At 61.9% G+C, this 115,343-nt stretch carries 92 protein-coding genes and 2 riboswitches (2 of these 94 only partly in view); of the genes, 62 read left to right on the top strand and 30 right to left on the bottom strand.

The features are described from left to right. Both BBF93_RS12525 and BBF93_RS12520 read right to left on the bottom strand, forming a co-directional pair. Positions 1-2,151, bottom strand: the 5' portion of a protein-coding gene (locus BBF93_RS12525; RefSeq protein ID WP_114106137.1) for a TonB-dependent receptor. 186 nt of this gene lie to the left of the window's left edge; only the first 2,151 of its 2,337 coding nucleotides appear in the window; its start codon is at positions 2,149-2,151; its stop codon lies beyond the left edge, outside the window. A gap of 104 nt (positions 2,152-2,255) precedes the next feature. Beyond that, the gene (locus BBF93_RS12520; RefSeq protein ID WP_162786551.1) at positions 2,256-2,969 is read right to left on the bottom strand and encodes a TetR/AcrR family transcriptional regulator; all 714 of its coding nucleotides are present in this window, start codon (positions 2,967-2,969) and stop codon (positions 2,256-2,258) included. Between the two features lie 129 nt (positions 2,970-3,098). On the opposite strand from BBF93_RS12520, the gene BBF93_RS12515 reads away from it, so the two are divergent. Both BBF93_RS12515 and BBF93_RS12510 read left to right on the top strand, forming a co-directional pair. After that, complete coding sequence (locus tag BBF93_RS12515) at positions 3,099-5,567, top strand: glycoside hydrolase family 3 C-terminal domain-containing protein (protein ID WP_162786550.1); 2,469 nt, start codon at positions 3,099-3,101, stop codon at positions 5,565-5,567. Further along, positions 5,564-6,946: an MFS transporter gene (locus BBF93_RS12510; RefSeq protein WP_114106135.1), complete on the top strand. Its 1,383-nt coding sequence runs from the start codon at positions 5,564-5,566 to the stop codon at positions 6,944-6,946. Before BBF93_RS12515 ends, BBF93_RS12510 begins: the two co-directional genes overlap by 4 nt. Positions 6,947-7,053: 107 nt before the next feature. Here the strand turns inward: BBF93_RS12510 and BBF93_RS12505 are convergent, their stop codons facing one another. The 3 genes from BBF93_RS12505 to BBF93_RS12495 form a co-directional block, all read right to left on the bottom strand. Then, a complete protein-coding gene (locus tag BBF93_RS12505) occupies positions 7,054-8,529 on the bottom strand; it encodes an amidohydrolase family protein (protein ID WP_114106134.1) in 1,476 nt (491 codons plus the stop codon). An 82-nt stretch (positions 8,530-8,611) separates the two neighbouring features. Beyond that, positions 8,612-10,156, bottom strand: coding sequence for an amidohydrolase family protein (locus BBF93_RS12500; RefSeq protein ID WP_233349118.1), 1,545 nt, complete (start codon positions 10,154-10,156; stop codon positions 8,612-8,614). A 65-nt stretch (positions 10,157-10,221) separates the two neighbouring features. Next, positions 10,222-13,599: a TonB-dependent receptor domain-containing protein gene (locus tag BBF93_RS12495; RefSeq protein WP_114106133.1), complete on the bottom strand. Its 3,378-nt coding sequence runs from the start codon at positions 13,597-13,599 to the stop codon at positions 10,222-10,224. 349 nt (positions 13,600-13,948) lie between these two features. On the opposite strand from BBF93_RS12495, the gene BBF93_RS12490 reads away from it, so the two are divergent. The 4 genes from BBF93_RS12490 to BBF93_RS12475 all read left to right on the top strand — a co-directional run bounded on the left by BBF93_RS12490 (position 13,949) and on the right by BBF93_RS12475 (position 18,840). After that, a complete protein-coding gene (locus tag BBF93_RS12490; protein WP_084324222.1) occupies positions 13,949-14,560 on the top strand; it encodes an RNA polymerase sigma factor in 612 nt (203 codons plus the stop codon). Continuing rightward, positions 14,526-15,512, top strand: a complete 987-nt coding sequence (locus tag BBF93_RS12485; RefSeq protein WP_114106132.1) for a FecR domain-containing protein — start codon at positions 14,526-14,528, stop codon at positions 15,510-15,512. Before BBF93_RS12490 ends, BBF93_RS12485 begins: the two co-directional genes overlap by 35 nt. A gap of 246 nt (positions 15,513-15,758) precedes the next feature. Then, positions 15,759-17,414 carry an acetolactate synthase large subunit gene (locus BBF93_RS12480; protein ID WP_114106131.1) on the top strand — a complete coding sequence of 552 codons (1,656 nt, stop codon included), beginning with the start codon at positions 15,759-15,761 and terminating at the stop codon, positions 17,412-17,414. 43 nt (positions 17,415-17,457) lie between these two features. After that, complete coding sequence (locus tag BBF93_RS12475) at positions 17,458-18,840, top strand: aldehyde dehydrogenase family protein (RefSeq protein ID WP_114106130.1); 1,383 nt, start codon at positions 17,458-17,460, stop codon at positions 18,838-18,840. Between the two features lie 97 nt (positions 18,841-18,937). Here BBF93_RS12475 and BBF93_RS12470 read toward each other — a convergent pair whose 3' ends face one another. Next, positions 18,938-19,987, bottom strand: coding sequence for an AI-2E family transporter (locus BBF93_RS12470; RefSeq protein WP_035596530.1), 1,050 nt, complete (start codon positions 19,985-19,987; stop codon positions 18,938-18,940). A 313-nt stretch (positions 19,988-20,300) separates the two neighbouring features. Here BBF93_RS12470 and BBF93_RS12465 point away from each other — a divergent pair, with 313 nt between their 5' ends. From BBF93_RS12465 to BBF93_RS12450, 4 genes are read left to right on the top strand one after another with little or no spacing between them, the layout of a single operon-like run. Further along, on the top strand, positions 20,301-22,445 hold the full coding sequence (locus BBF93_RS12465) for a TonB-dependent siderophore receptor (protein WP_114106129.1): 2,145 nt from the start codon (positions 20,301-20,303) through the stop codon (positions 22,443-22,445). Between the two features lie 10 nt (positions 22,446-22,455). After that, positions 22,456-23,175, top strand: a complete 720-nt coding sequence (locus BBF93_RS12460; RefSeq protein WP_114106128.1) for an ABC transporter ATP-binding protein — start codon at positions 22,456-22,458, stop codon at positions 23,173-23,175. Further along, the gene (locus tag BBF93_RS12455; protein WP_114106127.1) at positions 23,172-24,608 is read left to right on the top strand and encodes a DUF3526 domain-containing protein; all 1,437 of its coding nucleotides are present in this window, start codon (positions 23,172-23,174) and stop codon (positions 24,606-24,608) included. Before BBF93_RS12460 ends, BBF93_RS12455 begins: the two co-directional genes overlap by 4 nt. Beyond that, positions 24,605-25,891, top strand: a complete 1,287-nt coding sequence (locus tag BBF93_RS12450) for a DUF3526 domain-containing protein (RefSeq protein ID WP_233349117.1) — start codon at positions 24,605-24,607, stop codon at positions 25,889-25,891. Before BBF93_RS12455 ends, BBF93_RS12450 begins: the two co-directional genes overlap by 4 nt. Before the next feature lie 150 nt (positions 25,892-26,041). On the opposite strand, the gene BBF93_RS12445 is transcribed toward BBF93_RS12450, so the two are convergent. The 6 genes from BBF93_RS12445 to BBF93_RS12420 form a co-directional block, all read right to left on the bottom strand. Next, a complete protein-coding gene (locus BBF93_RS12445) occupies positions 26,042-26,371 on the bottom strand; it encodes a hypothetical protein (protein ID WP_114106126.1) in 330 nt (109 codons plus the stop codon). 104 nt (positions 26,372-26,475) lie between these two features. After that, positions 26,476-27,687 carry an acetate/propionate family kinase gene (locus BBF93_RS12440; protein WP_114106125.1) on the bottom strand — a complete coding sequence of 404 codons (1,212 nt, stop codon included), beginning with the start codon at positions 27,685-27,687 and terminating at the stop codon, positions 26,476-26,478. Continuing rightward, entirely contained in the window at positions 27,684-28,631 is a 948-nt protein-coding gene (locus BBF93_RS12435; RefSeq protein WP_114106124.1) for a bifunctional enoyl-CoA hydratase/phosphate acetyltransferase, read from the bottom strand. Before BBF93_RS12435 ends, BBF93_RS12440 begins: the two co-directional genes overlap by 4 nt. Positions 28,632-28,852: 221 nt before the next feature. Then, positions 28,853-29,356: a tellurite resistance TerB family protein gene (locus tag BBF93_RS12430; protein ID WP_114106123.1), complete on the bottom strand. Its 504-nt coding sequence runs from the start codon at positions 29,354-29,356 to the stop codon at positions 28,853-28,855. Between the two features lie 30 nt (positions 29,357-29,386). Beyond that, on the bottom strand, positions 29,387-29,953 hold the full coding sequence (locus tag BBF93_RS12425) for a hypothetical protein (protein WP_114106122.1): 567 nt from the start codon (positions 29,951-29,953) through the stop codon (positions 29,387-29,389). A gap of 77 nt (positions 29,954-30,030) precedes the next feature. Further along, the gene (locus BBF93_RS12420) at positions 30,031-31,803 is read right to left on the bottom strand and encodes a hypothetical protein (protein ID WP_162786549.1); all 1,773 of its coding nucleotides are present in this window, start codon (positions 31,801-31,803) and stop codon (positions 30,031-30,033) included. Positions 31,804-32,433: 630 nt separating this feature from the next. Between BBF93_RS12420 and BBF93_RS12415 the strand changes: the two genes are divergently transcribed. The 7 genes from BBF93_RS12415 to BBF93_RS12380 all read left to right on the top strand — a co-directional run bounded on the left by BBF93_RS12415 (position 32,434) and on the right by BBF93_RS12380 (position 41,872). Next, positions 32,434-35,163 (top strand): cation-transporting P-type ATPase, encoded by a 2,730-nt coding sequence (locus BBF93_RS12415; RefSeq protein WP_114106120.1) that lies wholly within the window; start codon positions 32,434-32,436, stop codon positions 35,161-35,163. 136 nt (positions 35,164-35,299) lie between these two features. Next, positions 35,300-36,037, top strand: a complete 738-nt coding sequence (locus tag BBF93_RS12410) for an ABC transporter ATP-binding protein (RefSeq protein WP_114106119.1) — start codon at positions 35,300-35,302, stop codon at positions 36,035-36,037. Then, positions 36,034-38,424, top strand: coding sequence for an ABC transporter permease (locus BBF93_RS12405; RefSeq protein ID WP_114106118.1), 2,391 nt, complete (start codon positions 36,034-36,036; stop codon positions 38,422-38,424). The genes BBF93_RS12410 and BBF93_RS12405 overlap by 4 nt, the downstream gene beginning before the upstream one ends. Before the next feature lie 11 nt (positions 38,425-38,435). Then, entirely contained in the window at positions 38,436-39,662 is a 1,227-nt protein-coding gene (locus BBF93_RS12400) for an efflux RND transporter periplasmic adaptor subunit (protein WP_162786548.1), read from the top strand. Between the two features lie 585 nt (positions 39,663-40,247). Further along, entirely contained in the window at positions 40,248-40,919 is a 672-nt protein-coding gene (gene gntA, locus BBF93_RS12390) for a guanitoxin biosynthesis heme-dependent pre-guanitoxin N-hydroxylase GntA (RefSeq protein WP_114106115.1), read from the top strand. Between the two features lie 3 nt (positions 40,920-40,922). After that, positions 40,923-41,576 (top strand): DUF1989 domain-containing protein, encoded by a 654-nt coding sequence (locus BBF93_RS12385; protein WP_114106114.1) that lies wholly within the window; start codon positions 40,923-40,925, stop codon positions 41,574-41,576. Between the two features lie 26 nt (positions 41,577-41,602). Then, positions 41,603-41,872, top strand: coding sequence for a hypothetical protein (locus BBF93_RS12380; RefSeq protein WP_114106113.1), 270 nt, complete (start codon positions 41,603-41,605; stop codon positions 41,870-41,872). Positions 41,873-41,906: 34 nt separating this feature from the next. Here BBF93_RS12380 and BBF93_RS12375 read toward each other — a convergent pair whose 3' ends face one another. Beyond that, entirely contained in the window at positions 41,907-44,414 is a 2,508-nt protein-coding gene (locus BBF93_RS12375) for a pyrroloquinoline quinone-dependent dehydrogenase (RefSeq protein ID WP_114106112.1), read from the bottom strand. 13 nt (positions 44,415-44,427) lie between these two features. Between BBF93_RS12375 and BBF93_RS19825 the strand changes: the two genes are divergently transcribed. The 4 genes from BBF93_RS19825 (at position 44,428) to BBF93_RS12360 (ending at position 48,129) form a co-directional block, all read left to right on the top strand. After that, positions 44,428-45,381, top strand: a complete 954-nt coding sequence (locus tag BBF93_RS19825) for a DinB family protein (RefSeq protein ID WP_233349116.1) — start codon at positions 44,428-44,430, stop codon at positions 45,379-45,381. Between the two features lie 30 nt (positions 45,382-45,411). After that, a complete protein-coding gene (locus BBF93_RS19820; protein ID WP_233349115.1) occupies positions 45,412-46,005 on the top strand; it encodes an SUMF1/EgtB/PvdO family nonheme iron enzyme in 594 nt (197 codons plus the stop codon). Further along, positions 45,998-46,996 (top strand): L-histidine N(alpha)-methyltransferase, encoded by a 999-nt coding sequence (egtD, locus tag BBF93_RS12365; protein WP_114106111.1) that lies wholly within the window; start codon positions 45,998-46,000, stop codon positions 46,994-46,996. The genes BBF93_RS19820 and egtD overlap by 8 nt, the downstream gene beginning before the upstream one ends. 131 nt (positions 46,997-47,127) lie before the next feature. Then, on the top strand, positions 47,128-48,129 hold the full coding sequence (locus BBF93_RS12360; RefSeq protein ID WP_114106110.1) for a histone deacetylase family protein: 1,002 nt from the start codon (positions 47,128-47,130) through the stop codon (positions 48,127-48,129). Between the two features lie 72 nt (positions 48,130-48,201). On the opposite strand, the gene BBF93_RS12355 is transcribed toward BBF93_RS12360, so the two are convergent. Continuing rightward, positions 48,202-50,403: a TonB-dependent receptor gene (locus BBF93_RS12355; protein WP_162786547.1), complete on the bottom strand. Its 2,202-nt coding sequence runs from the start codon at positions 50,401-50,403 to the stop codon at positions 48,202-48,204. A gap of 783 nt (positions 50,404-51,186) precedes the next feature. Between BBF93_RS12355 and BBF93_RS12350 the strand changes: the two genes are divergently transcribed. The 5 genes from BBF93_RS12350 (at position 51,187) to BBF93_RS12330 (ending at position 59,616) form a co-directional block, all read left to right on the top strand. Continuing rightward, a complete protein-coding gene (locus BBF93_RS12350) occupies positions 51,187-51,762 on the top strand; it encodes an RNA polymerase sigma factor (RefSeq protein ID WP_162174023.1) in 576 nt (191 codons plus the stop codon). 37 nt (positions 51,763-51,799) lie between these two features. Next, on the top strand, positions 51,800-52,819 hold the full coding sequence (locus tag BBF93_RS12345; RefSeq protein ID WP_114106108.1) for a FecR domain-containing protein: 1,020 nt from the start codon (positions 51,800-51,802) through the stop codon (positions 52,817-52,819). A gap of 185 nt (positions 52,820-53,004) precedes the next feature. Continuing rightward, positions 53,005-55,827 carry a TonB-dependent receptor gene (locus BBF93_RS12340; RefSeq protein ID WP_162786546.1) on the top strand — a complete coding sequence of 941 codons (2,823 nt, stop codon included), beginning with the start codon at positions 53,005-53,007 and terminating at the stop codon, positions 55,825-55,827. A gap of 78 nt (positions 55,828-55,905) precedes the next feature. Next, positions 55,906-58,050 carry an acylase gene (locus tag BBF93_RS12335; RefSeq protein ID WP_114106106.1) on the top strand — a complete coding sequence of 715 codons (2,145 nt, stop codon included), beginning with the start codon at positions 55,906-55,908 and terminating at the stop codon, positions 58,048-58,050. 21 nt (positions 58,051-58,071) lie between these two features. Next, positions 58,072-59,616, top strand: a complete 1,545-nt coding sequence (locus tag BBF93_RS12330; RefSeq protein ID WP_114106105.1) for a CRTAC1 family protein — start codon at positions 58,072-58,074, stop codon at positions 59,614-59,616. 110 nt (positions 59,617-59,726) lie between these two features. On the opposite strand, the gene BBF93_RS12325 is transcribed toward BBF93_RS12330, so the two are convergent. Further along, positions 59,727-60,266, bottom strand: a complete 540-nt coding sequence (locus tag BBF93_RS12325; RefSeq protein ID WP_114106104.1) for a hypothetical protein — start codon at positions 60,264-60,266, stop codon at positions 59,727-59,729. A 184-nt stretch (positions 60,267-60,450) separates the two neighbouring features. Between BBF93_RS12325 and BBF93_RS12320 the strand changes: the two genes are divergently transcribed. Further along, a complete protein-coding gene (locus tag BBF93_RS12320) occupies positions 60,451-62,844 on the top strand; it encodes a serine/threonine-protein kinase (protein ID WP_114106103.1) in 2,394 nt (797 codons plus the stop codon). Here BBF93_RS12320 and BBF93_RS12315 read toward each other — a convergent pair. Further along, entirely contained in the window at positions 62,804-63,625 is an 822-nt protein-coding gene (locus BBF93_RS12315) for a sigma-70 family RNA polymerase sigma factor (protein WP_233349114.1), read from the bottom strand. The two genes, BBF93_RS12320 and BBF93_RS12315, sit on opposite strands and share 41 nt — an antisense overlap. Here BBF93_RS12315 and BBF93_RS12310 point away from each other — a divergent pair. From BBF93_RS12310 to cobO, 7 genes are all read left to right on the top strand, one after another. Beyond that, the gene (locus BBF93_RS12310) at positions 63,615-65,783 is read left to right on the top strand and encodes a YadA-like family protein (RefSeq protein ID WP_162786545.1); all 2,169 of its coding nucleotides are present in this window, start codon (positions 63,615-63,617) and stop codon (positions 65,781-65,783) included. The genes BBF93_RS12315 and BBF93_RS12310 overlap by 11 nt on opposite strands. Continuing rightward, the gene (locus BBF93_RS12305) at positions 65,783-66,481 is read left to right on the top strand and encodes a hypothetical protein (RefSeq protein ID WP_114106100.1); all 699 of its coding nucleotides are present in this window, start codon (positions 65,783-65,785) and stop codon (positions 66,479-66,481) included. Before BBF93_RS12310 ends, BBF93_RS12305 begins: the two co-directional genes overlap by 1 nt. Beyond that, positions 66,478-68,223, top strand: a complete 1,746-nt coding sequence (locus BBF93_RS12300) for a VWA domain-containing protein (protein WP_114106099.1) — start codon at positions 66,478-66,480, stop codon at positions 68,221-68,223. Before BBF93_RS12305 ends, BBF93_RS12300 begins: the two co-directional genes overlap by 4 nt. Positions 68,224-68,227: 4 nt before the next feature. Continuing rightward, positions 68,228-68,929: a hypothetical protein gene (locus tag BBF93_RS12295; protein ID WP_114106098.1), complete on the top strand. Its 702-nt coding sequence runs from the start codon at positions 68,228-68,230 to the stop codon at positions 68,927-68,929. 52 nt (positions 68,930-68,981) lie between these two features. Further along, positions 68,982-69,195: riboswitch (cobalamin riboswitch) on the top strand. 287 nt (positions 69,196-69,482) lie between these two features. Continuing rightward, entirely contained in the window at positions 69,483-70,535 is a 1,053-nt protein-coding gene (gene cobW / locus BBF93_RS12290) for a cobalamin biosynthesis protein CobW (RefSeq protein ID WP_114106097.1), read from the top strand. A 4-nt stretch (positions 70,536-70,539) separates the two neighbouring features. Further along, the gene (gene cobN / locus BBF93_RS12285; protein WP_114106096.1) at positions 70,540-74,307 is read left to right on the top strand and encodes a cobaltochelatase subunit CobN; all 3,768 of its coding nucleotides are present in this window, start codon (positions 70,540-70,542) and stop codon (positions 74,305-74,307) included. Beyond that, positions 74,288-74,893: a cob(I)yrinic acid a,c-diamide adenosyltransferase gene (gene cobO / locus BBF93_RS12280; protein WP_114106095.1), complete on the top strand. Its 606-nt coding sequence runs from the start codon at positions 74,288-74,290 to the stop codon at positions 74,891-74,893. The genes cobN and cobO overlap by 20 nt, the downstream gene beginning before the upstream one ends. Here cobO and BBF93_RS12275 read toward each other — a convergent pair. Further along, positions 74,890-75,732 carry an ABC transporter substrate-binding protein gene (locus BBF93_RS12275; RefSeq protein ID WP_162786544.1) on the bottom strand — a complete coding sequence of 281 codons (843 nt, stop codon included), beginning with the start codon at positions 75,730-75,732 and terminating at the stop codon, positions 74,890-74,892. The genes cobO and BBF93_RS12275 overlap by 4 nt on opposite strands. A 163-nt stretch (positions 75,733-75,895) precedes the next feature. On the opposite strand from BBF93_RS12275, the gene BBF93_RS12270 reads away from it, so the two are divergent. The 12 genes from BBF93_RS12270 to cobD all read left to right on the top strand — a co-directional run bounded on the left by BBF93_RS12270 (position 75,896) and on the right by cobD (position 87,230). Then, a complete protein-coding gene (locus tag BBF93_RS12270; RefSeq protein WP_233349113.1) occupies positions 75,896-76,924 on the top strand; it encodes an iron ABC transporter permease in 1,029 nt (342 codons plus the stop codon). Positions 76,925-76,948: 24 nt separating this feature from the next. Then, a riboswitch (cobalamin riboswitch) is annotated at positions 76,949-77,162 on the top strand. A 173-nt stretch (positions 77,163-77,335) separates the two neighbouring features. Then, positions 77,336-79,252: a TonB-dependent siderophore receptor gene (locus BBF93_RS12265; protein ID WP_162786543.1), complete on the top strand. Its 1,917-nt coding sequence runs from the start codon at positions 77,336-77,338 to the stop codon at positions 79,250-79,252. 43 nt (positions 79,253-79,295) lie between these two features. Continuing rightward, complete coding sequence (locus BBF93_RS12260; RefSeq protein ID WP_114106091.1) at positions 79,296-79,886, top strand: hypothetical protein; 591 nt, start codon at positions 79,296-79,298, stop codon at positions 79,884-79,886. Continuing rightward, complete coding sequence (locus BBF93_RS12255; RefSeq protein ID WP_162786542.1) at positions 79,879-80,742, top strand: ABC transporter substrate-binding protein; 864 nt, start codon at positions 79,879-79,881, stop codon at positions 80,740-80,742. The genes BBF93_RS12260 and BBF93_RS12255 overlap by 8 nt, the downstream gene beginning before the upstream one ends. After that, positions 80,735-81,781 carry an iron ABC transporter permease gene (locus tag BBF93_RS12250; RefSeq protein WP_114106089.1) on the top strand — a complete coding sequence of 349 codons (1,047 nt, stop codon included), beginning with the start codon at positions 80,735-80,737 and terminating at the stop codon, positions 81,779-81,781. The genes BBF93_RS12255 and BBF93_RS12250 overlap by 8 nt, the downstream gene beginning before the upstream one ends. Then, positions 81,778-82,587, top strand: a complete 810-nt coding sequence (locus BBF93_RS12245) for an ABC transporter ATP-binding protein (protein WP_035596431.1) — start codon at positions 81,778-81,780, stop codon at positions 82,585-82,587. Before BBF93_RS12250 ends, BBF93_RS12245 begins: the two co-directional genes overlap by 4 nt. Beyond that, positions 82,581-82,979 carry a DUF1636 domain-containing protein gene (locus tag BBF93_RS12240; protein ID WP_035596429.1) on the top strand — a complete coding sequence of 133 codons (399 nt, stop codon included), beginning with the start codon at positions 82,581-82,583 and terminating at the stop codon, positions 82,977-82,979. The genes BBF93_RS12245 and BBF93_RS12240 overlap by 7 nt, the downstream gene beginning before the upstream one ends. 4 nt (positions 82,980-82,983) lie before the next feature. Beyond that, positions 82,984-83,988 (top strand): nicotinate-nucleotide--dimethylbenzimidazole phosphoribosyltransferase, encoded by a 1,005-nt coding sequence (gene cobT / locus BBF93_RS12235; RefSeq protein ID WP_114106088.1) that lies wholly within the window; start codon positions 82,984-82,986, stop codon positions 83,986-83,988. Then, positions 83,985-84,761 (top strand): adenosylcobinamide-GDP ribazoletransferase, encoded by a 777-nt coding sequence (gene cobS, locus BBF93_RS12230; protein WP_114106087.1) that lies wholly within the window; start codon positions 83,985-83,987, stop codon positions 84,759-84,761. The genes cobT and cobS overlap by 4 nt, the downstream gene beginning before the upstream one ends. Next, positions 84,752-85,288 (top strand): alpha-ribazole phosphatase family protein, encoded by a 537-nt coding sequence (gene cobC / locus BBF93_RS12225; protein WP_114106086.1) that lies wholly within the window; start codon positions 84,752-84,754, stop codon positions 85,286-85,288. The genes cobS and cobC overlap by 10 nt, the downstream gene beginning before the upstream one ends. Beyond that, a complete protein-coding gene (cbiB, locus tag BBF93_RS12220) occupies positions 85,285-86,232 on the top strand; it encodes an adenosylcobinamide-phosphate synthase CbiB (RefSeq protein ID WP_114106085.1) in 948 nt (315 codons plus the stop codon). Before cobC ends, cbiB begins: the two co-directional genes overlap by 4 nt. Then, positions 86,229-87,230 (top strand): threonine-phosphate decarboxylase CobD, encoded by a 1,002-nt coding sequence (cobD, locus tag BBF93_RS12215; protein ID WP_114106084.1) that lies wholly within the window; start codon positions 86,229-86,231, stop codon positions 87,228-87,230. Before cbiB ends, cobD begins: the two co-directional genes overlap by 4 nt. Here the strand turns inward: cobD and cobU are convergent. Both cobU and BBF93_RS12205 read right to left on the bottom strand, forming a co-directional pair. Then, the gene (gene cobU / locus BBF93_RS12210; protein ID WP_114107077.1) at positions 87,220-87,729 is read right to left on the bottom strand and encodes a bifunctional adenosylcobinamide kinase/adenosylcobinamide-phosphate guanylyltransferase; all 510 of its coding nucleotides are present in this window, start codon (positions 87,727-87,729) and stop codon (positions 87,220-87,222) included. The genes cobD and cobU overlap by 11 nt on opposite strands. A gap of 102 nt (positions 87,730-87,831) precedes the next feature. After that, on the bottom strand, positions 87,832-88,917 hold the full coding sequence (locus tag BBF93_RS12205; protein ID WP_051612404.1) for a glutathione S-transferase N-terminal domain-containing protein: 1,086 nt from the start codon (positions 88,915-88,917) through the stop codon (positions 87,832-87,834). A gap of 92 nt (positions 88,918-89,009) precedes the next feature. Between BBF93_RS12205 and BBF93_RS12200 the strand changes: the two genes are divergently transcribed. The 5 genes from BBF93_RS12200 (at position 89,010) to BBF93_RS12180 (ending at position 94,871) form a co-directional block, all read left to right on the top strand. Then, entirely contained in the window at positions 89,010-90,044 is a 1,035-nt protein-coding gene (locus BBF93_RS12200) for a GAF domain-containing protein (protein ID WP_233349112.1), read from the top strand. A 187-nt stretch (positions 90,045-90,231) separates the two neighbouring features. After that, entirely contained in the window at positions 90,232-91,755 is a 1,524-nt protein-coding gene (adh, locus tag BBF93_RS12195; RefSeq protein WP_035596423.1) for an aldehyde dehydrogenase, read from the top strand. Between the two features lie 92 nt (positions 91,756-91,847). Next, positions 91,848-92,879, top strand: coding sequence for an alcohol dehydrogenase AdhP (adhP, locus tag BBF93_RS12190; protein WP_114106083.1), 1,032 nt, complete (start codon positions 91,848-91,850; stop codon positions 92,877-92,879). Between the two features lie 39 nt (positions 92,880-92,918). Next, positions 92,919-93,284, top strand: coding sequence for a DUF779 domain-containing protein (locus tag BBF93_RS12185; RefSeq protein WP_114106082.1), 366 nt, complete (start codon positions 92,919-92,921; stop codon positions 93,282-93,284). Between the two features lie 108 nt (positions 93,285-93,392). Further along, a complete protein-coding gene (locus BBF93_RS12180; RefSeq protein ID WP_114106081.1) occupies positions 93,393-94,871 on the top strand; it encodes a cobyric acid synthase in 1,479 nt (492 codons plus the stop codon). Here the strand turns inward: BBF93_RS12180 and BBF93_RS12175 are convergent. After that, entirely contained in the window at positions 94,868-95,806 is a 939-nt protein-coding gene (locus tag BBF93_RS12175; protein ID WP_114106080.1) for a sterol desaturase family protein, read from the bottom strand. The genes BBF93_RS12180 and BBF93_RS12175 overlap by 4 nt on opposite strands. 12 nt (positions 95,807-95,818) lie before the next feature. Then, positions 95,819-97,123 carry an amidohydrolase family protein gene (locus BBF93_RS12170; protein ID WP_114106079.1) on the bottom strand — a complete coding sequence of 435 codons (1,305 nt, stop codon included), beginning with the start codon at positions 97,121-97,123 and terminating at the stop codon, positions 95,819-95,821. Positions 97,124-97,271: 148 nt separating this feature from the next. On the opposite strand from BBF93_RS12170, the gene BBF93_RS12165 reads away from it, so the two are divergent. Continuing rightward, the gene (locus tag BBF93_RS12165) at positions 97,272-98,180 is read left to right on the top strand and encodes a crotonase/enoyl-CoA hydratase family protein (RefSeq protein ID WP_035596410.1); all 909 of its coding nucleotides are present in this window, start codon (positions 97,272-97,274) and stop codon (positions 98,178-98,180) included. 27 nt (positions 98,181-98,207) lie between these two features. After that, positions 98,208-98,693 carry a CinA family protein gene (locus BBF93_RS12160; RefSeq protein WP_035596408.1) on the top strand — a complete coding sequence of 162 codons (486 nt, stop codon included), beginning with the start codon at positions 98,208-98,210 and terminating at the stop codon, positions 98,691-98,693. 305 nt (positions 98,694-98,998) lie between these two features. Here BBF93_RS12160 and BBF93_RS12155 read toward each other — a convergent pair whose 3' ends face one another. The 5 genes from BBF93_RS12155 to rpsF form a co-directional block, all read right to left on the bottom strand. Beyond that, positions 98,999-99,697 carry a hypothetical protein gene (locus BBF93_RS12155; RefSeq protein ID WP_114106078.1) on the bottom strand — a complete coding sequence of 233 codons (699 nt, stop codon included), beginning with the start codon at positions 99,695-99,697 and terminating at the stop codon, positions 98,999-99,001. A gap of 213 nt (positions 99,698-99,910) precedes the next feature. Beyond that, positions 99,911-101,401 (bottom strand): replicative DNA helicase, encoded by a 1,491-nt coding sequence (locus BBF93_RS12150; protein WP_114106077.1) that lies wholly within the window; start codon positions 101,399-101,401, stop codon positions 99,911-99,913. A gap of 171 nt (positions 101,402-101,572) precedes the next feature. After that, the gene (gene rplI / locus BBF93_RS12145) at positions 101,573-102,157 is read right to left on the bottom strand and encodes a 50S ribosomal protein L9 (protein WP_114106076.1); all 585 of its coding nucleotides are present in this window, start codon (positions 102,155-102,157) and stop codon (positions 101,573-101,575) included. Positions 102,158-102,169: 12 nt separating this feature from the next. Then, positions 102,170-102,427: a 30S ribosomal protein S18 gene (rpsR, locus tag BBF93_RS12140; RefSeq protein WP_035596393.1), complete on the bottom strand. Its 258-nt coding sequence runs from the start codon at positions 102,425-102,427 to the stop codon at positions 102,170-102,172. A gap of 21 nt (positions 102,428-102,448) precedes the next feature. Next, entirely contained in the window at positions 102,449-102,787 is a 339-nt protein-coding gene (rpsF, locus tag BBF93_RS12135) for a 30S ribosomal protein S6 (protein WP_035596391.1), read from the bottom strand. Between the two features lie 213 nt (positions 102,788-103,000). On the opposite strand from rpsF, the gene fabD reads away from it, so the two are divergent. From fabD to BBF93_RS12095, 9 genes are all read left to right on the top strand, one after another. Then, positions 103,001-103,951, top strand: coding sequence for an ACP S-malonyltransferase (gene fabD, locus BBF93_RS12130; protein WP_114106075.1), 951 nt, complete (start codon positions 103,001-103,003; stop codon positions 103,949-103,951). 5 nt (positions 103,952-103,956) lie between these two features. Beyond that, entirely contained in the window at positions 103,957-104,112 is a 156-nt protein-coding gene (locus BBF93_RS19540) for a hypothetical protein (protein WP_157532715.1), read from the top strand. 3 nt (positions 104,113-104,115) lie between these two features. Next, positions 104,116-104,853, top strand: coding sequence for a 3-oxoacyl-[acyl-carrier-protein] reductase (gene fabG, locus BBF93_RS12125; RefSeq protein ID WP_035596386.1), 738 nt, complete (start codon positions 104,116-104,118; stop codon positions 104,851-104,853). A 113-nt stretch (positions 104,854-104,966) separates the two neighbouring features. Beyond that, a complete protein-coding gene (locus tag BBF93_RS12120) occupies positions 104,967-105,200 on the top strand; it encodes an acyl carrier protein (protein WP_035596381.1) in 234 nt (77 codons plus the stop codon). A 15-nt stretch (positions 105,201-105,215) separates the two neighbouring features. Next, positions 105,216-106,502, top strand: coding sequence for a beta-ketoacyl-ACP synthase II (gene fabF / locus BBF93_RS12115; RefSeq protein WP_035596378.1), 1,287 nt, complete (start codon positions 105,216-105,218; stop codon positions 106,500-106,502). 202 nt (positions 106,503-106,704) lie between these two features. Next, positions 106,705-107,742 (top strand): endolytic transglycosylase MltG, encoded by a 1,038-nt coding sequence (gene mltG / locus BBF93_RS12110; protein WP_035596375.1) that lies wholly within the window; start codon positions 106,705-106,707, stop codon positions 107,740-107,742. Continuing rightward, entirely contained in the window at positions 107,742-108,626 is an 885-nt protein-coding gene (locus tag BBF93_RS12105) for a YicC/YloC family endoribonuclease (RefSeq protein WP_114106074.1), read from the top strand. The genes mltG and BBF93_RS12105 overlap by 1 nt, the downstream gene beginning before the upstream one ends. Beyond that, positions 108,616-109,269, top strand: coding sequence for a guanylate kinase (gene gmk, locus BBF93_RS12100; protein ID WP_114106073.1), 654 nt, complete (start codon positions 108,616-108,618; stop codon positions 109,267-109,269). Before BBF93_RS12105 ends, gmk begins: the two co-directional genes overlap by 11 nt. Before the next feature lie 49 nt (positions 109,270-109,318). Beyond that, positions 109,319-110,050, top strand: a complete 732-nt coding sequence (locus tag BBF93_RS12095) for a hypothetical protein (RefSeq protein WP_162786541.1) — start codon at positions 109,319-109,321, stop codon at positions 110,048-110,050. On the opposite strand, the gene rsmA is transcribed toward BBF93_RS12095, so the two are convergent. The 4 genes from rsmA to BBF93_RS12075 form a co-directional block, all read right to left on the bottom strand. Beyond that, the gene (rsmA, locus tag BBF93_RS12090) at positions 110,047-110,913 is read right to left on the bottom strand and encodes a 16S rRNA (adenine(1518)-N(6)/adenine(1519)-N(6))-dimethyltransferase RsmA (protein WP_114106071.1); all 867 of its coding nucleotides are present in this window, start codon (positions 110,911-110,913) and stop codon (positions 110,047-110,049) included. The genes BBF93_RS12095 and rsmA overlap by 4 nt on opposite strands. Next, positions 110,910-111,953, bottom strand: coding sequence for a 4-hydroxythreonine-4-phosphate dehydrogenase PdxA (pdxA, locus tag BBF93_RS12085; protein WP_233349111.1), 1,044 nt, complete (start codon positions 111,951-111,953; stop codon positions 110,910-110,912). The genes rsmA and pdxA overlap by 4 nt, the downstream gene beginning before the upstream one ends. Positions 111,954-111,968: 15 nt before the next feature. Next, a complete protein-coding gene (locus tag BBF93_RS12080; RefSeq protein ID WP_114106070.1) occupies positions 111,969-113,216 on the bottom strand; it encodes a peptidylprolyl isomerase in 1,248 nt (415 codons plus the stop codon). 139 nt (positions 113,217-113,355) lie between these two features. Then, on the bottom strand, positions 113,356-115,343 hold the 3' portion of the coding sequence (locus BBF93_RS12075; protein WP_162786540.1) for an LPS-assembly protein LptD. 193 nt of this gene lie beyond the right edge of the window; the window shows 1,988 of its 2,181 coding nt (coding positions 194-2,181); the start codon falls outside the window, past its right edge; it ends in the stop codon at positions 113,356-113,358.

Below are 115,343 nucleotides of genomic sequence, written 5' to 3'. Positions count from 1 at the left end.
CAGCAACGTATAGGCGTCAATGATCGTGTTCGGATCATTGGTAAGGCCAGACATCGTGTCGCTGCGATACTGGGCGCCGAGTTGCACGAATGCCTTGTTCTGCGCGGTCAGGTCGAAGTCATAACGGGCCAGCGCGTTGATCACCCATTCCGGGGAGTTCGGCAAACGCTTGCCCGAGAGATCCTGCGAAGCCGGAGTTCCGGTACATCCCTGCGCGGCTGTCTGCAGCTGATAGCAGGGCGCGCCGGTGAATTCGTCGAAGGTCGCTTTTGTGTACGCGATGGCCGCCGACAGGGTGAGGTTATCGGTTGGCAGCGCGGTGATCTCGCTCTCGAAGCCATAGGTTTCGGCCTTGCCGGCGTTCGACACGGCGAAGACCGAAGTACCAGAGGGGCCTGGCACCAGCGTCTGGGCCTGGAAGTCTTCGATCTGGCCATAGAATCCCGTGAGATTGGTGATGAGGCGGCCACCCGGTGAGGACCGGCGGATCCCCGCTTCAAACTGTGTCGGGATTTCTGCTTCAACCGTCGGCAATGTGTTGCCGCTGACCGGATTGATCGTAAGCCCCTGGACCACGCCGGCGGATTTGTAGCCGCGCGTCACTGTTGTGAAGAGGTTGGTATTGTCATCCACGAAGTATTGCGCGCCAAAGCGCCAGACGACGGCAGTATCATCATCCCCGGCGCTCTGCACGCCATTGGAAACAGCCTGGCCAGCGAAAGGCGCCACGGCGCCATTTGCGATGAACTTTTCCTGACTGCCTTCCACTTCCGAATTGAGGATCCGCAGGCCGCCAATCAGCGACAGTTTTTCCGTCACAGCATACTCGCCCTGTCCGAACAGGGCATAGTTGGTTTCGCTGAATTCCGATTCGAGCCGCGTTCCAACGCGCGCACCGGTCGGCAGCGCCCCCAGCAGGTTGAGACCAGCGGTGCCTGCCTGAATGTTGTTCTGGTCGATGTCCTGCGTGAAGTAATAGGCACCCAGCGTGTAGGTGAAGGCACGGTCGCGGGGGGAAACGATGCGGAATTCCTGGCTGAACTGGCTCTGGCCAAGGTCTCCGGAATTGATTTCCAGAATGGGAAGCGGGGTGAGATCGGAGTCGTTGTTATCAACGCTGTCCCATTCGCGGTATGATGTCAGCGAGACGAACTCGAACTCGCCCAGGCTGCGGCTGTATTCGGCGGCAAGGCCCCATGCGTCCATCTTGGAAGAGAAGGGCACTTCCGATCCGATGTTCAGGTTGTCTGGGCTCGGAACAATACCCAGGGCTGCTGACTGGTTCCGGATGGCGGGAACACCATATCCAAGAAGACCCGTTCCCGGCCCGCCAGCGGATGCCTGCCGGTATGTCAGGGCGCCGGCCGCCTGATCGCGCGTCACATAGTCTGCACTCAGAAGCAGATCGGACTCGTCAGAAAGCGCGAAGTTCACCTTTGCGCGCACGCCCTGCTCGTTGCGCTCGTTCACGCGCTTCTGCGGGGAGTTCGGGTTCACGTTCTTGATGTAGCCGTCGCGGGTATTGGAGTAGGCTGAGATACGTGCCGTTATACCGTCGGCGATCGGCCCTGAAATTGCGCCATAGGCATTGATCTCGTCGTAAGAGCCGTAGCCGAGGTTCATTTCTGCGGTAAGGGTTTCGGTTGGTTTCTTGGTGACGATCGAAATCACGCCGGCCGAGGCGTTCTTGCCGAACAGCGTGCCTTGCGGCCCGCGCAGGACTTCCACGCGCTCGACATCTGCGAAGTCGAAGATACCGGCGCCTTCGCGGCCCATGATGACGCCATCAACGGCAATGGCAACGCTGCCTTCAATGCCGATATTGAAAAGACCGGTGCCGATGCCGCGAATCGTGGTCGCAGACTGGCGCGCATTGACGCCGGAGTTGAAGGTAACGCCCGGCGCCACATACTGCAGCTGGTCAAAGCCGTCGATCTGGCGCGCCGCAAGGGCGTCCCCGCCGATGGCCGTCACGGAGATCGGAACCTGCTGGATGTTCTGCTCAACACGTTGAGCCGTAACCGTAATTGTGCCGAGGCGGCGATTGTCATCCTCGACGGCGTCTTCCTGTGCCTGAACGATTGGCGCGAAGCTGGCCATGGCAATGGTGAGCGCGGACGCTGTGAAAAGTATGCGGTGCTTAGGTTGCATGAATTTATCCTCCCGGAAGCCTGGTGGCTTTCCGGCCGGAAAATTTCGACAAATGGAAAGTTTGTCAATGGGGGCGGTTAATAACTCCGTTTAGAAAATCGAATTCAAGCTTTGCCTTTCGCCCAGTCGGGCAGGGCGGGCCAGTGTTTCCGGCTTTTGGGTTTGTCGCGCAGAAGCAGGGCGAGCACCGTATCGGTATGGGCCTCAATGGCTTCTTCCGAAAGAATGTTCACGCCATAAACGCCCTTGATCGACTCGGCGAGCACGAACGGCATCTGGCAAATTGCAGAGATCGAATAGAACAATGACACCAGCCAGACTTCCGGAACGTCACCTTCTTTCATGAGGTGGCGCATAAAAGGGGCCTGATTCTTGTGGCTTTCCCGAATGTAGCCGATCATCCAGTCGATGCGGTTTCCGCCCTGAACCGACTCCATGATCATGATACGAACATGTTCGGGATTGTTCGCGCAGTAGCGGATGTAATGGCGCATGAAGTTGCGCATATTATCCTGAGGAGAGGCGCCCTTGGTAGACTTCATGCCCTCCCGCAATTCCTGCGACAGGCGCTGGAACATGTTGGTGACGACCTCTTTCCACAGCTCTTCCTTGCTGCCGAAATGGTAGCGGATGAGCGTATGCGTTACCCCGGCATCGGCGGCGATGTCGCGGATATTGGCCGCTTCAAACCCCTTTTCCGCAAAGGCCTTCCGCGCGGCGTCCAGAATATTCGCACGGCTTTCCTCGGAGCGGGCTTGCTGGGGAGTCCGCAAAGATTTCTTGGCCGGCTCGACAGGCTTTTTTGCTCCAGCAGACATCGGGAATTCCTTATACAACAATACTCAAGCCATCTTATCGGAGATTTCTTTCCGCTCGGCTATTGCGAAAAAACTTTCCATATGGAAAGCAACGTTGTCATATGGAAAAAACCTGCCTGGGAGGCGACAATGGCATCACAAGCACCGGAACTTGACGCACGGATCAAGGCACTGTTGGGCGAGATGACGGTGGAAGAGAAGGTTTCGCTGATGGCGGGCCGCGACTTCTGGACCCTGCCGGCCATTGAGCGTTTGGGTATTCCCAGCCTGCGTGTATCCGACGGCCCCACGGGCCTGCGTTCGGTCAACTCAGAGGCGGCAACGGTATTTCCCGTGGGGGTCGCGCTCGCGGCCACCTGGAACGAAACGCTGATCGGAGAAGTTGGGGCCGCCATCGGGCGCGAGGCAATTGCGCATGATGTGGACGTCCTGCTTGCGCCTGCCGTGAACATCCAGCGCACGCCGCTGGGGGGGCGTAACTTCGAAACCTATTCGGAAGATCCGCGCCTGGCCGCAGAAATCGCCACCGCCTATGTCGCCGGCGTTCAGTCCGAAGGGGTCGGCACATCGCTGAAGCATTATGCTGCCAACAACCAGGAACACGAACGCATGAGCGGAAGCTCCGATATGTCGGAACGCACGCTGCGGGAAATTTATCTTGCTGTTTATGAGCCTGTCATCCGCCGCGCCAATCCGTGGACGGTCATGGGCGCTTACAACAAGGTGAACGGTGTTTTTGCCTGCGAAAATTCTTTCCTGCTTGAAGACGTGCTCAAGGGGGAGTGGGGTTATGATGGCGTGGTGGTTTCCGACTGGGGCGCCACGAAAACCACGGCTGACGCTGCCAACAGCGGACTCGATCTGGAAATGCCCGGCCCCGCGCGTCATTTCGGCGCCAAGCTCGTGGACGCTGTGCGCAATGGGGAAGTCAGCGAAGCGGTCATCGACGATCATGCCGGCCGGCTGCTGCGTCTTATCATTCGCTGCGGCCTTCTCGATGGGAATCCGAAATCCACCAGAGGCGAGCTGGCCAGCGACCGTCACCGCGCGTGCGCACGCGATGCGGCGCGTCAGTCAATGGTGCTCCTGAAGAATGAGGGCGGCTTGCTGCCCGTTTCGCCGGATGTGAAGCGTCTGGCCATTATCGGCCAGCCTGCCTACATGCCCGCCATTCAGGGCGGTGGCAGCTCGCAGGTCAGCCCGGACAGGATCGTCAGCCCGCTGGAAGGTCTCAAGGCCGCACTTGGCGACAGGGTGGAGATCGTCTTCGAACGAGGTCTCGATCACGAACCGGCGCCGCCGCAGATAGATTGGCGTCTTCTGTCGCCGGACGAAACGTTTACCCGTCATGGTCTTGTGGCGCGCTATTATGCAAAGCCTGATTTCGCGGGGCAGGTGGCGCATGAGGAAATCGACTGGCATTTCTCCAAGCTCGGCTTCGGTGGCAAAGTGCAGACAGAGGACGATCTTTCCTTCTCTGTCGAATGGTCAGGCTATTTCCGGCCGGAACAGGATGGCGACTATGATTTCGTCATTTCCCATTCCAATGATGATGTGGAGCTCAGCATCGGCAACGAGGTCTTGGTCGGCGAGGGCACGCCTTCCGAGCGCGAACTTCTGTTCATGATCCTGCCGCTCAACCGCCGCGAAGCGCGCATGCGCCTCCAGGCAGGCCGAACCTATCCCATTCGCCTGCGGTATTCTCAGCCGACCGAAAGGGCCATCCGCGCCTTCAACATCTTCAATGTCTCCATGCGCGCGCCTGCGCCCAGCCGGGAGACAGCCCTTCGCGCCGCAAAAGAGGCGGACATGGTCCTCCTTTTCGTCGGTTCCGGAACAACGGACGAAACCGAGGGGAAGGACCGGCGCAGCATGAAGCTGTCTGCCGGGCAGGATGATCTTGTCCGTGATGTGCTCGCCGCCAATCCAAAGACAGCCGTCATCGTCAATACCGGCGCGCCGGTGGAAATGCCCTGGGCGGGTGAGGTTCCGGCTATCCTGCAGATGTGGTTGCCAGGAGGCGAGGGCGGCTCAGCCCTTGAAGATCTGCTCTCGGGTAAGGTGTCTCCTTCGGGAAAACTCCCTGTCACGTTCCCCCATCGGTATGAAGATAATCCCACTTATCCTTTCTATCCGGGCCACAAGTCCGCCGAGTATGGCGAGGGAATTTTCGTCGGTTATCGTTATTACGACAAGGCCGGCCGGGACGTCTTGTTTCCGTTCGGGCACGGACTGACCTATTCCCAGTTCGAGATCGCCAATCTTCAGGCAAAGGCGGCGACCTCCGGTCCCGCAGTCGAGCTCACGCTGGACCTGACCAATACAGGTTCGGCGGAGGCGGCAGAAACTGTCCAGATATATCTGGAAGACCGGGCCACCCAGGAAGCGATGCCTCTGCGCCAGCTGCGCGCCTTCCGCAAGGTCGCGCTGAAGCCGGGCGAAACAGCCCGCATTGCCTTCTCGCTTGGCCGTGAGGATTTTGCCTGGTTCGACATGCATGGCGGCGCCTGGACGATCACTCCGGGCAGCTACATTGCCCATGCCGGATTTTCTTCGCGTGATCTGCGCGCTCATGCTGGTTTTGAGATCGTGTCATGACTGAGGCCAGCGCGGCGCAAAAAGCCAGGCAGGTTCCCCTGAAGGCTCGCATTGGCTTCGGTGTAGGGGATTTTGGCTTCCTGCTCGTTTGGCAGGGAACGGCCATGTTCCTGATGTATTTCTATACCGATGTGCTGGGCATTTCCCCAGCCATTGCCGGTATGATCTATATGATCGCCATGATCTGGGACGCGGTGACCGATCCAGTCTTCGCGGCCTTGGCGGACCGCACCCGGTCACGATTTGGGATGTACCGGCCCTGGCTGCTTTTTGGCGCTGTGCCCTTCGGTATTGCCTATCCGCTTGCCTTCTCCGGCCCCGGCAGTCTGCCCATAGATCCGGTGATGTGGGCGCTCGTTACGCACATTCTTCTGCGTACGGCCTATACGGTCGTTTCCATGCCCTTCAACTCTTTGCAGGCGCGCCTCACAAGCGATGGCGGAGAACGTTCAGTCCTTGCAGGCTTCCGTATGGTGGGCGCGGCAACGGGCGGCCTAGCAGTGGTATTTCTTACCCCGGTCATCGTACAGGTCTTTGGCGAGGGGCGCGAAGCGCAGGCATATTTTGTCTCTGCCTGTATCAGCGGCGGATTGGCCACGCTGGCATTGCTCTACTGCTTCTTCTCGATGCGCGAGCCCGAAGCGGTACCCACCCGGTCGGAAAGCCTGCTCGGCGACCTCAAATCCATCTTCCCGATGTTCCTGGCAAACCCGCCGCTCATCCGGGTTTTCAGCATCATCGTTCTGGGGTCGGTTTGCCTCGGCATGTTCGGCAAGAATATGCTCTATCATTTCAAATACGATCTCCAGCGCCCGGAGTTGACGGTCATCGCGCTCGTTTTGCCGGCAATCCTTCTGGTGCTGACTGTGCCGTTCTGGGTCTGGATATCAAAACTCAGTTCCAAGCGCTTCTCGCTGGCGCTTGGCACATTCGTGTCGCTTGCCGGATATCTGCTATTCTTCGTCAACTTTCAGAACTGGCTATGGCTCACTTTCAGCTCGATCCTCGTCATCGGGGCCGGTTCATCGTCTCTCGCCGTCATGTTCTGGGCCATGCTTCCGGATACGGTCGAGTACGGAGAGGTCAAAACAGGGGTGCGCGCCGAGGCCAAAACCTTCGGTTTCGCCACCTTTGCCCAGAAAGCCGCCACCGGCATCAATGCCGTACTGCTTGGCGCTCTGCTCGGTGTTGCCGGATTTCAGGCAAATGCGGCGCTGTCTCCTGAAACACTGCTTGGCATGAAGGCCATCATGGCGCTCATCCCTGCGGCCGGCGCCGTCGGCATCCTGCTTATTCTGCGCGGATACACGCTCGACCATGCCCGCCACCGAGAGCTTGTTGCACAGCTTGAGGCGCGCCGCGCGGCCGCCGCCGGTTAGGACCGGTATAGAAGGAAGCCATCATCTGATGGAGTGGCCTTCTCGGTGTCTGGCGTGCGGGCGGGCGCGAACAGCGGGGACTAAGTTCGCATCCGCCCGACCGCGCCTCACAGGAGATTAATTCTGCTCGCGCGTTCGAGCACATTCGTCCTGGAGGCCGCCGCGTCGGCTGCGAGCGAGGTCTGGCTGAACTTCAGGAGCTTTCCGCCAGACTTCAGGGTCTTGCCGGCGACGAGCACAGTGTCGACATCGGCTTGAGTCGCACTGGTCACGACCCTGTCGGCGAGCGATCCGAGTTTGCTGAAACCCAGGCGGTCCGTTTTAAGCAGAACAAGATCTGCGCGCTTTCCCTTCTCGACGGTGCCGAGTTCATCCCCGAAGCCGATCGCGCGGGCGCCTGAACGCGTGGCAAAATCCAACACATCGAACGTGTCCAGGGTCTTGGCCAGGTTTGCTCCGCGATCAGACCGGAACAGGTTCCAGTAGGCGCTCCGGACATGCTCGAAATAATCATGGGTCAGCGCGATGGAGACGTCGATACCGATGGATACGTTGACGCCCGCTTCGTGTGCGCGGCCATGAATGGACGGCTTCGCATAGGGAAATTCGCCCATCACGGTTGAGCAAACACCCGAACCCGCATCACGCAGAAAGACGAGTTCTTCGTCCGTGACATCAACGCCATGGGAAATCAGGTAATCCGGCCCGAGGAGACCAGCTTCGTGCAGGTCGCCCACTCCGCGCAGGATGGGGGGCTCCACGCCCGGACGCTGGTTCATATGCTGGGTCAAGGTGCGTGCGGACAGGGATCGCGCGCGCTGGAACTCAAGAGCTGCCTGCTCGACGGTCTGTGTACCAACGGACCCAGACAACCCGATACCGAAATGCAGAACCTTGTCCTTTCCGCCGAAGTAAAGATCCCGGATTTTTTCGGCGGTCGCCCAGTGCCGTTCATCAGGTGGCTGGTTGCGGTCCGCCAGGGCTTTCTCGCGGGTATAGGTATCGCCTACGGTGTAGTAGGGGCCGTTGCGCATCTGGTAGCAAAAGACGCCGGCCACGCCCGAGGCCATCAGGCCACGTGCGGCCGCCTGTTCCATTGCATCACCATTGGCGGCATGCATCTGGTCGATCACTGAGGTGACACCAGAATCCAGGCAGGCCAGGCCGCCCATTAATTGCGCGATAAACATATCCTCCGGCTCATAAGCCAGAGCGTAGATCATGTTTGTGGTACGGTCGTACTCGGCGTACCGCCTTGAAATTTTCGGGAGGGCTCCGTTCAGCAGGGTTTGCCAGACATGACGGTGCCCATCAATCATGCCCGGCATGAGGATCATACCTCTGGCACTGATGACTGTTGCTCCATCAGCCGGGAGGCCTTTTCCGATTTCCTTGATGTTGCCGTTTTCGATCAGGACATCGGTATTCATATACTCAGCATCAGGATCAGACATCGAGAGTATATCGGCGCCCCTGATAAGGGTCCGATTGGCAGAAGTTGCGCCGACGGTAGCGCAGCCAGCCACGGAAACCGCAGATGTTGACGCGGCGAGCTTGAGGAAGTCTTTTCGGGTAAGTTTCATATGCCGTCAGCCTTCAGGTGGCCAATCCGGTTTGCCGCAATCGCGCTTGCGGACACAGCAAACCGGACCGGGAAAGGAGGAATCAGACGAAATTGATGCTGGCGGCCAGCGGACCGTAGCGATCCTGAGCTGCATAGACTTTCTGCATGATCTCTTTCAGGTCGACCCCGACCATTTCGCCATTGCGCTTGCGTGCCTTGCCGGCGATCCACACGCTGTCAATGTCTTCGCGTGCAGCGAAGGTGACCACGCGGTCCGCCAACGTACCGAGACGGCCAAAGCCCGGACGATCTGTCTTCAGAAGAACAAAATCCGCGCGCTTTCCTGTTTCGATGCTGCCGACGACCTTATCGAGCCGAACGGCTTTTGCGCCGGTATTGGTGGCAAAATCCAGCGCGTCATAGGATTTGTAGGAATTGGCGATTTTTACGCCCGCAGGCTCCAGATAGAGGTTCCAGAAACCGGCGCGGACATGTTCGAAGTAATCATGCGTCAGAGCGAGTGATACGTCGATCCCGATGCCGGCGGCTACCCCGGCGGCACGGGCGCGGCCGTGGCAGGAGGGCCCGCGGAAAGCTGCTGTCATATAGGGAAATTCGCCCATGGCAGTGGCGCAGACCATACCCCCGGTCTCCCGAAGAACCCGGAATTCGTCATCCGTCAGACGGTTGGCGTGAGAGATGTGGTAGTCCGGGCCCAGCAAGCCAGCATCTGCAAGATCCAGCATGCCGGAGTCACGATAGCCCATGTAACCGGCGGGGTGTGGGGTCGCCGGTTTGTGAATATGTGCAGCCAGAATCTGTAGGTCGTAGCTGCGGGCGCGCTCCCATTCCTCCTTGATCAGAGCAATCTCGTTGCCCATCCCTGAAGCCGGGCAAAGGCCGAACTGGAGCAGGGCGTCCGGGTCGTTGAATACTTCCTTGTGCAGAGTGTCCGCAATTGCCCAATGTGCTTCGGTGGTTGTCGCAATCCGTTCGGAATCGGCGCGCGCAAGGTCTACCGTGTCGCCGGGCTTGTAGGAGGAAGAAACGCCCAGCTGGAAAGCAAAGAACCCGCCAATGCCCGAATCCTGCAGGCCTTTGGCGGCCGCAATCGCCATCTCCTGGTTGATCTGGCCATGGGCATAGTCGAGCATCGTGGTGACGCCGGAATCAATCGCCAGAAGGCCACCGATGAGGCCCGAGATATACATCTCGTCTGCATTCATGCTGACGATGGTGCGCATTTTCCATTGTTGGTATTTGGAGTATTCACCGGGGTGAAACTTGGTGAGCCTTCCAGCTTCCATGCATTCCCAGACGTGACGGTGACCGTCCACCATGCCGGGCATAAGGATCATGCCGCCCGCATCAATGACTTCAGCATCTGCGGCAACCAGGCCCTTGCCGATGGCGGTGATCTTGCCACCCTCGACGAGAACGTCGGTCGCTGTAAACTCTTCGCGCTGAGCATTCATGGTGAGAATATCAGCGTTCCTGATCAGAAGTTTGCCGGAGGAAGATGGGGCGGCCGTGGTGGTTGGCGCTGCTGCAGCGGCGGTCTGGGAAGTGGCGCAGGCACTGAGCCCTGCGGTTGCCACCAGCGCTGTTGAAAGGTTGAGAAAGTCCTTGCGGGTAATTTTGCTCATCTTGGGAAATCCTAGTTGATATGGGGTGCCAGCCTCTCGCTGAGAGGCTGGCTGGAGGGGTCGGTTCAGAAGGTTTTTTGGAGGCGGGCATACCAGTAGCGGCCATAGGGCTGGTACAGATTGCCGAGGTATCCGTTCGTGGAGAGCGGAGGCGCTTCGTCGGTCAGGTTTCGCACCCCAAGGCGAACGGAGCTTTCGCCGCCAAACGGGTCTTCGAAACCATATTCGCCCCAAAGGCCGAAGGTGAGCTGGTCAGAAACCTCCCACGGTTCGCTTGCTGCATTGACCACGTTATACTGGTAGACTTCACCCGTGTAGCTGGCTGTGAGACCTGCCGCGAGGCCCTCACGTCGCCAGTTGAGACCGGCATTCCATTTGAGTTCGGGGCTGCCGCTGGATTGCAGCAGGCTGGCCGCGCCCCCCACGTTTGCACCGGCGTTGATTTCGTTCGCGTCCTGAGCATCCAGCATTTCCTGCTGAACGGCAGATGGATTCTGGAAGTAATCAGTAAGCACACTTATATTCGCGTAAGCGTTGATCCTTCCGAGGAAGCTTTCGGGCGCTTCGTAGGTCAATCCAATATCGTAGCCTTCGATCGTCCGGGAATCGAGGTTGTCATAGCTGGTGACAACATAGAGAATCTCGCCAATCGGCGCGAGGCCCGTGCCCTGAACAAAGGCAATGTCGGCGGGGGTGGGCGCCGCGCGCACGACGTTCGGATTGGAAGATCCGCGGACGCGCAGAAGGTAGTCGAGTGTAAGCGCGTTTTCTGCGCTCAGGGCCCCCACCTTGTTTTCCTGATCGATCTTCCAGTTGTCGTAGGTGAATGTGAAATGGCCGAATTTTTCAGGAATGAAATTCGAGTCGATCACCAATCCGTAGGAGAGGCTTTCGGACTCCTCCGGTTTCAGGTTCGCGTTACCGGTTGTCTGCACCTGCACCTGCGGACGTTGGGAGCACAGACCCCAGGCCGCGATGCGGCCGGCGCGCAGGTCCGCTTCGCAGAGCACATCGTCGAGACGGGTCTGCGAGGTCGGACGGTCAACAGGAACAAGCTGCTGAAGGGTTGGCGCAACAAAGCCTTGCTGCCAGGATGATCTCAGACGAAGCCCGTCAAACACATCCCAGGATCCGGCGACCTTCGGCTTAGCAACGCTGCCCACATCGCTATAGTCTTCATACCGTCCGGCAAACTGCAGGTCGATCGCGCGAGCCAGGGGGATGTTCATTTCCGGCGAGATGATCGGCACAGCCAGTTCGGCGAATGCCGAATAAACCGTGCGGTTGCCCCTGACATCCCAGGCCGCGGAAGCGCCGAGCGTATCGCTGGGATAGGTAATACCGGTTACTGTGTCGTAGTAATTGGTCGTGAAATCGCCGGTGGAGTCGCGGTCATCTTCGGAGGTTTCCCAACGAACTTCGACGCCGGCCGCAACGCCAAGACCGCCGGCGGGCAAATTGAGGATATCCCCGCGGGAAAGTTTGAAGTCCACAAGACCCAAAGAAGCGCGGCCATACCGGCGGGCATCAATCAGGAAGGAACTGAGATCTGTGCTCAGCGTTGTGTCAGCAAGATTTGGGTTGGCGACATTGCCGCCATTGAAGGGATTGTAGGCGGCTGGCGTTGTTCCGGTAAGGGACGCATGCCACAGCGAGTTTTGAACATTGGTGGCGATGTCTTCTGCCGACGAGTCTGAATAGAGACCCGCAGTTTCCCAGTTCCAGCCGGCCGTCTCACCTTTCAGCCCCAGTAGCAGCCGGTGCTGTTTGCTCTCCACCTGAGCAAGACGCCCGCCGACATCTGCCAGAAGATAACTCAGTACCGTGATATCCACGCCTTCAGCGGGAATATCCAGCCCGTCGATACGGTTGGGCGATCCGACCGGTCCGAAGGGGTTATAGTAGCTGTCAGCAGGAATGGTGATCGGTGTGTGGGCCAGCGGGCCGACAGCCGTCGTCATCGACTCGGATTTGGCATAGTAGATGCCGGCCTCGGCGAAGATTTCCATATTGTTGGGGAGTTCGTAGGTGAGGGTATTGAAGATATTGATCCGGTCAATCGACGGCGTGACCGTCATGCCGGGGATGGCGGCGGCAGAATCGAACCGCAGGTTACGGTCCGCGGCGCCGGTCACCACGCCATCGTCAATGCACAGACCATTTCCGAGTTGATACAGGCACCCTGCGTTGGTGACAGGCTGTATGTGGAACCTGCCCACGGAGTCGGTGATTGCAACGCCGTTCGCTCTGATGGCTGAGTTTGCCCCCAACACCTGAAAACCGCCCCAAGGCGAGGAGGTTCCCCGGGTGTCGAACGCCGTGTTGCCGGCGAAGCTGGTATTTGCGATCAGCGGGCGAAGATCCAGCGATGCAGTGAACTCCTGATCTGATGTATAGAGCTTTGTGTCGCCGCCATAGTTCAGATACGTAGTGAAGTTGCCTCGCCCGTCAGCGAAGTCGCTCCCCCAGAGAAGGTTTGCCTGAAATTGGCGGAGGTTTGTGCCTTCGGCGCCGCCATACTGCACCTGGGCTTTCAGCCCATTATAATTCGAGAGCAGAACATTGTTGACGACGCCTGCGATGGCATCTGATCCGTAAAGCGCAGCTGCGCCGTCCCGCAGGATTTCGAGACGCTGAAGCCCGAACACTGGTATTGCGTTGGCATTGTAGCTGGATTCCTGACGCCCCTGCGTCAATCCGTAGGGAACGGTCCGGCGGCCATTGAGCAGGAGGAGCGTGTAGCTTGAGCCCAGGCCCCGCAAATTGATCGAGGAGACATCGCCGCGCGCTGCGCCCTGGCTGCCGCCGCTCAGCGTCTGGGTGTTGAAAGATACATCACCTGCAATGGGAAGCGAGCGGAAAAGGTCTTCTCCCGAAGAAATGCCGAGCGAGGCGATCTCGTCTTCTCCCATCACCGTGACGGGCACAACTCCGGTAGGCCGCGCGCCAGCAATCTGGGAACCAACGATCACGACCTTGTCGAGCGTGTTCACCGCGTCTTCCACCGGCGCTTGCGGGACGATCTCCGGAGTTTGTTCCGCTGCGGGTGCCGAAGGGGCTGCTTGCGGCGCATTATCCGCCAGCTGAAAGCTGCTGACATGGATGGTTTGTGCGGGGGAGCGGAATTCGGAAAGATCCTGCCGTAGGCTGAATGTCTTTCCGTCCTCGGTTAGAACGACTTTCAGGTCCGTTCCTTCAAGCAGCTTTTCGAGCGCAATCTTGGTGTCCATCTTCCCTTTGATTTCGCGCGTCTTTTTGCCGCGAAGCCGATCAGCGGGAACAACAATCTGGACGCCGCTCTGGCGAGCGAAACTGGGAATTGTTTTGGTGGCATCCCCCTCCGGAAGATTGAACTCCCGGACTTCCGCATGCGCAACCAGAAGGGTGGACAGATATACGCCCATCCCCAATACGGTTGTATAGCGCAGGCCTCGTTTTTTCATTGCGGTCTCCAATTGATGCTCGTCATCTCTCTTGTGAGGCAGGCAAGCACAGAGGAGTTGGCCTCACAGGACTGCAGTGTCCTGTGCGTTCATCCAGTATCCCCGCTGCGCCCCCGGTGTCCCCGTTGGCTGCAACGCGTTCTGATCGTTTCACCCCTCATACGGAAAGCCTGCGCACCTCTTCAGGGAGGAGCTTTTCTCCAGCTTTCATGGGGACAGATGCACTCTGACTGTATTTCCGCCACAAGTTTGGCGAATTTGTTATATTTTTTGCACCGGTGCTCTTTTTGGTCTTTCGGATTGACCAATCGTTTGTCGCGGCGCGGTCTTCTGGATACTGCTGGCGGCCATGCACACACCATCAGGAGAGTTTGTTGCTTGGTTGGCGCGGAGTATCATTCCGCATGAACCGGCATTGCGGAGCTGGCTTCAGAAGCGCGCACGGCTTGATAGAATCGGTTTGACTGCGGATGATATTATTCAGGAAACATATGCAAGGCTTACTCGGCTGGCCTCAATCGAGCACATACGCGACCCGAGGGCCTATGTTTTCAGAACTGCTTACTCAATTCTCCTTCAGGAGATCCGGCAAAACCGCGTGGTGTCTATTGAATCCATAGAATCCCTGGAGGAACTTGATCTTGTCTCTCAGGAGCCGTCACCGGACCGGGTTCTGGAAATGACGCAGGAGATGCGTATTCTGTCCAAGGCGATTAATTCGATGCCAAAGAAATGCCGCATCGTTTTTGTGCTGAGGAAAGTGCATGGATATTCCCAGCGCGAGATCGCTGAGCAGCTTGGAATATCCGAAAACACGGTAGAAACTCACCTCGCCCGAGGTGTAAAGAAGCTAATGGACTTTTATCAGAGTAGCGGAATAGAACCACCTGCTGCATCTGATAGATTGAATTCTGGCGAAATAAGAAATGGAAAACGACGGGAAGTACGGGGACATCGATGAGGAGGCCGCTCGTTGGGCGGCCCGAATTGATCGTGGGCCGTTAAACCAGACCGAAGAGAGGGCGCTTGATCGCTGGCTCAGCGGGAACAGTCGTCATCAAGGGGCGCTCGTCCGCGCCCAAGCCCTGTTGGTGCCTTGCGAGAGCGTTGACAGGTATATTTCGCCAGACGTGGTGTCCACGCGCTCGCCGCGAGCGAAGTCTCCTTGGCTGACAGGTCTCGCCGGATTGGCGGCGGCGTTTGTATTCGCCTTCATGCTTCTTCAATCGCCCTCAGCCGATGACGCGGCATTCCAAACCGCCCGGGGAGAGGTGCGGCGTGTGCCTCTGGAAGACGGGTCGGTCATGACGCTGAATACGGCGAGCAAGGCGGATGTGGATTTCCGGAACGGACAGCGCAGTATCCACCTGATTTCCGGCGAGGGATTTTTTGAAGTTGCGCATGATGCAGCGCGGCCCTTTGTTGTCTCTGCGGATGATTACACGGTCAAAGCGATCGGCACGGCGTTTGTAGTGCGTAAGCCGACGGAGCACTCCCTGCTGGTGGTGGTGCAGGAGGGGATCGTCGAAATCGGCCGGAAGAATGGCGATCCGCTGAGGCTCGAGGCGGGAGCCATGGCTGAAGTCAACCTCAGGGATTTGGCACCGCGTATAACGACCCTCGACGGCGAGCAGTTGACCCAGGAACTTGCCTGGCGCGAAGGAAAGATTGCCCTGACGGGTGAGACGCTGGAGGCCGCGGCGGCGGCCTTTAATCGGTATAATAACATTGCGATAGAAGTGACCCCCGAGGTGGCCCAGCGCGAAGTGGTGGGGTGGTACTCCGCCAACGATCCGGTCGGGTTCGCGAAGGTTGTTGCCGAAACGATGGATGTGGATATCGAGATTACGGCCCACGGCATCATTCTGAAGCCGCTTGCGTGTAGTGAGCCGTGTAAAGATGATCGTTTCTGAAAAGCTGGGTGACATAGATCCCGCTTGAATGCGGCCGATTTCCCCGAAGATCGGCCCATGCATTGCCGCCTTTGAGGACAGCAGCCGGCGACGTCCGGTCGGGGAGCATTGCGGTGCTTTCACGGGCCGCCCCTATGCACGCCTTCGCAAATACCCCATCATAAAACCGGCCACAACGGATCGATTGCCGCTTTCGTGTATTAGGGTTCGTGGACCCTCAAAACAAACAGCAGGAGAATTCAAGCAATGCCCAAGGGATCGGACCTGTTTGTCGCCGCGCTCGAGAATGAAGGCGTGGAGCGTATCTTCGGCGTGCCGGGCGAGGAGAACCTCGACTTTCTGGAATCGCTACGAACCTCCAGTATCAAACTCGTGCTGACCCGGCATGAGCAGGCCGCAGCCTTCATGGCCGCCACGCATGGGCGGCTGACGGGAAGGCCCGGGGTCTGCCTCGCAACGTTGGGTCCCGGCGCACTTAATCTGTCGACCGGCGCTGCTTATGCTCATCTCGGCGCCATGCCGATGATCCTCATCACGGGCCAAAAACCGGTGATGAGTGCCAAGCAGGCCCGTTTCCAGATCGTTGACATTGTTGCCTCGATGAAACCGCTGACGAAGATGACCCGCCAGATCGTCAGCGCAGCGAGTATTCCTGCAACCGTCCGGGAAGCTTTCCGCGTTGCGATGGAGGACCGGCCCGGCCCCGTGCACCTTGAGCTGCCTGAGGATGTTGCGTCCCAGGAGACTGAAGATGCTTCGGTCATTCCCGTCCATACGGCGGAGCGAGCCATTGCCCCCCTGGCGGCGCTTGAAAAAGCTGCGGAAATGATCATCGCCGCAAGGTCCCCGATTGTGATGATCGGCGCAGCGGGCAACCGGCCTTCACTTGTGCAGCCACTATCGGATTTTGTCCGGCGAGCCCGGCTGCCCTTCTTCAACACGCAAATGGGCAAAGGGGCCGTCACCGGCGGCTCCAACCTTTACATGGGTACAGCGGCGCTCTCGGAGGGCGATTATGTGCATGAAGCTGTCGAGCGCGCCGACCTGATCGTCGCAATCGGTCACGACACGGTGGAGAAACCGCCCTTCCTGATGAAAAGCGCAGGAGGACCGAAGGTCATCCATATCAGTTACCAGCCAGCGGTCATTGAACAGGTCTATCATCCCGATTTCGAGGTGGTCGGCGATATTGGCGCTTCTGCCAAAGCGCTCGGTGAACTGCTCGAAGGGCGGACCGCCTCCAATGAGGCCATGCTGGAACTGCGCCTGAAAATACTGGAGCGCCTCAACGACCGCGCCGAGGAGGATCGCTTTCCGGTCACGCCCCAGCGCATCGTTCATGATGTCCGCAAGGTGATGCCGGAAGACGGGATCGTCTGCCTCGACAACGGCATGTACAAGATCTGGTTTGCGCGCAACTACCGCACCCATGTTGCCAACACGCTGCTTCTGGACAACGCGCTCGCTTCGATGGGCGCGGGTCTGCCTTCGGCCATGATGGCGGCCATGCTTCATCCTGATCGCCGCGTCATGGCGATCTGCGGGGATGGCGGTTTCATGATGAACTCGCAGGAGATGGAGACCGCGGTGCGTCTTGGGCTCAACCTCGTCGTGCTCATTCTCAACGACAGCGCCTACGGGATGATCCGGTGGAAGCAGGCGGTCGATGGGTTTCCGGATTTCGGCATGAGCTTCGGCAATCCCGATTTCGTCACCTACGCGCAGGCCTATGGCGCAAAGGGTTCGCGGGTGACCGCAGTGGAAGACCTCGTGCCAACGCTCGAAGCCGCTTTCGCCGGCGGCGGGGTCCATCTGGTCGATGTCCCGATCGACTATTCCGAGAACACCCGGGTCCTCGTTGACGAGTTGCGCAATCGCATCCCTAGCGTGGATTGCAGGTGAGGGCATGTCGCGTCACGAGCCAGAAGATGCAAGGAAACCAAGAATGCTGAAGGTCCATCAAGCCTTCGACCGCGCACAGATTGCGGAGGTCGAGACCGACGATGCGGCCGCACTGGAGCGCAAGCTGCAAGCTGCCGAGCGCGTTTTTAAGGATCGCGGCGGCTGGCTCCAGCCTCATCAGCGCATTGCGGTGCTCCGCAAGCTGGCGACGTTGATGGAAGGTAAGCGCGACGCCTTCGCCATGCAGATTGCGCGGGAAGGCGGCAAGCCTCTGCCCGATGCCATTATCGAAACCAGCCGCGCCATCGATGGTGTTCATAACGCGGCCGACGAATTGCGCAATTTTACCGGCCGTGAAATCCCGATGGGGCTGTCGGCGGCGGCGGAAAACCGATGGGCCTTCACCACGAAGGAACCGATCGGCGTCGTCGCGGCGATCTCCGCCTTCAATCATCCGCTGAACCTGATCGTCCATCAGGTCGCCCCCGCCATCGCGGTCGGCTGCCCCGTCATCATCAAGCCGGCTGCTACAACGCCCTTGTCCTGTGTCGACTTTGTGGCCCTGGTTCACGAGGCGGGTTTGCCGGAGCCCTGGTGCCAGACCTTCATCACGGATGACAATGAACTGGCCGAAAGACTTGCCACGGACCAGCGCGTCGCCTTCCTCAGTTTTATCGGCTCGGCAAAGGTCGGCTGGTATTTGCACAGCAAGCTGGCTCCTGGCACGCGTTCTGCCCTTGAGCATGGCGGCGCAGCGCCTGCCATCGTCGACCGCAGCGCCGATCTGGGCAAGGTCATCGAGCCTATTGTGAAGGGGGGCTACTACCATGCCGGGCAGGTTTGCGTTTCGACGCAGCGCATATTCGTGCACAGCGATATCGCCAGCGAATTTACGCGAAGGCTGGTTGCCCGTGTCGAAAAACTGCGCACCGCCGATCCCTCCCTGGATAACACCGAGGTCGGACCATTGATCCTGCCGCGCGAAGCTGACCGTGTGGGACAGTGGATTGACGAGGCCGTCAGGGGCGGAGCCATGCTGGCGACCGGCGGCAGGCGCCTGTCAGAGACTATGCTTGAACCTGCGGTGCTGGTTGACCCCTCCGCCGACGCGACAGTCTCCACGCAGGAGGTGTTCGGTCCTGTGGTCGCGGTGTATCGCTATGGCGATCTCGATGAAGCGATCATGCGGTCAAATTCCCTGCCGACTGCCTTTCAGGCGAGCATTTTCGCCCAGGATATAGATGTCGCGATGCGCGCGGCGAACCGCCTCGACGCCTCTGCTGTGATGATCAATGATCCCACTGCCTTCCGGACTGACTGGATGCCTTTCGCGGGGCGAAAAACGTCCGGGTACGGCACCGGAGGTATTCCCTACACTATGCGTGACATGACCGAGGAGAAGATGATCCTGCTGCGCAGAAGCTGAACCGAGCGGTCACCGCAGGAGCATAACGCCCGCGGTCGCTGCTGCGTTCCGCAGGTGCTTCGTGAATGGCGAGAACTTCCTGTCTCCGGATGAGAGGTTACTGTCCCGGATAGGACGCTTGCTTGCCAAGCGTGTCCTGCACATAGAGCTTTACGATGAATACCGAGAGCACCACCAGCAGGGGAGTCGCGAGCAGAACGCCGAGCATACCGAACAGCATTCCGAAACAGAGAATGGAAATCAGGATGAGCGCCGGGGAAACGGCAGCGGCCTTCTCCTGAATCAGCGGATAAATAAGGGCTGATTCAAGCTGGGAGACGACGACATAGGCCAGCGCCACCCACAGCGCTGTCATCGGGCTGACCGTGAAGGCGAGGAGGATGCCGGGAACAGAAGAAATCAGTGGGCCGACAGTTGGAACAAATTGCGAGAGGCCGGCGATCAGGGCCAGGCCGATAAAGGCGGGCACGCCGAATGCCCATAGAATAATTCCCATCAGCACGGCGATGACAACCATATCGATCGTGATGCCCAGCAGCCATTTCTTCAGGGCCCGGGCAGAGGCGTCGAGCGCCTCGCCGACTTTTTCATCCGTTCCGGCCGGCAGGAGCAGAAGCACCCCGCGGCGAACGGAGGCTGCAGAGCGCGTCAGGAAGCCTGCGATAAAGAGCACCAGAAGGGCCGAAGTAAGCCCGGAAGCCAGGGGAAGAGCATAACCGCCGGCATTGCTGACAACACCTGAAAGGGCGCCTGGCGACGCGCCTGAACCAACCGCTTCGACCTCCGCAACCAGGGCGGTGCCGACGGTATTACCCTGCATCATTTCCTTGATGCGTGTCCAAGCCTCCGGAAGGCGGCTGAAGACATCGGACACCTCGCCGGCGATCTGTGATCCGAAAATCCAGAACACTCCTCCAAGGCCACTCACCAGGATCAGCGCTGCGCCTGCCACCGCACCGGGCCTTGGCAGTGGGAAAAGGCGCATGAGGGCATCGGCGATGCCGTGAATCGCAGTGGCGATCAGGACCGCGAGGAAGATGAGAAGGATCGCGTCGCGGATCACCCACAGGGCCATGGCCAAACCAAGCACCATGAAGAAAAGGAGGAGGCGCAATGTGAAGGCCTTGAGATTTCCCGTTCCTGGCATCGCCGGGCCTCTCCTGCGTGCTTTGACTGAGTAATAGGTTGATCAAGCCGATCCTGTTCAGGAACGATGCTCCTCAGAACGCCTCGGCGTCCCCATTGTTCCTGCCTTGGCCCATTTCCTTCAGCCCGTCAGCGCTCCGAAAGGGTGAGGGATAACGGCCAGATGCGGGCGGGGTGCCTGCCGGACGCGTATCTGCCCCTGCGGCGCATAGCCTGGATTGACAGCGCAAGGCACCGAAGTAAGAGCGTTATATGATAACATAATACTCGCATCCAACCGTCCAGGTTTTGTCTCGAATTGAGGGTTCTTCACTATGTTCAGGTTTTCCGTCTGCTCGCTTCTGACGGCGGTTTCTTCCTTTGCCCTAGCCGCATCCCCGGCGCTCGCGGAGACCGAAACAGAAGAGGAGGCGATGCGCCAGGAGACGGTGGTCGTTCTGGGGGCCCGCCAGGCCTATCGTGGGGATTTCGACACACTGGAGATCCCGCAAGCCGACCAGCTGATCGGCGAAGACGTGCTGCGCAATGCCGGGGCGATTGACCTCACTCAGGCGCTGGATCTGTCTGCCTCTGTCGCGCGGCAGAATAATTTTGGCGGCCTGTGGAATAGTTTTGCCGTGCGCGGTTTTATCGGCGATCAGAACCTGCCCAGCAATTACCTCGTCAATGGGTTCAATGCCGGGCGCGGCTTTGGCGGCCCGCGCGACCTGTCGGGCGTCGAAAGCGTCGAAGTGCTCAAGGGGCCGCGTGCTGCCCTGTTCGGCCGGGGCGAACCCGGCGGCACCGTGAACCTGGTTACCAAGCGCCCCACCTTTGAAACTGCCGGGCAAGCGCGCGCTTCGGCGGCCAGCTTCGACACATGGCGTGTGGATGGCGACTGGACGGCGCCGCTGTCTGATATGGCGGCCATCCGGCTCGTCGGTTTCTATGAGGACGCCGGCAGTTTCCGCGACACGGTGGAGACACTCAAATACGGCGCGACCCCGTCTGTGGCGCTGCGGCTGACGGATCGCACCCTGCTGACCTATGAGCTTGAGTACAGCCGCCAAGAAATCCCTTTTGATCGCGGCGTTGTCGCCGTCGAGGGTGAATTGGGGCGCATTCCCGAAAGCCGCTTTCTGGGCGAGCCGGGTGACGGCCCGCTGGAGGCAGATGTGCTCGGTCACCAGTTGGAGCTGCAGCATGATCTGAGCGATGATTGGAGCGTGATGCTGGGGGCGAACTGGCGGGATACGGCGCTTGAGGGCTTCTCCACCGAGCCGGAACTGACTGCTGCGCGCCAGCGCCTGATGGTTGATGGCGAAACCCTGACCCGCCAGCGGCGCTATCGCAGCTATGACGCGAACTATTATGTCGTCCGGGGCGAAGTCAGCGGACGGGTGACAACCGGCCCGGTCAGCCACCGCTTGCTGATGGGGGTTGATACCGACCGGTTCGAGAATGATCAGGTGTTCGGCAGGGCGCGTGCTCCGGTTTTGAGTTCCAATCCGACGCTCGCGCAGCTCCAGGCCATCAACATCTTCAATCCGGTTTATGGTCAGTACCCGCTGCCGGTGCCGGGACCGCTGACCGACCGGGTCGAGACGCAGGAGGCCACGGGTGTTTTCATCCAGGACCAGATCGCCCTGACAGACCGGCTCGAGGTGCGGGTGGGCCTGCGCTATGATGATTATTCGCAGACGCTTGAAAACCGCCTTTCCAATAGCGTCAGCACACAATCTTTCAGCCGGACCAGCCCACAATTCGGTATTGTCTACAGTGCGAGCGACGCAATCTCGCTCTATGCGGTGTACGGAGAAAACTTCCGGCCGCTCTCTGGTTCTGATTTTGCCGGAAATCCTTTTGACCCCAACAAGTCCAAATCAATCGAGGGAGGCATCAAGTTCCTTCTGGCGGGGGACGATCTTGTCGGGACGGTGAGCGTTTTCCAGATCGAACAGGATAACATCCTCGTTTCCGATCCGGCCAATGCAGGCTTCTCGATTGCGGGCGGCGAGGCCGAGAGCAAGGGGCTGGAGATCGATCTCCAGGGGCGCCTGACACAGACGCTGTCGGTCTGGATGTCATATGCCTATGTTGATGCTTCCCTGCAGAATGATGTGCTCGATCCGGATTTTGCCTTGCCGGTGGAGGCGGGTTCGCGGCTTCTAAACGTGCCTGAACATGCCTTCAGTCTTCAGGTTACCCAAGAGGCTGAGCTTGCCGGGCGGCCGCTGAATTTTGGGGGCGGGCTGGTTTATGTAGGCGAGCGCCTTGGCGAAATTGGCACAAATTTCGAGCTGCCGGATTATACGCTGCTGCGCGCTTTCGCGGCATACGACCTGACCCCCAGCCTGACCTTGCGGGCAGAGGTCGACAATCTGACGGACGAGACCTGGTATGCGAACTCGTATTCGCAGCTCTGGGTGCAGCCCGGTACGCCGCGCAGCTTCCGGGTTTCTGCCGCTTACCGTTTCTAAGGAGAACGTCATGACGTTGGTGCTTGAAGCTGAAAAGCTGTGTGTGGAGCGATCCGGAAAGCGCGTGCTGCAGGATATCTCGTTTGATGTCCGCGCCGGTGAGGCCTTTGCCTTGCTCGGTGGCAACGGGGCAGGCAAGTCGACCACGCTTCTCACATTGCTCGGCTTCCTCGCGCCAGCCGCCGGCGCTGTTCGTGTGAACGGCCGCGCGGTGCAGGATGATGTGGCGGCTGCGCGCGCGGCAATCGCCTATCTCCCGGAAGCCGCCGCCCTTTACGGACATTTGAGCGCGCGCGAGAACCTGCGCTACTTCCTGTCGCTCGCCGGCGCGCCGTCCAGCGCGGAAGCGATAGAGACCGCGCTGGACGGCGTGTCGCTTGAAACCGCCGCGCGGGCAAACCGGCTGAGCGAATATTCAAAGGGTATGCGCCAGAAAGTGGCCATTGCGCTGGCTCTGCTTCGGGAGGCACCGATCCTGCTCCTGGATGAACCGACTTCCGGTCTTGATCCTGTCGCGATTGATGAATTTCACGCGCTTGTGCGCCGTCTGGCCGGGGCGGGCAAATCCGTCCTGATGGTGACACATGACGTATACGGAGCGTGTCAGGTTGCACACCGGATTGCGCTCCTGCGGAAGGGCGAGCTGGTTGGCCGTTTCACGGCGCCGGAAAACGGCCGCATTGATACCGAGGTAGTCCATGCCGCCTTCGTGGGGCGGCAAGCCGCATGAGGCATATTCTGGCAATTGCCGCCGACGAATGGCGGTTCTGGATTCGCTCCCGGCTCGCCCTTGCCGGGCTGCTCGTGATGGCCGTGCTGCTTGTTGTGACGAGCTTCGTCACGGCAGCCCGGGTCAGCCATGAGCGCGACGTGCGGCTGGAGCATCAGCAGGCCGCCGAAGAGCGTTTCCTCGTCCAGCCTGACCGCCATCCGCACCGGATGGTGCATTACGGCCATTATGTTCACCGTATTCCGGGACCGCTCGCCATTCTCGACCCCGGTGTGGACCGGGTGACCGGCCAGTCTATTTTTCTGGAAGGCCACCGGCAGAACTCGGCCATGTTCGCCGAGGCGCGCGGGGGCGCGTCCCTTGGCCGGCTGGCGGATCTGACACCGGCGTTGGTCTACCAGCTTTTTGCGCCGCTACTGCTGATCGTGCTCGGCCATTCGCTGATTGTGCGCGAGCGCGAAAGCGCAACGCTCGCGCCGCTCCTCGCGCAAGGGCTCAGCCCCGGCGTGCTGATTGCCGGGAAGGCGGCGGCGCTTGGCAGCGTCATACTCGTGATGCTGTTGCCCATCTGCGGATTGTCAGCCTTCGCTGCCGCGCAGGGTGAGGCTTTGCTTTCAGGCCTTGTCGTCACGGGCACCTATGCGCTCTATCTCGGTCTCTGGGGCGCGGCGGCGTTGCTTGTGTCCGCGCTGGTAAATCAACGTGGTATGGCCCTCGGCATCCTGTTTGCCGTCTGGCTGTTGGCAGCGATCATAATGCCGCGCGCCGCCGTCAATATTGCCGGCATGGTGGAACCGGTGCCGGGAAAGATCGAGACAGACCTCGCGCTCGCCATCGACATGCGCGACGTGGGGGATGGGCATAATGCCGGCGCGTCGGCTTACGATACGTTGAGAGCAAACCTTCTCTCGGAACATAATGCCGAGCGGATCGAAGACCTTCCGGTGAATTTCCGCGGGATGGTGGCGCTCTATTCGGAAGAGCGGTTGACGCGACTGCTGAATGAATATGCCGAAGCGCAAATGGCGCGGGAGCAGGCTCAGGCGCAGGTCATCGGATCGTTTGGTTGGGCCTCACCTCTCATCGCCGCCAGTTCCGCGTCCCGGATACTGTCGGGCACAGATCTCGGCACGCATCACCGTTTCCTCAGGGAGGCGGAGACTATCCGCTACGAATTTGTGCAAGGCCTGAACCGCGCCCACGCCCATGATCTGTCCTATACGGACGATATCAACCGTAATCGCGATGTAGAGGTTTTTGACCGGGCAAGAATAAGTGCCGGCAACTGGCAGGTGCTGGATAGGTTCCGCTTTCACCCGGCGCCAGCCGGAGAGCGGCTGCTTCAGGCTACCCCGTTTCTGGTCATGCTGGCACTCTGGTTTGCGGGATTGGTAGCGGCGCTCGCCTATGCCGCCGGGAGGCTGAGACCGTGAATTTCAAAACATCTTTTCTTCGCGAAGCCTGGTTCCTGTCAAAAGACAGGGCAGCGATGATCTGGCTCAGCCTTGCCTTGCTTATTTCTGCTTTCTCGGTCGTGACGGGTATTGCTGAAGTGCGGGCCCAGCGCCAGACGATTGAGCGATTGCTGGAGGCTGACCGGGCCGACCGTGAAGCCTCCCTGGCTGATCAGTCGGACTGGGGCGGGGCGGCATATTACGCCTTTCACCTCACCTATGATCCGCCATCGGAGCTGGCTTTCGCGGCGCTCGGTCAGCGCGACGTTGCATCCTGGAAGCACCGCGTCCGCATGTTGGCGCTTGAAGGCCAGATCCATGAGGCCGATCCGCAGCATCCGGACGCTGCCCTGATCGGCCGGGTGGACTTTGCGTTCGTGGCGGCCTTCCTCGCGCCTCTGTTTGTCATTCTGATGCTATATGATCTGAGGGCTGCCGAGCGCACTGCCGGCCGGTACGAACTGCTGTCAGCGACGGCACGCCGGGACGCAGCGCCTTGGCGGATGCGGGCCGGTGTCAGGATCGCTTGCTTGGCGGCGTGCTTGCTCATTCCATTCCTTATCGGCGCAGTTCTGGAGCAAGCCAGCGGCATGGCCATAGTCGGCGCCGGGCTCGCCGTGCTTCTGCACCTGGCTTTCTGGGGCCTGCTCACCTCTTTCGTTGGCCGGCTGGCGATGCCGTCAGCAACTATTCTTACCGCGATGGCGGGCACCTGGCTGCTGCTGGCCGTGCTCGTTCCGGCGTCAGGCCGGGTTCTTGTCGAGCGCGCGATCCCCGTGCCCGCCGGCGCCGACATCATGATGGTTCAGCGCGAGTCGGTAAACGATGGCTGGGATCGCCCGCGAGAAGCGACGATGAAGGCGTTTCTGGAGCGGCATCCGGAATGGTCTGCCTACAGCCAGATCGAGCAAGGTTTTGAATGGAAGTGGTATTATGCTTTCCAGCAGGTGGGTGATCAGACAGCGGAGGACCTATCCAGAGATTATGATGAAGGTCGCTACCAGCGCGACCGCGCTGCCTCGCTGATCTCGTGGCTTGCGCCGCCTGCGCTTATGGAGAGGACACTGCAATCCCTTGCTGGCACGGATGTCGCCGCAACGCTGGCGTATGAGCAATCTGTCCGAAACTTCCATGCAGAGCTGCGAGCCTTCTATTATCCGCGCCTTTTCCGCGAGGAGGATTATAGCCTGGATGCCGTCCGGGGATTACCAGCCTTCGAAGGGAAGCACGGCGCGAACGAAAGCGCTGCGGCTGACCTGTAGGGGCTGCGCATTCAGGAAGGAAGATCCCATAAACGGCACACGCGGGCATGGTGATCGGCGACACCGCGCAGGCACGAGGTGGCCGCGCGCTACTGTGCCTCGGCTGCGAGATGCGACTGCGCCAGAAGGCGATAGGGCGCGCGGGGCCGCTTATTTTCGGGTGCGGTCAAGGAGACGCGCCGCCTCGTCGGCATAATCGGTCACCGCTTCAATGGCGGCATTGCGCCAGATCTCCAGGAAATCCTTCGGCGAGCGGCAGGTTACGAAAGCTGAAAGCGCACTCGCATTCTTGCGGGCGCGTTCGACCCAGAACCGTGTCATTTCCATCTGAATCTCGCTCATCCGGCGGAAACTTTCCAGGGTTGCTGGCGGGCTGGCGCCCGAACTGGCCATCGGCCATGCTGACATAAATGGATCGACAGCGGAAAATGCTTTCGATGTGGCCTTGACGTTTTCGGCTTGGGCGGATGCACGCGCCATGATGATGCACTCCTTCTTCCAGGTCAGGATTCCAGTTTGCCCCCCTTTTTCAATATGCGTGCAAAGGCCCAGTCAACCTATACGTAGTTGCCGCAATGACGCCTTCAGATTGACGATCCCGGGCAGGAAGATTCGTATACGGACAGACAGCCGAGAGCGATTTCCGATTCCTCATCTGCGGGCACGACAGCGACACTGACCGGTGCGTCTGGAGGTGACAGGAGGGGCGCGCCGGCCCTATTCGCTGCCGGATCGATAACGACGCCGGCCCATGACAGGCCGTCGGCAATGCCTGCCCGCACCCGGTGTGAATTTTCTCCAATGCCGGCTGTGAAAACGATGGCGTCCAGCCCGCCGAGCGCTGCGATCAGGGAGCCGCATTCCCGCACGATCCGATAGATAAAGAGGCTGATTGCTTCTTCGGCTTCCGGCGTCCCGCTCGCTTCGACCGTTCGCAAATCGCCTGACACGCCGGAGACGCCGAGTAATCCTGACTGCTTGCGCAGCATGATCGAGACGTCCTCCGGGCTCATCTGCCTTTCGCTCAGGAGATAAAGGATGGCGCCCGCATCAATGTCGCCCGCGCGCGTGCTCATGGGCACGCCGGAGATCGCGGAGAACCCCATGGAGGTGGCTATACTGCGGCCGTCCAATATCGCGCAAAGGCTGGCACCGCTGCCCAGGTGCAGGGCGAGTGTCCGGCGATGGGGACGATGGGGAAAAAGGTCCGGCAGCCGCCGCGCGATGTTGGCGTAAGACAGGCCATGATAGCCGTAGCGAATGATGCCCGTTTCGCTCAGGGCACGCGGGATTGCATAGAGTTGCGCAAGCCGCGGCTGCATCCTGTGGAAGGCTGTGTCGAAGGATAGCGTCTGGAACAGGTCAGGCCGCTTCGCAGCGACGGCGCGCACGGCGCTGAGATTGTGGGGCTGGTGATCCGGCGCAAGCGGGCACAATGTTTCGAGATGATCCAGCATGTCCGGCGTGGCGCGGCGCGAGTCCACAATGCCGGCCCCGCCCTGAACGACCCGGTGACCAAGCGCATGCACGGGCGCGCCCAGAGCGGCTTCTGTTGCCACCAGCAGGCGCGGCGCCAAAATTTTCTGGTCGAGGTTCGAGATATCGGCAGCAGCGAGAAATCGTTCGGCGGTTTCCGGATTTGACGATTTTGCCGACAACTGCGGCGCGGCGGGCAGTCCGGAGAGGTTGGCGCGCAACAACTCCACGCCGGCCCGGTTATTCCCCTTGAAGCTGTAAGCGGAAATCTTGATGCTGGAAGAGCCGGAGTTCAGCGTAGCAATAAGAACGCCGCTCATTTTGCCGCCTCAGACCAATGCAGGTATGCGGCTGCCAGCGCGCAGGAAGCCGCGCGCTCTTGCGCGCTGTCGGAGCGGCTGGTGAGGATGATGGGAACCTTTGCGCCCAGGACTAGTCCGGCTGCCGCCGCGCCTGCGAGATAGTCGAGTTGTTTGGCCAGCATATTGCCCGCCTCGATGGTCGGGACGATCAGGATATCGGCGGCACCCGCGACTGGGGAGACAAGACCTTTTGCCTCTGCAGATGCTTTCGAGATCGCCAGATCGAAGGCGAGCGGTCCATCGACGGGGCCACCTCTTATCTGCCCCCGGTCTGCCATTTTGCACAAGGCGGCAGCGTCTATCGTCGAAGGCATGTGCGGATCGACGACTTCGGTGGCGGACAGAATGGCCGTACGCGGTGGATCGATGCCAATGGCACGAGCAAGGTCGATGGCGTTCTGCACGATCCAGCGTTTTGTCATGAGGTCTGGCGCAATGTTGAGGCCGCCATCGGAAATCAGAAGCCATGTCGGCCAGGCGGGCGTTTCCATGACAAAGATATGGCTCATCCGCCGCTCGGTGCGCAGGCCGGCGCCGGCCGCAACGCAGGCCCCCATGAGTTCACTGGTGGAGAGTGCCCCCTTCATCAGTGCCGAAACATTTCCGGCTGCCGCGAGGCTCACAGCCTCTGCGGCGGCGGCGTGGCTGTGCGGCGTATTGATGGTTTCGATCCCCGAAAGGTCAATGCCTGCTGCTTTTGCAGCCTGCGTGATGCGAACGGCGGGCCCGATCAGGACGGGTTCGATCAGGCCCGCCTCGCGTCCGGCCATGGCGCCCGAAAGGGACAGGAGATCGACGGGATGAACGATCGCGGTCCGGATTCCCGGGCGTCCCACTTTGGCAATAAGGTCCGAGAAAGCGTTTTCGGGGTCACCCTTGTATTCAGAAACTTCTTTCAGCATTGTGTTCCCTTCCTACTGCTTCGGCATCCAGGGCCGGGCCGGTTTGACGCCTATGGCTCACTGCCTTGAGCGGTGACCGCCAGTACCGGTTGAATGCGACCACCTTCCCGCAGCAGCACGCAGAGCGCAACCGGAGCGCAGAAAGTTCCCTTCAGCCAAGGCCGAAAGCAGGGAGCCGGTCAGAGTGTGCGCCGTCCATGGACAGCGCCGACGCATCTCTTCTAGTAGCGGTTTTTGACCGACAGGATGTGAGCGGCCTGGCGCGCATCTTCCGGGGTGATGCTGAGATTTGCCAGGAGCGTTTCAAGATATTCGGCTTCTGCCGGGACCATGACACCGTCTGCCAGGCAGAGATCCAGGCAATGCAGAAAGACCGATAGGTGCATGTCGTGCGGAAGCGCCCGGCAGGCTTCCGCTTGCCATTCCGGACGGTCGGCCCGGCGCTTGAGAGCCGTCCGGTTGATAGCGGCGAGTTCGTTGGGATCAAGATTGCGCAGGACGCGCGAGCGATGCGCAAGGGCCATCAGTTCTTCTGATTCCTGCTGCGCCATACGGCCGTCTGCCAGCGCCGCCGACAGGACAAGGCAGAGAAAGGCTTCGGGAATGGTCCAGTCTGTCTGACGGTCCGGAAACTCCGATACCAGTTCCTTCAAGCTGAAAGCGGGCTTCACCTCGACTGTAACAGGGATGAACAGTTCGCCAGGGGTTTGGATCAGGTCTGTCATGGTTTGGGCTTCCTGTAGGGAGGTGGGCAATCAGTCCGGACGCGGAGCAACCGGAGCGGGCGGCCAGGCTTCAATCTGGGTCTTTATCTGCTGCAGGCGGTCGCGGCGGGCGCGCAGGGCGTTGACCGTCTGGTCCAGCCACTCGACTTGGGCCGGCAGTTCGGTGAGATGCTTGGGCGCGCCGGCCCGGCTGGGCTGGGCAAGAAGCGCTGCAATCTCTTCTTCGAGCCGGTCAGATTGCTGCTGCAGCGTCACGATGCTTTGAAAGGGCGCATAGCTGTCGATTTCTTTCTTCTGCTGCCGGATGGTTTCGGCTTGCGAATTGAGTTGCGTGTCCTTCGCCTTGATCTGCTCAGTCAGCTTTTTGATCTGAACTTCTGCCTGTTCGGCCGCGGCGGCGGCATTCTGCTTGACCATCGCCATCCCGAAGCCGGCCGCCACAACAACGCCGGTAAGGAAGACGACGGCAACAAACAGGCGCGCCCGGCCGCTTCTGGCCTTGCTGGCTTCTTCGGAAAGGGCGCGCATGTCTTCTTGGGTCGGCACAGGCTGGAAGACGAGTCCTTCGGTGCGGTCAGGGTCGTTTGTCGGCTGCATGGTTCAGATTTCCAGTAAGAGAGCGAGAGGGCGAATGGACTGCTTCTGGCGGGAGGAGGAAATGCCGGGCCGGATAATCAAGATGCGGAGCATTTGAGGACTCCATAGTGACCGAAGAAGGAGTCCAGTCCGGACCATGTGCCGGACTCCGTTGGGATCGTGACTTCCCGGCGGCACCGGCTGATAACGGTCAGGCCGCTTGCGAGCATGTCTTCGACATTGACCTCGCGCTGCAGATCGTCGAACCAGACCTTGGTGCTGGCGCCGGGCTGTGCTTTCGCCGCCTGCTGGCCGGCCCGGAAGGATTCCTCGGCAAGACGAAGAACGCTTCTCCAATAATCCTGCGATGCCGCATTATAGGCGGAAACATCCATAAGCTGGGCCTGTTTCAGGAAATACATGCCCCGGAGCAGGTATCTTTCGGGAGTAGTTCCAGACGGGCAGCGCTGCAGTGACGCGGCTGTTCTCACATCCTTGCCTCCGGCGAGGATGTGCGCGAGGCAATCGAGCCGGATATACTTGACCGCAAAGCTGTTGGACTGGGCAGCAGCGTCCCCGTGGGTGAGCATACGGGATTGCCAGCCCGGACGGCGGAGGATGGACTCGGAGATACCGGCCATATAGTGCGCTTCGGCGTCCAGAGGGCTTTGCAGCCGGGGGATAACCCGGGTAAGCGCATCAAGGACGCCGGCATGGTCTGCCCGGGTAAAACGCAGCCGCCCGACCGTATATTCCAGATCGGGTCCAGCCTTTCGGGATGTATACAGAGGTTCCAGTACGGCAAGTGCCTCGGTGGGTTTCCCCGCTTTCTCCAGAAGGCGAGCGAGTGACAGAGACGCTTGTTCGCCATTATCCGTGCTCGCAAGGGCCAGCGCGGCGCGATAAGCCGCCTCTGCATCTTTTTCACGGCCGGCGCGCGTATAGGCGCCGCCGAGCGTGATCCAGCTCTGATATGCCGGCGCCTGCAGGATTGCCGTTTCCAGAGCGCGAATGGCGCTGCTGATCAGCGTTTCTTCTTCGAGCGGCGTGATCTTCTCTCTGGCATCAGCAAGGCTCAGATAGCTCGCGCCCAGACGCTCAAGATCGGCTGCGTGGTCTGTGCCTCCCCCGGCCTGGCTCAGCGCCTGAGCTGTGTTAAAGGCGTCTATGGCCGCCTCGAAATGAAAGCAGGCGCTGGTCCGGTCAAGTTCGGCCAGCTTAAGATGGACCAGACCCATGTTACGATATGCAGGCAGTTTTAGTTCATCTGATTGCAGAGCATCCGTATAGCTCGCCACGGCGGACGTTCCGAGGGAAATGGCCTCGGCTTTGCCCGGTTGTGTTCCGCCCGAATGCAACATGGACGCGCGCAGCTGCTCTGCCCTTCCAAATGCGATCTGTGCGAGCCTTTCCACCGCTGCGGCGGAGAAATCCGGGCAGCGCTGAACAATGTGCCGCAGGTCGGTCACCTCCAGGGATTCCTGCGCGGGACCGCGGAGGAAATTCACCTGCGACCGGAGACTGAGCGCGCGGCAGGCGAGCGCGGAAACAACACCATCCTCTGAGGCGGCCATCCCCTCCCAGTTGTATGATCCGAGCGCTTCATTCGCGGCCAGGAGGCACGCTTCCGGCGTGCCACAGGCCGGGGCCTCCATTTTCGACGCCCCCTTCAGCGCCGCGGCGCGCACCAGGCGGCGCCGGATATCAAAACGCCGATCTGCCCCGGCAACGGCCATGCTGGCAGCCGGAAGCGGGAGTGCCTCCTGATGAATGAAAGACCGCTCGATATGGTCGAGGGCAAAACGGGTGCAGCTGCTTGTCTCGCAGGCCAGGGTATCGGCTTGCTGATCGGCAAGGAAATTGAAAGCCAAGGCCGCATTAAAATAGGCGCTCGCGCGATCAATGCCGCTTTTGCGGGGGTCCGCTGCTGCCTGATTTCCGGAACAGGTCAGCGCCATGCGCTCTGCAGTGCCAGGCTGCGGCTGCACATCTCGGCGAAAACAGTCTTGTAGGCCCGACCAATGGTCAAAGCCAGTTTCTGAAGGAGCGGGCATTGATGCACAGCCGACAGCGGAAAACGCAAGAAGCATGGCAACTGCCCATCCCTTGGGATTGCTCGATTGATTTTCCCCCACGCCCATCTTCTGGTCCGCCTGTGTCTCCGCCTTATGGTTAATTATTGGAAGCAGCTTCGCAGTTTTCCCATCAGGAGAACTACCTAACTGCCTTCAAGCCATGCGCGGCTCGGCAGAGAGGCGAGACCTGGATTTGTGCGTCTGCGGAAGTTGGGCCGCGTCTGCATCGAAAACCGTTCTGTGATTGCCGGCCAGCTTCCGGCTGGAACGAATACGTAAAAGCCGAACTTGCGGGGGTCTCCCTAGGGCGGCATGAATAATGGCGACACATGCAGAGCGTAAGACGCGAAGGGCCAATTTCGCTACGGTTCTAAGGGAACAGATTGCGGCCCGTGCTTACGCATAGCAGGCAATTTGGAGGCCCCCATGACCGGCCAGTCCTTGGAACAGACCGTTGGCGCAGCCGCGCATCACGCCGCCCCTGCCTCAGAGAGCCTTGCAGCTTTAAAAGGCGATGCCGTCCTGGGACTAACGGGTGGTGAAGCCGCCCTCCGCCTGGAGAAGTACGGCCCGAACCGGTTGCCCGCTCCAAAAGGGCGCCATCCCGTGCTCCGGTTTCTTTCTCATTTCCACAATGTGCTGATCTATGTCCTCATCGGCGCCGGACTGGTGACGGCGCTGCTCCAGCATTGGATCGATACGGCGGTTATCCTTGCCGTAGTGATCGTCAACGCCCTGATCGGCTACATTCAGGAAGGGCGCGCCGAACAGGCGATGGCGGCGATCCGCAACATGCTCTCGCCTCATGCTTCGGTATTGCGCGGCGGGCACAGGCTGACGGTGGAAGGCGAAGCGCTGGTGCCGGGCGACATTGTATTGCTGGAAGCGGGCGACAAGGTGCCCGCTGACCTGCGCGTGATTCAAGCGAACAACCTTCAGGTTCAGGAAGCGATTCTCACCGGGGAATCTCTGCCGGTGAGCAAGCAGATCGAGCCGGTGGCTGCCGATGTGCCGCTGGGCGACCGGAAGTCCATGCTGTTCAGTGGAACGCTTGTTGCCTCCGGCACAGCGCGCGGCGTCGTCACGGCAACCGGAAAGAATACCGAGATCGGACGGATAAGCGGGTTGCTGGGCGATGTGCAGACGCTGAGCACCCCGCTGATGATTCAGATTGCCGGTTTCGCGCGCTGGCTGACGGTCATGATCCTGCTGATATCGCTGGTACTGCTCATCTTTGGATACTTCGTCGATCACTTCGCGTTTATCGACGTGTTCATGGCGGTGGTCAGCCTTGCAGTGGCCGCCATTCCTGAAGGCTTGCCGGCAGTGCTGACGATCACGCTGGCGGTTGGCGTGCAGGCAATGGCGCGGCGAAATGCGATTGTCCGGCGGCTGCCCGCGATCGAGACGGTCGGCTCGGTCTCGGTCATCTGCACGGACAAGACGGGCACTCTGACCCGGAACGAAATGGTGGTCAGCGCTGTCGTCACTTCTGCAGGCGCCTGGAAAATCGGCGGAGAAGGCTACGCGCCGCGCGGCGAGGTCGAGGGGGGTGATCCGTCCACACTGGAGGCTCTCTCCAGGGTTGCTGCCCTCTGTAACGACGCCAGCCTTGTCGAGGTGGAGGGCGACTGGCAGGTGGAGGGGGATCCGATGGAGGGCGCGTTGATCGCGCTTGCCGGAAAGCTTGGGGTTGACCGGGCTGCTGCCGAGGCCATCTTGCCGCGTATTGCCGAGATACCTTTCGATTCTGCCACACGTTACATGGCAACGCTTCACCGGGCAGACGGCGGCGGCGCCCTGATCTGCGTCAAGGGCGCGCCCGAACGAATTGTCGAGATGGCCACCCATCAGCGTGCTGCCGATGGAACAGCTGAGCCGGTCGATGCCAGGTTCTGGCAACAGGTGGGCAGCGACATAGCCGGTCAGGGGATGCGGGTGCTGGCGCTGGCAGAACGGCGGCTCGATACGGCGCCGGATGTTTTTGCCCCCGCAGTTCTGGGAGAAAGCCTCGTTCTTCTCGGACTGGTGGGCCTGATTGATCCTCCGCGGGCCGAAGCGATTGAAGCGGTTGCTTCCTGTCACAAGGCGGGCATCGCGGTGAAGATGATCACCGGCGACCATGCTGGCACAGCTGCCGCGATCGGACGCCAGATCGGCTTGCTGAATCCGGACACGGTGCTGACCGGCGCTGATCTCGACATGATCAGCGATGCTCAGCTGCAGGAGTTGATCGAGCGCACCAACATTTTCGCCCGGACCAGCCCGGAGCATAAGCTGCGTCTCGTAACGGCCTTGCAAGCGCGCGGCCTCAGCGTCGCCATGACCGGCGACGGCGTGAACGATGCGCCCGCACTGAAACGGGCAGATGCAGGCATCGCCATGGGACGAAAGGGATCGGAAGCGGCCAAAGAGGCAGCCGATCTTGTGCTGGCAGACGACAATTTCGCCTCCATCGTTGCGGGCATTCAGGAAGGCCGCACCGTCTATGACAATATCAAGAAGGTGATCAGCTGGACCCTGCCGACCAATGCCGGCGAGGCTGCGACGATCCTTGTCGCGCTGGTGTTTGGCTTTGCTCTTCCGATGACGCCGATCCAGATACTCTGGATAAACCTGATCACGGCCACGACGCTTGGGCTTGCCCTCGCATTTGAACCGACCGAGAAATCCACCATGAGCCGGCCGCCACGCCCCCGCAACGAACCGCTGCTGACCGGCGGGCTCGTCTGGCATATCGTTTTGGTGTCCATGCTGTTCCTGGCGGCAGTCTATGGCATGTATATCTATGCGGTAGACCGGGGATATTCTAACGAAGTGGCGCGTACCATCGCGCTGAACACCCTCGTTGTGCTCGAGATATTCCATCTGTTCTTTATACGGAACATATACGGCACGTCACTGACCTGGGCTGCCGTAAAGGGCACTCGGTTTGTCTGGTTCGCGGTGCTGACGGTCACTGCGGCGCAGTTTGCCGTTACCTACATTCCAGCGATGCAGGAGATTTTCGGCACCGCGCCGGTTTCCCTCTTCGACGGCGCTGTGATAATCGCTGTGGGCGCAGCCTTCTTTGCAATTATCGAAACGGAGAAACAGATCCGGCTGCGCGCGGGCCAATTGCGGGCGGGCGGACATCAGCAGGCTGCCGGGCCATAGGTTCGCGGGGCCAAAACAGCTTATCTTCTTTCTTGGGGGATTTCCCGCCTAGGGAGTATTACCTAGGGCCGCTCTGGCCTGTGTCCTAGTATGAACAGGATGAAAGGCCGCCCACCGAAACCGGAGCGAGGGTTTCATGCCGCACACAATCGCCCCCGCCCTTTCTGATGCGGGCAATTGTTTCGAGGTCCGCGGACTTCGGCGTATCTATGGGGCTGGCGCAGCGGCGGTCCATGCTCTCCGCGGAATCGATCTCGACCTTCCGAAGGGCGAACTGGTCGTTGTTCTCGGTGCTTCGGGCAGCGGGAAGTCCACGTTTCTCAATATTATCGGTGGCCTCGACCGCCCGACAGGGGGGACGGTCCTCTACCGGGGGCAGGATATTTCAAAAGCGACGGATCGTGCGCTGACGGATTACAGGCGCCGTCATGTCGGTTTCGTGTTCCAGTTCTACAATCTGATGCCGAGCCTGACGGCCTGGGAAAATGTGGCGCTGGTAACGGAAATCGCGGAGAATCCTATGCCGCCCCACGAAGCGCTCGCGCTCGTGGGGCTGGAAGAGAGGGCGAACCATTTTCCAGCCCAGCTTTCGGGCGGTGAACAGCAGCGAGTTGCCATCGCGCGGGCGGTGGCCAAACAGCCGAATGTGCTGCTGTGCGATGAACCGACGGGCGCGCTCGACTCCCGGACGGGTGTGCGCGTGCTCGAAGCGCTCAAGACGGTGAACGAAAATCTAAATGCCACGACGCTGCTGATCACACACAATGCCGGTATCGCGGCAATGGCGCATAGGGTGATCGAGTTCTCTGACGGATTGGTCCGGGAGGTGAGAGAGAACCGGACGCGGATCGAGCCTGGTGAGATTTCCTGGTGAGCTTCGTTCATCTGCCCGCCTGGCTTGGCATTCTTGATCGCAAGCTGCTGCGCGACCTGTGGAACATCCGCATGCAGGTGCTTGCGATTGCGTTTGTAATTGCCGGCGGTGTGTCGATTCAGCTCCTGTCAGCGGGCCTGATGACCTCTCTGCAGGAAACCCGGCGCGTCTATTACGAGCAATCGCTGATGGCGGATATCTGGGCGCCGGTTGTGCGTGCCCCGGATCGTATTGCCCCGGCCCTTGCCGCCATTGATGGGGTCCAGGCGGTTGAAGCCCGCATCCGCATGCCGGCGCGAATTGAGGTGCCAGGCAAGAGCGGTTTCGCTGCCGGAGAGTTGATCTCTCTGCCGGAAGGCCGGGAAGCGTCGGTCAACAGGTTGTATCTGGAGCTCGGCCGGCTGCCGGATCCCCATCGCCGCGACGAGGCGGCGGTGCTGAAGGGGTTTGCGCTCGCGAACGGTTTGTCGCCAGGCGACAGTCTGGATGTGATCGTGCAAGGATCGAAGTTTCGTCTGACGATCACCGGCTTTGTTCTGTCGGCAGAACATGTCTACAGCATCGCGCCGGGCCAGCTTGTGCCGGATGAAGCCGAGTTCGGCGTGCTCTGGATGAGCCATCTTCCTCTGGCCCAGCTTACGGACCGCCGTGGCAGCTTTACTGAGGCCGTTTTCCGTCTGCGCGATCTTGCGCAGGAAGCTCCGGCGATTGCCGAGATGGACCGGCTGCTTGCGCCCTATGGAGGTCTGGGCGCCTATGGGCGCAAGGATCAGGTTTCTGATGCATTCGTCTCCAGCGAGATCGACCAGCTGCGAACACTGGGGCGGGTTGTGCCGCCCGTATTTCTCGCCGTTGCCGCCTTCCTTGTCTATGTGGTCGTCTCTCGCCTGGTTCAGATACAGCGGCCCGCAATCGGGCTTCTGAAGGCATATGGTTACAGTGACCTTGAGGTCACGATGCACTATTTCCGCCTGCTGATGATTATAGGCGGCATCGGGGCGCTGATGGGAATTCTGCTCGGCGCCTGGTTTGGTCACCGGCTGACCGCGATGTATATCCGCTATTATGATTTTCCGTATCTCATCTTCCGGGCCAGCCTGACAGATTATGTGATTGTCTGCGCGGTGTCCGCGGTCGCCGTGATTGGTGGCGGGCTCGTCGCTGTCCGCCGTGTCGCCCGGCTGAATCCCGCTGAGGCCATGAACCCGCCCCCGCCACCGGATTTTTCGCGCGGCGCCGGGACCTTGATCACAAAGTCTGACTTCATCGATCAGCAAACCCGGATGATTCTGCGCCAGATCGTGCGCTGGCCGGGCCGGGCCGCGCTGACGGTCAGCGGCGTTACCGCTTCGCTGGCGCTGCTGATTTCGGTCATGACCATGACCGATGCCATGCACTATATGATCTCGGCCCATTTCGCCGAGGCCAACCGTTACGACGCCGCCGTTACCTTCAATGAAGCCCGGGACGCCCGCGCGGAACGGGAGGTGGCCCGTATCCCCGGGGTGACCCTGGCAGAGGCGTTCAGGGCCGTGCCGGTCAAGCTGGAAGCCGCCCAGCGCAGCGAACGGGTTGTGATTATGGGCGTGGTGGAGGGCGCTGAACTCTCCCGTCTTCTGGACGGCCAGGGGCGCCCCGTCACACCGCCGCCGGGCGGCCTTGTCCTCTCGTCTGATCTGGCCGCGCGCCTCTCCATATCGGCAGGCGAAGAGGTTCGGATCAGTGTCCTGGAAGGGCGCCGCCCGGTTCGGACCCTGCCGGTTTCTGCGATCGCGGAGACCTATTTCGGGTCAGGCGCCCAGATGGAAGCTGGCGATCTGGCCCGGCTTGTGGGCGAAAGCCAGCTAGCCTCCGGGCTCTATCTTCGCCTGGATCCGGAACAGGAAACCGCAGTCCACAACAAGCTTCGCGACGCGCCGCTCGTCACCGGCGTAACCCTTCAGAATAAGGCGCGGGACCGTTTGTCAGACTTGATGGACGAAAATCTCGGCGTGTCACTCGGCGTGTTTGTTATCTTCGCTGCCGTCATTGCGCTGGGCGTCGTCTACAATACTGTGCGGATCAGCTTCATTGAGCGTCAGCGGGAACTGGCGTCCTTGCGCGTGCTGGGTTTCTCGCGCGGCGCCGTCTCCTACATCCTGCTGGGCGAAGTGGCGCTGCTGACCCTTGCGGCCATTCCCTTGGGCCTGATCGCCGGGGCAGGATTGTCGGTGTATTTCTCACACGCCATGGCCTCGGACCTGTTCCGCCTGCCTTTCGTCATCAACCCCGCGACCTACGCTTTTGCCACGCTCATCATCCTGGGCGCGGCGGCCCTGTCGAGCCTGCTCGTGCGTCATCAGATCGACCGGCTGGACCTCGTCGAAGCCCTCAAGGGCCTTCAGTGATGGAGACACCAATGCCCTTCCGCCTCCCGCAACTTGTGTTCCGGCATTATCTGTGGGCCGGTGCCGCGATCATTCTGGCCTTGCTGCTCGTCTCTGCCTTCATGCCCCGCGCGCTGGAGGTTCAGCTCAGCGACATCTCGCGCGGTGAGATCAATGTCGAGGTTCGGGAGGAAGGGCGCACGCGGGTTCGCGATATCTATCTTGTCTCCGCGCCCCAGGCCGGACGCCTCCTCCGGATCGGAAATCCTGTGGGCGAAACCGTGCAGGCCGGGGCAGTTGTTGCTGTCCTCCTGCCAGGAGAGGCTGCATTGCTCGACCCGCGCAGCCGGAGCGAAGCAGAAGCCGCCCTCAGGGCATCGACTGCGGCCTACAGCGCGGCCGAAGCCGGTTTGGCAGAAGCCGAAGCTGCGCTCGATCTTGCCCGGCGGGAAGCAGAACGCGCAGAAACACTTTTCGCCCGGGGTATTTCTTCCCAGGCGGCGCTCGACCGGGCGCGCGCCGAACTGGAGGCGTCGCAGACCAGGCGCAATGCGGCGGCGGCCGGCGTTACCCGTGCGGCGGCGGAGAGAAGTGGCGCCGCGTTGCGGCTCACCCCGCCCCGCAACGGGCAGCGAGCAGCCGACGTCATCGACATCCGCGCGCCGGTCACGGGAAGGGTGCTGCGGGTCATGCAGGAAAGTGAAGCGGTCATCGCCGCAGGCGCGCCTATCCTGGAGATCGGTGACCCGGCCAGCCTTGAGATTGTCGCCGAATATTTGTCCGACGACGCCGTGCGCATTGCTCCCGGCGCGCCTGTGCGTATCGAAGCCTGGGGCGGAGAGGCGCCTCTGGAGGGGCGTGTACGGATGGTGGAGCCGTTTGGCTTCCGCAAGGTATCGGCCCTCGGCATTGAAGAGCAGCGCGTCAACGTGATCATCGATTTTTCCAACACTGACGCCGATCCGCAGGTTCAGCGTCTGGGCCATGGCTACCGGATGGAGGTGTTCGCCCTTGTCTGGTCGGGCAGGGATGAGCAGCGCGTGCCGGTCGCCGCGCTTGTGCGGCAGGGCAGCGGCTGGGCCGTCTTCCGCGAGGAGAATGGCAAAGCTGTGCTCACCCCGGTCGCTATCGGGCCTCAGGATACGCGTTACGCCGTTGTGGCGTCCGGTCTTTCCGAGGGTGACCGTGTGATCCTCTATCCTAGCCGCGATATCGAGCCGAGCAAGTCGATCCGCGCCCGCAAAAGCCAGAGCGAATAAGCACATATATCCGTAGCCCTGGAACCCGCCGGTGAACCAGGAGTTTGGGTGCAAGGGGGCTCATGAAGGAGAGACTCAATGTCCAAGCCCCAAAGTTCCCAACAGCGAAGCGCAAAGATACGCGAGAGGGCCTGGCACCTTTGGGAAGAGGCTGGCCGGCCTGCCGCTGGCGCAGAGGCTTTTGAAGAAGAGGCCGCTCAGCTCGTGGCAATTGAGCAAGCTCCCCATGCCGGGACCATTCCGTTGTCTCAATCCCTGAGTGAGCCCGAAGCTGAGCCCATTGAGGCGCTCGAAAACCAGGGAGAATTTCCCACGCTTACCGATCAGGGCGAAGAAAGTTCAGGGCCGAAGCGCCGATCCGATCCCGAGCAGGATCCCGATTGAGTTGATTTTGCGACGCCTTCGTACTGAAGGGCGCGCTGAACATTTAGAATGAACGAACTCTTGGGGGAATGGTTCCATCCCACCCTCAATGTTAGTCTAATTTCATCAGGATAAGGATCGTCTGGTCTGATAAGCATCAGGAACCTCTTTGGGACTGCAGCGTTTTTGTGCACCCGGTGTAAAAGTCAGATCAGGTTTGCCATGATAACCCTTTCGGACACAAATGAGTATAAAGACGAACTTACAGAATTCATCCGGTCCGACAGCTTTCCCTGTGTCGGCGCCAAATCCGCGCTGGCCCGGAACGAGCTTGTTGTGGGCCTTTATGAAGACATCACTACTCCGGCGGATGATGTGGAGTTGCGGGAAGATCTGCTCGGCTTCATTCGCAAGCTCGACAAAACCGGCCCGGTTGTACAGTCCTTCACTGCAATCTTCAGAGGGCCGGACAAATTGTCCGAGGCCGCCTTCGAAAGAGCGCTCTGGAACCGGTTGCAGTGTCTGCACAATCTGGACGCTGTCACCGGAGCGCCTTGGGCGGCGGGAACCTCACCGGATCCCTCTTCGCCCCATTTCTCCGTTAGTGTGTGTGGCGAGGCGTTTTTCGTGATCGGTCTTCATCCCGGCGCCTCCCGGCCGGCCCGCCGGTTCAGCCATCCCGCCCTGGTGTTTAATTCCCACGACCAGTTTGATCGTCTGAGGGCGGATGGACGCTTTGATCAGATGAAAACCATTATCCGGGAGCGCGAGAAAGCCAGTGCAGGGTCTGTGAATCCGATGCTGACTGACTTCGGGGAGCTTTCCGAGGCTCGCCAATATTCCGGGCGTCTTGTTGGAGATGACTGGACCTGCCCCTTCAAACCAAAGGTATAGACCATGCAGCGCATTCCCCCAAAATCCGGCGCCGCCTTTTTGATCAAGGCGGGGCAATATCTGAAAGTGACCGACCCGGAAGGGGAACAGGTCAGCGACATGGTGGCATTTGCCGCCGCCGATACCGGGGAGTTTTTATCTTCCGGCAGATCGCTGGATTATGCCAGCCGGCTTTATCTCACTACCGGCGACCGCCTCTATTCAAACAGAAGCCGCGAGATGTTTGATATCGTCGCCGATGAGGTCGGCCGGCACGATTTCACGCTGACCCCATGCTCAAAAGACACCTTCCGCATTATCTATGGTGAGGAGTCTCCGTCCGGCGGATGCCAGGAAAATCTGGAGCGTGTTCTGAAGCCCTGGGGCATTTCGCCGGACCGGATTCCCATTGCCTTCAACTGCTTCATGAATGTTGCCGTAGACGGAGACAGTGGAGAGATCAAGGTGCTGCCGCCGCTGAGCCGGCCGGGCAACTCCATTGTCTTCCGGGCCCGGATGGATATGATTGTCGGGCTGACCAGTTGCTCCGCCGGGCAATCCAACAATTTCCGCTATAAGCCCATAGATTATGAGGTGTTGCCAGATTTTGCCGGCTTGCCTCATGCAGCAGGCGGAGCGCGTCAGGCGACTTTCGCCGATGGGCTGCCTGATCAATAGCGCCGCAAAGAAATGGAGCGCGGACGATGAAACCGATTGGTTTGGAAGAATTGGAAGCGCGGCTCACTGCCCAGCGCCGGCTGCTGATGTGGCTGGTAAAGGAACTGCCGGCGGACAAGGTCGCGCGGCTGGTTGCCGAGCTGTGGGAGCCGTTTCCGCCTCAGGATGCGCAGGAGGATCCTGGCGCTGTTCCGGTGGATGCCTTTGCCGCCGCCGCTGGCTACACGGCAGAAATCCGGACGATCTTGCGAGACGTGCGCTCTTCAATCCTGCCGCCTAGCGAAGACAAGCTCTGAATTTCTGCTAAGCGCTCTCCCTTGAAGGTGTCAGCTACCGGGCGTCCGGAAGCGCGTATACCTTGAGATAGTCGCCAGGCGTCGTCTCAAACCGCGCATGGCCGGTGGCCGAAACCGCGACGTACTGGCGGCCCTCATGCTCATAGGTCATGGGGCCCGCCTGCGGTCCTGCGGGCAGGCGCGCTTCCCAGACGAGCTTGCCGGTTTCCGTTTCAAATGCCCGCAAGAAGTTATCCTGCGCAGCTCCGATGAAGGTCAGCCCGCCAGCGGTGACAAGCGGCCCGCCAAGATTTGGCGTGCCTGTGGGGATCTTGAGGAAGGTGGGTATGCCCAGCGGTCCGGTATCAAAGCCCGTTCCCAAAGGCCGTGTCCAGACAATTTCACCTGTATCAAGGCTGATTGCAGTTATGTAGCCCCAGGGCGGCGAGATGCAGGGGACCTTCAGTGGCGACCACCATATAGGCCGGGTAACACCGAATGGCGTGCCGGCATGGGGAGCAATGGCTTGGTCGGGACGGGCGCCCCCCGATCCCACGGGCAGATCGCTGACCTCATCGCGGGGATGGAGCACAACGCGATTTGGCAGGCGGGAATTATTGGCGATGATCAGCCGGCGGTCAGGGTCGTAGCCCACACCGCCCCAGTTGAGTCCGCCCACCGTGCCGGGAAAGAGCAGCATGCCTTCGCCCTCGGGCGTGGGCGGCGTGAACATCCCTTCATAGCGGTGGCGGTGAAAGCTGATCCGGCACAGCGCGGCGTCGACCGGTGTGAGGCCGAAAGCGTGCCGCGCATCAATCTGCTCGGGATCGCGCCCGGGAACGCCTCCGATATTGGGGAAAAAGACAGATTGGGGCTGGGTTGGCGCGACCCAGTCGCCAGGGGGCGGGCCCTGGGGCGTTGGCCGGGACTCGACAGGCCGCAATGGCTCCCCCGTGAGAGCATCAAGCAGGAACAGGTTGCCTGTTTTGCTCGCCTGCAGGATCGCCCGGCGCGCTACCCCTTCAATGGTCACGTCCACGAGAACCGGCTGGGCGCCCAGATCATAGTCCCACAGATCGTGTGTAATCGTTGAGTAGACCCACCGTTCGGCACCTGTTTCCAGATCGACGGCGATGACGGCATCCGTGACACGGTCTTCTTCTGCCAGGCGGTTGCCGCCCCACTGGTCAGCCGCTGCGTTACCGGTGGCTAGAAAGGCGAGCCCTAGGGATTCGTCTGCTGAAATGACGTTCCAGACGTTCGGTGTGCCGCGCGGATAAATTTCGCCGGGGGCGAGCAGCGCCTGCGGATCGGGGCGCAGGGCGTCCCACGCCCAGCGAAGCTCTCCGGTGCGGGCATCATAGGCGCGCACCACGCCCGAGGGGGCGTCGCGCCGCTGATTATCGCTGACCTGCTGGCCAAGGATCAGAAGCCCGCCAGCGACCGTTGCCCCCGATGTATTGGACGCAAAGCCAGGCGCGCGCAGGCCCATCCCCGCTGTCATATCTACTGTTCCGCCCTCGCCAAAATCCTCGCAGAGGAACCCTCCGACAGCGTCGAGCGCGATGAGGCGGCCGTCGGCGGTGGAGACGTAAATGCGCCGGTGGCATTGGCTTCCGCCGCGGGGCACGGCGCCGATGGCGCCTTCCACCGCCGGCATGTGGTCGATTGCCTCGGGCCGGCCTGCCGGCTCGCCATCATCATGATACGCAACGGCGCGGCAGGCCGCTGAAAAAAGGGATTCCATGGACGTGTGCGGAACCCCGGGATCATAACTCCAGCGCACTTCGCCCGATCCCGGATCAAGAGCAAAGACCTTGTTTGTTGGTGTACAGATATAAAGAAAATCCTCGGCCTTGATCGGCGTATTCTGAGAGGAATAGAACACACGGCCTTCATTCGGATTGAGGTCGCCTGTCTGGAAGGTCCATGCCTCTTCAAGCCCGGCCACATTCGTCACGGAGATCTGGTTCAGGGACGAGTAGCGCCGGCCGCCGGCTGTGCCGCCATAAGCACGCCAGTCTGCCCCGGCCTCCGCCTGTGAATTTCCGGAGGATCCGTCCGCGACGGCCAACTGGCGCGCGGGGCCGGCCGCTTCCACCCGTTCCCAATAAATCAACATAAGTGCGGCCACCGCCACGGCTGCGCCAAGCAGGGAAAAGAGGCCAAACTGGCGAAGCGGCTCGCCGGGAGGTACGCGCCACATGAGGTAGCTGAGGGCGACAGCAGCGATCAGACCACCCAGAAGGCCGATGCGTCCCGCCAGATCGATGCCCCAGGCTGGTAACCAGCCCTTTCCGGCGATTTCCATCAAAGACCAGACCACGGTTCCAGCAAACCCGGCCGCGTAAAGGAGAAGGGATATGCGATGCTCTCCACGCCAGCTGAAGACTGTCGCGGCGAGCAGGACCAGACCCGCCAGAAGATAATAGAGCGTGCCCCCAAGCACGGCGAGCCAGAGACCGAGCCCTGCCATGGCGAGGCCCAGCATCCCCGCAAGTGTCGAAAAGAAGAGATAGGCCTGGTGCCAGGCACGGCGTTCGGTAGCGGCCCCTGCTGCCATCGCTCAGTCTCCCATGAATGCCGCCGTCGCTCGCGGCAGCATGGCCGAAAATCCACGTCCGCACCTCGGTAGCGAACCGCAGGTCCGGTGGGCGGTCTTTCTACATGCTCTGACACCAGCGCACGAAACCTGTATCGGTTCCGGCGGGGTGCGAAATTTTACGGGTCAGCGCAAGTTTGAGCGGAGGGCCGTCTTTCTTCAATATGTCAGTAGACAGAGGAAAATTCCACGACTGTCGCTACGGAACAATTCAGTAAGCGCGGCGTTGGGCAGAGTAAACGCCAGGCAAAGTGAGGAATACATGCAGATGGCCCATGGCGAACTGTCGGTGGCCCGGCCCGGTACGGGCAGGGAAGAATTGCGGTCAGCCTTTCTTGAGACGCGTGCGGCTACGCTGAAGATTACTGCGCCCTTGAGCGCCGAAGATCAGCAAGTTCAGTCGATGCCAGATGCCAGTCCCGCCAAGTGGCATCTGGGACATACGAGCTGGTTCTTCGATATCTTTCTCCTTTCGCGGTTTTCTTCGCCCGTTGCCGGCCCTCAACTGAACCATATATTCAATTCCTATTACGACACGATCGGAGCACAACATCCCCGGGCCCGGCGCGGGCTCATAACACGGCCGTCGCTGGATGAGGTCAGGGCCTATCGCCGCGAGGTCGATGCCGCGATTTGCGGCTTCCTTGATGTCGCAAGTGACCCTGAATGGAATGCCGCCGCGCCGCTGCTGAAGCTGGGAATTCAGCATGAACAGCAGCATCAGGAGCTTATCCTGATGGATATCAAGCATCTGCTCTTTTCCAATCCCGGCCGTCCCTCCTATCTGCCGGAATATCCATCTGGCGCCTGTATGCTGGCGGCGCGCAGGCAGGCGCCCTGGCTCGAATTCAAGGAAGCGCTGGTCAATATCGGTGCTTCGCAGGAGGGTTTCGCTTTTGACAATGAGCGGCCGCGCCACAAGGCATGAACCCACGCCTTTCGCATAGGAAGGCATCTGGTGACGTGCGGCGACTGGCTCGCCTTCATGGAAGCGGGTGGCTATGAGCGCCCCGAATTCTGGCTGTCGGAAGGATGGGCCATCGCTCAGGCAGAGGGCTGGCGCGCGCCGCTATACTGGTCCATGCAGGCGCCGGGCCGGTGGACCCAGTTTACGCTCACCGGCGAGCGGGAAGTTCGCCCTCGCGAACCGGTCTGCCATGTCAGCTATTATGAGGCAGATGCCTTTGCCCGCTGGGCGGGCGCGCGCCTTCCCACCGAACAGGAATGGGAACGCGCGGCTGGAGAGGTGTGGCCGGAGAAGGGAACCTCGCTCCACCCCATGCCGGAACCTGCGGCGGCAGGGCCGGGCCCACAGCAGGTTTTCGGCGCCGTTTGGCAGTGGACGGCAAGCGCTTATGGCCCATACCCCGGTTTCAGGCCCCTGGAAGGCGCCGCAGGGGAGTATAACGGCAAATTCATGTCGGGGCAGATGGTGCTTCGGGGGAGTGCCTGCGTAACTCCGCCCGGCCATGCGCGGCTCACTTATCGCAACTTCTATCCGCCTGCTGCCAGATGGGCTTTTTCGGGGGTGCGCCTTGCTTCCGATGTCTGATCTGAAAAGCCCTGCCAATTTCCATTGGCACGACCGTGATCCGGGACCGGAATTGTTTTCCCATGCGGTTCTCGAGGGCTTGGGCCGGACGGACAAGGCAGTGCCGTTCCGGTTTCTCTACGACAAGACCGGATCAGACCTGTTCGAACAAATCTGCCGGCAGCCTGAGTATTATATTACGCGTACGGAGTTGTGCCTTCTGGAAGACAAGGCAGCGGAGATCGCAGATATTGCCGGTCCCAGCGTTCGTCTGGTTGAATTTGGTTCGGGAGAAAGCCGTAAGGGGCGCCTTCTTCTGGAGGCGCTGGAGGATCCGGCCGCCTACATACCCGTCGATATCTCTAAGGCGGCGCTGGGCGCGGCGGCGCGGCAGGCTGCGTTGGACTATCCCGGCCTGCCGGTACATGCTGTCTGGGCGGATTTCAGAACCGGATTCAGACTGCCCCTGCCAGACCAGGGAAGGATCGCCGGCTTTTTCCCCGGATCGAGCATCGGAAACTTCACCCGGCCACAGGCACGCCACTTTCTGGCCGGCTGGCGCGACTGTCTGGGCGCAGGGGGCGCCATGATCGTTGGCGTCGACCTCATCAAGCCCGTGGCAGAGCTTGAGGCCGCCTATGATGACCGGGCGGGCGTGACCGCCGCATTCACCCTGAACCTTCTGCGGCGCATCAACCGCGAACTGGATGGTGATTTCCAGCTATCAGCCTTCCGGCACGAGGCACACTATAATCCGTCCACCTTCGCCATCGATATCCATTTGGTCAGCCGGTGCCGGCAGACGGTGACGGTATGCGGGCAGGCATTCGATTTTGACTGCGGTGAAAGGATACATGTAGAATCATCGCACAAATACGATGTTGAAGGGTTCCAGGCGCTTGCCGAAGCCGCAGGGTTCAGTCCGCAGGCGGTCTGGACCGATAAAAACCACCGTTTCAGCATTCACTTCCTGACCGTGGCAGAAATCTCGCCCAGCCCGGTTGACGCCTAAGGGCAAGGCGGATGGAGTCTGGCCCGGGGCGTGCCCTTTCCAGTGAAGTTTTGGCCTGTCTCGTCATGGCGGCCAGCCTTGGTCTCGGCTAACCTCTTCTGCTTGTCCCCATCACGATGCAGGAGTGCGCCTTGATCGTCTATTTCGACCCCCGCCAGACCCTTCATGCACCCCTGCGCGAACTCCACAATGGAGAATGGGTTCCCTACAATGAAAAGCCTGATCGTGTGAAACACATTGCCGGCCAGTTCCCGGCGCTTGAGGCACCGGCCGATCATGGTATGGAGCCATTGCTCGCCGTGCACGATGCGGGGTACCTGGAGTTTCTGCAGACCGCGCACAGCCAATGGCTCGCCGCCGGAAGGACAGGGGATGCGATCGGCTATACCTTTCCGGTCGTCCGCCGGCGGATCGCGGATCTCGTCCGCATCGATGCCAAAATGGGCCAGTTCAGTTTCGATGCGTCGACCCCGATTACGGCGGATACCTGGAGCGCCGCCTACTGGTCTGCGCAGTCTGCCGTGGCGGCCGTGGCCCATGTCCAGGAAACTGGCGCCAGGAGTGCCTTTGCGCTCTGCCGGCCGCCAGGTCACCATGCCGGCCGTGATTATATGGGCGGGTACTGCTATCTGAACAATGCTGCGATCGCGGCCCGCCACGCTCAACAGCTTGGCCGCAAGCGGGTCGCGATCCTCGATATCGACTATCATCACGGAAACGGAACGCAGGACATCTTCTATGAAGATCCCGACGTGCTGTTTGTGTCGATCCACGCCAACCCGCAAACAGACTATCCATTTTATTGGGGGGATGCAGATGAATGGGGCGCTGGAGGCAGCAATCTGAATCTGCCATTACCGCATGGAACAGAGATAGACGCTTATCTGAAAACGCTGGGCATTGCGCTGGAGGCGATTTCCAACTGGGGCGCAGATTTCCTGGTGCTGTCTTTTGGCGCCGACACTTTTGAAGATGATCCGATCTCGAACTTCAGGATACTGCACAAGGATTTCGCCACCCTCAGCCAGGCCATTGCCGGCCTGTGCCTGCCGACCGCTATTGTCATGGAGGGCGGTTATAATGTGGCGGCGCTGGGAGACAATGTCGCTGCTTTCATCAGGACATTTGACTAGAAACGCCGGACAAAAAAGAAGCGGCGGACGTGGGAGGAAACGTCCGCCGCTCTGTCTTGGGTGATGATCCGGTCAGTTGAAATTGTACCGAAGAGACATCCCGATGCTGCGTGGCCGGGTTACCGAACCCGCAAAGGCAAAGGGCGCATTCAGGATTCCATATTCATCAAGAAGGTTCTTTGCGAACAGGCTGAGCTGGACATTGCTCGACACGTCGAAGGAAGCATTGAGGTCGAAGATATGGTAGTCGCCCTTTTCCAGGCTGCCGGCAAAATCCACCGGGGCTTCGGAAAGGTAGCGGTGGTTCAGGGACACGAAGGGCTGCCAGGGAAGCGTGTCGAACCGGTAGGAAGCAGTGTTTGCGATGGTCCATTCCGACGCGCCCGGAAGACGGGTTCCAGCGGGCGCATTCTCACCGGGCAGCAGGCTGGAAAGGCGGGCATCATTGTAGGAAATGCTCGTTGACAGATTGAGCTGCTCGGTGGCCGCAATCGTGGCAACCAGCTCTACGCCGTCAATTTCGGCGCCGCCGCCATTCACGGTGTAGGCCCTGTAATCGCTGGTGAACAGGCGGGCCTGAACGTCTTCCCAGTCGATGTGATAGACGGTGGCATCCAGGAAAATCCTGTCATTCATCAGGTCAATCCGTGCGCCGATCTCATAGTTCTTGGTGGCATCGCTGCCAAAGGCCAGCGGAAGATCGGGGGAGGCCACCGAATAGACGTTAACCCCACCAATCCGGAAACCCTCAGAATAGAGAGCATATACCATTATGTCATCGTTGGGGGTGTAGGTCAGCGAAACCTTCGGCACAAAGCTCGATTCCTTTCCAGCCGGAGGCTGGTAATCGAACGGGTCGATAAGGTTTGCGTTTGGCAGATAAGTCAGACGCGGGCTGGATTCGTATTCGAACAGACGTCCTCCCAGCGTAAGCGAAAGCTGATCAGAGAACGCATATTTGATTTCACCGAACAATGCCTGTTCGGTCACCGAATTGGAGCTGACCGTCCGCTCTGACAGGTCGCCGGGAGCCAGGAGACTGCCGGGTTGATTGTTGAACTCGGCCGGATTGGCGTCGATATAGGCGGCGATGCCTTCCAGATAGAGCGCGTCAGTATTCTCGGACTTGAGTTTCGTATAGTTGGCCCCGACAATCCATGTCAGCGGGCCTTCATCCGGGGATGTGAGGCGGACTTCCAGATAGTCGGTTGTCGACTCGCCCGAGCCGGACGAGAGAAGAGGGGTGTTTGTGCGCGGGTCGTTGCCGCCGAAAATCGAATAGTCGAATGCCAGGTCGGCGGACTTTTCAACATAGGATCCCACGACGGTCAGGGTTGCAAAATCAAACTCCTGATCCAGACGCAGACTGTGAAGCGTGAAGTCCGTATTCTGATATTCTGCAACATTGGTGGCGCGTTCAAAGGTTTCCGGATCCGCGCCAAACAGCACATATGTCTGATCATCAAGGGTGTATTTCTGATACATGCTCAATGCGGAAATGCGGGTCGTCTCGGTCGGTGTGAAAACGACAGAGGCGCGCAGGCCATCTACACCCAGATCGTTGCTGCCGTCTTCCCCCAGGAGCGTATTGTCAAGGTAGCCGGAGTCGAAGCGTTGCAGCCCCACCAGGCGGATGGCGAGTTTGTCCTTGATCACGGGCAGGTTGATCATGCCCTTTGCGGCATAGGACAGTTCGTCCACGCCCTTGGTTGACGCGATCATGCCTTCCAGGCCCGCCTCCATTCCGCTCGGGTCGGCTTCCTTGGCAACATAATTGATGGCGCCGCCGAGGGAGGACGAGCCAAACAGTGTGCCCTGCGGGCCGCGCAGAACCTCGACGCGCTTCAGGTCGAAAGAGTCAACGTCCGGAATGACCAGAGGGAAGCCGGGCTCGATCAGCGGGATTTCGTTGAGATAGTAACCCGTCGCGGTCTGGTTGGCCTCATGATACGTCGTCGAGGCAACGCCGCGGATCACTACTTCCGACACCCCGGGTTGATAGTCGTTGAATACGACACCTGGAATGCGCGTGATATAATCGGAAAGGCTTTGCGCGTTCAGATCCTGAAGCGCCGATTCTGAGAGCGCGGAAATGGATCCTGGAACTTCTCTGAGCGACTGTTCCCGCTTGGAGGCCGTCACCAGAATGGTTTCGTTGACCAGCGCAGATTCCGGCTTCTCCGCTTCCTGGGCAATGGCAAGGCATGGAAACAGGCCGATTGCCAGAACAGAGCAACTGGCGAGGAGTGGTACTTTCAAGGTCTTGATGAGCATGGTCTTCCCCGTGTTGAGACACATTCACAATGGTTTGCAAATTGGGTCTTTGCTCTTTCACGGGGGTCAGATGCTAACTGTGGTGGGCCAATCCCTGGGCTTCGCCCTGAACGGGGGCGGCAAAAAAACTGGAGGTCTTGGGACATCCTTTGCGGGCCGGGCGCCAAAAAATTCCGTAAGCGGATATATGGGATTGTAAAACAGGTACGCGATGGCGCGGAACCCGCTGCGTGCCAAATTCATAGGCGATCCTGCTCAACTTGTTTGCGTTCCGGGTGGATGCGGGAGCGATTATTGTGGGACACATTTACAATTGAAAGCTGATGTGGAAGTTGTGAGCGATGCAGGCTAAGATGTCCACCTAAGCTTTGTGCGGGGTGTCTGGGCGTCAGGTGCGGTGTTGAGGCAACACTGCCCGTTGGGTAGGTTTCACAGGCAATACGGAAGCCCGGTTTCCTGGGGGATGACAGGTTGGCCACTGGTCGCGGTGATCGATCCAGTCCGGGCGCGCTTTCATGCGCCCGAAGCGAAAGCACCGCCAGAACGCCGGGGCAGGGCCGCCGCCAGGAAATAGAGTGATCCCTATCCGGAATATAATGGCCGGTGATGTTTCATGGGTTGGTCACGAAGACCTCGAGGCATGGAAAATCCGGCAATTTGGGATACTCATTGACTGGATTATGCGCAGAGGGCAGCTTCCAAAAGTATATCCGGTGCGAAGCCTTGATGCGCAGCAGCAACAGGGCCACGCATGTCAAATGTGGAACAGATGCGGGCGTGGACGTGAGCAATTCACCTGTGGGGTCTCTGCCAATAGACCAGAGCGGCCGGCCAGCGCCATCGGGCGGTAGCCGGTCACAAGCGGTTGCCGTCGAGGAATTGTACCGGACCTACTGGAAGGATCTCTGCCAGCAGCTCCGGAGGGCATTTGGCTCTGGGCCGCCCGAACCCGAAGATGTCGCGCAGGCTGCCTTTGCGCGGTTTGCCGAGCTTGGTGAGGCTGTGCAGGTCCGCAATCCACGGGCCTTGCTGCTGGTGACGGCACGCAACATCGTCCTGGATCACAAGCGCCGGAATGGGCGCCATGCCGCCTATGCCCGGTCGATGCAGGCTGAACTCCTCAACGCAGGTCAGGATGATATTTCGCCCGAGCGCGCCCTGCTGGATATGGAGCGGCTCGAGATTGTCAGGCGCGCCATTGATCAGTTGCCGCACAAGCAGAAAGTGGTGCTCAGCCTCCACAGGCACCGGGGATATACCTACCAGCAGATTGTCAAGGAAACGGGTTGGTCATATGGGGATGTCTACCGTCAGATGGAATCGGCGCTTGCTTCGCTCTCCGCAGCGTTGAAAAACTGATCAGAATACTAACCGGCCGGGGGATAGGCGATCTGACGTGAATCAGGACAACTGCAAGGAAAACCGGATAGAGGCGGCCGCCCGTGGTTGGGCGGTCTATCTGCATTCCGGCGATGCGCGGCCAGAGAAGATCGCAGAGTTCAATGCCTGGCTCGCCGCAGACCATGTCCATTCACTTGCCTTCCGGCGCTATGAAAAATTGATGAGCGATCTGGCGCTGATCCCGGAGCTGGGCGATGTCGAAATCGCCCCCGGGCCAGTTCCGGCGCCTGCGTGGCGCCCACTCGTTCACCGGCCTCAACAGCTGATGGCGGCAATTGCCTTGATGGTAATGGTTGTGGGCGGCGCGGTGATTGGCTTGGGTGTCTCCTTGCCCGGTTCGTCTGTGGCTGATCCGGCCTATGAAACGATGATTGCGGAAATCCGCGATATCCATCTGGCTGATGGCAGCGTCGTGACGCTCGGCGCCCGCTCCCGTATCGAACCGGCGTTTACCGAAACGATGCGCATCGTGAAGCTTCAGGAAGGGGAGGCCTTCTTCGATGTGGCGTCGGATCCGGCGCGTCCCTTTTACGTCGAGGTGGGGGACCGCCTGATCCGCGTGGTGGGAACGCGCTTCGATGTGCGCCAGGGGCCCGAGACGGTAAGGGTCGCGGTAGTGGAGGGGGTTGTCGAAGTGCTTCAGGCCGAGACGCCGCAACAGGCCGAGGCGTCCCGCGAGGTCATAGAGAAGAACGTGCTGCGGGCCGGCGATGAAGTTGTGGCGCGCATCGGATCTTTGGAGGCCATGCTCGGCGCCATAGAGCCGGCAGAGGCGGCGCCCTGGCGGCGCGGATGGCTGACCTATGAAAACGCCAGCCTCGCCGAGATCGTGTCGGATGCCAATCGCTACAGCCGCCGTCAGATCATCCTGGACGAAGAAGGTATCGGCGATCTGAGGATGACAGCAGCCTTCAGCGTGGAAAAGATCGACCAGTTCGCTGCGGGTCTTGAGGTGACCTATGGTCTGGTGGCGGATTATTCGGACCCCGGCAGGATTGTTCTGAGCGGTTCGTAACCCCCGCAAAATTCCCAGGCGCGCTTAAAAGTTGGGTGAGCCCTGCTTAAAACATGCGCATATCCGGGCGCATGTAAGAAACATTCAACGCAGAACCTCATTTATTTTGGATAATTGCCGCTGCACGCTCGTCCTCATTCATGAGGGCCGCCTGCAGGGGGCGCCCGTATCGGGGTTACACATACATGCGCAAGACGCTTCCTCCACTTCTCCGGGTCAGCCTGGCGAGCGCAGTCTCGGTGACTGCTTTGCAATTCGCGGCGGCTTCCGCCCAGATAGCCACCAGCTCACCGGCGGCATTTGAGATCGAATCCCAGTCGCTGGCCAAGGCGCTGGTGAAGTATTCCGAACAGTCGCACATGGTAATTGTGGCGCCTGTGGAACTCGTGAGTGGCAAGACATCTGCCGCTGTTCAGGGCGTGTTTCCGCCCGAGCAGGCCCTGAGTAACCTGCTGACGGGTACGGGCCTGACCGTTCAGACACACAAAAGCGGCGCCCTTACGCTCCAGCTCGCCTCGGTCGAGGAGGGCCGCAGCCCGGCCCGCCCTTTAGTGATGGCCCAGGCGGCGACGACCACGACGCCGCCACCCACACCGGCACCGGCAAATAGTCCTGCAGAGGACAGTGTCAGCGTCCAGGAAACAGTCATTGTAACCGGCGTGCGCGGCGCGCCGCGCTCGATCATCGACAGCCCGACACCGATCGATGTGTTTTCGGCCGATGATATCCAGCAGGGCAGCCCCACGGGCGTTTTTGAATCCCTGCGGTATCTGGTGCCGTCCTTTAACCTGCCGACCCGCGCAGGCGGTGGCACGGCCACAGTGATCGCTACCGGCGGCCTGCGCGGCCTGAACCCCGACCACACCCTGGTCCTCGTCAACGGCAAGCGCCGCCACAAGACGGCGCTGATCAACTCGGTCTCGTCGCTTTATAACGGCGCTGCGGGCGTTGACCTCAACATGATCCCGTCCTCGGCGATTGCGCGTATCGAAGTGCTGCGCGATGGCGCGGCGGCCCAGTATGGATCCGACGCTATTGCCGGTGTTATCAATATCATCCTGAAGGACAGCCCCGAAGGCGGCGAGGCTTCAGTCAGCTTCGGCGAGAATTTCGACCGTTCGGACGGTGAGTTCCTGACCGGCTCTCTCAACCAGGGCTATGCCATCGGCGAGTCCGGCTTTGCGCATTTCTCTTACAGCTATATGGATCGCAACGCTTCCAACCGCGCCGTGCCGATCGCCGATTCGGTAAATCTTTATCCGCTGCTGCCCGGCAATGTGCGCGATCCCCGCGAAGCGACGATTGACCGGCTCGTGACGACGAATTACGGCGCCTTCCCGCAAACATCCCACACCTTCGGCCTCAACCTTGGCTATGAAACAAATGGCGTCGAACTCTACGCCTTTGGTACTTATGGCGCGCGGACGTCCGTACTCGACTGGTCCTATCGGGCGCCCAACAACATCGCCTCCCTGCCGGAGGTTTATCCCAACGGCTTCCGGCCGCGTCTCACGATCTATGAAGACGATTTCGAGATCGCCGGAGGCGTTCGTGGAAATTACAATGGATGGGATTGGGATCTCTCTTCCAACTACGGCACAGACATCACCGACTGGGAGAATGACAACGGCCTGAATGCCAGCCTTGGCCCGACGAGCCCGACGCATTTCGAAGTCGGCCGGCTGATCTCCTCCGAATGGGTCAACGCGTTCGATGCGACCCGCCCCTATGATCTTGGCAGCTCCGGCGAACTGCAGGTGTCTTTCGGCCTCCAGCATCGTCTTGAGAAATACGAGATCGAGGAAGGCGACGAACCCAGCTGGGCCGCGGGCACCTATGTGCGTCCGGTGGGTCAGCAGTTCGCCGGGCAATTGCAGACTCCCGGCTCTCAGGCCACACCCGGCTTCCGTCCGGATGATGCCGGCTCGATTGATCGCAACAACCTGTCCGTCTACGGTGAACTTGGCTGGAGCGCGACCGACAAGCTCTTTGTCTCCGGCGCGCTGCGATTCGAGAGCTTCGATGACGACGCCGGCGAAGAGCTGATCTACAAGCTCAACGGCCGGTATGAACTTACCGACTGGCTAGCGGCGCGGGCCTCCTACAACACAGGCTTCCGGGCGCCGACCCTGGCCCAGCAGGCCTATTCCTCCACGACGAGCCAGTTCCGCGATCTGGACGGGGACGGCGAGAATGAGCTGCTGCTTCTGAAGAACCTGCCGGTCAATTCTGCGGCCGCTATCGCCCTGGGGGCCAGCCCCCTCGTGCCAGAGACCTCGGAAAATATCAGCTTTGGCTTCACACTGACGCCGCTGAACAATCTGGCGATCACCATCGATGCCTACCGGATTGATGTGGATGACCGGATTGCCGTGACGACGACCTTCTCGTCGCTCGACGCCCGGATCCGGGATATTCTTACGGCGAATGGCCTGCCGGCAGAGATCAGCGGGCAGTACTACACCAATGCCATCGATACGCGAACGGAAGGTATCGATGTGGTGGGTACCTACACGCTGCCGACGGACAGTTTTGGTGATTTCGCCTTGAAGGCCGGTTACAACAAGAATGAAACCGAGATCACCGGCATCATCGAAAATCCTCCGGAACTTGCCGCCCTGGGGAATGTTGTGATTTTCGACCGGAGCAAGCAGAACGCCCTGACCACCGCCATTCCGGATTCCAAGATCACGCTCGGGCTGGACTGGACTTTCGGCGGCTTCTCGGCAAATGCGCGCACCACTCGGTTTGGTTCTTATACCGTCCAGAACGCAACCAATCCGGCTGCAGACTATGACGTTGATCCCGCATGGATCACTGATCTGGAGATCGGTTATGCCATCAGCGAAGCGTTGAGCGTGTTTGCCGGGGCCAATAACGTGTTCAACGAATATCCTCAGGAGATTGCAGCGCCCGGATCAACGACGGGATCGAACATGTACAACACGTTCGCGCCTTTCGGCTTCACGGGCGGCTCCTGGTTCGTTCGTGGTGTCTATAAGTGGTAAGGTGAGGTATATGGCCCGGCACATCGCTGCCGGGCCATATCCATTCTGCAGGCAGATAAAATTGAGAGGATTTGAGGGATGAAACAATTGAGGTTAGCTGCGGCCGGCTTGCTGGTGATGGCCCAGCTCGGGCTCGCAGGATGCGCAAGCGGCGGAGACGCCGCATCAACCCTCGCCGAGGAGAGCGCGCCCGCGCCGCTTCAGGCCGAGATTCTCTGGGATACCTATGGCGTGCCGCACATCTATGGTCCGGATGCCGAGACCGTATTCTACGGCTATGGCTGGGCACAGGTCGCCAGCCACGCCAACACGGTGCTGCGCCTCTATGGCGAAGCGCGTGGCAAGGGCGCCGAATATTGGGGCGCTGAGTATGAAGAGACCACCAAATGGCTCGTCATGAACGACGTGCCCGCACGCGCGCAGCAATGGTATGATGCCTATTCGCCGGAGTTCCGTGCAAAGATCGATGCTTTCGCCGAAGGCATGAACTCCTATGCGGCTGCTCATCCCGAAGCGATTGACCCTGAACTCGCCATCGTCCTTCCGGTCAGCGGCGTGGATGTTGTCGCCCATGCCCACCGCCTGATGAACTTCATCTACGTTGCCTCGCCCGGCCGGGTGGCAGGGGAGGGCGATCCGCCCGAGCTTTCCGAGCAGGGCTCCAACACCTGGGCTGTCTCGGGCTCGAAGACGGCATCTGGCAATACGCTGCTGCTGCAGAATCCGCACCTTCCCTGGGGAACGGGATATTTCATCTATTACGAAGCCCACCTCACAGGCCCCGACTTCGAAATCTATGGTGCCACACAGATCGGCCTGCCGGTCATCCGCTTTGCCTTCAACCAGCAGATGGGTATCTCAAATACCGTCAACGGAATGCTGGGCGCCACCACCTATCAGCTGACGCTGCAAGACAATGGCTATCTTTTTGACGGAGAAGTGCTGCCCTTCGAGGTTCGCGAAACCGGATACAAGCTCCGCCAGGAAGATGGCAGCCTGCTGGATGTGCCCGTCTCAGTGCGCTCCACCCTTCATGGCCCGGTCTTCGACAAGCCCGACGGCACGGCGGTTGCCCTGCGCGTTGCCGGCCTCGACCGGGGCGGCATGCTGGAACAGTATTTCGACATGGTCACCGCCGACAGCTACGCGGATTTCGACGCCGCGATGAGCCGCCTGCAGGTGCCGACCTTCAATATCTCCTACGCAGATCGCGACGGGCATATCGAATACACCTTCAACGGCATCGCGCCTAAGCGCGCTTCGGGTGATCTTGCCTTCTGGCAGGGCCTCGTGCCGGGCGATACGTCCGAATATCTCTGGACGGAGGTTCACCCCTTCGAAGATCTTCCGCGCGTGACAGATCCCGCGACCGGATTTGTTCAAAACTCCAACGATCCGCCATGGGAGGCGACCTATCCTGTCGCCTACAAGCCGGAAGACTTCCCGCCCTATCTCGCCCCGCGCACGCCGCTCTCCATGCGGGCCCAGGAATCCATCCGGATGATGGCGGAGGCAGAGAGCCTCACCCTGGACGATTTCGTCGAGCTGAAGCTCTCCGCTGATGCGCTGATGGCGGACCGCGTACTGCCTGATCTGCTGGCCGCTGCCGCCAATGATCCGGACCCGGAGATGCAGGTTGCCGTCCAGATCCTGTCCGACTGGGACCGCACATTCTCCAGCGATAATCGCGCCGGCGTTCTTTTCGAGGAATGGGCAAAACTCTTTTCCGGCCCGCGCATGACCGGGCAGGCAGGCTTTGCCGTGCCCTGGTCGGCGGATAATCCGATCAACACGCCTTCAGGCCTCAAGGACCCGGCTGCTGCCGTCGAGCAGCTGCGAAAGGCAATTGCGTCGACCAAGGAGAAATATGGGCGGATCGATCCCGTCTATGGCGAGGTGTCGCGCTTCATCCTTGAGGATGTGGATGTGCCTGGCCATGGCGGTTTTGGAAACCTGGGCGCCTTCCACGTCATCACCTGGTCGGACCCGAACGGCGAAGGCGTGCGCACGCCCACGCATGGGGAAACCTGGGTGGCGATGATCGAGTTTTCAACGCCCGTGAAGGCCTACGGCCTGATGAGCTATGGCAACTCCCGCCAGCCCGGCACCGCCCATTACAGCGACCAGCTGGAGATGCTCTCGGAAGGAAAATATCGTGAGCTCTGGCTGCTGCGCGATCAGGTCGAAGCCAATCTTTCCGAACGCACGCCGCTCAATCGTTAATCCGATAACGGAACAGAAATCATGCGATATCGTCTGAAATACCTGCCGGCCGTGCTTCCGCTGCTGGCGGCGGCCTGCGCGGCAACGCCTGAAGCGCCCCAGCTTGCCGAAACCGTGCCTGCTGCTCCGGCAGCCGAAGAGACCGGGCCGCTGTTGCCCTTCGTCCCGGTCCAGCCGGAGCTCTTCGGCGAGGCCGGCTCCCTCTCCAATGCCTGGGCCGATTTCGACGGCGATGGGCAGCTTGATCTCGCCGTCTCCGTGAAAGGCGGCGCGATCCGTCTCTACAAACAGGATAGCGGCGTCTTCACCAGCGTCGGCGAAGCCCTCGGCCTGCCAGTGTCGGGCCCGGAATTCCGTGGCCTGAGTTGGGGTGACTTCAACGGGGATGGCTATCCGGATCTTATGGCCGGAGCCACTTCGCCGGAAGAACTCAGCCGCGTTTTCCGCAACGAGTCCGGGCAGGGGTTCACCGATGTTGCCGCCGAGATTGGCCTGACGATCCCCGGCCGCTCGGCCCGTCAGACCAACTGGGTCGACTATGACAATGACGGCGATCTGGATGTCTATTCGGCAAACCGCGCCGGGGGGAACAAGCTTTATCAGAATACAGACGGCCTGTTCACCGAAGTCTTCACCGGCGAAGGCCCGAGCGATCCCCGCCCCACGGTCGGCGCTTGCTGGTTTGACTATAATCAAGATGGCAGGATTGACCTCTTCCTGACCAACCAGTCCGGCGCCGAAGATGCCGTCTGGCGCAATGATGGCGTGGGTTTCACCGATGTTGCCGCTGAGATCGGCATCGAAACTTCAGGCCGCACGCAGCAGGAAGGCGGCGTCGGCTGCGCTGTCGGCGATTTCGACAATGACGGCCTGCTCGACGTCTATTTCATCAATTACGGTCCCAACAAGCTCTATCGCAACAAGGGTGACGGCACGTTCGAAGATGTCACCGAAGCCTTTGGCGTGGCAGAGCCCGATCATGCCGTGGGCGGCGACTGGGGAGACTTCAACAATGATGGTCATCTCGATCTTTTCGTGGTCGGCTATGAAGGACCCTTTGGAGAGCAGGTTCCGGTCAACTATCTCTATCTGAATGATGGCCAGGGCGGGTTCACCAATATCCTGCCCCTCGATCACCCCATGAACGCGGGCGATCATGGCGCCATCTGGGTGGACTATGATCAGGATGGCGGGCTCGATCTGTCGCTGACCGATGGCTATGGCCCGGAGGGAGGGCACTTCGTCTTCCGCAACGAACTTTTCGGTATGGCGGCGGGCCGCGCGCTCAATGTCATGGTGCTGAACAAGGCCGGAACCGGTGTTGTTCCGGGGGCGGAGGTCCGTCTTTATGATGGGGCTGGCAACATCCTCGCCACGCGGCTGGTGCATACAGGCGGGGGCTACAACGCCCAGAGCGCCATCCCGGTGCACTTCGGCCTGAAGGACCTCTCGCCCGTCACGGTCGAGGTTACCTTCCTGACAGCCGAGGGCCGTGTGACCCAGACCGTATCCGGTGTCGATCCTGCCGAGTGGGCCGGAAAGGCATTTGCCGTTCAGCAGCAGTGAACGGCGAAGACAGCCCTGCCTTCGCCAGATTGCGCAGCCTTCCGGGACACCGTGTGTTCAGAGCAGCGGTGTCCCGGATAACTCGCGGGTCAGGATAATCCCGGAAATTGCTATTTAGTCCGCAGGGAGCGGACAATCGGCGCAATGCTGAAGCTGACCGGCGCCGGGCAGGGGCCGATCTTTCCTTCCATGCCGACGCCTTCGCGGCAACGCACATTGCCGATGACCAGATCGAGCACTTCACAGCGGCCGCTGAGTCCTGTCGGGCCGATCTGTCCGCCGAAATCAGTGTAGCCGGTAATTTCCATGGTGAGGGCGTCTTCTCCGGAAAGCAGCGCGCTGACAGCGCCCGCCTCGCCGCGGCGGCCGCCAATATCGGCGTAGAGGGTGAATTGCTCGCCGCTGGGGTTCTCCAGGCTGGGGTTGAGCATACAGCCCGCGTCGAACTCGGTGGTGGCGTTGATGGTCACCGCGATGGCGCCTTCAGTGCCGGGTTCCACGATCCGGGACGGACTGCTGGCGGGCTCGGAGGGGCCTTCCACCTTCCTGCCGCTGGAGGCGGAAGCGCCGGTGGTGCTATCTCCGCACGCTGTCAACATCAGGGCAGCGATGAGGAGCGCCGGCGCTCCAAATGCGGTTGCCTTTGCCATTCTGTCTCTCCTTTGTTCAGTGCAGATGTGCCTGCTTGAGAGAAAGAACGCAGGGCCGGAGCCATTCCGGACATTCGGGAAAAAGATTCCCCGCCAGCCTGGATTTTTCAGGCCCGACGAACGGAAATGTTTGAATCCACCGGCAAAATGGTGAACCATTCCTGCGCGCCGCGGGAAAGAGCGAATGAATCATAATATGCCGAACTGGCCGCAGGTGGAGGCGCTTCTGGATGCGGCTCTGGAATTGCCCCCTGAGGAACGCGCTGTTTTCGTGCGTGCACAGACGGAAGATGCCGCGCTGATCGCGGAGGTGCTCTCTCTCCTCGATTTCGCCGGCGACAGCGAGCAGTTCCTTGAGCCCCCCCTGATGGGAGAGGAGAGTGCCTTGATGCCGGTGGGCGCGCGGCTGGGCGCCTGGCGTATCGATTCTGTCATCGGGCGCGGCGGGATGGGCACTGTTTACCGCGTGCATCGCGCAGATGGCCTCTATGAGCAGGAAGCAGCGCTCAAGCTGATGCAGCCGCTGGCGCCAGAGCATTGGGCCCTGTTCGAGAGCGAACGCCAGTTCCTGGCGCGGCTGGAGCATCCCGGCATAGCGCGCCTTCTGGATGGGGGCGGCGGACCGGACGGGCGGCCATGGATGGTGATGGAATATGCCAACGGGGCCCCCATTGATGTATGGGCACGTCAGCAGGATGCCGCGCCGCGAGAGATTGTCGCCATGGTCGTGCAGGCCTGCGAAGCGATGGTGCATGCGCATGGCAAGCTGATCGTTCATCGCGACATCAAGCCATCGAACATTCTGATCGATGAGGCCGGCCGGGCGCGGGTGATCGATTTCGGCGTCGCCCGGTTGGCTGGCGGCGATGAGCTGGGCACAGCGCCGCTCTCGTTGGACTATGCGGCCCCCGAGTTGCTCGCCGGTGAACCGGCCACCGCAGCCAGCGATGTCTATGGCTTGGCCGCGACCCTCTATGCATTGCTGGCAGGTCAGCCGCCGCTCGCCCTGTCCGGGGCACCCGTCCAGACTGCCGCCCGCCGCGCAGCAGAAGAAATGCCTGTGGCGCTCTCAACGCGCACATCGAAGCCGGGCAGCGCTCTGATCCGCGATCTTGATGCGGTGCTGGCCAAGGCGCTGTCCAAGAAGCCGGCGGACCGGTATCCGTCAGTGGACGCGTTCCGGGAGGATTTAACCAGAGCGCTTGCCGGAGACGCGGTGTCAGCGCGTCTGAAGGAACGGGGTTATGCGACCGGCAGGTTCCTGTTGCGCCGGCGGTGGCAGGTGGCGGCGGCAGCGGCCCTTGTGGCCAGTCTTGGTCTCGGCCTCAGCGCTTCGCTCTGGCAGGCACAGGAAGCCCGTATCGAGCGTGACACAGCTCTGCGGGAACAGTCGCGCCTCGAGGCCGTCCAGCAATATCTCTATTTCATGCTGCGCGACGCGGCAGATACCGCTGGCGGCACAGAAACCAGCGCGCGGGAGATTCTCGAAACGGCGGCGGGCCAGGTGACAGAGATGTTCGCCAATGATGCGGCCAAGGGAGGTCCCGTCATGCACACGCTGGCGGAGCTTTACCTCTATCTCGGCGACTATGAGGCGGCAGCGCCGCTCCTGAAGCGCATCGTTGAGGCGTCTGAAACAGAGCCGGGCGTGCGCGCGGCGGCGCAATACGACCTGGCGCAATATCATCTGCGTACAGCAGACCTTGAGGCGGCCGAGGAACAGCTGACACTGGCCCAGGAATTCTGGAACAGGGATGCTGCACTCTGGCGGCGGCGGTTGGTGGATAGCCGGCTGGTGGAGGCACGGATTCTGCGCGACAGGGGGGATATAGAGGGTGCCATATCCCTGCTTCAGGCGCACCTGCCTGAGCGCGTCCGGTTAAGCGGCGCACATCATCGGCATACCGGCGTATTCCATAACGACCTTGGTGTCATGCTGACGGCTGCAGGCCGGCGGGACGAGGCCGCAGCAGCGTTTCGCCAGGCGCTGGAAGTGTGGCGGGTGGCCGCGCTCGACAATAGCCCGGACGCCCTCAACACCCTGAACAATCTCGCCGCGATTGAAACGCTGTCCGGAAGGCCCGAAGCGGCCGAGCCTCTGTTCCGGGAGGCCGTCTATCTGCGTAGGGCGTTGTATGGGGCCTCAGCGGCGACGTCTGCCTTGCTCAACAATTACGGCAAGACGCTGCTGCGGCTTGGCCGGCCGGAAGATGCGCTGCCCTATCTTCGCGAAGGGGCAGACATGGCCCTCGAACATGCCGGGCCGGGCAGCATCCACTATGCCTCTGCCATTGCAGGGGTCAGTGAGGCACTCAGCGATGCGGGGGAACAGCTCCTGTCATTCCGTGTCGCGGAGGATGGCTATACGCGCGTGACCGAAGCTGTCGGAGAGGCCCATCCGGCCGCCGGCATTATCGCGATCATGATGGCGCGGGCCTTTGCAGAGAAGGGCGACACGCAGCAGGCGGCCGGTCTGTTGGCGCAGGCAGAGCTGGCATTGGCGCCGCTGGGCGCAGGCGCGGCCAGCCAGATGGAGGTTATTCGGACCCTGCGGGACCGTTTTGGCCTAGTTCCGTAAGCTCAGGCGGCTCAATCGGCGTGCCTGACAATTCACGGTAAAGCCAGGCGCGGGCCTTGATCCAGTCACGCCTTATGGTGCGGTCTGTCACGCCAAGAATGTCTGCCGCCTGAATTTCGGTATATCCGCCAAAAAACCGAAGTTCGACCACCTCAGCCAGGCGAGGGCTGAGCTTGCCCAGCCGTGTCAGCGCCTCATCCAGTTCGACCAGGCGTTCGTCGCTTTCCCAGAAAGGCTCAATGTCATCTGTAAGCGGATCTATTTTTCCAGATCCCCTTTTTGTTGCAAGCCGTGCCCGCGCATGATCGATAAGAACTGAACGCATGGCGATTGCAGCAGCGCGCAGGAAGTGCTGATCGTCGAGAAAGTTTTCCTTGCGGCGCAGTTTCAGCCAGGTCTCGCTGACCAGCGCCGTGGTTTGCAGTGTGTGTCCTGCGCCAACACGGCGGCGCTCGCGCCGGGCGACCCGGCGCAGATCTTCCCACAATGCCGGAACGAGCCTGTCTGCAGCGGCCAGAATCTCTGGCGGCCGTCCAGAACCTTGATTGTACATCAGAAAAGGCACCCTCCGCAGCGCCGTCCCCCGACCCACACTCACGATTATACGTACCAGCGGAATCGCTAAAGGCCAGAAAAAAATCATCCCGGATTGTGAAAGCTCCGCGCAGGCCATGTCCGGTCTGAGGCTGGCATCCCGTTCTGGCTTTTGAATGCGCCCGAAAAATCGCGGCCCATCCGTCACGAGCCTTAGGGGAACAGGAGTTATCTCAATGACAGCCATCAGCCGAAAATCTGTATCCGGACGCAACGCCCGCTGGGCGGTGGGCGCCTCTCTTCTGGCCGTTGCGCTTGGCGCCGCGCAGGGCGCTCAGGCACAGGGGCGCGTCTGTCTGGACGGTTTTCCGCCCGAGGGATCGCAGGATGGAGAGGGCAATGCCGCGTGCGAAGAAACCTCAAGCGCTTATGGTTATGACAACCTCGCCGACGGTGTTTGGAGTTCCGCTTATGGGAATGGCAATACGGCCCTGGGGATGGTGAGTAGCGCTTTCGGTGCGGGCAGTGAAAGCTTAGGGGACTATAGTAGCGCGTTTGGCTACTTCAATACGGCGGCGGGCAGATACAGCGTAGCTTTGGGCGCTGATAATGCGGCTGACGAAACCAATGGGGTGGCGGTAGGACGGAATAACCGTGCCGCTTCCGAGTATGGTACAGCCATCGGCTCCAACAACTTTGTATCAGGCGACTATGGTGCGGCGATCGGCAGGAGCAATGACGCCACAGGTCTAGATTCAATAGCATTTGGCGCAGGCAACATTGCGACCGGTATACGGAGCTCGGCCTTTGGGTCTTCCAACTCTACTATCGGCGCCAACAGCTCTGCGTTCGGATATGTGAATACAGCAACCGGTTTTCAGTCCGTGGCGCTAGGGGCGTTCAATGGCGCCAGTAGTTTCAATTCCGTCGCAGTTGGCGGAGAAAACGTTGCGAACGGTGAAGAAGCTCTCGCTTTTGGCTGGTTCAACTATTCAAATGCGCTGGAAGGGGGCGCGTTTGGTAGCAGGAACACTGTGGATGCCATTGGTGGCAACGCCTTTGGCCGTCTGAACTCGGCGTATGGAGAGTATAGCTCTGCTTTCGGCAATGGTTCGGCCGCTATCGGCAATGCCAGTAATGCGTTTGGTTTCATCAATTCGGCCAATGGCGACAGCAGCAGTGCCTATGGTTATTTTAACTCCGCCAACGGAGATCGCAGTGTCGCGTTCGGATTTCTGAACATTGCTGGCGCCGAATACAGCTCTGCCTTCGGGGTACGGTCAACCGCAACGGCGTTGGGCGCGACGGCCATAGGCTATGAAGCCCTTGCCGACCGGGAGTATTCGGTCTCTATCGGCTCGGACGGCAATGAACGTAACCTGATCCATGTGGCCGATGCCATTGCTGCGACCGATGCTGTAAACCTGCGTCAGCTTTCTGCGGCGATGGCGACTGTGGCTGGCGGCGGGGCCAGTGCAGACCTGACGCCAATTGCTTTGGCGTTAGGCGGCGGGGCGGCCTGGGACCCAGTTTCGGCGACGTTTACCTCGCCTACCTTCTCCGTTCTCGGAACGAATTATGGCAGCGTCACCGGCGCGATCAGCGCCATCAGTTCGCAGCTGGGCACCAACACCACCGATATCGCCGCTATCAATGCCGGCGGCGGTGGTGGCGGGCCGAATGCGGCGGAAATTGCCGCGCTTCAGGCCCAGCTCACGACGCTGCAGACAGCACTTCAGGACGCCGCCACGCAGTTGGCTAATCTGCAATCGGGCGCGACTGTTGGGACGACCGGCGCCTCTGACGCGCTGGCCCTTGGCGCGGCCTCCAATGCCAGCCAGGCGGGCAGCACGGCCCTCGGCGCCGGCGCGCAGGCAACGGGTGCTCAGTCTACGGCCATTGGTCAGGGGGCGATTGCTGGCTTCGACAATTCCGTGGCCATCGGGCAGGGCGTAGAAACCACCCGCGCCAATCAGGTGGCCATTGGTTCGGCCAGCAACACTTACACACTTGCAGGGATCAACTCGGCAGAGAGCCGCGCCGCGCAGTCCGGCCCGGTTTATGCGGTCACTGCAGATGGTGCGGGCAACCTTGCCACTATGGACATGGAGCCCTGGTTTGCGCGGGTGGACGGGCTGGAAACCTCCGTCCGTCAGACGGGTGAGCGGTTCCGTAAGCAGGCCGATGGGGTCGCCATGGCAATGGCGCTCGGCGGCGCGCAGGTGCTGCAACCTGATCAGGAATTCGCCGTTTCGGCCAATCTTGGCTATTTCGACAATTCCAGCGCGGCAGGCTTCGGCGCCATCGGCAAAGTCCGTGAAAACGTCTTCGTCAATGTTGGCGTTGGCGCGGGCCTGCGCTCCGGCCAGGTAGGTGGCCGCGCCGGCGTGAGCTGGGGGTGGTAATGGTTCAGGCTGTGGGACGTACCCTGACGTTCTCCGCCTGCGCGTTTCTGGTGCTTACCGGATGCGCGCAGGCGGAGGACAAACCCTCCATCGCCGAATTCATTTTCGAGCAGCTGGGCCCGCAATCTTGTGAGCTGATGCCCGCGGAAATGACCGGTCCCCGGCTGAGGGAGATCACGGCTGCCAACCCCGATGCGCCCGTGGCGCGGGGGCAGTTCAGCGGCGGCCTTGAGGGGGAATTCTTCGGCGGCAGCGTGTTTGGCGCTGATGCGGAAGGCGGCTTGAATGCTGGTGTGCAGGGGGCAATTGTCGCCGCGGCGGAAGATGACGTGTCCTATCTCTGCCTGGTGGCCGTTGCCCTCGGAAACGGGGTTGCCGATGGAAGCGAAGTTCCCATCGTACCGGAAGCGGACATGGACGCGGCCGCCGATGGGAGTTTCATCGCGGCCTACCAGATCTGGGATCGGGATGAGGCAGGCAGTCCGCGCCGTCTGGCGATCAGCACGGCCTCCTCGGGAAGCGCCCGGCTGGTCCTCAACGAGGCCGGCCGGCTGTCAGGTTCGATTGATGTGGAACTGGCCAATCCTTCCGGCGGCCCGGAGGGGTGGACCGCCACGCTCACTATTCCAGCTGCCGAAAACATAATCTCGCCCGTTCTGCGCTTCTCGCGCGTCGGGGCAGAGGAGGGATCAGAATGAAAATCCGTATGCCCCAATGGCTCCCCAGCCGGCGCCATGCGTTACGCGCAGGCCTTTCTGCGGCTGCGATCCTGGCTGTCAGCCCGGCTCTGACCGTCCAGGCGCAGGAGGCCGAGAGTGCCTCCGTCCTGATCCTTGATGCTTCGGGCTCCATGTGGGGCCAGCTCAAGGGCGGCACGACGAAGATCGAAGTGGCGCGCGATGTGATGGGAGAATATTTCCGTACACGCAACGCGGCCGAACCCCTCGGTGTCATCGCCTATGGCCATCGGCGCCGGGGCGATTGCGCGGATATCGAAGTGATTGCGCCCACCGGCGTACAGGACGCCGCAACGCTTTCCTCCCGCGTCAACCAGATCCGGCCCAACGGCATGACGCCGCTGACAGACGCCATCCGCATGGCGCGGACACAGATTCCGAAAACTGCCGAGCGGGCAGATATCATCCTCGTCACCGATGGCCTGGAAACCTGCAAGGCGGACCCCTGCGCCTTGGCCGCGGAACTCGCTGCAGAAGGCATCGAGATCCGCGCGCATGTGGTGGGCTTTGGCCTGACCGAGCAGGAAGCATCCGCGCTGGCCTGCATTCCGGAGGCAACGGGCGGCCTGTTGCTCCGCCCGCAGACGGGGCAGGAGCTGTCCGACGCGCTCGGCCAGATTGCGGAGGCCGAGCCCCCGCCGCCTACGCAGGCCTTCTTCGATATCGGACCGAAGGCAGAAGCGGGGTATACGTACAAGGTTTCCTACAAGGGTACTGCCAAGGGTAGCGACTATGCCGGCTTTACCCGGCGGGGCGCGCCGGCGCCGCCGACCAGCGTATCCTACAGCGTCATAGGGGGCGCTTCCGACAAGGGCAATAACCCCTTCCACGTGACAGCGCCTTCTGAGCCGGGGGAATATGACCTTATTCTAGTGTTGCCTTCCAGAGGGGTTGTGGAGCGTCAGCCGATTGAGGTTGTTGCCCCATCCAGTGGTTTTGATGCGATCGGAACGGTCGCGCCAGGCAAGCGATTCAATTTCACCTGGAGAGGCCCCGATCAGGGCAGCCAGCGGATTGTAATCGCCAAGCCGGAAGATCCCGGAAAGGTCTATACGAACAGCTGGGGCTACGCGCTCCACAAGAACGGAAAGATGGGCCTGACGGCGCCTGCCGAGCCAGGTGTTTATGAGCTGCGGTATTTGTCCAGCAGCTACGAGATCCTATTCTCGCGCAAATTTGGCGTCGGTGTGCCTTTCCAGGATGCCGCGCAGCCGACCAGCGCGGAACTCTCCGCCCGCGCGGCTGCGGCTACGCAAGGCGCAGCCACGCAGGATGATATACCCCTTGTCAAAGCCAGCTTCCGCCTACCCAAAGGCGCGTCCGGCGAGGCGGTTTCCTGGTCTGCCATTCCGCTGGATGTTCCGGCAACGGATGTCTGGGCTCCGCCGCGGAAACAGGTGGCTGCAACCGGCGAGTTTGAGCCCGGCCGGTATGAGGTATCCGCAGTCAGCGGCAAGGGCACCGAATACCGCGCGGTGGTGGAAATACTTCCCGGCCAGGCAAATGATTTCACGCTGACGCTGGCCGCTACGGGCAGCGGGCCCGCAACGCCTGTGGCCCAACCTGCCTCACAGGGCGGGGGCGGCCAACCGGCGGCCAGCCCGGATGACGCCATGAAGCGCCTCTCCGGCACGCCGATGAAGCGCGGCGCGCTTTCCCGCGCCGAACTCGAAGCCTTGCTTGATCCTTCCAGGGAGAACTAGACCCATGCGTATCATATTCGGACTTGTTGTCCTTTTCTTCCTGGCGCTTCCGGCGCGTGCGGAATTTGTCATCGCCAAATGCTCCATGGCGGGCGGGTGCCAGTGCAGGCTGGCGGATCTCACCATCGCCGATATGGAGATGATCACCGGCGAGAAGATGCCGGCAGGCGCCAAGGACATGACAATGGTGACGGTGCCGGGGCGCGATCCTTACCGGACGCGGGCCGACCGTACAGAGATCAATGTTGCCTATGGCGGCATGGGGCAGTGTGATGTGCAACTGTTCGACGCGATGGCCCCCGAGGATGGCAACTGGACCATCCAGATGGCGGCAAGCGATCTCAGCGCCTGCCCGATGCTCAAGGGGAAACCCATGAATACCGGCGGGATTACAAGTGCGACCCGCAATATTCAGTGGGGCGGAAGTTTCCACCCATCCAAGCTTGCAGATGCCGGCAATGCATCTCAGCGCTGGAGCAAAGTGGGCGAAAACAGCTGGCGCGGAACCATGGTCGATGACCAGCGCGCTGGGGGCGGCGCAAGCGTTGTGCAGGGATATACGCTGGTCACTCCGCGCCTTATTCGGGGATATTCGCTGTTCACCTTCAACATCGACATGCCGCCAGAGCAGGCTGCCATGATGGCATCAATGGGAATGCCCATGAACTGCCGCAGCTATACTCCCTTCACCGCGCGAAAGAACTGAAGAGGTCTTTCGCGGCCTTCCGGAAATCTCTGGACAGGCGCGCGCGCCGCGCCTACACGAAGGTTCTGACGGTTCCCCTTTATTGGGGGATTAAAACGGGAATGCAGTGAGGAGCGTTAGCTTTGAATCTGCAGCTGTACCCGCAACTGTAACCGGCGAGCTTTGCCGCGATATGCCACTGGGGCGCCTGATAGGGTGTTCTGGGAAGGCGCGGAGGAAGCGATGAACCGGGAGCCAGGAGACCTGCCGTCAAATTGTCGCCCCTCTTCCGACCGGGTCTAGTCGGCAGAGCGGAACTCCGTCGTGGCGACAGTAGTGATTGGCTGACGTGTGAGCGTCGGTAAGTTGCCTGTTGCTGTCCTGCGGCAAGGGGTGGCTTCCGTCTGCCATGCGTCCTGAGCCCGGCTGCCGCAATGCTGCCGGAGGGGAGAGTGGACAGGATGGTTCGCTTCGCGAATCTGGTTCTCCGCCATAATCAGGCGGCGCTGCTGCGCCGTCTGCGCGTGCTCTCAGCTGATCGATCCCCCCATCTGATCGCTGCGAAGGCATTGCCATGACTGACACTTCCGCCCACACGGGCAAAATTCCGGCCACCGTAATCACAGGCTTCCTCGGTTCAGGAAAAACGACACTCATCCGCCATCTGATCGAAAATGCCGGTGGCCGCCGCATTGCCCTCATCATCAACGAGTTTGGGGACGTCGGCGTAGACGGCGAAATCCTGAAGGGCTGCGGTGTGGAAAGCTGCAGCGAGGATGACATCATCGAACTGGCCAATGGCTGCATCTGCTGCACCGTCGCCGATGATTTCCTGCCCACCATGCAGGCGCTGATCGAGCGGGACATCCCTCCGGACCATATCGTCATCGAGACCTCCGGCCTTGCCCTGCCAAAGCCCCTCGTCCAAGCCTTCAACTGGCCGGAAGTCCGCACCCGCGTGACCGTCGATGGCGTGGTGACGCTTGTGGATGCCGACGCTGTGGCGCAGGGGCGATTTGCCCATGACGAGGACGCCCTCAGCGCCCAGCGCGCGGCCGACGAAATGCTGGATCATGACAGCCCGCTGGAAGAACTTTTCGAGGACCAACTCCATTGCGCCGATATGGTCGTGCTGACCAAGGCAGACCTGGTTTCCGCGGATGCGCTTGAAGATGTCCGCCGGAATTTGACCGCACATACACGCCCCGGCGTGCATTTCGTTCAGGCCGAGAGAGGAAACCTCCCGGCCGATACGCTGCTCGGGCTGGGAATTGCCGCCGAAAACGAGATCGAGCACCGTCATTCGCATCACGACGCGGAAGGCGAAGACCACGATCATGATGACTTTGACAGCTTCGTCGTGAACTTGGATTCTGTTCCGTCAGCGGAAGTTCTTGCCCAGCGGATCGCCTCGCTCGCCAAGGCTGAGGAAGTCTACCGGGTGAAAGGATTCGTGCCGGTGGAAGGGCGTGACATGCGCCTTCTGGTACAGGCGGTCGGCCCCCGGGTGAACTGGCATTTCGACAGGGCCTGGAAGGAAGCCGAGCCGCGCGCGGGGCGGCTGGTTGTCATCGGCGCTTCGGGTTTCGACCGCGCCAATGCCGAGCGGATCCTGAAGGGCGGCTGAGCCGATGCATCTCCTGAACATTCGGGATGGTCAGGTCAGCGATGGCTCAGAGCCGGTTGATCTCGGCCAGTCGCCTGGCGAGATCGTTGTCCTCTCGGCGGCAGATACAGATCTGTCGGCGCTGGAAGTGGCGCAGCGCCGGGCAGGCGAGGGCGCGCCCACGCTCCGCCTCGCCAATCTGATGACCCTGCAGCATAATTTCTCTGTCGATCTTTATGTCCAGAAGGTGATTGCTCACGCCAAAATCGTCTGCGTGCGGGTGCTCGGTGGGCGCACATACTGGCCCTATGGCGTTGCGGAGATTGTCAGGGCCGCTCGGGAAAATAACGTCCAGCTCGCCCTGATACCCGGCGATGGCCGCCCCGATCCGGACCTTGAAGGACTTTCAACCATCTCCCCTGAAGACCGGGAACGCCTCTGGGTCTATCTTCAGGAAGGCGGGCCGGATAACCTCTCCGCATTCCTTCAGTATACGGCCTGGATGATTGACCGGCGGGATTTGCCTGGCCCGGAACCTGCAGAAATCCCGCGCGCCGGTCTCTACTGGCCCGGCGCCGCGCCGGACGCTATGAGCGACATGGCCCAACTCTGGGGCCGGCAGGCGCCCATCGCCCCGATCATCTTCTATCGCGCCTATTATCTCGCCGGGCAAACGCAGGCGCTGGACGCGCTCATCACCGCCATTCATGAAGCTGGCCTAAATCCCCTACCGGTCTTCCTGCACAGCCTGAAGGACACGTTCTGCGAAGCGTTCGTAAGCAGATTGATTGCCGAGGCATCACCAGACATCATCCTGAATCTCACAGGCTTCGCCGTATCCACTCCCGGCGAAACCCGCCAACCCTCGGTTCTGGAATGTGCCGGCTGCCCCATTCTTCAGGCGGTGCTCAGCAGCGGCGCAAGCGAGGAATGGGCCACCGGCACGCGCGGCCTCTCCGCGCGCGATGTGGCCATGAGTGTCGCCCTGCCGGAGGTCGATGGCCGTATCCTGACCCGCGCCATTGCCTTCAAGGAGCGCGCCGCCTCCAGCGCTCTGACACAGCATGCCGGCGTCCGGCATGTGCCCTTGCCGGACCGGACAGCATTCGTTGCGGCCCAGGCCGCCGCCTGGGCGCGTCTGCGCCGCATGCCCGCTTCAGACCGCCGGATCGCCATCATCCTTGCCAATTATCCCAACCGTGACGGCCGCCTCGCCAACGGCGTCGGCCTCGATACGCCCGCCGGAACGATTGAAGTGATGAAAGCCCTGAGCGCGGCCGGATACACAGTGCCACAAGCCCCGGACTCCGGCGCCGCCCTGATGGACCTTCTTCTCAGCGGCCCAACAAATGACCGCCGCAAAGACCCTTCACTGGCCGGCGTAATCCTACCGCTGGCAGAGTATACCGCCTTCTGGGAATCCCTTCCGAAAACTGTCCGCGATCAGATAACAGCGCGCTGGGGCGCCCCGCAGCAGGATCCCTTCTTTGAGCCGTCGGCGGATGGTTTCCGGCTCGGGATACACCGCTTCGGGAATGTTGTGCTCGGTGTCCAGCCCGCGCGCGGTTACAACATCAATCCGGTGGAAACCTATCACAGTCCGGACCTGCCCCCGCCTCACGGCTATCTGGCCTTCTATGCCTGGCTGCGCCGGGCGTTCGGGGCCCATGCCATCGTCCATATGGGCAAGCACGGCAATCTAGAATGGCTTCCCGGCAAGGCGCTCGCCCTGTCCGAGGCCTGCTATCCGGAGGCGGTCCTCGGCCCATTGCCGCACATATACCCCTTCATCGTCAATGATCCCGGCGAGGGCACACAGGCCAAGCGACGCGCAAGCGCCGTCATCATCGACCATCTCACACCGGCAATGACCCGCGCGGAAAGCTACGGCCCGCTTAAAGATCTCGAAGCGCTGGTGGACGAATATTACGAAGCCGCCAGCCTGGATGCACGGCGGCTGAAGCCTCTGCGCCGCGAAATCCTTGAGGCCGCAGCGTGTGCCGGCCTTGATCGGGATGGCATCTACACGCCCGGAGACGAAGACGAGGCCATCGCCGCTCTGGACAATTACCTCTGTGAGCTGAAGGAAATGCAGATCCGCGACGGGCTGCATGTCTTCGGCCGCGCGCCGGAAGGGCGTCTGCTGGCGGATCTCGCCGTCGCCATCGCTCGCGCCCCGCGTCATGATGGAAAGGGCGCAAACGCCTCGCTCCTGCGGGCCCTGGCGGCCGATATGGCCCTTGGCTTCGATCCGCTGAACTGCCGTCTCGGAGATGCCTGGGAAGGGCCCCGGCCGCAACATCTCGCCGCCCTGTCTCCGGATGCCTGGCGAACCCATGGCGATACCGTGGAGCGGCTCGAGGGGCTCGCCGCGGCGCTCGTAGAGGGCGCGCCGATAGCGGCGGACTGGCCGCGAACGAATGCCGTGATGAGCTATGTTCGCAGCGTCTTGCTGCCATCGCTTACGGCGTGCGGGAAACAGGAGATTCACGGTCTCCTTGCCGCGCTCGATGGCCGCTTCGTTCTGCCCGGCCCCTCCGGCGCGCCCACGCGGGGGCGCCCGGATGTGCTGCCTACGGGAAAGAATTTTTACTCCGTAGACACACGCTCCGTTCCCACGCGAACCGCCTGGGCGCTCGGCTGGAAATCGACCCAGCTTCTGGTCGAGGACTACCGCCAGCGCGAAGGCATGTGGCCGCGTGCCATGGCCATTTCCGCGTGGGGAACATCAAACATGCGTACAGGCGGAGATGATGTCGCCCAGGCCCTCGCCCTGATGGGGGTCCGCCCGAAATGGGATGATGCGTCGCGCCGCGTCACGGGATTTGAAATTCTCCCGCTCGCTCTTCTGGCGCGCCCCAGGGTTGATGTAACCTTCCGCGTCTCGGGCTTTTTCCGCGACGCCTTTCAGGACCAGATGGACCTGATCGATTCGGCCGCCCGCGCCATCATGAAACTGGAAGAACCAGAGGCGGACAATCCACTCGCCACCCGGTATCAGGAAGAGCGCAGCGCGCTGATGGCAGAGGGCCACGCTGAATACGCAGCCGACATGCAGGCCGGCGCGCGGGTATTCGGCTCTAAGCCCGGCGCATATGGCGCAGGCCTCCAGGCGCTCATCGATGAAGGCATCTGGCAGGACCGGGGGTCGTTGGGAGAAGCCTATCTCGAATGGGGCGGCTATGCCTATGGCGGCGGTCAGGCGGGCAGGGATGATCGCGCCTCGCTGGAGCGGCGCATCCGCAGCGCCGATGCCATCGTCCACAATCAGGATAACCGCGAGCATGATCTTCTCGACTCGGATGATTACTACCAGTTCGAGGGCGGCCTCGCGGCAGCCGCTGCAGGCTTGAAGGGCAAGATGCCGGTGATCTATCACACCGATCATTCCCGCCCGGAAACCCCAAAGGTGCGCACCCTGGCGGAAGAGATTGCCCGCGTCGTGCGGGCCCGCGCGGCCAATCCCAAATGGATCGAAGGCGCTATACGCCACGGCTATAAGGGCGCCTTCGAGATGGCCGCCACGCTGGATTATCTCTTCGCTTTTGCCGCGACCACCGATGCGGTCAAGGATCATCAGTTCGATATGCTATACGGCGCCTATCTGTCAGACGGCAGGGTTGCCGCCTTCATCCGCGATAATAATCCCGCCGCCCTTCGCGAAATGGCGGCGCGTTTTCTGGAGGCGCTGGAGCGGGGCCTCTGGAAGCCCCGCCTCAACAGCGTCCGCCCCACTCTTGAAACCCTGATTGCTCAAACCGGAGGAGCCCCCCATGACCGCTCAGGACGATGACCGTCACAATGAAAAGATGAAAAAGAAAAAGGCCGTCCGTGACAAGATCATTTCCGGCAAGACGGTGGAGAAGGGCCTCATCATCGTCCACACTGGCAAGGGTAAAGGTAAAAGCACGGCCGCGATGGGCATGGTCTGCCGGGCGATCGGCCACAACATGAAGGTGGGCATCATCCAGTTCATCAAGGGCGCCTGGGCAACCGGTGAGAAACAGGTCTTCGATGCCTTCCCGCATCTCGTCACCATGCAGGCTATGGGTGAAGGCTTCACCTGGGAAACACAGGATAAGGCCCGCGACATCGCGGCTGCCATGAAGGCCTGGGAGGCGGCAAAAGCCATGATCCTCGATCCCGAAATCCGCCTCGTCGTGTGTGACGAGATCAACGTGGCGCTACGCTATGATTATATTCCGTTGGCGGATGTTCTGGAAACGCTCGCCGCCAGGCCGGAAAATAGCCATGTCGTACTGACGGGACGCAACGCGGCCGAAGAATTGATCGAAGCGGCCGATCTGGTCACTGAGATGACCCTCCTGAAACATCCTTTCCGCTCCGGCGTGAAGGCGCAGGCGGGGATCGAGTTTTAGTGCGGAACTTCTTCTAATGCCTTGAATTGGCGCTGCATTTCCTCCACCGCTGCCGGAAAGGACGGCCCGCCGCAAACGGTCATCGCCTCGGGAATCTCGATCCAGCGGGCCCGGGCATAGAGGGTTTTCAGCGCTGGATGGTCCAGCACTTCCTTGCCGATGTCCCGCTCGTTACTGGTAGGCACGCCGGTCACAAGGATGTCCGGCTGGGCCGCCAGCAGCACTTCCATAGAGACCCTCTGTGTGCGGCGTGCGCCCATCCGGCCGGCGATGTTCTCAAGGCCGGCCCAGCGCATGATTTCAGACATCAGGGTGGCCTGCCCCGAAATGAACCCCCGGCGCTGATAATGGGCGGCCGCGGGGCGTACCTCCGGCGCGGCTTCCCGTGCGGCCTCGAGCCGCCTCTCGATATCTGTGATCAATTCCTCGCCGCGCGCCTGCGCGCCGATGGCCCCGGCGATGGCCCGCGTCTGTGCGCGGATATCCTCCAGCGTATGCGCTGGTTCAATCTCCAATACCGGAATATTCTGTGTCTCCAGGAAGATGCGAATCTCGGGCCGCCGGATACGGCTCGCGATCACGAGGTCGGGCTTCAGCACGGTAAGCTCTTCCGCATTGCCGTCCGACACCGGCCAGTCTTTCGCTTTTTCCGCGCTGAAGGAAAGCGCCGGATTGCGCGCATTGTGGGAAAGGGCTGCCACCTGGTCCCGGTCCGCCAGCTCCATCAGATACTGATCCGCGCAGAGGTTCAGCGAAACGATCCGGTGTGGCCGCGCCTCGCCATCGGCAGCGCCGGAGAGCATCAGCAGGAGAGAGGCAATCAGGGCTTTCCGCTTCATAAAACCTGCTCCCGGCGCATGAGAAGGCGCAGCCATGTCACAACCGGAAAAAATCGCAAGCCATGCTTGGCGCCGGGGCGCATTCTGGTCTAAGGGACGATCTCGGGTTCCGGGACACTCAGTTGACGGAATGCCTTCGGATCGATCTTGACGAGTTCCACCCATGCAGATTTCCGCCGCACCCCTCCGCCCGGAGCAGGCTGTCACTGATACTGCCAAATGGCTGATCGGCGCGGGCGCGCTGCTCGTCATGGCGGCGCTGTCGCTGATGACCGGCCCTGTCGACATCGGTGCCGGAGAGGTTTTCCGGGCCCTGTTTGGCAATGCAGACGAGGTGACGAACACCATCATCCGGGAGCTGCGCCTGCCGCGCCTCATGCTCACCCTTGGCGTCGGCGCCATGCTCGGCGGGGCAGGGGCGGCGCTCCAGGGCTACCTGCGCAACCCGCTGGCAGAGCCCTCCATTCTTGGTGTCGCGAGCGCCGCCGCGCTTGGCGCCGTTGTCGCGCTCTACTTCGGCTTCGCCAGCGTCGCGGGCATTTTCCTGCCGCTCATGGCGGCGGTGTTCGCGCTTGCGGCGACGCTTCTCCTCTTTGTTTTTACGATGTTTTCTGCCTCCGGCCTTAGCCTCATTCTGGCTGGCATCGCCATCGGTTCGCTGGCCGGGGCGGGCATTTCGCTTGCCCTCAATCTGTCGTCAAACCCCTTCGCGGCGATGGAGATCACCTTCTGGCTGCTCGGCTCGGCGGAGGATCGCAGCTGGCGGCATGTGGGGTTGTCGGTGCCGCTGATCGGGCTCTGCCTCGCGGTTCTCTTTAGTGACAGACGCGCCCTCGACGCGCTCACGCTCGGCGAAGACGCCGCCCGCGCGCTTGGCTACAATCTCACACTGGTCCGCATGCGGCTGATTGTCAGCGTGGCGCTGGGCGTCGGCGCCGCCGTGTCCGTCACCGGCGCGATCGGCTTCGTCGGTCTCGTCGCGCCCCATCTCGCCCGCAGTGTTGCCGGCAGCCTTCCCTCGCGTCTCATTGCGCCTTCGGCGCTCATGGGCGCGCTGTTGCTCACCGCGGCAGACATCCTCGTGCGCCTTATCCCGACCACGAATGAACTGCGTCTCGGCGTCGTCACCGCGCTTATCGGTGCGCCTTTTCTCGTCATCATCCTCTATCGCACGCGCCGGCGCGAAGCATAGGGCTGGACAAGTCCCGCCACCAAATGTATCGGCGTTCATGACGGTTCCCCTTTATTGGGGGATTAAAACGGGAATGCAGTGAGGAGCGTTAGCTTTGAATCTGCAGCTGTACCCGCAACTGTAACCGGCGAGCTTTGCCGCGATATGCCACTGGGGCGCCTGATAGGGTGTTCTGGGAAGGCGCGGAGGAAGCGATGAACCGGGAGCCAGGAGACCTGCCGTCAAATTGTCGCCCCTCTTCCGACCGGGTCTAGTCGGCAGAGCGGAACTCCGTCGTGGCGACATCTGAGAGGCGGGTGCTGAACGCACCCTCGCTTCCGGCTGTCGCGCAGGCGCCCTCCGGAAAGTGATCGCGTTCGGTCATCCGTATGGATGCAATCGGGGGACCTGTCCCCCGGATGGAGAATAGCAATGTCCTCACATGCAGTGAGAGCAATTACTGGCGCTTTGCTCGGCGCCGCCAGCCTGAATTCACTTTTCTTCGCCTATGCTCAGTCAACGGAAGACGAAAGCCGTCAGGAAACCATCACCATAACGGCCAGCCGCCTGAACCTCGCCCCGCGCGAGATCGGCAGCGCCATTGCCGTCGTTGATCGCGCGGCCCTGGAAACCGGCCAGATCATCGCCCTGAAGGAAACCCTGCAGGATATTCCAGGCGTCCAGATCAGCGCCGGCCGCCCCGGCGGCAGCACAAATGTCAGCATCCGCGGGTCGGATAATGATCAGGTGCTCTTCCTGTTCGACGGCATCAAGCTCGGCGATCCCAGTTCAACCAGCACGCAGTTTTCCTCCGACAACATGACATCGCTGGATGTCGAACGTATCGAAGTCCTGCGCGGCAATCAGAGTTCCCTCTATGGCTCCGATGCCATCGGCGGTGTCATCAACATCATCACCCAGCGCGCTACCGAAGAAGGCGTCCGCTTCAATGTGGAAGCCGAAGCAGGCGGTTATCTCGGCGTGGCCTCCGAACATGGCGGCCATCTCCTGCAACGCGGCGGCGTCTCGCTGCTCGGCAAGCAGGGCAAGCTCGATTATCGCCTGTCGCTGACGGGCACAAAGACGGAAGGCCCCTCCATCGCAGATCCGCGCACGGGCCTATCTGTCACCGAAGACGACGACTATTCCGTCTGGGCCATCAGCGGCCGCGCCGGCTACCAGCTCTCCGAAACCCTGTCGGGCCAGGTTGTCGGTTTCTATAACGACTCCTCCACCGATCTCGACAATACCACCAGCGACAGCGTCAACACGGTCGACAAGAAAGACACCGCCTACGCTGTTCAGTTGACGCATGAAACACCAGACAGTGCCTGGAAGAACGAGCTGACCCTCTCGCGCTATAATGCAGAACGCCTCTATTTCGGCCCGTTCTATTCTTCCGGGGGCGATCTTTATGACGGCACCAAGGACACAGCCTTGTTCATCACTCGCTATACGGGCTTCGACAAGGTGCAGATTTCTGCCGGTCTCAACTGGGAAGATGAGTCTACGGATCAGGTAACGCTCTATTCCGGCAATTTCAGCGAAGGTATCTCCACCACTTCCGTCTTCACCGAACTTGCCTTCCGGCCCACCGAAGCCCTTTCGATCACCGTCGCCGGCCGTCTCGACGACAATGAACGCTTCGGCCAGTTCGACACCTATCGCGTCACCGGTGCTTATTATCTGCCCGCCACGCTCGCAGGCGGCGATGTGAAGCTGCGCGCCAGCTATGGCACAGGCGCCAAAGCACCGGGTCTCTACCAGCTGTTTGACCCCACATATGGCAATGCCGGCCTGAAAGTGGAAACCTCCGAAGGCTATGATGCCGGCGTGGATATCAGCTGGGCCAGGGCTGCGCTGGAATTCTCCGTATTCCACAGCGATGTGGAAGACGAAATCGCCTTTGGCTATCCCCCGGGAAAGCCATCGGGCGGCTATATTCAGTTCGGCCGCACGAAGAAACAGGGCGCCGAACTCGGCCTGCGCTATTCGGTAACCGATTGGCTCAGCCTGTCCCAATCCTTCATGGTGCTGGATGCCCAGAATGAGGAAACCGGCCTCTGGCTTGGCCGTCCGCGCTATTCGGGTACAACCAGCGCCACAGCTCAGTTGACGGACAGGTTCGATCTCACAACACGTCTGCGCTACCGGTCGGATAACGCCTCCAGCTATGGCGGCGTCACGCCTGGCTTTGTCACGCTTGATCTCCTCGGAAACTATGATCTGACCAGCCGGGTCGCGCTTTATGGCCGCCTCGTGAACGCTCTGGATCAGGACTACCAGCTTTCCTACGGGCGCAACGAACTCAACCGCAGCCTCTATCTCGGCGTTCGCGCGCGCTTTTGAGCGTGCGGCAACGCCCTGTCAGACCCCAAGGGGAGCCAGCAACATGACCACCGGAACCAGCCGCAGAATTCCGAGAGCGGACATACAGACAAACGGCCGCACAGAACATATCTGGGCCTTGCCTGCCAATCAGTCCTTTCTCGAGACACTCCTGCGGGATCTCTTCGAGAATCATCCTGAGAAGCTCACCTTCGGGCCCCTGATCCAGGGCGCCGCCTATGAACTGAAAGCCCCCGGCAAGCCGGAACGCATCACGCTCAATGACGGTTATCTTACCGTCCATTGGGGTGGCCGGGGGCATTTTCATCTCTGCATCGGCAGCAATTATGGTGCCCTGAAAGGTGAAGGCGGCGGCCCGGAACTGATGGTCCGCCGCCGCACAGCCCGCGCTGAGTTCTATCGCAGCCTCGACAAGCATGGCCACCCGGTCAGTTGGGGTCTGCGTCTCTTCAATGGGGCGGGCGAGCCGCAAATCGCGGTCTTCCTGCCCAATCCCTTCCTCACCGACGATGATCAGCTGGCTGAGGAGAATGATTTCTCCCGCCTCGCGCTTTGGGAGTATCTGATGCAGCACTATGCCGGGTACGGGCCAGACCCGCTGGACCGGCAAGGGAAGGGCTTCCGGCATGGCTAGGCGTGCGGCCTTCTGCCTGGCAGTGCTGGCGTTCCTTGCCGGACCGTCCGCGTCCGCCCATGCCGAAACGCCAAAACCCCGCGCCGCCTCGGCCAGCATCTGCGCCGACCAGTATCTGCTCGCCCTCGCCGATCCCGAGCAGATCGCCTCGCTCAGCTGGCAGGCGACGGGCCCACTCTCCACCTTCGCGGAAGAAGCCGCCGCCTATCCCTCCAATCGCGGCGGCGCGGAGGAGTTTCTTGATGCGAATGTTGAAATCCTGATCCTGAACAGCCATGGCTCGATGGAGCTGCGCCGCATCATGGGCCAGTTCGATGTCGAGATGGTCGTCATTGCCACCACCACCATCACCTTCGACGAGATTGCCCAATCCGTACGAGATGTCGCCGCAAAGCTGGATCAGACAGCGCGCGGCGAAGCCCTCATCGCCGACATGCAGGCGCGCCTTGCCCGCATAGACCCTCAGGTGGTGGAGGAAGACGCAGGTCCCTCCGTCACCTATTTCCGTCCGGAAGGCGGCGGCGCAGGGGCGGGCACCTTTGTTGACACGGCCCTGCGCCATGCCGGCTTCCGCAATTTGCAGGCAGACCTTGGCAACACCGGCTGGGGCCGCGTCCCGCTGGAACAGCTCGTGCTCACCCCGCCGGACGGTCTCGTCACCAGTTTCTTCGACACGGCCCATAAAGGCGTCAATGCGCGCTTTTCCAGCCATTCCCTGTTCACGCGGCTGTCGGCGGAAAAGCCCGTCATGCCGGTGCCGGGCCGTTACTGGACCTGCGCCGGTCCCATGCTGATCGATGCTGTGGAATCTCTTGCGGCCCAGCGCCGGGAACATTTCGGAGGTGGTCATGACTGAAGCAGCCACAGCCGCGCCGCGCCGCGCCGCCCATACCGTCAGCCATCGCATCAGCTGGCTCAGCCTCAATCTCGCCCTTCTGGCGCTGATCGGGGTCCTTGCCTGCGTCTCGCTCACTATCGGCTATGTCACTTATCCGGTTACGGATGTTGTGGCGGCCCTTTTCGGCCTTGGGGATGATAAAGTCATCACCATTGTGCGGGAGTTGCGCCTGCCACGTCTCCTGCTGGCGCTGGCCATCGGGGGCGGGCTTGGCGTGTCCGGCGCCGTGCTGCAGGGGCTTCTGCGAAACCCGCTGGCAGAGCCTGGCATTCTCGGCATCTCTTCCAGCGCCAGCTTCGGCGCCGTCATCACCATCTATTTCGGCCTCTCGGCAACCTTTGTCTATGCGCTGCCAATGGCGGCAATGGCGGGCGCGGCCACCGCTACAACCGTGCTCTATTTTCTCTCCGCCCGGAATGCCAGCACCCTGACGATCATTCTCGCTGGCGTCGCCATCGGCGGCCTCGCCATCTCGCTCACTTCTCTGGCGATGAACCTTTCGCCCAATCCCTGGGCCATCAACGAGATGATCTTCTGGATGCTCGGTTCGGTGAAGGACAGGTCGATGCATGATGTCGCGCTCGCCGCGCCTTTTGTGCTGGCCGGGGTAATCCTCCTCCTGCTGACCAGCCGGGCGCTCGATGCGCTGACGCTCGGCGAAGATGCCGCGCGGAGCCTGGGCGTTGATCTGAAGCGCGTCCGTGCCCTCGCCATCATCGGCACCAGCCTGGCCATCGGCGGCACGGTCGCCGTCTCCGGGGGTATCGGCTTTGTCGGCCTGGTCGTGCCCCATCTGCTGCGGCCCCTGGTCGGCCATGTCGCCAGCCTGCTGCTTCTCCCCAGCCTGCTTGCGGGCGCCGCGCTCGTCCTTGCGGCGGACATCGCCGCCCGCCTCATCCGGGTCGGCGTCGAGATCCATCTTGGCGTGCTCACCTCGCTGATCGGCGCGCCTTTCTTTTTCTATCTGATCCTCAGAACAAGGCAGCGCGTCGAATGAGCCTTCTGGAAGCCAGGAACATTTCTGTCGATATCGGCCGCACACGGATTCTCACGGGCGTCTCTGCCAGCTTCCGGTCCGGCTACCTGACCGGTCTTGTCGGTCCGAACGGCGCGGGCAAGTCCACGCTTGTGCGCGCGCTCTGCAATCTCCTGAAGCCCGCCGCAGGGGAGGTACGCCTGAGCGGCGCGCCCATCACCAGCTTCCATCGCAAAGAGCTCGCCCGCAAGCTCAGCTATCTTCCCCAGGGGCACACGATGCACTGGCCGCTGGAGGTCGAGCGTCTGGTGGCGCTCGGCCGCCTGCCGCATCTCGGGCCTTTCTCCGATATCGGTCCGCAGGATCAGGCCGCCATAGACCGCGCCATGGCGCGTACGGAGGTTTCCGCCTTCCGCTTCCGTGTCGCCGAAACCCTGTCCGGGGGCGAGCGTGCCCGCGTCATGATGGCCCGCGCCTTGGCGGTTGAGACAGATATCCTCCTGGTGGATGAGCCTGTCGCCGCGCTGGATCCCTACCATCAGCTCCATGTCATGGAGCTCCTCCGCAGCCTGGCTGATGAAGGCAAGCTTGTCGTCTGTGTGCTGCACGATCTCGCCCTTGCGGCCCGCTTCTGCAACGCCGCCGTGCTGATGTCGGAAGGCCGCGTCCTGGCGCAGGGCGCGCCGCAGGATGTGCTGACGGACACGCATCTGCGCGCGGCCTATTCTATCCGCTCCCTTCAGGGTCAGCACGAGGCCGAACCCTTCATTCTTCCCTGGCGCCGCCTGGATGCGGACGCCTCAAAGCCGGAGCCTCGCCCATGCTGAAACCTGCCTCTGATGCTGCCATCGTGGTCTGCTCCACCTGCCGCCTCACCGAGACCGAGCGGGAGAATGAGGAGGGCAAACGCGGCGGCGCCCTGCTTGCCGAGGCCCTCCGCGCCGAGGCGGCAAAGCGCGATGGCCCCATTGCCATCGAAGACATGCCCTGCCTCTTCGCCTGCTCGCGCTGGTGCACGGTCCATCTGCGCGCAGACGGCAAGATCTCTTATGTCCTTGGCGGTTTCGAGCCGACAGCGGAGGCGGCAACCGCCATCCTCGACTATTTCGAACATTACCTCGCCAGCGAGCACGGCGTTGTTCCGTACAGGAACTGGCCGGAGGGCGTCAAAGGCCACTTCATCACCCGCTCCCCGCCCTCCGGCAAAGTGGTGGGCTGAAGTCATGGCCCTGTTGACAGACGCCGCCATCCAGGCCGCCATCAATGCCAAGACCAAGCCGCTCGGCGCCCTTGGCCGTATCGAAAGCCTCGCCGCGGATATCGCCCGTTTCCAGAACACGCTCCGGCCCCGGATGGAGCGTTGCGGCCTCATCATCTTTGCCGCGGATCACGGCATCGCGGGGAAAGGCGTCTCGAAATTCCCGCAGGCCGTCACGCGCCAGATGGTGCTGAACTTTCTCGCAGGCGGCGCGGCGGCCAATGTCTTCGCCGCCACATCCGGGGTCAGCCTGCGCGTTGTCGATGCCGGCGTCGCGGGCGATCCTATCATCCACTCCCGCCTCATTTCCCGCCGCATTGCCCCTGGCACGGCCAGCAGCCTACACGGCCCGGCAATGACGCCGGCCCAGCTTGCCGCCGCCCTGGCCGCAGGTAAAGCCCTCGCCGAAGAGGGCAATGACGACGCCCTCGCTTTCGGCGAAATGGGCATCGCCAACACCTCCGCCGCTACCCTGATCGGCCACAAGCTCACTGGCGTTTCCATCTCCGCCCTCACAGGCCGGGGCACGGGCCTGGATGACGCGGCCCTCGCCCGCAAAACAGAAATCCTCGCTCGCGCCGCCGCGCGCACACCAGATGTTCTGTCGGCGGAAGAAACCCTTATCCAGTATGGCGGCTTCGAAATCGCCATGATGGCGGGCGCCATGCTCGGCGCAGCCAGGGCAGGGCGGATGATCCTGGTGGATGGCTTCATCGCCACCGCCGCCGCGCTCGCCGCCGCCCGGCTTGACCCCGCCGCCCGCCGCGCCATGATCTTCGCCCACACCTCGCCGGAGCCTGGCCACAGGCATCTCCTCGCCGCGCTGGATGCTGCGCCGCTGCTCTCTCTCGGCATGCGCCTGGGCGAAGGCACCGGCGCGCTGCTCGCCTGGCCGCTGGTGCGCGCTGCGGCCGCCATGCTCCGCGATATGGCGAGCTTTGAAGACGCAGGGGTCAGCGGCCCGGTATGATACGTTGGCTGATGAATGAGGCGGCGATCCTCCTGCTGGCGCTGCAATTCCTCACGCGCCTGCCGGTGCCGGCCGCGCGCCTGTTCACGCAGGCCCGGCTTGCCGCCACGCCGCGCTACTATCCCCTCATCGGCCTTCTCATCGGCTGTGTTGCCGCGCTCGCCTATTGGGCCGCTGCGCAGGTGTTCCCGGCGCTCCTCGCCGCGCTGCTCTCCACCGCCGCCACACTGCTCTTCACCGGTGCCTTCCATGAGGATGGCCTTGCCGACACATTTGATGGCGTCGGCGGCGGCGTCACGCGGCCGCGTGCCCTGGAGATCATGAAAGACAGCCGCCTTGGCACCTATGGCGCCGCCGCCCTTGTCCTGGCGCTTGGCCTCAAGGCCGCCGCGCTCGCCGCCCTTCCGCTTGCCTTTGTCCTCGCGGCGCTTATCGCCGCTCACGGACTATCGCGCGCCTCCGCCGTGCTCGTCATCGCCACCAGCCGCTATGTCCGTTTTGAGGGCAAGGCAAAGCCGGTCGCTACCGGCCTCGGCTGGGGCGGCCTCGCCGTCACGCTGCTCAGCGCCGCCGCCATCCTCGCTGCCCTCATAGGCGCCGCCCACTGCCCCCCCGGCGCCATCCTCTCCGCCCTCGCCGGTCTCGCCCTCGGCCATGTGGCCCTGCGCCTCTTCTTCGAGCCAAAGCTCGGCGGCTATACCGGAGACGCTCTCGGCGCGGTTCAGCAGGCCAGCGAAATCGGCTTCTATCTGGGGCTTCTCGCATGGCTCTGATCCTCGTCCGCCACACCCGCCCGGAAGGCACAGACGGACTCTGCTATGGCCGCCTCGATGTGCCGCTCGCCGCGAGTTTCGAGGAAGAGGCGCGCGCGCTCGCTGCCGGTTTGCCGCCCTTTGACCACCTCATCACCAGCCCGGCCACCCGCTGCCGCCGGCTCGCCGACTGGCTGGGCGCGCGGCGGGGTCTTGTGCCGCTTGTCGATCATCGCTTCCAGGAAATGGATTTTGGCCGCTGGGAAGGCCGCCTCTGGTCGGAAATTCCCGAAGGCGAAATAAATGCGTGGGCAGAGCATTTCTTCGAAGGCCGCCCTCATGGCGGAGAGAACGTGGCAGACCTCGCAGACCGTGTCGGCCGCGCCCTCACCTGCGTCCGCCGCTGGCCCGGAAACATCCTCATCATCACCCATGCCGGCGTGGTGCGCGCCGCGCTGGCCGCAGCAGGGCAGGCGGGCGCCTGGCAGGCCAGCATCGCTTATGCCTCCGCCACATGGCTCGACGGGCTGGAGGCGAGGGAGGAATGACCGCGCTGCTGATGGCCGGCGCCCTCGCCCTGGAGGCGGCGTTCGGCTGGCCGGACTGGCTTTATCGGCGCATCCGCCATCCTGTCGTGTGGATCGGCGCGCTCATAGCCGCGCTGGAGCGCCGCCTCAACCGCTCCGCCTTCAGCCACCGTGCCCGCTACGCCCTCGGCGCCCTCACCAGCCTCCTCACCCTCGCCGCCACTGGCAGCGCCGCCGTCGCGCTCACCCGGCTCATCCCCGAAACGTTTTGGGGCGCGGCTCTCGAAATGCTGATCGCCTCCAGCCTCCTCGCCTCGCGCAGCCTGTATGCCCATGTCGCTGCCATCGCCGCGCCGCTGGAGGCGGGAAACCTGGCCCTCGCGCGAGAGAAGGTGTCGCTGATCGTCGGGCGCGATCCTGCCCGGCTCGACGCCCCCGCCATCACGCGCGCTGCCCTCGAAAGCCTTGCGGAGAATGCGTCCGATGGCGTCATCGCGCCGCTGTTCTGGGGGGCGATCTTCGGCCTGCCGGGCATCGCGGTCTACAAGGCCGTCAACACGCTGGACTCCATGATCGGCCACCGCACCGGCCGTTACGCAGCCTTCGGCGGCTTTGCCGCCCGGCTGGATGACGCCGCCAATTTCATCCCCGCCCGCCTCACAGGCCTGCTCATCGCGGCGCCGGCATGGCGGCGCGGCGCTCTCTCGGTCATGCTGCGCGACGCGCCCCGCCACCGCTCGCCCAATGCCGGCTGGCCCGAAGCGGCGCTGGCCGGCGCGCTCGGCGTGCGTCTTTCCGGCCCGCGCGTCTATGGAACGCAGGTGAGTGACGAGCCCTGGCTGAATGCGCCCGCGCCTGATCCCCGGCCTGATCAGATCGGTGCGGCCTTGTCCGGATTTGTCCATGCGGTGTCCCTTGCGGGCCTCCTTCTGGCGGGGATCGGTATCCTCTGGTGCCTCGCATGAACGGGCCTGACCTCGTCCATGGCGGCGCGCTCGACCGCGTGAAAGCCCTTTATCCTCTGGCGCCTCAGCCCTGGCTGGACCTCTCGACCGGCATCAACCCCCATCCATACCCCGCGCCGCCCCTCCTGCCGCACAGCTTCGCCCACCTGCCCACCACCAGCGAAAACGAGGCCTGCCGTCAGGCGATGGCGCAGTATTACGGGGCGCCGGTGGCCAGTTTGATGCTGGTTCCGGGCACGGAAATCCTCATCCGGCTTCTGCCGTCACTCCTTGAAGTTCAGACAGTTGCACTCGCCCGGCCGACCTATGGCGATCACCTTTCCTGCTGGCAGACTGCGGGGGCTAACGTGGTGGAGATGGCAGACCCGGCAGAGCTCGCCGGCAAGGTGGATGCCATCGTCCTATGTAATCCCAACAATCCCGATGGCCGGATCTGGCCGCCGGAAATCCTTGAAGACTGCCGCGCGCGCCAGGCTGCCCGCCAGGGCTGGCTGATCGTGGATGAGGCGTATGCGGATATTGCCCCCAGCCTCTCCCTCGCCGCACGGGGCGGGGCGGCGGGGCTGATTGTCCTGCGCTCTTTCGGCAAGTTCTTCGGCCTGGCCGGCCTTCGCCTCGGCGGCCTGATCGCTCCGGAGGCGCTGCTGCGGGAGGCGCAGAAACGCTTTGGCGTCTGGCCGGTCTCCGGTCCGGCGCTGCATGTGGGAACACAGGCAGTGGCAGACACAGACTGGATTGCCGAGGCCCGGCACCGCCTCGAAACGTCCAGACTGGCCCTTGATGAGGCTTTGAGCGGCGCCGGGGTACCCATCCTCGGCGGCACATCGCTGTTCCGCTATGTGCAGGTGCCCGATGCCCATGCCCTGTGGCAGGCGCTGGCAGAGCAGGGCATCTATACGCGCCGCTTCTCCTGGAGCCGGCACCATCTGCGCCTTGGTCTGTCTGCAGACGATGTGGGGAGGCAGCGCCTCTCCGCTGCCCTCGCCGTTAGCCTTTGAGCACCAGGGGCAAACCCGCTGCAACAAACTCCACCCTGTCCACCACTTCCGCCACCCTCTGGTTCAGCCGGCCCTGCTCATCCCGGAAGGCGCGCCCCAGCGGCGTTTCGGGCACAAGCCCCATGCCAACTTCATTGGAAACAAGGCATACGGGCGTCTTCATCTCCCCGATGGCGGCGCACAGCCCGGCTGTTTCGGCCGCCACATCCCGCCCGCCCAGCATCAGATTGGACAGCCAAAGCGTCAGGCAATCCACCAGCACCGCGCGCTGGCTGTCCTTCAGATCCTGCAGGGTACTGACCAGTTCCAGCGGCGTATCCACCGTCTGCCAGCTGCCATCGCGCTCGCCCTGATGGCGCGCGATCCGCTCGCGCATTTCCTCATCAAACGCCTGCGCGGTCGCCAGATAAATCCGCTGCGCCGCTGCGGCCTCAACCAGCGCCTGTGCCCGCCGGCTTTTCCCTGAGCGGGCCCCGCCCAGAACCAGCGTACTCTTCATTTCCATCGCCCAATAATCTGTTTTGTATGCACTTGTTTCTCTAGGCACCGATCATCCCGCCCGCAACCGGGCATGCCCTCCGGCGCAGCCTCTTTTCAGCGGCTAGCGAAGAACGCTCTGCCACAACCGGTCCAGCGGTTTGCCGGGGCCTGGGGGAATGGCGGTCACGCTGCCGGCAGGTGTCCCGGCCAGGCAGGCGCCCCCCTCTCCCAGCCAGGCAAGCGCTGCGGCGCGCTCTTCTGCCGTCAAGCCGGCAAACGCCCCCTGCAATTCTCCGAGGCAGGCCCGTCTGTAGGGGGAAGCAGGCAGCTTCCAGTGAGCGCCCCTTTCTTCATAGCTCACAAATCGCTGCCGGTTTTCAACAGCGGCCGCGTTGAGGGCCAGATAAGGAAGATAGTCGGCGCCAATGCGCTGCAGTAGCGGCCCCAGGTCGTTGGGAACATCGCCGGGCAGGGGCGCGGCTGCATGGGCCTCCGGACCGGTCGCCCACATGCGGCTGACCCAGGCAAGCGTGTGAGGCGCTTTCTCGCGGAGAAGGGCGGCGGGTGTGGGATCATAGGAAAAGTGCCGGAAAAACGGCCCCATCAATCCGAAATCCGCTTCAACCGGCCGCTCACCCATCAGATAGCTCCGTTTCGAGAAGATCGTTTCCAGCACGCCGAGCAGCCAGTGAAACTGTTCCTCGATCAGAGGCGCAGTTTCCCGCGTCACGCCATCCTGCTTCAGATAGGTGCGGCGCTGACGATTGAGGATGAACCATGTGCGCAGCCCATGCGGTCCGGGTACATCCCGCAGCAATGTCCGCGCAATCTGGGAGCTCATGAGCCTGGCATCTTCCGCGAAGGCCCACCGGTAATAGAGGGCGGGGCGCCACAGCCATTCATCAAACGCATCTTCCAGAAGCAGGCTGGCAAAGCGCGCCAGCGGTGTCCGTGGACGGAAGGATGGCCCGGCGGTGCCTGCTTCAAAATGGGCGATAATCGGGGTTGTATCCGTCAGCCAGGCTCCATCCGGGCAGCCAAGCTGGGGCATCTGGGCAACGCCGGTCCGGGCTGCGCAGGCGCGAAAATCCGCGCTGTCCATTTCCACATACTCGAACGCAATACCCTTGGCCCGCAGATACGTTTCCAGCTTTCCCGTGAAGTAGGAGAGCTTCAGGCCGTGGAGGCTATAGGCTTGGGTGCTCATCTGGTCCTCGTGCCGATTTTCGCTGAAATATCGTCGCTCAAATATTATGGCACACTAAATGCCATAAAATCCGCAAATGGGAAGCCGGCATCATGCCGGATATTCCGATAGCCCTGACCGGCATTTCCGGTGTATCTATTGCCAGCATGGATGACCGTCGTTCATCGCATTCGGCCAATCATGCGGAGAAGGTTGCAGAGATCGTAGCCTCACGCTCCGCCGCTGCGCGCTCACCGGTGGCGGCGTCCTGGGTCCGCTCCTTTCACAAATACGGGCTGGAGCCGGATGCGCCCGGCCGGACGGGCCGTCTCAGCCAGTCGGAGGTCGGCCTTCATCGCGAGGCGATTGGCCGGCTGTTTCATGTGTCTCAGGCTGTGATGGATCAGCTGCATGCCAGCCTGGGGCTGGCCGGGTGCAGCGTGATCCTGTGTGACGCCGATGGCATCGTGCTGGATCAGCGGCTGCGCGCGGGAGACCAGCAGGATTTCGAGACGGCCGGCCTGGCAAGGGGGGCGGACTGGTCGGAGAAGCGTCAGGGCACCAACGGAATCGGCACGGCCATTGCCGAAGGCCGGCCAGTGCATGTGCTGCGGGATCAGCACTACCATACCCGCAATACCTCGATGATCTGTCTGGGCGCGCCGGTCTTCGGGGAGACGGGCAAGCTGGCAGCGGTGCTGGATGTCTCCTCCTGCCGGGGGGATCTCGATGCGGCCTTTGTGGCGCTGATTGCCCAGACGGTGGAACAGGCGGCCATGCGGATCGAGGCGGAGAATTTCTGCCGCTCCTTCAGCCAGGCCCGGATTGTTCAGGGCACGGCAGAAGGCCAGCAAGGCCCTGTATTGCTTGCGGTTAACGGCGATGATCTGGTCATCGGCGCAACCCGGAGCGCCCGGCTGCATTATGGGCTGGACGATGCGGCGCTGATCTCTCCCCGTCCGGCGATGGATATTCTGGGCGACCAGGAGCGGCGGGGCATGGGGCTGGAAAGCGCCGAGCGGCGGGAATTGCGCCGGGCTCTCGCGCGGGCAAATGGCAATGTCAGCGCCGCTGCGCGCCTGCTCGGCATCAGCCGGGCGACGCTTTACCGGCGGATGGAAAAGCTGGGCCTCCTGCCGGAAAGCTGAGCCTTCCGGGGTATTTTTCCGCACTTTTCCCGGTCAGACTGTCTCAGTTTCGAGACAATTGCGGACATTTCCGGACAGAGCGGGGCATGACACGGACAGGCTGCGGCCTGATCCTGCCTCCATGCTCTCGCACCCAGCGACGAGGGCCAGTCACCAGTTGACATGTCACAAGCTCACGGAGGAACCCATGGCTGACACTGCTCACGCGCCCGCTCAATTCACCGTCTCTCCCTTCAAGGCCCGTTACGACAATTTCATCAATGGCCGCTTCGTGCCGCCGGTGGGAGGCAGGTATTTTCAGAACACCTCACCGGTTACCGGACAGGTTATCTGCGAGATTGCCCGCTCCACAGCCGACGACATCAATCTGGCGCTGGATGCCGCGCATGATGCGAAGCAGCGCTGGGGCCAGACCTCGACTACCGAGCGCGCGCTGATCCTCAACCGGATCGCTGACAAGATGGAGGCCCATCTCGAACTCCTGGCCCTGTGTGAGACATGGGACAATGGCAAGCCCATCCGCGAAACGATGGCGGCAGACCTTCCGTTGGCGGTCGATCACTTCCGCTATTTCGCCGGGTGTATCCGTGCGCAGGAAGGCGGGATTTCCGAAATCGACCATGACACGGTGGCCTACCATTTTCATGAGCCGCTGGGCGTTGTCGGCCAGATCATTCCCTGGAACTTCCCCCTGCTCATGGCGGTATGGAAGCTCGCGCCGGCACTGGCGGCGGGCAACTGTGTCGTGCTGAAGCCGGCCGAGCAGACGCCGGCCTCAATCATGGTGTTTGCCGAACTCATCGCGGATCTCCTCCCACCCGGTGTGCTCAACATCGTGAACGGCTTTGGCCTGGAGGCGGGGAAACCCCTCGCCTCCAGCAACCGCATCGCCAAGATCGCCTTCACCGGCGAGACGACGACGGGCCGCCTGATCATGCAGTATGCGTCCGAAAACCTGATCCCGGTAACGCTGGAGCTGGGCGGAAAGTCTCCCAATATCTTCTTCGCTGATGTGATGCGGGAGGATGACGACTATCTCGACAAGGCGCTGGAAGGCTTCACCATGTTCGCCCTGAACCAGGGTGAAGTGTGCACCTGCCCGTCGCGCGCGCTGATCCATGAGTCGATTTATGACCGTTTCATGGAGCGTGCCCTGAAGCGCGTGGCCGCCATCACGCAGGGAGACCCGCGCAACCCCGAAACGATGATCGGCGCGCAGGCCAGTTCCGAGCAGAAGGAGAAAATCCTCTCCTATTTCGACATTGGCCGCCAGGAAGGCGCAGAAGTGCTGATCGGTGGCCAGGCCGCCGATCTGGGCGGCGATCTGACAGGCGGGCATTATATTCAGCCTACGGTGCTGAAGGGCCATAACCGGATGCGGGTGTTCCAGGAGGAAATCTTCGGGCCGGTGGTTTCGGTGACCACTTTCAAGACCGATGAAGAGGCCCTTGCGATTGCCAATGACACGCTCTATGGCCTCGGCGCGGGCGTGTGGAGCCGGGAGGCCAACACCTGCTACCGTTTCGGGCGGGGCATTCAGGCGGGCCGCGTCTGGACCAATTGCTATCATGCCTATCCGGCGCATGCGGCCTTTGGCGGATACAAACAGTCCGGCATCGGGCGGGAAAACCATTCCAAGATGCTCGACCACTATCAGCAGACCAAGAACATGCTGGTCAGCTATTCGCCGAAAAAGCTCGGCTTCTTCTGAGCCTCGTAGAACTGCGTATTGAAGGCGCATGGGAAGGCCCGGATGATCGAGCCTTCCCATCCCCGCCGCAATATCCGTGAAAGGAATACCCAATGGCCAAGACAATGAAAGCTGCGGTTGTCCGCGAGTTTGGCAAGCCGCTGGTTATTGAAGAGGTGCCCGTTCCCGAGCCCGGCCCTGGCATGATCCAGGTGAAGATTGCCGCCTCCGGCGTTTGCCATACAGACCTGCACGCCGCCGAGGGGGACTGGCCGGTAAAGCCCAATCCGCCCTTCATTCCGGGGCATGAGGGCGTTGGCTTCGTCTCTGCGGTGGGCGCAGGCGTCAAGCATGTGAAGGAGGGCGACCGCGTGGGCGTGCCGTGGCTCTACACCGCCTGCGGCCATTGCCGGCACTGCCTTGGCGGCTGGGAGACGCTTTGCCATGACCAGCAGAACACAGGATATTCCGTGAACGGCGGGTTTGCACAATATGTCGTGGCAGACCCCAATTATGTGGGACATCTGCCGGATAACATTGCCTTTGACGAGATGGCTCCGATCCTCTGCGCCGGCGTGACCGTGTATAAAGGGCTGAAGATGACCGACACGCGGCCTGGCGACTGGGTGGTGATTTCGGGCGTGGGCGGCCTCGGCCATCTGGCGGTTCAATATGCCAGGGCGATGGGGCTGAATGTGGCCGCTGTCGACGTGGACGATGCCAAGCTGGCGCTGGCGCGCCGCCTGGGGGCGAGCCTGACCGTCAACGCCAAGACCTCTCGTGATCCGGCTACCGACATCAAGAAAGGCACGGATGGCGGGGCGCAGGGCGTGCTGGTGACGGCGGTTTCGCCCAAGGCCTTCGAGCAGGCCCTCGGCATGACGGCACGCGGCGGGACGGTGGCGCTCAACGGTCTTCCGCCCGGCGATTTCCCGCTGCCGATTTTCGACATGGTGCTGAACGGCACCACCGTGCGCGGCTCGATTGTGGGTACACGGCTGGACTTGCAGGAGGCGATCGACTTTGCCGCAGAGGGCAAGGTGAAGGCGACGGTGGCCTTGGAGCCCATGGAAAACATCAACGATATTTTCCAGCGGATGCACAAGGGACAGATCGAAGGCCGGATCGTCATGTCTGTCGATTGAGGCCTTCTGCCTTTCCGCCGCCCAGAAGGAGACAGCCCCATGCCCAGCGATATTTTTCGCGTCACCGCCACGCCCGCCGCGCTGGACCTGCTGGCGGAGATCGTGGGCGATCATGGGCCTGTGCTGTTCCACCAGTCCGGAGGGTGCTGTGATGGGTCTTCGCCGATGTGTTATCCGCAGGACGACTTCAAGCTGGGCGAGAATGATGTGAAGCTGGGCGAGATCGGGGATATGCCGGTGTATATTTCCGGCAGCCAGTTCGAGCTGTGGAAACATACCCAGCTGATCATTGACGCCGTGCCGGGCCGGGGCGGGATGTTCTCGCTGGACAATGGCCGCGAGCGCCGGTTTTTGACGCGCTCGCGCGTTTTCACGCCCGAGGAACTGGCGGCGCTGGACGCTTGAGGCAGAGGCCGGGAGGTCAGCCGGGAAATTTCTGGACAGGTGGCCTGCGCGTTCCTACACGTCGCGGAGAGGGCGCCCCTGCGGGCGTCAGCCTGGAGGCAGGGAGTGATGGGCCCGCGCGCAATCATGATCCAGGGCACTGGCTCTGATGTTGGCAAGTCGCTGCTGGTGGCAGGGCTGTGCCGCATTGCGCGGCGCCAGGGCCTCACCGTAGCGCCGTTCAAGCCGCAGAACATGTCCAACAATGCGGCCGCAACCGCCGATGGCGGGGAGATTGGCCGCGCGCAGGCGCTGCAGGCGCGGGCCTGCGGACTTGATCCGGAGACGGACTTTAACCCTGTTCTGCTCAAGCCCCAGTCTGACCGCACATCGCAGGTAATCGTGCATGGGCGCCCTTCGGCCACGCTGGCGGCGGCCGACTATATGGCCCGGCGCGAGGGCCTGCGCAGCGCGGTGCTGGAGAGTTTCGGGCGGCTGACGTCGCGCTTTGATCTTGTGATCGTGGAAGGGGCGGGCAGCCCGGCGGAGATCAATCTGCGCGGCGGCGACATTGCCAATATGGGCTTTGCCCGCGCCGCCGGGGTGCCCGTGGTGCTGGCCGGCGACATTGACCGGGGCGGGGTGATCGCGGCGATTGTGGGAACGAAGACGGTGATCGAGGCAGAGGACGCCGCCATGATCCGGGCGTTCCTCATCAACAAGTTTCGCGGCGATCCTTCCCTGTTTACGCCGGCCATGGCGGATATCGAGCGCATGACCGGATGGGCGGGCCTGGGCATTGTGCCCTGGCTCAGCGCGGCGGCGCGCCTGCCGGCGGAGGACGCAGTCGTCCTGGGGCAGATGAAATCAAGGGGGGACGGCAAGATCCGCATTGCGGCGCCGATGCTGTCGCGGATAGCAAACTTTGATGATGCCGACCCGCTGCGGAATGAGCCGAATGTGGACTTCCTGTTTGTGCCGCCGGGGCAGGCGATCCCGCGGGACACAGATGTGATCATCCTCTTTGGCACCAAATCCACGCTGGCGGACATGGCTTTCCTGCGGGCGCAGGGATGGGATCATGACATCCTGGCCCATGCGCGCACGGGCGGGCGGGTGCTGGGTATTTGCGGGGGATATCAGATGCTGGGCCAGTGGCTGTGCGATCCGGAAGGCGCTGATGGCCCGGCCGGAGAGATGCCGGGGCTGGGCTTGCTGCAGACCGACACGACCATGCAGGGGGCAAAGACCGTCCGTCCCGTGACGGGCATTTGCGCACGCACGGGGCTTGCCGTCAGCGGCTATGAGATCCATGCGGGGCTGACGCGCGGGCCGGATGGGGCGCGGCCTTTCCTTCAGTTGCCGGATGGTCCTGAAGGCGCGGTCAGCCCGGACGGGCGCATTGAGGGCACTTATGTGCATGGCCTCTTTGCCGAGGATCGCTTCCGGTCGGCCTGGCTGGAAGGGGTGCGGGCGGGGGCGTCATCCGAGGCGGCCTATGGGGCATCGGTGGAGGCGGCGCTGGACGCGCTGGCCGATGGGCTGGAGGCGCATATGGATGTGGCGCGTTTCCTGGCGCTGGCCGAGCCGCCGGGCTGGCGGGGTTAGTCCCGCGCGGGCGGCAAGCCGGGCTGGCCGGCCTGGCCCGGATGGGCGGCGACATAGGCCTGTTTGAGTTCGGCGGAGCGATTATGGTGGCCATCCGGGCTCCAGCCCGGCGCATTGACCGCCCGGCCCAGCCAGCGCCACGGGCGCAGGCCATCGCGGGCGCAATCGGTCAGGAAGCCGCCGAATTCGTGGAAGGCGATGGTGATGGGATTGTGCGTGGTGAGCTGTTTGACGATGCCATAGCTCGGCTTGTCCTCCTCCAGCTCGGGCACGAAGGTTCCGAACATCTTGTCCCAGATGATGAAGACGCCGGCATAGTTCGTATCCAGATAACGCGGGTTGGTGGCGTGGTGGACGCGGTGGTGGGAGGGGGTGTTCATCACCGACTCGAACCAGCGGGGCATCTTGTCCACCGCCTCGGTGTGAATCCAGAACTGGTAGATCAGGTTAAGGCCGCCTGCGAGGGCGAGGACATAGGGGTGGAAGCCCAGCCAGACGAGCGGCAGGCCGACCAGGATGAGCCCCGTGAACGGGCCGAACCAGGGCTGGCGCAGAGCGGTGGTGAGGTTGTAGTGCCGGGAGGAATGGTGGGTGACATGCTCCATCCAGAACCAGCGCATGCGGTGGGCGAAGCGGTGTTTCCAGTAATAGATGAAATCATACGCCACAAAGCAGAGGGCAAAGCTCCACCAGGTCATTGGGATGGTCATGATACGGAAGGGCCAGGCCAGCATCATCATCCAGAGGGCGATGGTGGCTGTAGCGGTGTTGACCACGACATTGCCCAGACCCATGGCCATGGAGGCGAGGGCGTCCTTCGTTTCGTAGCGGCCCTTGGCGCGGCCGGTTTTCACCGCCCACCATTCCCACGCCACCGAGGCCACGAAGACCGGGGCGGCCAGGGCGGTCACATCCGGAAAAGGCGTGAAATCCATGGGCGATGATCCTTAGAAGGACGAAGCCTGCGGGACGCCGCTCTGCTTGTAGACGACGCCGCCTTTCATCACGAAGTCCACATCGGCCAGGCGCTGCATGTCTGCCAGCGGATCAGCGGTGACGGCGACAAAATCTGCCTTGCAGCCGACGTCTCCGCAGCCGACTTCGCCGGATTTTCCGAGGGCTTCGGCAGCGAAGGAGGTGCCCGCGCGCAGGGCCTGCATCGGCGTCATGCCGAAGGTGACCATGCGGGAGAACTGGTTGCCGTTGAGGCCGTGGGGATAGACCCCGGCATCGGATCCGAAGACGACCTTGGCGCCGGCCTTGACGGCGGCGCTGAAGCTGGCGCGCTGGCGGGCGGAGATGGAGCGTTCCTTGGCGAGGGATTCTTCCAGGAGGCCGTTCTTCGCGCCTTCGGAGAGGATGTATTCGGTGTTGTAGATGTCCATCGAGAGATAGGTGCCATGCTCGACGGCGAGCTGGATGGTGGCCTCGTCCATGATGGAGCCATGCTCGACCGTATCGACACCGGCGAGGATGGCGTTGCGGATGCCGACGGTGCCGTGGGCGTGGCTGGCGACCTTGAGGCCGCGGGCATGGGCCTCTTCGACGATGGCCTCAATCTCTTCGATCGTGCCTTGCGCTGCGCCCAGCGCAGTGCCTTTGGAGAGGACGCCGCCGGTGGAGCAGGTCTTGATCAGGTCCACGCCGTATTTGATGTTCTCCCGAACCTTGGCGCGCATTTCCCAGGGGCCGTTGGCAACGCCGGCGCCTTTCAGGCCATATTCGGAGGGCAGGAGGTTCATGTCCGAGCAGTGGCCACCCGTGATGCCGACCGGCGGGCCGGAAACGATCAGGCGGGGGCCGGGCACTTCGCCGGCCTCGATGGCGTCGCGCAGGGCAACATCGGCATAGCTTTTGGCGCCGAGATTGCGCGCGGTGGTGAAGCCGGCGAGCAGGGTCTTGCGGGCATTCTTGACGCCCTTGATGGCCATCCGCTCGTCCGAAAGGCTCAAGGAATAGTAGGGGCCGTCTTCGGCGTCGCTGGTGAGGTGGACGTGCATGTCGATGAAGCCGGGCATCAGCCAGGCCTGGCCGAGATCGACCGTTTTGGCGCCCCTTGGGGCCTTGAGGCTGGCCTTGGTGCCGCGCTGGGCGACCACGCCCTCCTCAATCACGAAGGCGGCATCGCGCACGGTTTGCCCGGAAACGGGGTCAATGAAATGGCCCGCCGTGAGGTAGACCGTTTCGCCGGCAGCGGGGCTGGCGGCAAGCGTGAGCGCTGCGGCGGCGGCAGCGAGAGCGCGAAGGATCATGGCCGGGCGATTCCTGAAAATTTCGTCATGCGTCGTGTCTGTTGTGCGGTGGCGGATGCGCTTGCGTCAAGCGCCCCGGCGCGCTTGACGGACGTTAGGGAAGGCGGGCCTTCTCGGGCGGGAGACAAATCACTGGAGGAACCCGACGATGGCTAGGCCCAAGGAATTCAAGGAAATCATTCTCGACATCGAGGACGGTATCGCCACCCTGACGCTGCACCGGCCGGACAATATGAACGCCTTCACCGGCACCATGATGTACGAGATGATCGAGGCCTTCGACATCACCGACGCCAATGATGACGTGAAGGTGGTGATCGTCACCGGGCATGGCGACCGGGCCTTCTGCGCCGGGGCCGACCTATCGGCAGGCGCCAAGACGTTCGACTATGACGCCCGCGCCGGGGATGGCGAGAAGGGCCGGACCGAATCGGTGGACATCCAGCGCGATGGCGGCGGCCGCGTGACCCTGCGCATTTTCGAGAGCCTGAAGCCGGTGATCGGCGCGATCAATGGCGCGGCTGTGGGCATTGGCGTGACCATGCAGCTGCCGATGGATATCCGCATTGCTTCGGACAAGGCGCGCTTTGGCTTTGTGTTCAACCGCCGGGGCATCAACCCGGAGGCGGCGTCGAGCTGGTTCCTGCCGCGCCTTGTGGGCATCCAGCAGGCGCTGGAATGGTGCTATACCGGCCGCGTGTTCCCGGCGGATGAGGCGCTGAAGGGCGGGCTCGTGAGCCGTGTTGTTCCTCATGCGGACCTGATGACGGTGGCGCGGGAACTGGCCAAGGAAATTGCCGATAACACCGCGCCGGTTTCCAACGCGCTGACGCGGCAGATGATGTGGCGGATGCTGGGCGCGAGCCATCCGATGGAAGCGCATATCGTGGACTCGGCCGCCATCTATACCCGCGGCAAGACGCCGGACGCGAAAGAGGGCGTGATGAGCTTCCTGGAGAAGCGCACGCCGACCTATCCGGTGAAAGTTTCCGACGGAATGCCGGGCTTCTTCCCCTGGTGGGACGAGCCAGAGTTCGAATGGATCGGCAACAAGTAAACCCGGACGGCGAGGGGCGATAAGGCCATGCAGACATTATTGCCCCTTGCCGCCGAGATTGGCGACATCCTGAAGGCGCGGCGGGAGACCGTCGCGATTTCGGAATCTTCCGCTGGCGGACTGATTTCCGCCGCGCTGCTGGCCGCGCCGGGCGCTTCGCGCTACTACCGGGGCGGCGGCGTGATCTATACCCCGCAGGCGTTCCGCGGCCTTCTGGGCCTGACGCGGGAAGACCTGGGCGACAAGCGCTCCTCCTCCGAGCCCTATGCCAGGATGCTGGCCGGGCGCATCCGCGAGCTGCTGGAGGCTGATTGGGGCCTCTGCGAGACGGGCGCCTCCGGGCCAACGGGCAACATGTATGGCGACGATGCGGGGCATACCTGCGTGGCGCTGGCCGGGCCGGGGGGCGTGCTGGTTTCCCGCACGCTTGAGACCGGGATTTCAGACCGGGAGGCGAATATGCGCCTCTTTGCGGCCGAGGCGCTGGACCTGTTGCGGGGCGGGCTCGGCTGAGGCTGGCGGCGGCGCGCTGCTATTCAGTCAAATTCAATCTTCTTTCGCTTTCGTCTTCCCGGGATTTGCGAAAGCAAAGCCCGGGATTCAGCGCAAGAAGGAAAGTCTGGATCCTGGTCTTCGCCTTCGGCGAAACCGGGAAGACGCATCATGAGATGTGCGACTGCGGAGCGTTCAGGAGATAGGCCCTCAGATGGCCTTCGGCCATCGAGGGTGACGATGGAGGGGGGAATCTGACTTGCGCACAAACGCCCTTATCCTCCCTCGCTGGGCGAGGGAGGCGGGCGGCTGATTGGGCGGGGATTTCAGGATGTGTTGAGGAGGGGCGTGCTGCGGGCGGCCTGGGTGAGTTCCTGCAGCAGGCTGAGGGCATTCTGGCCGAGAGATCTGGCCGCGCCGGGGATCTTGCCGGACGACAGTGTTCTGGCGGCGGTGGCGGCTGAGGCGGCGCAGCGGCGGCGCCAGCGGCGGGCGACCGGAGCGGGGGCCTCATAGGCGGCGCGCAGCGCTTCGAAGCGGCGGCGGAAGGCGGCGGCAGGATCGCGGGGCGCGGGCGGCGGGGCCGCAGCCGGGCGGGCCTCAAGGGCAGCCTCGGTGAGCAGTGTGATGCGGGGCATGAGATCTTCGGGAATATAATCCGCCTTCGGATATTTTATCGGGCGGGGCTGGGGCTCGCTCATGCGGAACAGGGGCGCGCGGGGAGAGGCAGCAGCCTGAGGGCCGGGCGATGGCGGGCGGGCGCTGGCTTTGGCAGGCGCGCGGGCGGGGGGAGCGGGTGCCGGTTCCAGCTGGAAGGCCATGAGGATGATAGCCCGGCGCAGGGCAGCCTCCGCAGGCAGGAGCGCGCGGCGCGTGAGATAGCGGACAACCCGCGCGCTGAGCGGGGTGTTTCCCAGCCGCTCCAGCGCAGTGTCAAGAAACCCAATCAGATCAAGGATGAAATACCGCGTTCTTCCCAGAAGGTCGTTCAGGATGTCAGGATCATCCGGGGGCTGAGGGGGCATGTCTTCCATGCCGGGAAGATTAGCATGGGCGCAGAGGGGGTGGACAAGTTTGCCGGAATTTCTTTCAAGGGGTTGAAAGAACCGGGATTTTTTGCAGGATATTGGGGGATAAGGGGGCGTGCCCGCTCATCCTTCGACTTCGCTCAGGATGAGCTTTGCGGGGCCTTGCGAGATCCCCGCCTTCGCGGGGAGGAGCGGAGGAGGGCCTTGCCGTTATTCGTAGACGTCTTCGCCCATGCGGGATTTGTCGAGGTCTCCGAAGCGGGTGACGTTGGAGTCGAAGGCGAGCTTGACTGTGCCGATGGGGCCGTGACGCTGTTTGGAGACGATGACTTCGGCGGTGCCGTAGACCTGATCCATGCGCGCGCGCCAGGCATTCCATTTTTCGTTCGAGGTCGGATCGTTCGGATCGGCGGGCGGCTCTGTCCGCGCGAGGTAGTATTCCTCCCGGAACACGAACATCACGATATCGGCGTCCTGCTCGATCGAGCCGGATTCGCGCAGGTCTGACAGTTGCGGGCGCTTGTCGTCGCGCTGTTCCACCGCGCGGGAAAGCTGGGACAGAGCCACGATGGGGACGTTGAGATCCTTGGCGAGGGCTTTCAGCGCCGTGGTGATCTGAGTGACTTCCTGCACGCGGTTGGCCTGGCCGCCGGAATTCGACACGGTGATCAGCTGCAGATAGTCGATCACGATCATGTCGAGGCCGACCGAGCGCTGCAGGCGGCGGGCGCGGGCCGTCAGCTCACTGATGGAAATGCCGCCGGTGTCGTCAATATAGAGCGGCAGGTTCTGCAACTCGGCGGTGGCTTCGACGAGTTGTTCGAAGTCTGCCTTGGTGAGGTCGCCCTGGCGGATGCGGTGGGCGTTGATGCCGGTGCGCTCGGCGAGGATACGGGTGGCGAGCTGTTCGTTCGACATCTCGAGCGAGAAGAAGGCCACGACCGCGCCGTCCATCGTTTTCTTCGAGCCGTCTTCCTGGGTTTCGTATTTGTAGGCAGCGGCCGCGTTATAGGCGATGTTGGTGGCGAGCGAGGTTTTGCCCATCGAGGGGCGGCCGGCGAGGATCAGCAGGTCAGACCGGTGGAAGCCGCCAAGCTGGCTGTCGAGATCGCGCAGGCCGGTGGGGATGCCGGCGATCTTGCCGCCGCGCTTGAAGGCGGCTTCGGCAGTGATCAGCGATTCGGCGAGGGCTTCGGCGAAGCTGGAGAAGCCGCGCTCGGCGCTGCCGCGCTCGGCGAGATCGAAGAGGGCGCGTTCGGCCTTGTTGATGAGGACCGAACCGGTGTCGTCGGGCTCCGGCGTGATGGCCTGGGACTGGATCGTGCCGCCGACATTGATCAGCTCGCGCCGGATGGCGAGGTCGCGGATGATGCGGGCATAGTCCTTCACCTCCGGCCCGAAGGCGGCGGCGTCCAGCAGGTCGACGAGGTATTTCGCGCCGCCGATTTCGGCGAGCTTTTCCCGGTGCTCGAAATATTCGCGCAGGGTGACGCCATCGGCCACGCGGCCGGTCTGGATCATGTTGGCGGCGACGGCATACACCTCGCGGTGGGCGGGGGCGTAGAAATCGTTCGGGGTGAGGATGTCGGCGATGAACTGGTAGACGTTATTGTCGAACAGGATCGCGCCGAGCACGGCGGCTTCGGCGGCAAGGTTGTTGGGCGGCGTGATCGCGCCGCTTCCCGGCTTTTGCTCAGACATGGGCACCCCCGTGGCGCAAACGTTTACTATAACGAACCGGGTTCGTTTTGCGACTCGCCGAAGCAGACTGGGCGCAAATTCCCGGGTCTCATCCCCAGCCTTCTGGCCAAAGAAAAACGGCGGCCCGAAAGAGCCGCCGTTTCCAAATGCTTGCCTGAAGGCTGGCGAAGATTACTCTTCGTCGCCACCCAGTTCGGCGCGCTCGGCAGCGGCAGCGGCGAGTTCGCCGGCCTGCTCATCGGCCTGAGCCTGGTTGGCAGCGGCCAGGGCAGCGACGATGTCCTCACCTTTTTCCTGACGCTCGGCTTCTTCGGTCGAACGGGCCACGTTCACCTGGACTTTCACGCTGACTTCAGCGTGCAGGCGGACGGACACTTCGGAGATGCCGATAGCCTTGATCGGCTTGTCGAGGCGGACCGCAGCGCGGTCGACCTTGTAGCCGGCAGCTTCAGCAGCTTCTGCGACGTCGCGGGCCGAAACAGACCCGTAGAGCTGGCCGGTTTCGCCAGCCTGACGGATCAGCACGAAGGTTGCGCCTTCGAGTTTTTCCGCTTCGGTCTGGGCAGCGTCGCGGGCAGCGGCGTTGCGGGCTTCGATGGCTTCACGCTCGGCTTCGAACCGCTTGCGGTTCTTGTCGTTGGCGATCAGCGCCTTGCCTTGCGGGATGAGGAAGTTGCGCGCGAAGCCGTTCTTGACGCGGACTTCGTCACCGATCTTGCCGAGGCGGTCGATGCGCTCAAGGAGAATGACTTGCATGGGGGTCTCTCCTTACTTCACTTCAAACGGAATCAGGGCCAGCATGCGGGCGCGTTTGATCGCCTGGGCAAGCTTGCGCTGGTTCTTGAGGTTTACAGCCGTGATGCGGCTCGGCACGATTTTCCCTTTTTCAGAGATGTAGCGCTGAAGCAGTTTCACGTCTTTGTAATCGATTTCCTGAGCGTTCTGGCCGGTAAACGGGTCCACCTTGCGGCGGCGTCCGAACGGGCGGCGGGCAGGAATGTTCGTGATGTTGATTTTCTGTGCCATGTGATCTGTCCTCCTGCCGGGTTAGTCGCGGCGGCGTTCTTTGCGAGAGAGAACCGGCGAAGGCTCGTCGCTCAGCGTTTCAACGCGGACGGTCATGTAGCGCATCACGTCTTCGGAGATGCGCTGGCGGCGCTCCAGCTCATGAATCGCATCGGCAGGGCCGTCGATGTTGAGCAGGGAGTAGTGACCCTTGCGCTGTTTCTTGATCGGGTAAGCGAGGCTGCGAAGGCCCCAATACTCGGTCTTGCCGACAGTTGCGCCTTTTTCCTTGAGGAAGGTGGAAATCTCTTCGATGAAGGATTCAACCTGGGCGGGCGAGATATCAGGCCGTGTGATCACGACATGCTCGTACAGTGCCATGTTTTCATTCCCAAAATTACGAAGATGCGGCACCGGGGAGCGGGAAACTCTTCCAGTGATGGCCCCTCTTTTACCGGCTCATTCCGGTGACTTGAGGACCGCACCTTGCTGTGAAGAGGCGCTCTTAAGCCTATCCTTGTGGAAAATTCAAGCGCTTGCATGCGCCGGGGACGCGCTTTAGGCACGCCGGAAAACTAGGGAGACAGGGCGAACATGACCCTCGCATTCATTTTTCCCGGACAGGGCAGCCAGGAAATTGGCATGGGCAAGGCGCTGGCCGAGGCCTTCCCCGCGGCAAAAGCCGTGTTTGACGAAGTTGACGAGGCGCTGGGCCAGAAGCTGTCCACCCTGATGTGGGAAGGCGATATTGCCGAGCTGACGCTCACCGCCAACACCCAGCCCGCCCTGATGGCCCATTCTGTGGCCGCGATGCGGGCGCTGGAGGCCGGTTTCGGGATTTCGGCGAAGGATGCCGCCTTTGTGGCCGGGCATTCGCTGGGCGAGTATTCGGCGCTGGCGGCAGCCGGGGCGATCAGCGTGGCGGATACCGCGCGCCTCTTGCGCATCCGCGGCAATGCCATGCAATCGGCCGTGCAGCCGGGCCAGGGCGCCATGGCGGCGCTGCTGGGCGCCGACTACGACCAGGCGGAAGCCGCCTGCAAGGCGGGCCGCGAGACGGGTGGGGTGTGCGACATTGCCAATGACAACGCCCCCGGCCAGCTGGTGATTTCCGGCAGCAAGGCGGCGATTGATGCGGCCGTGGCCTGGGCGCAGGGCAATGGCGTGAAGAAGGCGATGGCGCTGAACGTGTCTGCCCCCTTCCATTGCGGGCTGATGCAGCCGGCGGCGGACGCCATGGCGGCGGCGATGGCGGACGCAGAGATCAAGGCGCCGGTGGTGCCGCTGGTGGCAAACGTCATGGCGAGCGCTGTCACTGACCCCGAGACGATCCGCCAGAATCTCGTAAAACAGGTGACCGGCCGGGTTCGCTGGACCGAGAGCGTGCAGTATATGGTCAGCCAGGGCGTCACCACGACAGGGGAAGCCGGGGCTGGCAAGGTGCTGACGGTCATGCAGCGCCGGATCGAGAAGTCACTGAACGGCCTCACCCTCGGCACGCCCGAGGATCTGGAAGCCTTCGCGAAAGCGATCAAAGGGGGCTGAGACGTATGGAGCTTGCGCGGCTGCTGTTTGGCGATTTCAGGACCTATGTTTTCCTGTTTGTCGTCCTTCTGGTAGCGCTGGAGCTTTATCGGCGGCACAGAAAGAACAAGGCGCCCAGAATTTCTCCCGAGGAATACTGGCAGCAGGACAAGGAAAACTAGATCATGTTTGACCTTACGGGCCGCACGGCCCTCGTTACAGGCGCTTCGGGTGGTATTGGCCGGGCGATTGCGCAGGCCCTGTCCGAGGCAGGCGCCAAGGTGGCCCTTTCCGGCACGCGCGAAGCGGTGCTGCAGGAAGTGGCATCTACCCTGAAGGGCGAGACGGCGATTGTGCCCTGCAACCTGTCTGATCCGGCCGCCGTGGACGCGCTGGTGGGCCAGGCAGAGGCCGCCATCGGCCCGCTGGACATTCTGGTGGCGAATGCCGGCATCACCCGCGACAAGCTGCTCATCCAGATGAAGGATGAGGACTGGAGCGACGTGATCAATGTTAACCTGGGAAGCTATTTCCGGCTGACCAAATCAGCTGTGAGGGGAATGATGAAGCGCCGCCACGGCCGCATCATCGGAATCACCTCGGTTGTCGGGGTTACGGGGAATCCCGGACAGACAAATTATTGTGCCTCCAAGGCGGGCATGATCGGCTTTACCAAATCGATCGCCCAGGAGGTCGCCTCGCGCGGCATTACGGCGAACACGATTGCCCCCGGATTCATCGAATCGCCCATGACGGATGTGCTGCCGGAAGCCCAGAAAACGGCGCTTTTGGGGCAGATTCCGGCCGGAAGGCTCGGGGCAGGCGGCGACATTGCTGCAGCAGCAGTGTATCTTGCTTCGAATGAAGCGGCTTATGTCACCGGCCAGACGCTGCACGTAAATGGCGGCATGGCAATGATTTAAGCCCAGCAGTAGGGCATCAGACTAGGGCTTGGCGCTCATCCGTAGTGTGTGCTAGGCGCAACACCAATGGTTCGCATGAGGACCAGTCATCAGACATATCGAGAGAGGTATTCATGTCTGACGTTTTTGAACGTGTGAAGAAAATCGTAGTCGAGAACCTCGACGTGGATGCTGACAAGGTCGTGGAAAGCGCAAGCTTCATCGATGACCTGGGTGCAGACTCGCTGGACCTCGTCGAACTCGTGATGGCTTTTGAAGAAGAGTTCAACATCGAGATCCCCGATGACGTGCAAGAGTCGATCCGTTCGGTCGGTGACGCCGTCTCGCACATCAAGGCTCACGTCTAAGACGCGGGGCCAAGTATGTCGGAGCGTCGAGTCGTCATTACCGGTATCGGTATCGTTTCACCGCTAGCCAATGGTCGTGAGGCCACCTGGGAGCGGCTGATTGCCGGTAAATCCGGAGCAGGCAAGATTGACGCCTTCGATGCGTCCGACATGCCGTGCAAGATCGCTTTCCAGGTTCCGTGGGCTTCTGGCCGCGGGGGCGGGGCTGGCGATCCGCACGCTTTCGATCCAGACAAGGTGCTCTCCGCCAAGGAGCAGCGCCGGATCGACGAATTCATTCTTTACGGGATCGCCGCGGCGGACGAAGCCCTTGAGGATTCCGGCTGGAAGCCGGAGACCGAAGAGGAAAAGGAACGTTCCGGCGTCATGATCGGCTCGGGCATCGGTGGCCTGGAATCGATCTACGATACGGCGATCACGCTGCACGAGCATGGCCCGCGCAAGGTCAGCCCGTTCTTCATTCCGTCGTCGCTGATCAACCTGGCCTCCGGGCAGGTGTCCATCCGCCACGGCCTGAAAGGCCCTAACCATTCGGTGGTGACGGCCTGTGCAACCGGGGCCCACGCCATCGGCGATTCTGCCCGTCTGATTCAGTATGGCGATGCCGATGTCATGCTGGCGGGCGGTGCTGAAGCCGTGATCGGCCGCATCGGCATTGCCGGCTTCTGCGCGGCCAAGGCGATGTCCACCAATTTCAATGACACGCCCGAAAAGGCCTCGCGCCCCTATGACAAGGACCGCGATGGCTTTGTGATGGGCGAAGGCGCTGCCGTTCTGGTGCTCGAAGAGTATGAGCACGCCAAGAAACGCGGCGCGAAGATCTATGCCGAAGTGATCGGCTATGGCCTGACGGGCGATGCCTACCACATCACGGCCCCTGCCGAAGGCGCCGAGGGCGGCTACCGCGCCATGAAGATGGCGCTGAAGAACGCAAAGATCGACCCTTCGGAGATCGACTATGTGAACGCCCACGGCACCTCCACCCCGAAAGGCGATGAGGGCGAAGCGGGCGCGGTGGAGCGGGCCTTCGGTGATCACGCCAAGAACATCTCGATGTCTTCCACCAAATCGGCCGTTGGCCACCTGCTCGGCGCGGCCGGCGCGATTGAGGCGGCGTTCTGCGCGCTGGCGATTCGCGATCAGGTGATGCCGCCGACGCTGAACCTCGACAATCCGAGCTTCGAGACGGTGATCGACCTCATCCCGCACAAGGCCAAGAAGGGCCAGGTGCGCGCCGCGATGTCCAACAGCTTCGGTTTTGGCGGTACAAACGCCTCGCTGGTGCTGCGCAAGGTCGACTGACGCCTCACGCGAGTGTCTGACGCATTCTAATGAACCGCTGGCTGTGAAGCCGGCGGTTTTTCATTTTCCCTGACAGCGCGGCGACTCATGGCAAGGTTCATGACATATCGGTTATTGCCTGATCCGGCTGCGGAGTATGCTTTTCGCCAGCCATCTGGCCGGGTTAGAACTCCGCGCTGGGACACGCTAACAAGAGGCCTGCATGGGATTCCTTAGAACGCTCTTTGCCTGGGTGTTTGTGCTCGCATTCATTGCGGCGGCAGCCCTCGTGGCCGGTTGGGTGTGGATCAACAATGAAATGACCCGGCCCGGGCCCCTGCAGGACGAGATCGTCTTCATGGTGACAGAGGGCGACACGCTGACGGCGGTGGCCGCCCGGCTGGAGGCAGAAGGCGTCATCAAGGATGACCGCGTCCTTCTGCTCAAGAATCGGATCGACCACGAAATGCAGGGCACGGCCACGCATGTGAAGGCGGGCGAGTATATCCTCGATCCCGGCATCAGCATGGCCGGCGTTCTGACGGTGCTCACCGAGGGCCGCTCCATTCTCCACCGGATCACGCTGCCCGAAGGGCGTACCACGGCGCAGCTTCTGCGCATTATCGAGGCGGATGAAACGCTGGTGGGCGAGATGCCCGAAGTGTTGCCGGAGGAGGGCACGCTTCTTCCGGATACCTATCTTTTCCACCGCGGCATGACGCGCCAGCAGCTGATCGAGAAGGTGCAGAAGGCGCAGGCCGATGTGCTGGCCGAACTCTGGCCCCAGCGCGCCGAGGGCCTGCTGCTGGAGACGCCCTATGAGGCGGTGATCCTGGCTTCCATCGTGGAGAAGGAAACCGGTATTGCGGAGGAGCGCGACGAGATTGCCGCCCTCTTCACCACGCGCCTCAAAAAGGGGATGCGCCTGCAGAGCGACCCGACGATCATCTATGGCATTTCGCAGGGCGAGCCGCTTTACAACGCCAAGGGGCAGCGCCGCACATTGTTCCGTTCAGAGATCGACCGGCATACCGAATGGAACACCTATCAGATTGACGGCCTGCCGAAGACGCCGATCTGCAATCCGGGGCGGGAGGCGATTGCGGCGGTTCTGAATCCTCCGGATACGGAATATCTGTTTTTTGTGGCGGATGGCAAAGGCGGGCATCTCTTTGCCAAAACGCTGGCCGAGCATAACCGCAATGTTGCGGCTTACCGCGCCTATGAGCGCAAGGAAATCGAACGGGAGCGGTCGAACTGATGGGCACATTGTCGGGGATGACGGGGTTTGCCCGCGTGACGGGCGAAGCGGCCTGGGGCGGCTGGGCCTGGGAAGCCAAAAGCGTCAATGGCCGCTCTCTGGATGTGCGGGTGAATGTGCCTCCGGGCGCCGAGGCGCTGGAGCGGGAAGTGAAGGCCATGGCGGCGGCGCGGTTCAATCGCGGTTCGCTTCAGGTGGGCCTGCGGATAGAGCTGGCAGCGTCTGGCGCAACGGCCGTGATCAATGAGGCGCTGCTGGCCGACCTGGCGCAGGCGGCGCGCAAGGTTTCGGGCCGCGAGCTTTCGTCCGAAGCGATTGCGACGCTGATGGCCGTGAAGGGCGTGGTGGATGCAGGCGCGACCTCCACGCGGGATGTGATGGACGAGGCAGCGATTGCGCTGCTGACGGCGGCGGCGGGCGAGGCGCTGGACGGGCTGGCCGAGGGGCGCCGGGCCGAGGGCGCGTCGCTGGCGGTGCTGCTCGGCGATCTTCTGAACGAGATGGAGCGGCTGACTGGCGTGGCGGAGACATTTGCGGGCACGCAACCGGACCTGATCCGCGCGAAGCTGACCAAGCAGCTGGAAGACCTTGACCGGGAAGGCCGGGTGGACGCTGAACGCTATGCCGCGGAAGTGGCTTTGTCGGCAGCGAAGGCGGATGTGCGCGAGGAGCTGGACCGGCTGGCGGCGCACATCAAGACCGGCCGGGAGCTGCTGAAGGCAGGCTCGCCCGCCGGACGGAAGCTGGATTTCCTGGCGCAGGAGCTGAACCGGGAAGCCAATACGCTCTGCTCGAAATCCCTCAGCCTCGATTTGACGAATGCCGGCCTTGGCCTCAAAGGGGTGATTGACCAGTTCAAGGAGCAATCGGCCAATGTCGAATAGCGGACATCCCAAGGACAGCGGCCACCGGCGCGGGCTGATGCTGGTGCTGTCGAGCCCGTCGGGCGCGGGCAAGACCACGCTGTCAAAGATGCTGCTGGACGAGTTCAGCGATGTGAAGCTGTCGGTTTCGGCCACCACGCGCCCGCCGCGGCCCAACGAGGTGGACGGGAAGGATTATTACTTCAAGACGCCCGAAGCGTTTCAAAAGATGATCGAGCGCCGCGAGTTCCTTGAATGGGCGCAGGTGTTCGACAAGCATTACGGCACGCCGAAGGCGGATACGGTGGCCCGGCTTGAGGCGGGCGAGGACGTGCTGTTCGATGTGGACTGGCAGGGCGCCGACGCGCTGCACGACCAGATGCCGAATGATGTGGTGTCAGTGTTCATCCTGCCGCCGAGCATCGAGGCGCTGCAGGCGCGGCTGATGGGCCGGGAAGGCTCAACGCCGGAGATGGTGGCCCGCCGAATGGACGACGCCAAGCGCGAGATCATGCACTGGCGGCGCTATGACTATGTGATCGTCAATGACAAGCTGGAAGTGGCTTACCAGCGGCTGAAGCGTATTCTGCTTACGGAGCGTTTGAAGCGCCTGCGCCAGCTGGACCTGGAAGACCATGTCCGCAAGTTGCTGGGTGAAGGGTGAAGCTTTGGAGTTCGCCCGGAAAGCCAATCTATTCCTTTCAGTGATCGGAATGATGACTTTCGCGGGGTTGTTTCTTTACGTCACGCTTGCACCTAAAGATTTCGACCGCCGCACACGCAACTTTGCCGTTGAAATGGTCAAGGCTGAACTGGACGACCGGTTTTCTTCGGTAGCGTCATCGGACACGGCGGAAGATATCAGCGCCGTGGCGGGACAATTTTCCAAACGGCTTCGGGATCAGATCGACAGCTGGCGCGGAAGTCTCGATGCAGGGATCGACGTCTTCATCGCTGATATTCTAGCAGCGGCGTGCGAGCTTGATTGCGAGCGCCGCGATGAAGCGCGGAGGGCCGTGAGGCGCTTCTATGAATCCTCCATCGAACGGTACGGATTTGCGCTGGACCGGCTCGAGGACATTGTGGTCGGCGAATATCAGGAGATCATGTCGGAACTTCGCGCTGATCTGAAGATATTCTCCGGAAGCACAGCGGCGGCGTTCGCCTTGGCCCTTTTCCTTTCGGTGTTCAGAGGGCCTGCTGCCCAGCACCTTTTGCCGATATCCATCACACTGACGCTGACCACCATATTGGCGATAACCTGGTATGCCTTTGGCCAAGATTGGGTGATGGCGGTGATTTACAGCGACTATTGGGGGTGGGGCTATAGCCTGCTCCTGTTGGGGCTGTCGGTCCTTATGATTGATATCGCAGCGAACAGGGCGCGCATCACCAGTGGCATTTTGAACGCGCTTCCAGGTGGAGCCAATCTATCGCCTTGTTAGTCTTGGACGAGCGATCTAGCGAGCGTCCGGAATTCCTGCTGAGTGAGGGTTTCGGCGCGGGCGGTCGGGTCTATGCCGCAGTCTTCCAGCCAGGCCTCGGCCTTCATGCCGCGCTTCTTGGCGAAGGGTTTGAGGGCAGCGCGCAGCATCTTGCGGCGCTGGCCGAAGGCGGCCCCGGCGATCTGTTCCAGCAGGGCGAGATGTTCGAAGCGCTCGCCCGGCGGCAGCGGCTCGAACTCCACCACGGCGCTGTCCACCTTCGGCGGCGGGCGGAAGGCGCCCGGCGGCAGGGTGAAGGCGATGCGCGGGCGGGTGACGGCCTGCGAGATGACGGCGAGGCGGCCATAGGCATCCGTATCGGGCCTGGCGCAGATGCGGTCTGCCACTTCCTTCTGGAACATCAGCGCCATTCGCCCGCGCCAGGCGCCGGCTTTCAGCCAGTCGATCAGCAGCGGGGTGCCGACATTGTAGGGAAGGTTGGCGATGATCATCACCGGCGTGGTGGCGCCAGCTTCGGTCAGCACCTTTTCCCAGTGAACCTTGCGGGCATCCTTCGCGATCACCTGCAGCTTGCCGGATTTCGCTTCGGGCCAGCCAAGCAGCGCTTCGGAAAAGCGCGGGTCTGTCTCAACGGCGATCAGCAGGGCGGGGTCTTCGTTGAGGATCGCGCGGGTGAGACCGCCGGGGCCGGGGCCGACCTCGATGACGGTTTGCCCTTTGACGGAGCCAGCGGCATTGGCGGCACGCTTCAGAATGCTGGGATCAAACAGGAAGTGCTGACCCAGCGCCTTGCGCGCGGGGGCATCGGTGAGGGCGGGCGTTTCGCCGCTTTCCTCATCGTAATTGTCGATGTCGTTGCTCATGCGGCGTTCCTTGCGCGGTGGGCGGCCTGCTCCCGCGCGGCGTGGAGGGCTGCGATCAGGCTGTCTGGTTTGACCGTTCCGGCGGCGGCCGCGTCATAGGCGGTGCCATGGTCCGGGCTGGTGCGGATGACGGGCAGGCCCAGCGTGGTGTTGACGCCGCCCCACATGTCCAGCGTCTTGACCGGGATGAGGCCCTGATCATGGGTCATGGCGATGACAGCATCAAACCGCCCGGCGAGCGCTTCGGCAAACACTGTGTCGCCGGGGCGGGCATCGGAGATGTCGATGCCTTCGGCGCGCAGCTGCGCGGCGGCGGGATTGATGATCTCGATCTCCTCGCGGCCAATCGTGCCGTCTTCGCCCGCATGGGGGTTGAGGCCGGTGAAGGCGAGGCGGGGGGCAGGGAGGCCGAAATTCTGCCGGAGGGCGGCGTGCGTGATGCGGACGATACGCGGCAGGCGGCCATCGGCCAGCGCGCCGGGGACGGCGGCGTAGGGCATGTGGATGGTGGCAAGCGCCACGCGCAGGCCGCCGCCGGTGAGCATCATCACAGGCTCGGGCGCGGCCTCGCCTTCTGGCGCGCAGAGGTCAGCGATGAACTCGGTGTGGCCGGGAAAGCGGAAGCCCTGGCCGTAGAGCAGCGCCTTGTTGATCGGGTTGGTGACCACAGCGCCCGCCAGGCCGCGCAGGGCATGGTCTGTCGCCAGCGTGATAGCGGCGATGATGCCGGCGGCGGTTTCCGGATCAGGCTTTCCGGGGGTGACGGCGCGGGCATTCTCCAGCGGCAGAACCGGCAGGGCGCGCGGAAAGACGGCGGCGGCTTCAGCGGGCGATGCGATGATTTCCACAGGCACGCCGGGGTAAAGCGCCGGCCAGCCGATGACATAGAAGGCGCTGGCCACGTCAGCGTGCAGGGCCTTCCAGGCAGCCATGGTGATCTGCGGCCCGCAACCGGCAGGATCACCCATCGACAGGGCCAGAGGGAGTGCAGAGGGCGTGGTCACGCGCCGGGGTGTCGCGCCAATTGCGCGGCGGATCAAGCGGTTTCGCCTGTCCTAGCGGTAGATGATGGTGGCCAGGCGCCGCGCGTTGCGCAGTTCGCGCTCGGAAATCATGTTGAGCTCGCGGGATTTCAGCGACCCTTTGAGGTCTTCACGCGAAGGCAGGGCCTCGGCGCCATCTTCGCGGCGGCAGACATACATCACGGCGAGGCCGGAGCTGACGGCGAAGATCTCGGTCGGGCTGCCGACATCGGCGGCCAGAACGAGACTGCGGCCTTCCGGGCCAAGCTCCTCGACATTGATGTCGGTGATGTCCTGGGCGCGGAGGGTGGAGCGGGAGTTGGCAACGGACTGGACGTCGTCGCAGCTGTTGATACGGCCGATGGCTTCGGTGAGCGTTGCTTCGGCGCCGTCTGAAGCGACGAGGCGCTTCAGGTCCACGCGGGTCACCGGCTCGGCCGGCTCACGCTTGCCGCCAACCAGGATGATGTAGATGCCGTTTTCGGTCTGGATCGGGTCGAGCAGGCCGTTTCCGGAAGACGCGCGCACGGCGGCGGCAATGGCGGGATCGAGGTCGTCCGTCGTCACCCAGCCCATATCGCCGCCGGCGGCGGAGGTGGGGGCCGAGGAGATGCGCTGGGCGGCGACGCGGAAGTCAGCGCCCTGATTGAGCTGGGCAATGATGGATTGCGCGGCCGGCATGGCCTCCGCCTTGGTGGCGTCGTCGGGCGCGTAGAGGAAAATCTCGCCAAGCCGGTACTGGGTTTTTTTGGAGGCGGCACGCAGGCGGTCGAGCTGATCGTCGACCTGATTCTCGGAGATGCGGATACGGTTGCCATAGAGGCCGCTCATCAGGCGGCTCCAGGCGATCTCGGCGCGCATCTGTTCTTCCAAGCTGACCGGGTTGACGCCGGAAGCTGTCAGCTGCTGGCGGAGGACTTCGCCGGACAGGCCGGCATCAGCGGCCATATCGCGAACCGCCGCGTCGATTTCGCGGGCATCCACCTCGACCTTGTATTCGGCCACGCGGTCCAGCTGCAGTTTTTCGTCAACCAGCTGTTCCAGCGCCTGGCTGGTGATCTGCTGCACCTGTTCCTGGGTCGGGTTGGCGGCGCCAATCGTCAGCAGCAGCAGGCGGGCGCGTTGGCGCACATCGGAATAGGAAATGGGCTTGTCATTCACGATGGCGGCAATGCCTTCGAGGGTCTGCCGGTCTGTTTCCTGCGCGCTGGCGGGCGAAACGGGGGCGCTGAGCGCGCTGATCGCCGCAAAAGCTGCTGCCAAGAACACAACACGTACCATACGACGTCTCCATGGCCCCAGAATTGGGAAAATAGGCCTGTTTTCGCTGGCAGACCTTACAAGTCTCGTCTCATCGCGCAACGCGCCGCTACAGTCATCAGCGAAGTTTGCTGCAGTTCATTTTTTGTGTGGACGCCGCTCAGAAGCCGTTGGAGCCGAAATTGCCCAGGGACAGCAGGGAGAACCGGATCTGGAAGCTTTCCTGCGGGCCAAGCGTCCGGTCGCGGACTTCGGACCGGTCATAGATGATCTCGAATCGCGCGCAGTCGTCCGTGTAGGCGATGCCCAGCTCCTGCCGTGTATCCACATTGCGGCTGATATCGCGCAGCTGGCTGAAAATGACCGAATAACCGCCGGCTATATCGATTTCGCCGCGCAGATAGATGCCCTCATCGGAGGTTCCGGCCGGGCTGATGCGCGGGTCGATCTTGTAATACTGGCCGACCGCGCGGAAGCGGTTGAACGAGGTTGACGCGCGCATATCGAGCCGGCTGAGCGAGAGGTCGTCCTCGTTCAGACGAACGCGCGAGTTGAGCTGCAGGGCGCTGCCCATCTTGAGGCTGGTGGAGGCCACCCAATCCGACGAGGTGCCATTAAGGTTGCTGGCGACATCAAAGTTCGGGTCAGCGCGGGAACGCCAGCGGCGGCCGACCGTGGTGGCGACTTCTGTGCCGTTCTTCCAGATCGCGCGTGCCGTGATACCGGCGCTCAGCTTTCCGTCGCCCTCATAAAGGTCGAAATTTCCCACGCCATTGGGTTCAAACAGGCTGGATTCGTCGAATTCGTAGAGCAGGCTGTCTTCGACCGGGATGGCCGGGTCGTTCGCATTTGCGAAGCCCCAGGCGGCCATGACCGTGGGTTCGATCATCAGATCAACGTTCTTGCCGCGCCGGATCAGCGGATAGGCGATCGTGGCGCCCGTGTTGCCAACAGCGCGTGACACCGAATCCTTGCCGCTGACCGCTTCGTCCAGAAGGTAATAATCGCCGCGCAGCTCTGCGAAGGGCTTGAAGGTGAAGCCGCCGGGCAGGATTTTCATCGTGCTCCAGTCGCCCCCGAGGCTGACACGGTGGCTATCGGCGCCGACATCGCGCGTGAGGATTGCCGAAGAGGCATTGACGGAGGCGAAGCCCAGATCGCCCATATCCCAGTATTTCTCGGCATAGGCGAGCGGCGCCACCTGGGGCAGGCGGGAAGCATCATCCTCGCCGCGCAGGCCCTGGAAGTTCAGGACGGCAGCGTCTGTATAATAGCTGTCGCCCTGACCGGTAACGAAGAGCTGGGAGAGCAGGCGGCGGGGCTGGTTGGAGTAGAGGCCGCGCTTGGCGTTCTGGTTGCTGATCCGGTAGCGCAGGTCGTAGAGGTCGTCCGTCTGGGTTTCCACGCCGAAGCCCCACTTCCAGCCCGGCGTGATCGTGAACAGGCCGTTGCCGTAGAGGTGGCCCCGAAAGGTCTCTTCGCCGAACGTGGTGCCGTTGCTGTCGAAATCGGCTTCGTGGGTGAAGCTGGCATCGAAACTCACGGCGCCGGAATAGAAGCGCTTGCGCCCCTCAACGCCGATCAGCGGGTTCACATTCTCATAGACGGTGGGCGAGATCGTGAGATCTGAATAGTCCGACACGGCCCAGTAATAGGGCTGCTTGTAGAAGGTGCCGAGCATCGTGGAGATGCCTGCATTCGGCATCAGGAAGCCCGAGCGGCGCTCTGAATTGGGGTCGGGATGCGACAGGTAGGGCAGGTAGAAGACCGGTACGCCCCCGACTTCCAGAACCGCGTCGCGATAGGAAATCATCTGCGTTTCTTCATCCAGCACCGCGCGCCGCGCGCGGATCTGCCATGTGGGATTTTTCCCCTCGCAGACGGGACAGGCAGTGTAGACGATATGCTCCATGGCGTTGATGCCATCGGAGCGGCGGATGGCCGATTTCGCCGCGACCGAGGCATTGCCTTCCAGGCGGGCGGAATAGCCGATGGCATAGCCATCCGAGAGGTTGGGGCCGACATCGACCTCATCGGCGAACTGCTGGCTGCCATCGGCTTCGATGATGATGACATTGCCCGAAGCGCGGGCGCGCTCGGTGGTGCGGTCATAGATCAGCCGGTCGGCGCGCAGGATGCGGCCCTGAT

The sequence above is a fragment of the Hyphomonas sp. CACIAM 19H1 genome (assembly GCF_003325995.1).
Classification (GTDB): domain Bacteria; phylum Pseudomonadota; class Alphaproteobacteria; order Caulobacterales; family Hyphomonadaceae; genus Hyphomonas; species Hyphomonas polymorpha.
The sequence above is the reverse complement of the archived record's forward strand: the minus strand, read 5'-3'. Positions and strand labels throughout refer to the sequence as shown.

What these genes read in the sequence shown, in the direction of transcription:
- BBF93_RS12520 (WP_162786551.1), bottom strand. Translation starts at nt 2,969, where the DNA reads ATGTCTGCTGGAGCAAAAAAGCCTGTCGAGCCGGCCAAGAAATCTTTG.
- BBF93_RS12515 (WP_162786550.1), top strand. Translation starts at nt 3,099, where the DNA reads ATGGCATCACAAGCACCGGAACTTGACGCACGGATCAAGGCACTGTTG.
- BBF93_RS12510 (WP_114106135.1), top strand. Translation starts at nt 5,564, where the DNA reads ATGACTGAGGCCAGCGCGGCGCAAAAAGCCAGGCAGGTTCCCCTGAAG.
- BBF93_RS12505 (WP_114106134.1), bottom strand. Translation starts at nt 8,529, where the DNA reads ATGAAACTTACCCGAAAAGACTTCCTCAAGCTCGCCGCGTCAACATCT.
- BBF93_RS12500 (WP_233349118.1), bottom strand. Translation starts at nt 10,156, where the DNA reads ATGAGCAAAATTACCCGCAAGGACTTTCTCAACCTTTCAACAGCGCTG.
- BBF93_RS12495 (WP_114106133.1), bottom strand. Translation starts at nt 13,599, where the DNA reads ATGAAAAAACGAGGCCTGCGCTATACAACCGTATTGGGGATGGGCGTA.
- BBF93_RS12490 (WP_084324222.1), top strand. Translation starts at nt 13,949, where the DNA reads ATGCACACACCATCAGGAGAGTTTGTTGCTTGGTTGGCGCGGAGTATC.
- BBF93_RS12485 (WP_114106132.1), top strand. Translation starts at nt 14,526, where the DNA reads ATGGAAAACGACGGGAAGTACGGGGACATCGATGAGGAGGCCGCTCGT.
- BBF93_RS12480 (WP_114106131.1), top strand. Translation starts at nt 15,759, where the DNA reads ATGCCCAAGGGATCGGACCTGTTTGTCGCCGCGCTCGAGAATGAAGGC.
- BBF93_RS12475 (WP_114106130.1), top strand. Translation starts at nt 17,458, where the DNA reads ATGCTGAAGGTCCATCAAGCCTTCGACCGCGCACAGATTGCGGAGGTC.
- BBF93_RS12470 (WP_035596530.1), bottom strand. Translation starts at nt 19,987, where the DNA reads ATGCCAGGAACGGGAAATCTCAAGGCCTTCACATTGCGCCTCCTCCTT.
- BBF93_RS12465 (WP_114106129.1), top strand. Translation starts at nt 20,301, where the DNA reads ATGTTCAGGTTTTCCGTCTGCTCGCTTCTGACGGCGGTTTCTTCCTTT.
- BBF93_RS12460 (WP_114106128.1), top strand. Translation starts at nt 22,456, where the DNA reads ATGACGTTGGTGCTTGAAGCTGAAAAGCTGTGTGTGGAGCGATCCGGA.
- BBF93_RS12455 (WP_114106127.1), top strand. Translation starts at nt 23,172, where the DNA reads ATGAGGCATATTCTGGCAATTGCCGCCGACGAATGGCGGTTCTGGATT.
- BBF93_RS12445 (WP_114106126.1), bottom strand. Translation starts at nt 26,371, where the DNA reads ATGGCGCGTGCATCCGCCCAAGCCGAAAACGTCAAGGCCACATCGAAA.
- BBF93_RS12440 (WP_114106125.1), bottom strand. Translation starts at nt 27,687, where the DNA reads ATGAGCGGCGTTCTTATTGCTACGCTGAACTCCGGCTCTTCCAGCATC.
- BBF93_RS12435 (WP_114106124.1), bottom strand. Translation starts at nt 28,631, where the DNA reads ATGCTGAAAGAAGTTTCTGAATACAAGGGTGACCCCGAAAACGCTTTC.
- BBF93_RS12430 (WP_114106123.1), bottom strand. Translation starts at nt 29,356, where the DNA reads ATGACAGACCTGATCCAAACCCCTGGCGAACTGTTCATCCCTGTTACA.
- BBF93_RS12425 (WP_114106122.1), bottom strand. Translation starts at nt 29,953, where the DNA reads ATGCAGCCGACAAACGACCCTGACCGCACCGAAGGACTCGTCTTCCAG.
- BBF93_RS12415 (WP_114106120.1), top strand. Translation starts at nt 32,434, where the DNA reads ATGACCGGCCAGTCCTTGGAACAGACCGTTGGCGCAGCCGCGCATCAC.
- BBF93_RS12410 (WP_114106119.1), top strand. Translation starts at nt 35,300, where the DNA reads ATGCCGCACACAATCGCCCCCGCCCTTTCTGATGCGGGCAATTGTTTC.
- BBF93_RS12400 (WP_162786548.1), top strand. Translation starts at nt 38,436, where the DNA reads ATGCCCTTCCGCCTCCCGCAACTTGTGTTCCGGCATTATCTGTGGGCC.
- gntA (WP_114106115.1), top strand. Translation starts at nt 40,248, where the DNA reads ATGATAACCCTTTCGGACACAAATGAGTATAAAGACGAACTTACAGAA.
- BBF93_RS12385 (WP_114106114.1), top strand. Translation starts at nt 40,923, where the DNA reads ATGCAGCGCATTCCCCCAAAATCCGGCGCCGCCTTTTTGATCAAGGCG.
- BBF93_RS12380 (WP_114106113.1), top strand. Translation starts at nt 41,603, where the DNA reads ATGAAACCGATTGGTTTGGAAGAATTGGAAGCGCGGCTCACTGCCCAG.
- BBF93_RS12375 (WP_114106112.1), bottom strand. Translation starts at nt 44,414, where the DNA reads ATGGCAGCAGGGGCCGCTACCGAACGCCGTGCCTGGCACCAGGCCTAT.
- BBF93_RS19825 (WP_233349116.1), top strand. Translation starts at nt 44,428, where the DNA reads ATGAATGCCGCCGTCGCTCGCGGCAGCATGGCCGAAAATCCACGTCCG.
- egtD (WP_114106111.1), top strand. Translation starts at nt 45,998, where the DNA reads ATGTCTGATCTGAAAAGCCCTGCCAATTTCCATTGGCACGACCGTGAT.
- BBF93_RS12355 (WP_162786547.1), bottom strand. Translation starts at nt 50,403, where the DNA reads ATGCTCATCAAGACCTTGAAAGTACCACTCCTCGCCAGTTGCTCTGTT.
- BBF93_RS12340 (WP_162786546.1), top strand. Translation starts at nt 53,005, where the DNA reads ATGCGCAAGACGCTTCCTCCACTTCTCCGGGTCAGCCTGGCGAGCGCA.
- BBF93_RS12335 (WP_114106106.1), top strand. Translation starts at nt 55,906, where the DNA reads ATGAAACAATTGAGGTTAGCTGCGGCCGGCTTGCTGGTGATGGCCCAG.
- BBF93_RS12330 (WP_114106105.1), top strand. Translation starts at nt 58,072, where the DNA reads ATGCGATATCGTCTGAAATACCTGCCGGCCGTGCTTCCGCTGCTGGCG.
- BBF93_RS12325 (WP_114106104.1), bottom strand. Translation starts at nt 60,266, where the DNA reads ATGGCAAAGGCAACCGCATTTGGAGCGCCGGCGCTCCTCATCGCTGCC.
- BBF93_RS12320 (WP_114106103.1), top strand. Translation starts at nt 60,451, where the DNA reads ATGAATCATAATATGCCGAACTGGCCGCAGGTGGAGGCGCTTCTGGAT.
- BBF93_RS12310 (WP_162786545.1), top strand. Translation starts at nt 63,615, where the DNA reads ATGACAGCCATCAGCCGAAAATCTGTATCCGGACGCAACGCCCGCTGG.
- BBF93_RS12315 (WP_233349114.1), bottom strand. Translation starts at nt 63,625, where the DNA reads ATGGCTGTCATTGAGATAACTCCTGTTCCCCTAAGGCTCGTGACGGAT.
- BBF93_RS12305 (WP_114106100.1), top strand. Translation starts at nt 65,783, where the DNA reads ATGGTTCAGGCTGTGGGACGTACCCTGACGTTCTCCGCCTGCGCGTTT.
- BBF93_RS12300 (WP_114106099.1), top strand. Translation starts at nt 66,478, where the DNA reads ATGAAAATCCGTATGCCCCAATGGCTCCCCAGCCGGCGCCATGCGTTA.
- BBF93_RS12295 (WP_114106098.1), top strand. Translation starts at nt 68,228, where the DNA reads ATGCGTATCATATTCGGACTTGTTGTCCTTTTCTTCCTGGCGCTTCCG.
- cobW (WP_114106097.1), top strand. Translation starts at nt 69,483, where the DNA reads ATGACTGACACTTCCGCCCACACGGGCAAAATTCCGGCCACCGTAATC.
- cobN (WP_114106096.1), top strand. Translation starts at nt 70,540, where the DNA reads ATGCATCTCCTGAACATTCGGGATGGTCAGGTCAGCGATGGCTCAGAG.
- cobO (WP_114106095.1), top strand. Translation starts at nt 74,288, where the DNA reads ATGACCGCTCAGGACGATGACCGTCACAATGAAAAGATGAAAAAGAAA.
- BBF93_RS12275 (WP_162786544.1), bottom strand. Translation starts at nt 75,732, where the DNA reads ATGAAGCGGAAAGCCCTGATTGCCTCTCTCCTGCTGATGCTCTCCGGC.
- BBF93_RS12270 (WP_233349113.1), top strand. Translation starts at nt 75,896, where the DNA reads ATGCAGATTTCCGCCGCACCCCTCCGCCCGGAGCAGGCTGTCACTGAT.
- BBF93_RS12265 (WP_162786543.1), top strand. Translation starts at nt 77,336, where the DNA reads ATGTCCTCACATGCAGTGAGAGCAATTACTGGCGCTTTGCTCGGCGCC.
- BBF93_RS12260 (WP_114106091.1), top strand. Translation starts at nt 79,296, where the DNA reads ATGACCACCGGAACCAGCCGCAGAATTCCGAGAGCGGACATACAGACA.
- BBF93_RS12255 (WP_162786542.1), top strand. Translation starts at nt 79,879, where the DNA reads ATGGCTAGGCGTGCGGCCTTCTGCCTGGCAGTGCTGGCGTTCCTTGCC.
- BBF93_RS12250 (WP_114106089.1), top strand. Translation starts at nt 80,735, where the DNA reads ATGACTGAAGCAGCCACAGCCGCGCCGCGCCGCGCCGCCCATACCGTC.
- BBF93_RS12245 (WP_035596431.1), top strand. Translation starts at nt 81,778, where the DNA reads ATGAGCCTTCTGGAAGCCAGGAACATTTCTGTCGATATCGGCCGCACA.
- BBF93_RS12240 (WP_035596429.1), top strand. Translation starts at nt 82,581, where the DNA reads ATGCTGAAACCTGCCTCTGATGCTGCCATCGTGGTCTGCTCCACCTGC.
- cobT (WP_114106088.1), top strand. Translation starts at nt 82,984, where the DNA reads ATGGCCCTGTTGACAGACGCCGCCATCCAGGCCGCCATCAATGCCAAG.
- cobS (WP_114106087.1), top strand. Translation starts at nt 83,985, where the DNA reads ATGATACGTTGGCTGATGAATGAGGCGGCGATCCTCCTGCTGGCGCTG.
- cobC (WP_114106086.1), top strand. Translation starts at nt 84,752, where the DNA reads ATGGCTCTGATCCTCGTCCGCCACACCCGCCCGGAAGGCACAGACGGA.
- cbiB (WP_114106085.1), top strand. Translation starts at nt 85,285, where the DNA reads ATGACCGCGCTGCTGATGGCCGGCGCCCTCGCCCTGGAGGCGGCGTTC.
- cobD (WP_114106084.1), top strand. Translation starts at nt 86,229, where the DNA reads ATGAACGGGCCTGACCTCGTCCATGGCGGCGCGCTCGACCGCGTGAAA.
- cobU (WP_114107077.1), bottom strand. Translation starts at nt 87,729, where the DNA reads ATGAAGAGTACGCTGGTTCTGGGCGGGGCCCGCTCAGGGAAAAGCCGG.
- BBF93_RS12205 (WP_051612404.1), bottom strand. Translation starts at nt 88,917, where the DNA reads ATGAGCACCCAAGCCTATAGCCTCCACGGCCTGAAGCTCTCCTACTTC.
- BBF93_RS12200 (WP_233349112.1), top strand. Translation starts at nt 89,010, where the DNA reads ATGCCGGATATTCCGATAGCCCTGACCGGCATTTCCGGTGTATCTATT.
- adh (WP_035596423.1), top strand. Translation starts at nt 90,232, where the DNA reads ATGGCTGACACTGCTCACGCGCCCGCTCAATTCACCGTCTCTCCCTTC.
- adhP (WP_114106083.1), top strand. Translation starts at nt 91,848, where the DNA reads ATGGCCAAGACAATGAAAGCTGCGGTTGTCCGCGAGTTTGGCAAGCCG.
- BBF93_RS12185 (WP_114106082.1), top strand. Translation starts at nt 92,919, where the DNA reads ATGCCCAGCGATATTTTTCGCGTCACCGCCACGCCCGCCGCGCTGGAC.
- BBF93_RS12180 (WP_114106081.1), top strand. Translation starts at nt 93,393, where the DNA reads ATGGGCCCGCGCGCAATCATGATCCAGGGCACTGGCTCTGATGTTGGC.
- BBF93_RS12175 (WP_114106080.1), bottom strand. Translation starts at nt 95,806, where the DNA reads ATGGATTTCACGCCTTTTCCGGATGTGACCGCCCTGGCCGCCCCGGTC.
- BBF93_RS12170 (WP_114106079.1), bottom strand. Translation starts at nt 97,123, where the DNA reads ATGATCCTTCGCGCTCTCGCTGCCGCCGCCGCAGCGCTCACGCTTGCC.
- BBF93_RS12165 (WP_035596410.1), top strand. Translation starts at nt 97,272, where the DNA reads ATGGCTAGGCCCAAGGAATTCAAGGAAATCATTCTCGACATCGAGGAC.
- BBF93_RS12160 (WP_035596408.1), top strand. Translation starts at nt 98,208, where the DNA reads ATGCAGACATTATTGCCCCTTGCCGCCGAGATTGGCGACATCCTGAAG.
- BBF93_RS12155 (WP_114106078.1), bottom strand. Translation starts at nt 99,697, where the DNA reads ATGCCCCCTCAGCCCCCGGATGATCCTGACATCCTGAACGACCTTCTG.
- BBF93_RS12150 (WP_114106077.1), bottom strand. Translation starts at nt 101,401, where the DNA reads ATGTCTGAGCAAAAGCCGGGAAGCGGCGCGATCACGCCGCCCAACAAC.
- rplI (WP_114106076.1), bottom strand. Translation starts at nt 102,157, where the DNA reads ATGCAAGTCATTCTCCTTGAGCGCATCGACCGCCTCGGCAAGATCGGT.
- rpsR (WP_035596393.1), bottom strand. Translation starts at nt 102,427, where the DNA reads ATGGCACAGAAAATCAACATCACGAACATTCCTGCCCGCCGCCCGTTC.
- rpsF (WP_035596391.1), bottom strand. Translation starts at nt 102,787, where the DNA reads ATGGCACTGTACGAGCATGTCGTGATCACACGGCCTGATATCTCGCCC.
- fabD (WP_114106075.1), top strand. Translation starts at nt 103,001, where the DNA reads ATGACCCTCGCATTCATTTTTCCCGGACAGGGCAGCCAGGAAATTGGC.
- BBF93_RS19540 (WP_157532715.1), top strand. Translation starts at nt 103,957, where the DNA reads ATGGAGCTTGCGCGGCTGCTGTTTGGCGATTTCAGGACCTATGTTTTC.
- fabG (WP_035596386.1), top strand. Translation starts at nt 104,116, where the DNA reads ATGTTTGACCTTACGGGCCGCACGGCCCTCGTTACAGGCGCTTCGGGT.
- BBF93_RS12120 (WP_035596381.1), top strand. Translation starts at nt 104,967, where the DNA reads ATGTCTGACGTTTTTGAACGTGTGAAGAAAATCGTAGTCGAGAACCTC.
- fabF (WP_035596378.1), top strand. Translation starts at nt 105,216, where the DNA reads ATGTCGGAGCGTCGAGTCGTCATTACCGGTATCGGTATCGTTTCACCG.
- mltG (WP_035596375.1), top strand. Translation starts at nt 106,705, where the DNA reads ATGGGATTCCTTAGAACGCTCTTTGCCTGGGTGTTTGTGCTCGCATTC.
- BBF93_RS12105 (WP_114106074.1), top strand. Translation starts at nt 107,742, where the DNA reads ATGGGCACATTGTCGGGGATGACGGGGTTTGCCCGCGTGACGGGCGAA.
- gmk (WP_114106073.1), top strand. Translation starts at nt 108,616, where the DNA reads ATGTCGAATAGCGGACATCCCAAGGACAGCGGCCACCGGCGCGGGCTG.
- BBF93_RS12095 (WP_162786541.1), top strand. Translation starts at nt 109,319, where the DNA reads ATGATGACTTTCGCGGGGTTGTTTCTTTACGTCACGCTTGCACCTAAA.
- rsmA (WP_114106071.1), bottom strand. Translation starts at nt 110,913, where the DNA reads ATGAGCAACGACATCGACAATTACGATGAGGAAAGCGGCGAAACGCCC.
- BBF93_RS12080 (WP_114106070.1), bottom strand. Translation starts at nt 113,216, where the DNA reads ATGGTACGTGTTGTGTTCTTGGCAGCAGCTTTTGCGGCGATCAGCGCG.